86 protein-coding genes and 4 tRNA genes (1 of these 90 cut by a window edge) are annotated in these 85,874 nt (G+C 42.4%); 68 read left to right on the forward strand and 22 right to left on the reverse strand.

All coding sequences use genetic code 11. The annotated features are described in order from the left end of the window. The 7 genes from HRU23_02805 to HRU23_02835 form a co-directional block, all read left to right on the forward strand. A protein-coding gene (locus HRU23_02805) for a TonB-dependent siderophore receptor (GenBank protein NRA53052.1) crosses the window boundary here: on the forward strand, positions 1 to 144 show its 3' portion. It extends 2,022 nt beyond the left edge of the window; only the last 144 of its 2,166 coding nucleotides appear in the window; its start codon lies off the left edge, out of view; it ends in the stop codon at positions 142 to 144. A 440-nt stretch (positions 145 to 584) separates the two neighbouring features. Continuing rightward, positions 585 to 992, forward strand: a complete 408-nt coding sequence (locus HRU23_02810; protein ID NRA53053.1) for a GNAT family N-acetyltransferase — start codon at positions 585 to 587, stop codon at positions 990 to 992. Positions 993 to 1,340: 348 nt separating this feature from the next. Beyond that, on the forward strand, positions 1,341 to 2,786 hold the full coding sequence (locus HRU23_02815; protein NRA53054.1) for a biotin carboxylase: 1,446 nt from the start codon (positions 1,341 to 1,343) through the stop codon (positions 2,784 to 2,786). A 294-nt stretch (positions 2,787 to 3,080) separates the two neighbouring features. Further along, the gene (locus HRU23_02820) at positions 3,081 to 3,995 is read left to right on the forward strand and encodes a carbon-nitrogen hydrolase family protein (GenBank protein NRA53055.1); all 915 of its coding nucleotides are present in this window, start codon (positions 3,081 to 3,083) and stop codon (positions 3,993 to 3,995) included. Then, complete coding sequence (locus HRU23_02825; GenBank protein NRA53056.1) at positions 3,988 to 4,980, forward strand: hypothetical protein; 993 nt, start codon at positions 3,988 to 3,990, stop codon at positions 4,978 to 4,980. Before HRU23_02820 ends, HRU23_02825 begins: the two co-directional genes overlap by 8 nt. Before the next feature lie 247 nt (positions 4,981 to 5,227). Further along, a complete protein-coding gene (locus tag HRU23_02830) occupies positions 5,228 to 6,067 on the forward strand; it encodes a hypothetical protein (protein NRA53057.1) in 840 nt (279 codons plus the stop codon). 207 nt (positions 6,068 to 6,274) lie between these two features. After that, on the forward strand, positions 6,275 to 7,114 hold the full coding sequence (locus tag HRU23_02835; GenBank protein ID NRA53058.1) for a methyltransferase domain-containing protein: 840 nt from the start codon (positions 6,275 to 6,277) through the stop codon (positions 7,112 to 7,114). A gap of 305 nt (positions 7,115 to 7,419) precedes the next feature. On the opposite strand, the gene HRU23_02840 is transcribed toward HRU23_02835, so the two are convergent. The 7 genes from HRU23_02840 to HRU23_02870 form a co-directional block, all read right to left on the reverse strand. Beyond that, complete coding sequence (locus HRU23_02840) at positions 7,420 to 7,818, reverse strand: hypothetical protein (GenBank protein NRA53059.1); 399 nt, start codon at positions 7,816 to 7,818, stop codon at positions 7,420 to 7,422. A gap of 236 nt (positions 7,819 to 8,054) precedes the next feature. Then, positions 8,055 to 9,598, reverse strand: a protein-coding gene (locus tag HRU23_02845; protein ID NRA53060.1) for an IS3 family transposase whose coding sequence is annotated in 2 segments (ribosomal slippage) — positions 8,055 to 9,133 and positions 9,133 to 9,598 — 1,545 coding nt in all. Because the reading frame shifts where the segments join, the coding sequence is not laid out codon by codon here. Positions 9,599 to 9,650: 52 nt separating this feature from the next. Next, on the reverse strand, positions 9,651 to 10,340 hold the full coding sequence (locus HRU23_02850) for a hypothetical protein (GenBank protein ID NRA53061.1): 690 nt from the start codon (positions 10,338 to 10,340) through the stop codon (positions 9,651 to 9,653). A 402-nt stretch (positions 10,341 to 10,742) separates the two neighbouring features. Beyond that, positions 10,743 to 11,468, reverse strand: a complete 726-nt coding sequence (locus HRU23_02855) for an amino acid ABC transporter ATP-binding protein (GenBank protein ID NRA53062.1) — start codon at positions 11,466 to 11,468, stop codon at positions 10,743 to 10,745. A gap of 19 nt (positions 11,469 to 11,487) precedes the next feature. Continuing rightward, on the reverse strand, positions 11,488 to 12,435 hold the full coding sequence (locus HRU23_02860) for an amino acid ABC transporter permease (GenBank protein NRA53063.1): 948 nt from the start codon (positions 12,433 to 12,435) through the stop codon (positions 11,488 to 11,490). Between the two features lie 77 nt (positions 12,436 to 12,512). Beyond that, positions 12,513 to 13,322, reverse strand: a complete 810-nt coding sequence (locus tag HRU23_02865; protein ID NRA53064.1) for a transporter substrate-binding domain-containing protein — start codon at positions 13,320 to 13,322, stop codon at positions 12,513 to 12,515. Between the two features lie 543 nt (positions 13,323 to 13,865). Beyond that, positions 13,866 to 15,092: an aminotransferase class V-fold PLP-dependent enzyme gene (locus tag HRU23_02870; protein ID NRA53065.1), complete on the reverse strand. Its 1,227-nt coding sequence runs from the start codon at positions 15,090 to 15,092 to the stop codon at positions 13,866 to 13,868. A gap of 182 nt (positions 15,093 to 15,274) precedes the next feature. On the opposite strand from HRU23_02870, the gene HRU23_02875 reads away from it, so the two are divergent. Continuing rightward, positions 15,275 to 15,739 (forward strand): Lrp/AsnC family transcriptional regulator, encoded by a 465-nt coding sequence (locus HRU23_02875; protein ID NRA53066.1) that lies wholly within the window; start codon positions 15,275 to 15,277, stop codon positions 15,737 to 15,739. 43 nt (positions 15,740 to 15,782) lie between these two features. On the opposite strand, the gene HRU23_02880 is transcribed toward HRU23_02875, so the two are convergent. Both HRU23_02880 and HRU23_02885 read right to left on the reverse strand, forming a co-directional pair. Further along, the gene (locus HRU23_02880; protein NRA53067.1) at positions 15,783 to 16,697 is read right to left on the reverse strand and encodes a homocysteine S-methyltransferase family protein; all 915 of its coding nucleotides are present in this window, start codon (positions 16,695 to 16,697) and stop codon (positions 15,783 to 15,785) included. A 195-nt stretch (positions 16,698 to 16,892) separates the two neighbouring features. Beyond that, positions 16,893 to 17,297 (reverse strand): helix-turn-helix domain-containing protein, encoded by a 405-nt coding sequence (locus HRU23_02885; GenBank protein NRA53068.1) that lies wholly within the window; start codon positions 17,295 to 17,297, stop codon positions 16,893 to 16,895. A gap of 83 nt (positions 17,298 to 17,380) precedes the next feature. On the opposite strand from HRU23_02885, the gene HRU23_02890 reads away from it, so the two are divergent. The 5 genes from HRU23_02890 to HRU23_02910 all read left to right on the forward strand — a co-directional run bounded on the left by HRU23_02890 (position 17,381) and on the right by HRU23_02910 (position 20,089). Then, positions 17,381 to 18,001 (forward strand): class I SAM-dependent methyltransferase, encoded by a 621-nt coding sequence (locus HRU23_02890; protein ID NRA53069.1) that lies wholly within the window; start codon positions 17,381 to 17,383, stop codon positions 17,999 to 18,001. A gap of 185 nt (positions 18,002 to 18,186) precedes the next feature. After that, on the forward strand, positions 18,187 to 18,786 hold the full coding sequence (locus tag HRU23_02895) for a pentapeptide repeat-containing protein (GenBank protein ID NRA53070.1): 600 nt from the start codon (positions 18,187 to 18,189) through the stop codon (positions 18,784 to 18,786). An 81-nt stretch (positions 18,787 to 18,867) separates the two neighbouring features. Further along, positions 18,868 to 19,251, forward strand: coding sequence for a VOC family protein (locus HRU23_02900; GenBank protein NRA53071.1), 384 nt, complete (start codon positions 18,868 to 18,870; stop codon positions 19,249 to 19,251). A 67-nt stretch (positions 19,252 to 19,318) separates the two neighbouring features. Next, the gene (locus HRU23_02905; protein ID NRA53072.1) at positions 19,319 to 19,708 is read left to right on the forward strand and encodes a GFA family protein; all 390 of its coding nucleotides are present in this window, start codon (positions 19,319 to 19,321) and stop codon (positions 19,706 to 19,708) included. A gap of 45 nt (positions 19,709 to 19,753) precedes the next feature. Beyond that, positions 19,754 to 20,089 (forward strand): hypothetical protein, encoded by a 336-nt coding sequence (locus tag HRU23_02910; GenBank protein ID NRA53073.1) that lies wholly within the window; start codon positions 19,754 to 19,756, stop codon positions 20,087 to 20,089. 30 nt (positions 20,090 to 20,119) lie between these two features. Here HRU23_02910 and HRU23_02915 read toward each other — a convergent pair whose 3' ends face one another. Continuing rightward, on the reverse strand, positions 20,120 to 21,154 hold the full coding sequence (locus tag HRU23_02915; protein NRA53074.1) for a substrate-binding domain-containing protein: 1,035 nt from the start codon (positions 21,152 to 21,154) through the stop codon (positions 20,120 to 20,122). Positions 21,155 to 21,331: 177 nt separating this feature from the next. On the opposite strand from HRU23_02915, the gene HRU23_02920 reads away from it, so the two are divergent. The 11 genes from HRU23_02920 (at position 21,332) to HRU23_02970 (ending at position 33,301) form a co-directional block, all read left to right on the forward strand. After that, complete coding sequence (locus HRU23_02920; protein ID NRA53075.1) at positions 21,332 to 22,306, forward strand: sugar ABC transporter substrate-binding protein; 975 nt, start codon at positions 21,332 to 21,334, stop codon at positions 22,304 to 22,306. Positions 22,307 to 22,404: 98 nt separating this feature from the next. Then, positions 22,405 to 23,436: an ABC transporter permease gene (locus HRU23_02925; protein ID NRA53076.1), complete on the forward strand. Its 1,032-nt coding sequence runs from the start codon at positions 22,405 to 22,407 to the stop codon at positions 23,434 to 23,436. A 9-nt stretch (positions 23,437 to 23,445) separates the two neighbouring features. Then, the gene (locus HRU23_02930; GenBank protein ID NRA53077.1) at positions 23,446 to 24,462 is read left to right on the forward strand and encodes an ABC transporter permease; all 1,017 of its coding nucleotides are present in this window, start codon (positions 23,446 to 23,448) and stop codon (positions 24,460 to 24,462) included. Then, the gene (locus HRU23_02935; GenBank protein NRA53078.1) at positions 24,459 to 25,277 is read left to right on the forward strand and encodes a sugar ABC transporter ATP-binding protein; all 819 of its coding nucleotides are present in this window, start codon (positions 24,459 to 24,461) and stop codon (positions 25,275 to 25,277) included. The genes HRU23_02930 and HRU23_02935 overlap by 4 nt, the downstream gene beginning before the upstream one ends. An 868-nt stretch (positions 25,278 to 26,145) precedes the next feature. Continuing rightward, positions 26,146 to 27,045, forward strand: coding sequence for a sugar phosphate isomerase/epimerase (locus tag HRU23_02940; GenBank protein NRA53079.1), 900 nt, complete (start codon positions 26,146 to 26,148; stop codon positions 27,043 to 27,045). Between the two features lie 12 nt (positions 27,046 to 27,057). Further along, positions 27,058 to 28,056 (forward strand): Gfo/Idh/MocA family oxidoreductase, encoded by a 999-nt coding sequence (locus tag HRU23_02945; protein ID NRA53080.1) that lies wholly within the window; start codon positions 27,058 to 27,060, stop codon positions 28,054 to 28,056. A 187-nt stretch (positions 28,057 to 28,243) separates the two neighbouring features. Continuing rightward, positions 28,244 to 29,185 (forward strand): sugar phosphate isomerase/epimerase, encoded by a 942-nt coding sequence (locus HRU23_02950; GenBank protein ID NRA53081.1) that lies wholly within the window; start codon positions 28,244 to 28,246, stop codon positions 29,183 to 29,185. Positions 29,186 to 29,224: 39 nt separating this feature from the next. After that, positions 29,225 to 30,247, forward strand: coding sequence for a Gfo/Idh/MocA family oxidoreductase (locus tag HRU23_02955; protein NRA53082.1), 1,023 nt, complete (start codon positions 29,225 to 29,227; stop codon positions 30,245 to 30,247). 61 nt (positions 30,248 to 30,308) lie between these two features. Next, the gene (locus HRU23_02960) at positions 30,309 to 31,484 is read left to right on the forward strand and encodes a Gfo/Idh/MocA family oxidoreductase (protein NRA53083.1); all 1,176 of its coding nucleotides are present in this window, start codon (positions 30,309 to 30,311) and stop codon (positions 31,482 to 31,484) included. Positions 31,485 to 31,618: 134 nt separating this feature from the next. Then, positions 31,619 to 32,545 (forward strand): TIM barrel protein, encoded by a 927-nt coding sequence (locus HRU23_02965; GenBank protein NRA53084.1) that lies wholly within the window; start codon positions 31,619 to 31,621, stop codon positions 32,543 to 32,545. A gap of 417 nt (positions 32,546 to 32,962) precedes the next feature. Beyond that, positions 32,963 to 33,301 (forward strand): FKBP-type peptidyl-prolyl cis-trans isomerase, encoded by a 339-nt coding sequence (locus tag HRU23_02970; protein NRA53085.1) that lies wholly within the window; start codon positions 32,963 to 32,965, stop codon positions 33,299 to 33,301. 215 nt (positions 33,302 to 33,516) lie between these two features. Here the strand turns inward: HRU23_02970 and HRU23_02975 are convergent, their stop codons facing one another. Continuing rightward, entirely contained in the window at positions 33,517 to 34,974 is a 1,458-nt protein-coding gene (locus HRU23_02975) for a PLP-dependent aminotransferase family protein (GenBank protein ID NRA53086.1), read from the reverse strand. 165 nt (positions 34,975 to 35,139) lie between these two features. On the opposite strand from HRU23_02975, the gene HRU23_02980 reads away from it, so the two are divergent. From HRU23_02980 to HRU23_03020, 9 genes are all read left to right on the forward strand, one after another. Continuing rightward, positions 35,140 to 35,784, forward strand: a complete 645-nt coding sequence (locus HRU23_02980) for an FMN-binding negative transcriptional regulator (protein NRA53087.1) — start codon at positions 35,140 to 35,142, stop codon at positions 35,782 to 35,784. 216 nt (positions 35,785 to 36,000) lie between these two features. After that, positions 36,001 to 37,245: a winged helix-turn-helix domain-containing protein gene (locus tag HRU23_02985; GenBank protein ID NRA53088.1), complete on the forward strand. Its 1,245-nt coding sequence runs from the start codon at positions 36,001 to 36,003 to the stop codon at positions 37,243 to 37,245. 53 nt (positions 37,246 to 37,298) lie between these two features. Beyond that, a complete protein-coding gene (locus HRU23_02990; GenBank protein ID NRA53089.1) occupies positions 37,299 to 38,237 on the forward strand; it encodes a LysR family transcriptional regulator in 939 nt (312 codons plus the stop codon). Between the two features lie 212 nt (positions 38,238 to 38,449). After that, entirely contained in the window at positions 38,450 to 39,649 is a 1,200-nt protein-coding gene (locus tag HRU23_02995) for a NupC/NupG family nucleoside CNT transporter (GenBank protein ID NRA53090.1), read from the forward strand. 157 nt (positions 39,650 to 39,806) lie between these two features. Continuing rightward, on the forward strand, positions 39,807 to 40,289 hold the full coding sequence (locus HRU23_03000; GenBank protein ID NRA53091.1) for an HAD family hydrolase: 483 nt from the start codon (positions 39,807 to 39,809) through the stop codon (positions 40,287 to 40,289). Between the two features lie 89 nt (positions 40,290 to 40,378). Further along, the gene (locus HRU23_03005; GenBank protein NRA53092.1) at positions 40,379 to 41,128 is read left to right on the forward strand and encodes a DNA alkylation repair protein; all 750 of its coding nucleotides are present in this window, start codon (positions 40,379 to 40,381) and stop codon (positions 41,126 to 41,128) included. Between the two features lie 79 nt (positions 41,129 to 41,207). Beyond that, on the forward strand, positions 41,208 to 41,567 hold the full coding sequence (locus HRU23_03010; GenBank protein NRA53093.1) for a VOC family protein: 360 nt from the start codon (positions 41,208 to 41,210) through the stop codon (positions 41,565 to 41,567). Between the two features lie 158 nt (positions 41,568 to 41,725). Then, positions 41,726 to 42,166: an SRPBCC domain-containing protein gene (locus HRU23_03015; GenBank protein NRA53094.1), complete on the forward strand. Its 441-nt coding sequence runs from the start codon at positions 41,726 to 41,728 to the stop codon at positions 42,164 to 42,166. 286 nt (positions 42,167 to 42,452) lie between these two features. Next, a complete protein-coding gene (locus tag HRU23_03020) occupies positions 42,453 to 44,474 on the forward strand; it encodes an FIST C-terminal domain-containing protein (protein NRA53095.1) in 2,022 nt (673 codons plus the stop codon). A gap of 28 nt (positions 44,475 to 44,502) precedes the next feature. On the opposite strand, the gene HRU23_03025 is transcribed toward HRU23_03020, so the two are convergent. Beyond that, positions 44,503 to 45,045 carry a TetR/AcrR family transcriptional regulator gene (locus HRU23_03025; GenBank protein ID NRA53096.1) on the reverse strand — a complete coding sequence of 181 codons (543 nt, stop codon included), beginning with the start codon at positions 45,043 to 45,045 and terminating at the stop codon, positions 44,503 to 44,505. A 101-nt stretch (positions 45,046 to 45,146) separates the two neighbouring features. Here HRU23_03025 and HRU23_03030 point away from each other — a divergent pair, with 101 nt between their 5' ends. From HRU23_03030 to HRU23_03055, 6 genes are all read left to right on the forward strand, one after another. Continuing rightward, a complete protein-coding gene (locus tag HRU23_03030; GenBank protein NRA53097.1) occupies positions 45,147 to 45,599 on the forward strand; it encodes an HPP family protein in 453 nt (150 codons plus the stop codon). A 230-nt stretch (positions 45,600 to 45,829) separates the two neighbouring features. Further along, complete coding sequence (locus HRU23_03035; GenBank protein NRA53098.1) at positions 45,830 to 46,681, forward strand: alpha/beta fold hydrolase; 852 nt, start codon at positions 45,830 to 45,832, stop codon at positions 46,679 to 46,681. Between the two features lie 287 nt (positions 46,682 to 46,968). Beyond that, positions 46,969 to 47,739 carry an amino acid ABC transporter substrate-binding protein gene (locus HRU23_03040; GenBank protein ID NRA53099.1) on the forward strand — a complete coding sequence of 257 codons (771 nt, stop codon included), beginning with the start codon at positions 46,969 to 46,971 and terminating at the stop codon, positions 47,737 to 47,739. 317 nt (positions 47,740 to 48,056) lie between these two features. Next, the gene (locus tag HRU23_03045) at positions 48,057 to 48,773 is read left to right on the forward strand and encodes an NYN domain-containing protein (GenBank protein NRA53100.1); all 717 of its coding nucleotides are present in this window, start codon (positions 48,057 to 48,059) and stop codon (positions 48,771 to 48,773) included. A gap of 156 nt (positions 48,774 to 48,929) precedes the next feature. Beyond that, on the forward strand, positions 48,930 to 49,247 hold the full coding sequence (locus HRU23_03050; GenBank protein NRA53101.1) for a GFA family protein: 318 nt from the start codon (positions 48,930 to 48,932) through the stop codon (positions 49,245 to 49,247). A 98-nt stretch (positions 49,248 to 49,345) separates the two neighbouring features. Continuing rightward, the gene (locus tag HRU23_03055; GenBank protein ID NRA53102.1) at positions 49,346 to 49,738 is read left to right on the forward strand and encodes a VOC family protein; all 393 of its coding nucleotides are present in this window, start codon (positions 49,346 to 49,348) and stop codon (positions 49,736 to 49,738) included. Positions 49,739 to 49,755: 17 nt separating this feature from the next. Here HRU23_03055 and HRU23_03060 read toward each other — a convergent pair whose 3' ends face one another. Continuing rightward, entirely contained in the window at positions 49,756 to 50,286 is a 531-nt protein-coding gene (locus HRU23_03060) for a methylated-DNA--[protein]-cysteine S-methyltransferase (GenBank protein NRA53103.1), read from the reverse strand. After that, positions 50,286 to 51,701 carry a DNA-3-methyladenine glycosylase 2 family protein gene (locus HRU23_03065; protein ID NRA53104.1) on the reverse strand — a complete coding sequence of 472 codons (1,416 nt, stop codon included), beginning with the start codon at positions 51,699 to 51,701 and terminating at the stop codon, positions 50,286 to 50,288. Before HRU23_03065 ends, HRU23_03060 begins: the two co-directional genes overlap by 1 nt. A 234-nt stretch (positions 51,702 to 51,935) precedes the next feature. Between HRU23_03065 and HRU23_03070 the strand changes: the two genes are divergently transcribed. The 3 genes from HRU23_03070 to HRU23_03080 are packed head-to-tail and all read left to right on the forward strand — an operon-like array spanning position 51,936 to position 53,434. Beyond that, positions 51,936 to 52,586, forward strand: a complete 651-nt coding sequence (locus HRU23_03070) for an MOSC domain-containing protein (protein NRA53105.1) — start codon at positions 51,936 to 51,938, stop codon at positions 52,584 to 52,586. Continuing rightward, positions 52,583 to 53,050, forward strand: coding sequence for a Cys-tRNA(Pro) deacylase (ybaK, locus tag HRU23_03075; protein ID NRA53106.1), 468 nt, complete (start codon positions 52,583 to 52,585; stop codon positions 53,048 to 53,050). The genes HRU23_03070 and ybaK overlap by 4 nt, the downstream gene beginning before the upstream one ends. A gap of 27 nt (positions 53,051 to 53,077) precedes the next feature. Then, positions 53,078 to 53,434, forward strand: a complete 357-nt coding sequence (locus HRU23_03080) for a DOPA 4,5-dioxygenase family protein (protein ID NRA53107.1) — start codon at positions 53,078 to 53,080, stop codon at positions 53,432 to 53,434. Between the two features lie 70 nt (positions 53,435 to 53,504). On the opposite strand, the gene HRU23_03085 is transcribed toward HRU23_03080, so the two are convergent. Both HRU23_03085 and HRU23_03090 read right to left on the reverse strand, forming a co-directional pair. After that, complete coding sequence (locus tag HRU23_03085) at positions 53,505 to 54,695, reverse strand: aspartate/tyrosine/aromatic aminotransferase (GenBank protein ID NRA53108.1); 1,191 nt, start codon at positions 54,693 to 54,695, stop codon at positions 53,505 to 53,507. Between the two features lie 115 nt (positions 54,696 to 54,810). Further along, positions 54,811 to 55,602 carry a YdcF family protein gene (locus HRU23_03090; protein ID NRA53109.1) on the reverse strand — a complete coding sequence of 264 codons (792 nt, stop codon included), beginning with the start codon at positions 55,600 to 55,602 and terminating at the stop codon, positions 54,811 to 54,813. Between the two features lie 370 nt (positions 55,603 to 55,972). On the opposite strand from HRU23_03090, the gene HRU23_03095 reads away from it, so the two are divergent. Further along, on the forward strand, positions 55,973 to 57,013 hold the full coding sequence (locus tag HRU23_03095) for an OmpA family protein (protein NRA53110.1): 1,041 nt from the start codon (positions 55,973 to 55,975) through the stop codon (positions 57,011 to 57,013). Between the two features lie 205 nt (positions 57,014 to 57,218). Next, positions 57,219 to 58,886 carry a glutamine--tRNA ligase gene (gene glnS / locus HRU23_03100; GenBank protein ID NRA53111.1) on the forward strand — a complete coding sequence of 556 codons (1,668 nt, stop codon included), beginning with the start codon at positions 57,219 to 57,221 and terminating at the stop codon, positions 58,884 to 58,886. A 238-nt stretch (positions 58,887 to 59,124) separates the two neighbouring features. On the opposite strand, the gene HRU23_03105 is transcribed toward glnS, so the two are convergent. Beyond that, positions 59,125 to 59,562, reverse strand: coding sequence for a MarR family transcriptional regulator (locus HRU23_03105; protein NRA53112.1), 438 nt, complete (start codon positions 59,560 to 59,562; stop codon positions 59,125 to 59,127). Between the two features lie 6 nt (positions 59,563 to 59,568). Then, the gene (locus tag HRU23_03110; protein ID NRA53113.1) at positions 59,569 to 60,048 is read right to left on the reverse strand and encodes a glutathione peroxidase; all 480 of its coding nucleotides are present in this window, start codon (positions 60,046 to 60,048) and stop codon (positions 59,569 to 59,571) included. A 446-nt stretch (positions 60,049 to 60,494) separates the two neighbouring features. On the opposite strand from HRU23_03110, the gene HRU23_03115 reads away from it, so the two are divergent. Further along, complete coding sequence (locus HRU23_03115; protein NRA53114.1) at positions 60,495 to 60,683, forward strand: hypothetical protein; 189 nt, start codon at positions 60,495 to 60,497, stop codon at positions 60,681 to 60,683. A gap of 209 nt (positions 60,684 to 60,892) precedes the next feature. Further along, the gene (astE, locus tag HRU23_03120) at positions 60,893 to 61,912 is read left to right on the forward strand and encodes a succinylglutamate desuccinylase (GenBank protein NRA53115.1); all 1,020 of its coding nucleotides are present in this window, start codon (positions 60,893 to 60,895) and stop codon (positions 61,910 to 61,912) included. A 173-nt stretch (positions 61,913 to 62,085) separates the two neighbouring features. Here astE and HRU23_03125 read toward each other — a convergent pair whose 3' ends face one another. Next, positions 62,086 to 62,238, reverse strand: coding sequence for a hypothetical protein (locus HRU23_03125; GenBank protein NRA53116.1), 153 nt, complete (start codon positions 62,236 to 62,238; stop codon positions 62,086 to 62,088). Between HRU23_03125 and HRU23_03130 the strand changes: the two genes are divergently transcribed. From HRU23_03130 to iscX, 10 genes are all read left to right on the forward strand, one after another. After that, positions 62,237 to 63,421 (forward strand): thiamine pyrophosphate-dependent dehydrogenase E1 component subunit alpha, encoded by a 1,185-nt coding sequence (locus HRU23_03130; GenBank protein ID NRA53117.1) that lies wholly within the window; start codon positions 62,237 to 62,239, stop codon positions 63,419 to 63,421. The genes HRU23_03125 and HRU23_03130 overlap by 2 nt on opposite strands. Next, complete coding sequence (locus HRU23_03135) at positions 63,421 to 64,398, forward strand: alpha-ketoacid dehydrogenase subunit beta (protein ID NRA53118.1); 978 nt, start codon at positions 63,421 to 63,423, stop codon at positions 64,396 to 64,398. Before HRU23_03130 ends, HRU23_03135 begins: the two co-directional genes overlap by 1 nt. A gap of 98 nt (positions 64,399 to 64,496) precedes the next feature. Next, positions 64,497 to 66,083: a dihydrolipoyllysine-residue acetyltransferase gene (locus HRU23_03140; protein ID NRA53119.1), complete on the forward strand. Its 1,587-nt coding sequence runs from the start codon at positions 64,497 to 64,499 to the stop codon at positions 66,081 to 66,083. Positions 66,084 to 66,178: 95 nt separating this feature from the next. Next, on the forward strand, positions 66,179 to 66,913 hold the full coding sequence (locus HRU23_03145) for a methyltransferase domain-containing protein (protein ID NRA53120.1): 735 nt from the start codon (positions 66,179 to 66,181) through the stop codon (positions 66,911 to 66,913). Between the two features lie 133 nt (positions 66,914 to 67,046). Continuing rightward, positions 67,047 to 67,781, forward strand: a complete 735-nt coding sequence (dnaQ, locus tag HRU23_03150) for a DNA polymerase III subunit epsilon (protein ID NRA53121.1) — start codon at positions 67,047 to 67,049, stop codon at positions 67,779 to 67,781. A gap of 44 nt (positions 67,782 to 67,825) precedes the next feature. Beyond that, the gene (locus HRU23_03155; protein ID NRA53122.1) at positions 67,826 to 69,151 is read left to right on the forward strand and encodes a TIGR03503 family protein; all 1,326 of its coding nucleotides are present in this window, start codon (positions 67,826 to 67,828) and stop codon (positions 69,149 to 69,151) included. Between the two features lie 270 nt (positions 69,152 to 69,421). Beyond that, positions 69,422 to 69,498, forward strand: a tRNA-Asp gene (locus HRU23_03160). 50 nt (positions 69,499 to 69,548) lie between these two features. Beyond that, positions 69,549 to 69,624: transfer RNA gene (locus tag HRU23_03165), tRNA-Ala, on the forward strand. A gap of 14 nt (positions 69,625 to 69,638) precedes the next feature. Next, positions 69,639 to 69,714 (forward strand) — tRNA-Glu (locus tag HRU23_03170). Between the two features lie 569 nt (positions 69,715 to 70,283). Beyond that, a complete protein-coding gene (iscX, locus tag HRU23_03175; GenBank protein NRA53123.1) occupies positions 70,284 to 70,484 on the forward strand; it encodes a Fe-S cluster assembly protein IscX in 201 nt (66 codons plus the stop codon). Positions 70,485 to 70,729: 245 nt separating this feature from the next. Here the strand turns inward: iscX and HRU23_03180 are convergent, their stop codons facing one another. The 3 genes from HRU23_03180 to cmoA form a co-directional block, all read right to left on the reverse strand. Next, positions 70,730 to 73,159 (reverse strand): acyl-CoA dehydrogenase, encoded by a 2,430-nt coding sequence (locus HRU23_03180; protein NRA53124.1) that lies wholly within the window; start codon positions 73,157 to 73,159, stop codon positions 70,730 to 70,732. A 241-nt stretch (positions 73,160 to 73,400) separates the two neighbouring features. Further along, entirely contained in the window at positions 73,401 to 74,387 is a 987-nt protein-coding gene (gene cmoB, locus HRU23_03185; protein NRA53125.1) for a tRNA 5-methoxyuridine(34)/uridine 5-oxyacetic acid(34) synthase CmoB, read from the reverse strand. Beyond that, positions 74,387 to 75,130 carry a carboxy-S-adenosyl-L-methionine synthase CmoA gene (cmoA, locus tag HRU23_03190; protein ID NRA53126.1) on the reverse strand — a complete coding sequence of 248 codons (744 nt, stop codon included), beginning with the start codon at positions 75,128 to 75,130 and terminating at the stop codon, positions 74,387 to 74,389. Before cmoA ends, cmoB begins: the two co-directional genes overlap by 1 nt. A gap of 413 nt (positions 75,131 to 75,543) precedes the next feature. Here cmoA and aspS point away from each other — a divergent pair, with 413 nt between their 5' ends. The 12 genes from aspS (at position 75,544) to HRU23_03250 (ending at position 85,694) form a co-directional block, all read left to right on the forward strand. Beyond that, positions 75,544 to 77,331 carry an aspartate--tRNA ligase gene (gene aspS, locus HRU23_03195; GenBank protein NRA53127.1) on the forward strand — a complete coding sequence of 596 codons (1,788 nt, stop codon included), beginning with the start codon at positions 75,544 to 75,546 and terminating at the stop codon, positions 77,329 to 77,331. Positions 77,332 to 77,407: 76 nt separating this feature from the next. After that, positions 77,408 to 77,941, forward strand: a complete 534-nt coding sequence (gene ruvC / locus HRU23_03200) for a crossover junction endodeoxyribonuclease RuvC (protein ID NRA53128.1) — start codon at positions 77,408 to 77,410, stop codon at positions 77,939 to 77,941. Between the two features lie 56 nt (positions 77,942 to 77,997). Next, on the forward strand, positions 77,998 to 78,621 hold the full coding sequence (gene ruvA, locus HRU23_03205) for a Holliday junction branch migration protein RuvA (protein ID NRA53129.1): 624 nt from the start codon (positions 77,998 to 78,000) through the stop codon (positions 78,619 to 78,621). Positions 78,622 to 78,682: 61 nt separating this feature from the next. Then, positions 78,683 to 79,690 (forward strand): Holliday junction branch migration DNA helicase RuvB, encoded by a 1,008-nt coding sequence (gene ruvB, locus HRU23_03210; GenBank protein ID NRA53130.1) that lies wholly within the window; start codon positions 78,683 to 78,685, stop codon positions 79,688 to 79,690. A 411-nt stretch (positions 79,691 to 80,101) separates the two neighbouring features. Continuing rightward, positions 80,102 to 80,503: a tol-pal system-associated acyl-CoA thioesterase gene (gene ybgC / locus HRU23_03215; protein ID NRA53131.1), complete on the forward strand. Its 402-nt coding sequence runs from the start codon at positions 80,102 to 80,104 to the stop codon at positions 80,501 to 80,503. Then, the gene (tolQ, locus tag HRU23_03220) at positions 80,493 to 81,188 is read left to right on the forward strand and encodes a protein TolQ (protein NRA53132.1); all 696 of its coding nucleotides are present in this window, start codon (positions 80,493 to 80,495) and stop codon (positions 81,186 to 81,188) included. Before ybgC ends, tolQ begins: the two co-directional genes overlap by 11 nt. A 2-nt stretch (positions 81,189 to 81,190) precedes the next feature. Then, on the forward strand, positions 81,191 to 81,619 hold the full coding sequence (gene tolR, locus HRU23_03225) for a protein TolR (protein ID NRA53133.1): 429 nt from the start codon (positions 81,191 to 81,193) through the stop codon (positions 81,617 to 81,619). Then, positions 81,620 to 82,762 (forward strand): cell envelope integrity protein TolA, encoded by a 1,143-nt coding sequence (gene tolA / locus HRU23_03230; protein NRA53134.1) that lies wholly within the window; start codon positions 81,620 to 81,622, stop codon positions 82,760 to 82,762. A 2-nt stretch (positions 82,763 to 82,764) separates the two neighbouring features. Then, positions 82,765 to 84,114 (forward strand): Tol-Pal system protein TolB, encoded by a 1,350-nt coding sequence (gene tolB, locus HRU23_03235; protein NRA53135.1) that lies wholly within the window; start codon positions 82,765 to 82,767, stop codon positions 84,112 to 84,114. 22 nt (positions 84,115 to 84,136) lie between these two features. Continuing rightward, positions 84,137 to 84,664: a peptidoglycan-associated lipoprotein Pal gene (gene pal, locus HRU23_03240; protein ID NRA53136.1), complete on the forward strand. Its 528-nt coding sequence runs from the start codon at positions 84,137 to 84,139 to the stop codon at positions 84,662 to 84,664. A 16-nt stretch (positions 84,665 to 84,680) separates the two neighbouring features. After that, positions 84,681 to 85,415 (forward strand): tol-pal system protein YbgF, encoded by a 735-nt coding sequence (gene ybgF, locus HRU23_03245; protein NRA53137.1) that lies wholly within the window; start codon positions 84,681 to 84,683, stop codon positions 85,413 to 85,415. A gap of 203 nt (positions 85,416 to 85,618) precedes the next feature. Further along, a tRNA-Lys gene (locus HRU23_03250) sits at positions 85,619 to 85,694 on the forward strand. Positions 85,695 to 85,874: the final 180 nt, after the last annotated feature.

Raw genomic sequence — 85,874 nt, forward strand, 5'->3', positions numbered from 1 at the left:
TACGAATTTACCAATGCGTTAAGCGCACAATTTAATGCGGCTAATATTACCAATGAAACATACTACACTCAGGTAGGGTACTTTAGCTCGTTCCGTTATGGCACACCTAGAAATTACACCGTGAGTGTTAAATATAAATTTTAATTAATCTTGCCACTTAAAAGCACCACAATGTGGTGCTTTTTTTTATTGTTTTTTTGTTTTCGCTCCCTTTCTATCACGTTGTTTTTTGCTCTTTTAGTCATATTTATTGCTGCTGAAGCCAATAAATAACAGGGCAGAGTTATGCCGTAAATGTTCGCCAAGCAGCACCTTCACTGGGCAAGCCCAATTAGCTAAAATCTATGAATAAAACTTATATGAATAAAGCTTATGAGTGTCCAAAAATATCCTGTTACGATTACGTTGTAGTACCAAGTATGAAAGGGTATTTCTGCTATAAACTCATGACGGTGAAATCGCGGCAAGGCTGAGATTAGATCATCTTACTTTAGGCCCGTTGGGGTCGAGCACAATGTGGTTAAGGTTGATGATTATCCGTTTTCTTTGCTAGAAATTGAAATAAAATGAGATATTTAACTTAGATGAAAATTAAAAAAATTGCTTGGCAGCAAACTATCCCGCTGCGCCATGGCGTATTATGGCCTAATAAACCGCCAGAGTTTTGCCATGTTGATGGCGATGCCGCTGGTTTAGACTTTGGCGCTTTTATTGATCAAGAGCTTGTTTGTGTCGCTTCAGTTTATCTTCAGAACAACAAGGCACAGTTACGCAAATTTGCGACCGATGAACGCTACCAGCACCAAGGAATTGGCTCGAAAATGTTAAAACATATTATTGAGTGGTTGCAAAACACTCAAGTTGAGAGTTTTTGGTGTGACGCTAGGGAAACTGCGTTAGGTTTTTATCAACGTTTTGATATGGATACATGCAGTGAACGTTTTTGTAAAGCCGGTGTTTATTATTATAAAATGGAAGTTTTTTTACGGTAATTTGTCGGTAAATATGTGGTCATAAAAGTTCAACTAACCTAAATTTATTCCTATTTTTGTTGACCGTTATTTAAGCCAATTTAAGTTTCTCGTTAGTATTTTGGGGCCAGTCATCTAGAACCTATGACTGGCCCTTTTTTGTTTCTATTTCCCCCCAAATATCCAAAATTAAACGCAATTTACAAAAGCTTAATGAGGATAGATGTTTTTGGTTAAAGTTTAGTCTTTCTCAAACTTAAGGTTTAATGTTTAGTATTTAACTTAGGTAACTGTTCATTTATTATCACCTTTTAAACAAGTCAGATAACTTTTATTAACGTTGCGTAACAAAATTAAGGGAACAGGGACATGAAAAAACTCAATGGTTTAACGGAAATTTATAAATTTTTTCGCACTTATAAAAAACCTATTTATTTTGTTTCGGCGACGCCTTTTAATATTCTAGGCTTAGGACAATTAGTGCCGACGCTGCGTTATATTAATTACTTTGATTGCTTTGACGGTGTGCACCATCGAGTGTTCACGCCTAAAGATCGTGGCTATCCAGAATTTACCAGTTTGGAAGATGTTGTAAACTACCTGATGGAGCATCAGGAAACTCATGACTATATGGCCAGACAGGGTCAGGGCGGTCATATGCTGGCGGTGATGTTTGATGAAAAAACAGAACAGTTGGCTAAAAACCTTGGTATTAATTTCGCGATGCCTCCACATAAACTACGTAACCATTTAGATTCAAAGATAGTAACCACACAAATTGCCAATGAAGCAGGCGTTGCTAGCGTACCTAATGTGTTAGGTACGGCTGACAACTATCAAGAATTAATGGTGCTGGCCAAGTCCAAAAGATTAGGCAACGATCTTGTTGTGCAGACCCCTTATGGTGATTCAGGAAAAACGACCTTCTTTATTACCACAGAAAAAGATTGGCAACAGCACGAAAAACAGATCATTGGTCAAGAGATCAAAGTGATGAAACGCATCGACCCACGGTGCGGTACTGTTGAAGCTGTCGCGACCAAGCATGGCACCATTGTTGGCCCTATTTTAAGTGAATTAGTTGGTCATAAAGAGCTGACACCTTTCAAAGGTGGTTGGTGTGGTAATGAGGGTTTTGTCAATATTCTTGATGCCAAAGCGCGTACTAAGTTAGAGCGTATGGTGAAAAAATTTGGCGAGCGACTTTATAAAGAAGGTTATAAAGGCACCTTCTGTATTGATTACCTGATCGATAAAAAAGATGGCTGCATGTATCTAGGTGAGCTTAATCCGCGCATCAGTGGCGCCTCGCCGATTACCAACTTATTGACCCAAAAGTACGGTGGCGTGCCATTACTCATGTTCCATTTGCTAGAGCATATGGGCATTGATTATGACATTAACATTAAAGAAATCCAAAAACGCTGGCGTGATTTTGATACCTGGAGCCATGTGATATTTAAACACACCGGTGACGATGTTAGGATTCTTTCTCAAGTACCGCGTTCAGGTATATGGCGCACAACCAACAATAATGACGTAGAACTAGTTCGCCGTACTGCCGATTGGAGTAATGTGTCGGGCATGGACGAAGCTTTCTTTTTACGTATATTAGGACCGGGTGAATATCTTTATAAAGGTGCTGACATGGGCGTATTATTAGTTCGTGGTCATTTGCAAACCTCGTCAGATAAACTGACTCCGCGTGCTAAAAATTGGGTCGCAGCAATGAAAGGGCAGTTCCAATCATCGGATGTTTACTCTGGCGCGCATCCGAGCTTGTCTGACGACAATATTCTCACTAAGATTTTTTAACACAAACTGCCACAATGTTGGCCGTTCAATGAATGACAATTTTTATCAGTAAACCCCTGCATTTGTAATCCGCTGGTGTATAGCAATATGTAAGCGCGCGCATAATCCCTGAGTTAAATAATTGAGGGGATTATGGCGGGCTTTTTATAAAACCTATCATGAGTTTTTCAGGCGATTTGTTAAAATTCTCAGGTCAGTTCACTTGGCTGTTTTCGACATTAAAAATAAATCTAAAATTTTGAGTTAGCAGCTTTAGTAACTCCATGAAAGATAATCAATAGGACAAAAATAATTATGACACCATTTGGTATTGCAGGCATACAAATGCAATTGCAACATGGCAGCAATGTTGATGCGATTGAAGAACGTATCGATGTGTTGATGAGTTTATACCCTTGGGTAGAAATGGTTTTGATTAGCGAATTAGCCGCTCATGGTCCGTTGCATGCTTATGCTGAGACTATGCCAGGCATTACGGAAGAGCGCTTTTGTAATATGGCACGCAAACATAATATTTGGTTAGTGCCAGGTTCTATTTTTGAGTTACGAGATGATGCTATTTTTAATACGGCGCCGGTGATTAATCCGCAAGGTGAAGTCATTGCCCGTCATCGAAAAATGTTCCCATTTTGTCCGTTTGAAGAAAATGTTGAAGCCGGTGATGAGTTTGTGATTTTTGATGTGCCCGGCGCTGGCCGCTTTGGTTTATGCATTTGTTACGACATGTGGTTCCCTGAGGTGCTTAGAACCTTAACCTCAATGGGCGCAGAAGTAATATTGCATCCGGTATTAACGGGGACAAACGACCGTGACATTGAATTAAATATTGCGCGCAGCAGTGGGGCGATGTTTCAAAGCTATATTATCGACATCAATGGGCTAGGGGTTGGTGGCGTTGGCCAATCTTGTATTGTTGACCCGTCTGGGCGGGTTGTTCATCAAGCCGGTGGTACTGATGAATTCTTAGTCACAGAGATTGATTTTGACTTAGTTCGGCGTCAGCGAGAAGTTGGTTTGCGTAATTTGGGCCAGCCGTTAAAAAGCTTTAGAGACAGCAAAGTTAATTTTACCGTTTATAACAAAGAGCTGCGGGGGAATGGTTATCTTGATAATTTAGGTCCAATGCAAAAAACGTCACGAGCAACTAAACATGTCATGGCGCCAGAGCCTAGTTTGACTATCCCTAACGAAGATAACTTCAATGGGTAATCAGCCCCCAGTGTTGGGGTTTTCTTCGCTGGTTGAACATTACCTCGGTGAAAAGCTTGCATTAATTTATGCCAAAAACCAACCTGCATATCAGCGTTGGTTTAGTCGCTCAACCCAGCGTATTAGCGCCGAGCAAGGCCGTGATAAGTTACAACATTATATGCCAGAATTACTCGCCACTTATGATGGGTTATGTCATGCACTAGGGGGGGATGAGCAAACTGGACAATTTTTAAGTTTATACAATCCCCCGGTTTTTCGTGCTGGTTGCTCGCAGGCGGGGAAATCTCATCACATTGTTGAACTGGTGCGTAATTATGATTTTCCGGCACAGTTGTGTGACCGTTTGTTATTACATACTAACTGGAATGGCACCAAAGTGATCGCGATGGCCGATTGCTTATGGGGTATTTTAGATGGCATGAATGAGCACGGTTTGGCCGTTTCTTTAGCTTATGGTGGCAGACACCGGCATGGTAATGGTTTTGCGATAACACTGGTTTTGCGTTATATCTTGGAATTTTGTCGAAGTACCGATGAAGCGGTGGCGGTATTAAAGCGGGTGCCTATTCATATGGCTTATAATGTCACGCTGGTTGATTGCACGGGTAACATTAAAACCGTGCTGCTTTGTCCGGGAGAGGAAGTTCAAGTAACGTCGGTCTCATTTGCGACTAATCATCAACAAGGCGGCGCTATTGATGATATTGATGCCATAGCCGATAGTTATGTACGAGAGCAATATTTGTCGACATGTTTATCAGACCCACGCCAAGCAGCAAGCTCTTTGGTTAGTTTATTTCTGCAATCGCCTTTGATGCGAAAATCAAGCGAATGGCAAGGGTGGGGAACATTGTATACCTCCCGTTATTTACCATTATCTGGCGTGGTAGAGTTATATTGGCCAAATGGTCAGGTACTTAGCCAAAGCTTTAATCACTTTGTTGAAAGTGATATTAACGTCTGTTCTCCTGCTTATTTATAATGGGTATTATTAAACGATGGGGCTGACGTCTCTATAAAATTAGATATTATATAGGGATAAGCCTCGGTAATAAAACAGCCATAGACCCCATTAATCTTCATGCTATTACATTCATCTAAGTCACCCTTCGGCCATCAATGGACTTTCGTTAGCGCCCGTTTATGTCAATTTCTAACTGCTACACTGACTAAGGCACAAGTGATAATAAGCACTTTCAACTTAGGTAAAAGTGGCGTGAGGAAATACTATGACCAGCTTTGTCAGCAAGTTAACCACTTTATTGGTAATTCTAATAAATCAGGTCGTTGGCGCTCAAGAGCTGTTACCAGACAAAGTTTGCCCAGTAATTTTCTCTAAATCTGATTCGTTTACTGCTAATTCTCTAACTGTTAAGTCTCTTGCTGATAAGCCTCTTGAGTCTGAATCTAATGTTTTGGGGATTTTAGTTATTTCCAAAGCTTGGTTTCATAATAGTGGCCAATTGGCGGGGTATATTGCTAAAGATGACGCGACCGGTATTGGAGTAGAAATTCATTTTTTTGCCAATAACATAGGGCAGGTTAGTGGTCACAATATTGCGCAATGTGATCGTTATCGTTTGTTGCAAGTACGCGCTGCTAATATCAAACGACCAAACGGTGAAGAGCCTATTCAAATCGACGTACCAGATAATACTGATTCACCATTTTATGACAATGGGCTACTTGAACATGGCTATGGCAGCCATCAAACCCCAGTTGATAGTGATGATAAACCTTGGGTTGGGCGCCCGACGAGGGCATCAACAGTCGCTATTTATGATACGCCGTTTACCGGTGATAGTTTGGGGATTGATGGTCTTGATATTAAAGTGGCATTTGAAACCTGTGTTGTTTGTCAGCGCGACAATGCCATTGATAGCATATTATCTTGTGTTAACTGGGGTTATCAACGCGACTTACTAGAACCTACCGGTCAGCAACTGACCAGTTGGAGCGAGCCGGATATTCTCGAGCGACAATGTCATGTTAGCGCCAGTGAAATCTTTTCTAATGCCTTAGACGGCTCTCATCGCATTGAATACCTTTCGGGATTAGACTGGCAATGAGTGCGCGGCTAACATTAACGTGTACTGCGCACGACAAGGTCAAATCTCTGATGCACTTGCCTGTTAAATTAGGGGCTAAGCATTTATTGAGTTGGTGACCAGCACTCTGATGCATTAACAATGCACTTAAATGATCTATTTAACTAAGCCTGTCTAACGCAAAAGTGTATAATAGTGGCTGTATTTTTAACGAGATAGACGAACTATATGCTTGAGTACTACCTTCATACCACAAATGCTCGACAGGCGCTGGAGGCCATCGCCAAAGGCCAGTCCAGTGTCCGAATTTCTGCTGATCTCAATATTACCGAGCAGGACTTTGCCATCAGTGATCAAGGCCTAGTACTTGACGAAGACAACCTACTTTCGATTAGCGAACTCAAAAAAATCGTTAAGAAGACCCAGCGAATATACCTTTGTACTGACGGCGAGATGGATCCGATTGAAGATCGCAGCGCTGGTTACTACAAGCTTGTTCCTACCGACGGATCGCCGCTGCTGGAAATTAGTGGTGTAAAAATGCATATATCAAAGGGCACCGACCCTTTTGTTAGTGCTTCTGAAATGGCGCAACAGGCGGTGCGCAGTGGCGACAAGGTACTCGATTGTTGCAGCGGACTGGGTTATGCGGCCATTGCTGCTCACCGATTAGGCGCCAGCGAAGTGCTTACTATTGAGCTGAGCTCATCGGTAATGGGAGTACGTGCGCAAAATCCTTGGTCAAAAGATTTAGGCAAAAAGGGAATTGTGCAACGTCAGGGCAGCAGCTTTGAGTTGATCACCACCATGGCCGATAGCTCCTTTGATTCGGTTATTCACGATCCACCGCGTTTTTCGCTGGCCGGCGAGCTTTATAGTGAAGAGTTCTATAGCGAGATCTTTCGGGTGTTACGTCGCGACGGACGGCTTTTCCATTACACCGGCAACCCACATGTCGTAAAGAAAGGCAGCAGTTTTGTTGACGGCGTTATTCGTCGGCTTAAAGCCGCTGGTTTTAAGCGCGTGGTAAAGGTTGAGCATTTGATGGGAGTCAGTGCGCAAAAATAATAAGATAAAAGGGGCGGTGATAGCTTGTTACTGGTTAGAAGTTGATGATAAAAAACTACTTGATTTGAATCTCTGATAGTTAGTTTAAGAGCATTCGCCCCTTGTTCAACGTGTTAAGACCAACTCCTATAGTTAACTGATCATTCTTGACTGTTTAAACAAACTATAACCCAAGTTGATCCGGATACGTGTCCCTAGAAACTAGGCAGTAGCTCTAAAATTGCTATACCACTGTGCATACAGTCAGGCTAGTGCTTTTTTATGAGCAAAAAATATTGCCAAGATAAGCACCTAAGGATACCAAACTAGTTATTCTTATGACCAATTAAATAAGGCGTAATTAGTTCTGCTGATTTAGCAGGATTCCAATTAAGATCGAGCAACCTTATCCATAGTCTATTTACAATATTATCTAAATAAATTGTTGCTCCTGAAAATCCACTGCTACTTAAATTTCCATTTTTATATAACTTCGATATGATTTTATCAGCCTCTTTTAAGTCCCCATGAGCTACCTTAGATCTAACATCATATAGTTTTTTAAGCGTACCTCTAAAATTATCGTCCTCATTAAGTAAATTTGTAATATAAAGAGGAACTCTGAATGACACTTCTGATTGCACATCGGAAAAGAAAGACTCAATCACAAAAAAAAGTAAAGGAATTTTTAGTTGAAGAGCGGATGAGGCAACCATATTGTACATGTGACAACTATATTCAAAATTATGCATAGGGGTAATATACTTAGATATATAGTCAGAGAATTTTTCTGATTCTAAGGATTTTATTGTATAAAGTTGCCATGCATCGTGCTGAACATAAGGCGTATGCTCTCTATAATCACTTTCAGAGGAGTTTGAGTCGGATAAGTATACTTTGCCCTTATAAAAATGTTTACCCTCTTTCGGTGTTTGTCAAACTAGTTGTCGCGATCACTACGTTATGCACTCTCAACTTTGACGATTTCTCGTTCAGGGTTTAGGTGCACATCTTGCGGTAAATCCCAATTTCGGGTGTCACCGCTCCAACGCTCAGGATTGCGTTCCTTAGCACGTCGATAAACTTCTTTTCTGTTTGTTAGCACTGCGTCCGCCAACCCCGAATGTCTTTGATGAGGAGTGACGTACTTGATGCCGCTATGTTTGTGGTTGAAGTTATACCAGTGGCTAAATTTCAATACCCAATCACGTGCTTCATCTATTGTTAAAAATCCTTTATAAGGATAATCAGGCCTATATTTGCACGTTTTAAAAATCGACTCGGCGTAGGCATTATCATTGCTCACGCGAGGACGACTAAATGACGATGCTACGCCTAAACTATAAAGGGTCTCAAGCATTGAGGAGCCTTTCATCGGGCTACCATTATCCGAATGCAGCACAAGCGGATTATCTCTAACACTTTCTTTTAAGTGGGTCTTTCTGATTAATGTCGACGCATTTTCTGCTGATTCATCATCATGAATTTCCCACCCAACAATCTTTCGACTAAATATATCTAATATCAAATACAGATAAAAATGCAGCCCTTTTACGGGGCCCGGTAGCCAAGTGATATCCCAACACCACACCTGGTTTGGCCCTGTAGCACAATGTGTCGTAGGCGCTTTTCTTTCTTTTATCTGACTACGCCCGCGAGCGTTTTGCTGCTTTTCTTCATGAAGAACACGATAAAATGTCGATTCAGACGCAATATAAATACCATTATCAGCCAGTGCAGGGACAATTTGACTTGGTGGCAAGCTTTTGAAGTCGTCACTATTGACGGCGGCCAGTAAATTGTCTCGCTCAGATTTTGACAGCTTATTTTTCGGCTCAGGGTGCTGGGCATTCGGCCTACCATCTGTTTTTATATTCCCATCAACAATCCACCGCTGATAAGTTCTAACGCTGATTTCAAGCTCGGCACAGGCTTTAAACCTTGCCGCACCAGAAGCAACAGCCTCAGTAATTAATTCAACCGCTTGAACGCGAACTGAGTCAAGGATCATTCGTCCTCGATTTCCCCCCAGATCGCATTTGCTTTTTTTCTTAGCACCAGTAACGCAGCTGTTTCAGCTAGCGCTTTATCTTTTCTACGCAGTTCTTTTTCTAATTGATTAATCTGCTTTTTGTCTTTTTTAGCTTCAATGGTGAAGGCTTTTTCCTGCTCCTTAACATTGGAATTAGCATCCATACAAGCACTTCGCCAAGCTGCTATTTGTTCTGCGTAAAGGCCTTTATTACGGCAATATTCTGCCAATTCGGCTTGATTTAAAGACGCTGTTTCCAACACTACCGAGAACTTATTTGCTGAAGACCATTGTTCAGCATTCTTTCCATTACCTGGCACTAGATGCCCCTTATTAACTGCTTGTTTACGCCAATTATACAAGGTTGATTCACCAATACCCATCTCGATAGATAATTGGGTGATCGGTATATTACTAGGTGGCATCATTTTCTGAAGAGCCGATTCTTTTCTTTGTGCTGAATAATGTTTCACAGTTAGTCCACGCCCTCTACTTAATTTAATGATTAAATATTAAGCGCGACAACTAGTCTGACAGAGAGGCTTTATAAGTTCCATTATATTTAATATCGCCATTCTTATACAATCGAAATAAGGCACCAAGAATAACCGGTGTAGATTGATTTTTAATTAAAGCAGGGCTTACTATCTCTATTGCACTAAAAACACGCTTAGAATTATTTACCTGCCAATCAAACTTATCATTAACATCCTCGCTCGTTAATTTTACCAAATTAATGTATTCATTAATTGAGATTTCATTTTCAATCTTCAAGTTTTCAAAAATAATAATATATTTTTCTATATTTTCCTGAGTTAAATCATGGCTAACTGAATTAGATATTGAACTTATTAAGATGCTTTCGTCAATTTTTAGGTTACTAATATCATCGTTACAATGCATTTTGTAACTTAATGATACTTTATTTAAGTGATCAAAAACCTCAGAATAAATACCATAAATTAGTGGGTAAATTTCAATTTTTACGTCTTTATTTTGACTGTTAGCTTTATTTATAAGTTCAACTAGTTTTTTGAAATTATCTAAATCTTCAAATTCTTTAATGATTTTTAAGTCAAATATACCACTAAAGCTCAAGTATGGTTGATTCTTTAAGTTAGTATTAATTACCGTTCCTATCCTCCCTGTTTTAATAAGTTTTTGAATAAGCTCGCTATATAAATCCTTAAAGCAGTCGGATATTTCTGTTTTCATTTATTTGCACCTATATTTGATGTGAGCTTTTAATTTGTGAAATTAATCTATTTCAAGCAGAGACACGTATCCGTATCAGCTTGACGATAACCGCGTTATTTATTTTCTATGTGGAATGACCACAGACGTAAATAAATGCCTTGTTCTCATCCGTTTTCCTCGTTAATAAATGGGCCCTTAATTTAACGAAATTGGTATAAAACCCTCCTATCTAGAACTCAAATTAAGTACTGTTCAATTGTCTATAACAAGGCTGTTATTTACGCTGTGTATCGCTTGTATGTTTAACTTTGAGCGTGAACTTGGATAGTAAATTACGAGACTGAGCTCGCAGGAGCAAGACAATAACAGGGCAAGGCTCGAATAGTTACCTATATTCGAACCTTAATCACCCAAGTAATATTACAACACCTTAGCCAAGAACTGCTTTAAACGAGGGTGTGCTGGATCATCAAATATTTTGCTTGGGACATCATCAATCAGCAGCGCGCCGTCTTCCATAAATACGACCCTGTCAGCCACTTCTTTAGCAAAGCCCATTTCGTGAGTCACGATAACCATGGTCATTCCCACTTTGGCTAAGCCTTTAATAACGTCGAGCACTTCACCAACCATTTCTGGATCTAGTGCCGAGGTTGGCTCATCAAATAGCATTAAATCAGGTGTCATCGCGAGCGCCCGTGCAATTGCTACGCGTTGTTGTTGGCCGCCCGACAAATGCGATGGGTAGTTGTTCATACGATCGGCTAATCCGACCTGCTTCATTAACAACGTTGACTGTGCCTCGACCTCTTTAAGTGGACGCTTGGCCACTTTTAGTGGTGCAAGCATCACATTTTCTAAGGCCGTTTTATGTGGAAAAAGGTTAAAGCTTTGAAATACCATGCCGATATTTTCACGCAGCTGATTAATGTCCGTCGCTTTGTCATACATGTCGACGCCATCAACCATTATGCTGCCAGCACTGATTTCTTCAAGCTGGTTAAAAGTACGTAACAAGGTCGACTTGCCTGAACCCGAAGGGCCAATAATAGCCACCACTTCGCCACGTTTAACGGTCACTGAAACATCTTTAAGCGCGTGGCAACCGTTAGGATAAAACTTATCAATATGGGTCGCGACAATCATGTTATCGCCGGTATATTCTCTAGTCACTGGCTGATAACCTCTTCTCTAACAGTTGAATGGCCCATGATAACGAACCCGTCAATAATAAATACAATGCAGCTACAGTAAACCACACTTCAAAAGGGGCAAAACTGCCACTAACCACTTCTCGTCCTGCTTTTGTTAAATCCGTTATTGCAATGACAGAAACCAACGAAGAGTCTTTAATTAAATTAATAAATTGCCCAGCCAGCGGGGGCAATGAGCGTTTGAACGCCTGAGGCAGCACCACATAGGTCATTGCCTGATAGTATGTCATACCCGTTGAGCGCGCAGCTTCCATTTGACCAACCGGAACCGCTTGAATGCCCGCTCGAATAATCTCGACCACATAGGCGCCAGTAAAAATGGAAAGGGCAGCGACACCGGCCGTGAATTTGTCTAAATCGAGCACGGTGCCGATAAAGAAATAGACAATAAATATTTGAATTAACAGTGGGGTGCCACGAATAACTTCAACGTAGGTAAAGGCCAAATCACGAGCAACGGTATTGTTCGATACCCGCATTAATCCAAAGACTAGCCCCAACAACAGGGCAAAAAACAGCGACACGAAAGATATTTTTATGGTCATCCATAAACCGAGCGCCAGCGGACCAAAGCGCCAATTATTAAGCTGTGCAACGCTGTCGCCTTGAAATATCAAGTCGCCATTACTGACTAGTTTATTGTCGTACTGGGTGATAATTTGCGGGGTATCACCATTGTCAAACTCAATGGTGATGGTGCCGTTATCAGCGACAAGTGCTGTACCATCGCTTTCGGCTGGGATATCTTGCATTTCAGTATTGATGACGTAGGGCCATAATCTGTCCCAGTGCCAATTGTAATTAATACTTTTGCCAGATAAATAGATCGCACCGACCAACGTCAACATCAATAAGGCATATATACCGTGCCCCATCCAGCGACCAGATTTAGACTGCATGTTATTACTTCTCTTAATTATTCTAATAAACTGAGCAGCGATGATGGCTGCTCAGATTAAGATGACCAAAAATGTGTTTATTGAACGTCTTTCAACCAACCATCTGTCTTAAACCACTTGTTGTACATGCGGTCATAAGTACCATCGCCTTTTATTTGGCGTAAATAGTTATTTAAAAAGTTTAGGAAGTTAGGATCGTCCTGACGAACAGCCCAGCCTAGTGGCTCATAAGTAAAAGGTGTGTCGAGGTGAACTAGCTTATCGCTATGCTGAGAACCATAAATTGCATTGTATGTGAAGTCATAAACGAAAGCGTCAGCCTTACCATTAGTTACTTGTAATACAGCGTCGACAGCGGTCTCGTATAGATCGATTTTAGCTTTAGAGATGTAACGCTTGGCAGCCGATGAACCTGTGGTGCCTAGTTTTGATACGACGGTGTATTTAGGGTCATTAAGATCTTTATAGCTGGTAATTTCGCCTTTTAATTTTGGTGAAATTAACAGTGATTGGCCCAAGACAATGTAAGGTGAAGAAAAATTAACTTTAAGATTTCGCTCTGGGGTAATAGTCATGCCGCCCAAAATAATATCACATTTATTGGTTTGCAATGCTGGGATGATCCCGTCCCATGCGGTATTTACAGGCACAAATTTTACGCCAATAGAACGCGCCATATGTTTTGATAAGTCGATATCAAAACCAATAAAACGACCGTCTTTGGTTTTCATTTCAAAAGGCATGTAACCCGCTTCGAAACAGACCTTTAATTCACCCGTATTGAGGATGTTCTCTAGTGCTGATTCGCCAGCAAAAGAGTAGGTTGCAGCTAACGAGCTGCATGAAAGAACCACACCTGCAGCAATGGTTTTCATGAACTTTTTCATAACATTCCTCATTATTAATTTATTTTTATTGATTGTATATTCAACAGCATCGTTGCTGTTGCATGCTAGGCTGGGTTAGCCTGAGCGGGCAAGAGTACCTTAATCAAGAACTACCTCACATACGGCTAAAGTCTTAGTATAAATTCAATAACTTACTCATCGGACGTGCACTACTTTGGTCGTGAAATATTAAGCGTTAAGCAAGGCCGTTATTATTTTCAACGCGGCAAGTGATAAGCACTCATATTGCGGTTAACAACTTATGTTGGTGCTCGGAGTTAGTCAGTTGGTGTTGACGTTACCATTGCTTAGTAAGTTGTATGAAATTTGTTAAATTTCATGACCTTAATATAAATTGTAATGTTTGCATCTTCGGTTTTTATGTTAGTGTTGCCACTGATGTTGCTCAATGTCGGCGCAGTAATTTGGAAAATTAGCGCTTAGGCAGTTTTTGGCCCAGCACTATAGCAGCACCATTGCAGCAGCCACAGGCGCTGCACTTATTTAGTGCTCCAGAACAAAATGCACTAAACAAGCGCAAACTCATCTAAGCATTTCGGTTAACTCTTGGATCAAATCACTGGCGGCTTCCAAACCAATCGATAAACGAATAACGCCTTGACCGGCATAGCGCAGGTAATCGGCTTGTTGTTCTGGCGATAATCGATAGGTCGCAGACATCAGTTCATCGGTTCGAATTAAAACCGCAAGGCTTCTCTGGTGGCCAATTGAAAAAGCATAATAAAATATCTTGGCCTCGGTCGAAAAACGCTGTTCAAGCAAATCCATATCATTGACTTGAAACACGATAACGCTGCCCGGTTGATCCATTTGTTTTTGAGCCAAATCGTATTGCGGATGAGAAGACAAACCAGGGTAGTTAACTTGGCTAACTCGCGGATGGTTTTCAAGCCAGGTTGCAATTTGATGGGCGGATTGGCACATCATATTCATGCGCGGATAAAGCGTTTCAATGCCGCGCATAATTAACCACGCATTATGCGGTGAAATTACTGCCCCGAGATATACGCCGGCTCTTGAACGAATTGACTCGATCAGTTTTTTTTCGCCAACCACACAGCCGCCTAACGCATCGCCATGACCATTGATGAATTTTGTTAATGAATGAATGACTAAATCGACCCCAAAATCAGCAGGACGAGTAATAACGGGTGTTGCAAACGTTGAGTCGACCGCCAATAAAATGTGTTGTGGTTTTAATAGGTCAGCAAGCGCCTGCAAGTCCGTGAGTCTTAATAGGGGGTTGCAGGGGGTTTCCGCAAAAACTAGCCGAGTATTAGGTTTTATTGCCGCAGCAACGTCAGCTATGTTTGACAGATTAACCGCGCTTACCTCAATCCCAAATGAAGGCAAAATTTGTAATGCCAACTCATTGGTTGCCGCATAACAAACGTCGGCAATAATGAGATGATCACCGGATTTTAATAATGAGAAAAACACCGCTGAAATGGCCGCCATGCCCGATGCCGTTGCATAACCATCATCGCAATGTTCCAACGCCGCGACTCGTTGCTCTAATTGACGCACCGTTGGATTGGTCCATCCGGCGTATGAAAAAGGCAATTGCGTTAAGTCGCCACAGCCATTAGCAGAGAAGCCGCCATCACCAGGGGTTAATTGATGATTAACCGACATCGATACATTGGGGGAAATAGCTTGGGTATTAGGATCAAGCTGTAAGCCGGCATTAAGGGCTAATGTTTGTGGCTGATAATGATGAGGCTGAGCTTGAGCTTGAGATATAGACATAGTCGAATAACATTGAGCTTGAAATTAATGTCACTAGTATGGGGCTAAAACAAGGAGTATTCTCGTCAAAATAAAACAGATCTCAGGATCTTTTATGCGTTATTATGGCGTTTTTGCAGAAAAACGGCAGGCACTGCTTAAGCTGTAAATTTACGCCAATGACATCAATATAAGATCCGCTCATGATACTCGACTCTTTTGACCTTAACATTCTCGACATTATTCAAAATGACTGCCGTTTACCGGCCGAAAAACTCGCCGAGCAAGTTGGCCTGTCCGCATCAGCGGTGCAACGACGGTTAAAAAAATTAAGAGACGCTAAGGTTATCACCCAAGAAATTGCGGTGATCGATGCTCAATATACCGCGCACACGATTAGTTTTTTTGCTGGACTAGAAATAGAGCGAGACAATTATACCGCGTTAAGACAATTTAAGGCTTGGGCAGACGATAAGAAAAACATTCAACAAATTTATTACGTGACAGGCAGCGTTGACTTAATGGTGTTGGTAACCGCGCCGAGCGCACTTGAGTATGACGCTTTTATCGAGCAGTTAATGGCCGCCAATCCGTTGATAAAACGGGTGACGACCAATGTAATACTCGATGCGCCAAAGAAAAGTTTTTATACCCCAACTAAGATATAAAAAAGTAACTTGCAGCACACGGAGTTACATTAATAAGGGCTGCTTAATCTTTTAAGCTTTGCGCAAGTTCCGCAATATATTCTGGACCAATGCCACAACAACCACCGATCAAGGTTGCGCCATTATCTATCCATTGTTGAGCCATTTTAGCATAAGCTAGTGGCGTGATATCTGCGCGTAACTCGTCTAAGCCGTCATTGGCTGTAGCATCTTTAGGTTGTGGAGGAAACGCATTGCCGTAGGCACCGAGCTTAATTGCTGGTGTACCACATTTAATTAAAGTCGCTTTAGCGACTATCAACGCTTCTTCAATTATTTCTGGCTGACTGCAGTTAAACAAAATGGCTTCAACACCGAGCTTAGTCATTGCTTCAACAGCATCAACAACTTTTTCACCAGAGCGCAGTAATGGCTGCTCTGTTTCTTCTGCATCTTCAATCGTAAAAGACACCCAAATAGATTTTTCAACTTTTGAGCGTAGCTTAATTTGTTCGATAACTGCGGTGGCTTCTGAAATTAAACTCTGGGTTTCAAGCAACCAAAAATCTGCGTAGTTATCTAGTCCGGCAATCAGCGGTGATACAATTTCGGCGACGCGTTCAGGCACATAAAGATCTGCACGGTACGAGCCAAACAACGGAGGAATTGAACCGGCAACACGTACATTTTTAGCTGACTTTTTAGCGACAGCTTGTGCCACTTGGCCAGATGCTTCAATTAGCGCTAAACCACGTTTAGCAAATGCTTCTTCGCCAATATGAAAGGGCACCAGTGAATAACTATTGGTGGTAATAATGTCTGAGCCATTATCAATAAATGCCTGGTGCACCTCTGTAACAATCTCTGGTGCTTGCATCATGGCAAGTGCCGACCATTCTGGTTGCTTAAAGGGTGCGCCTCTTTTTTCTAACTCTCTGCCCATACCACCATCAAGAATGGTAATTTGATTCTCATGCATAATAAACCTCGTAACTGGTCACAAACCGATAAAATAATGGCTGAACAATAATCGAAAATATGACTTGCTGCAATACCAAAAATGAATGACATATTACTTGTAGTTATCGTTGATTTTTTTTACATAAAAATTAAAATATTGAAAATACAATTTTGGCCCTGCCATAATATCTTAGGCCAAGGCAGCACTAATTAATCACAGTTTGCTATTGAGCCGCGGCCACTTTTTACTTGAAATATTGAGTAAGCGCAGAAACTTTGGACATTCCATATGATTAGTTTGCTTACAGGCGGCAGCATGGCGCAGGCCATCTCTCATCGCAATCATTTGTGATATTTGCTTATCAAGATCATCGGCTTTAGCTAACAGCAAATCACGATCAATTTCTACGCCATCGGGTAGCAACATTTCACTTATCTCATCGAGCGATAAACCGACATTGCGCCCCAATGTTATTAAGGCGAGTGTGTCGATGACCTCTGGCGAATAATAGCGCCTTAACCCATGGCGCCCGGCAGACTTTATCAGTCCTCTTTGTTCGTAGTATCGTAGTGTTGATGCGGGTAATCGAGCAATTTTAGCGACCTTTGCTATATCCATAAACTAGCCCTTGACTTAAAGTCGACTTGAAGTAGTAGCATAGACTGTATCATTAAATCATCATCGATAACGAGGAAACTAAGATGTGGGATCAACGATATAGTACGCCTGAATATGCTTACGGAACCAAAGCGAACGACTTTTTAGTCGAAAACGTCACAACTATCCCTAAAGGTAAGGTGTTAAGTTTGGCTGAAGGTGAAGGGCGCAATGCGGTGTTTCTTGCGCAGCAGGGATACACAGTGACAGCGGTTGATGGATCTTTGGCCGGGATTGAAAAAGCGAAAAAGCTCGCAAAAATCAACAAGGTTGAAATTGAGTTTATTCATGCCGATTTAAATGACTATGAGCTTGGTGAAAATAAGTGGGACGCCATCATATCGATATTCTTTCCTTTGGCTTCAGCTCAACGCAGTAAACTCTATCAAAAAGTTGCCCGCGGATTAAAGACTAATGGGGTGTTTTTACTCGAAGCCTATACGCCTAAGCAAGTGGGTTTGGGTACTGGGGGCGGTAACTCTGTCGCCGTTATGCAATCGAAGCAATCATTAACCAATGAGCTTAAAGGCTTAGACTTTATCCATTTGGCTGAGATTGAGCGCAATGTGGTTGAGGGAATATACCATACGGGAGTTGGGGCGGTTATTCAGGCTATTGCTCAAAAGAACGAGCACAAGATGTTGGTAATTAAGCCACAATCTTAATTGTGGTCTTGGTCTATTATCGCTTAAACTGCCACTGGTTAATTCAACATTTTTGTTGATAGAAATGAAAGGCTAGTTGATTCGGGATGACTGGCCGCGTTATTGAACCAATATCAGCTCGGTAAGCCGGGCATTAAGATTTAAATAAGTCATCTTTATGGCAGGAAAAATTACAGGGAAAATGAGTGAAAGATTTAACGAGCAATAACAATTTTCATGATCAAAGCTTCAATGGATTAAAATTTGGGCAACAGAGACTTGCAGGCAAAGAGTTTTATGATTGTATCTTTAAGTCATGTGACTTTAGCGCCGCTGTTTTTTATAATTGTGAATTTAATAATTGCCAATTCATCGACTGTAATCTCAATAATTTAGAGGTCAATAACGTTAAGTTTTCGGACGTTGAGTTTATCGACTGTAAAGTTATTGGGGTCAACTGGACAATGGCATACTGGCGAGGATTAGCCCTTAGTTCACCGTTAACATTTAACCAATGCATGATTGATTCTTGTTCTTTTTATGGCTTAAATTTAGAGAAAATAGTCATTGCCGGCTGTCGCGCACATGATGTTGATTTTAGAGAAGCCAATTTGAAAGGGGCCAATTTTTCTGATACTGACTTAAGCCATAGCTTATTTAATAATACCAACCTTAGCGCTGCAAATTTCAATCAAGCTAAAAATTACAACATTAATATCAAGAATAATACGGTTAAAAATGCCAGTTTTTGCCGCTATGAAGCGGTAAATTTGTTAACTTCGTTGGGTATTAACTTGATCGACTAACCTGTCACAACTTGCTAAGGTTAGCTAACCTTAGCGGTTAAATTTAACTTCAACCCCAATTCAAGATACCAAGGAAATTAGGTGCTTAAATCAATTCATCATGCAGCAATAATTTGTTCCGATTACCAAGTGTCGAAGCACTTTTACGTGTCAATTCTTGGGCTGGAGCTTATTGCTGAAAACTATCGAGCAGAGCGCGACTCATTTAAGCTTGATTTGAAATTACCCAATGGCGGTCAGGTCGAGTTGTTCTCTTTTACTAACTCACCGCAAAGACCCAGTTTCCCAGAAGCGTTAGGTTTGCGGCATTTGGCCTTTAATGTTGATAGTGTTGAAGCGGTTAGCGACTATCTCATGTCAAAAGGTATCGAGGTTGAACCGATTAGGGTTGACGAATACACCAATAAAAAATTTACATTTTTTAGTGATCCTGACGGGCTACCATTAGAACTATATGAGCAATAATTAAGATAAAAACTTATTTAACTAAAGATTAACTTAACTGTAAAAATAGTGACTAACGGGAGTATAAATGATTACTGGCAGTTGCCTGTGCGGCAAAGTGAAATATGAAATCTCAGGACAAGTTGGCGATATAGTGCATTGCCATTGCAAAACATGCCGCAAAGCCCATGGCGCTGCATTTTCAAGTGTCGCTGCGGTTAAAGATATTGATTTTAAACTCTTTGGTAACAAGGCGCTAAGTTCATTCGAATCATCGGCTGGTAAAGTACGTTATTTTTGTGCCGGATGTGGCACGCAAATTTATGCCAAACGTCAAGCAACCGAACATATAATCTTGCGTTTAGGTTCACTCGATAGCGACCTAACAAGCAAAGAAAAGAACCATATTTGGGTCTCGCAAAAGGCCAGTTGGTATTTAATCAATAGTGATTTACCTCAGTGTGACGAATTTGAGTAAAGCTCATAGTTTGTCGTAGAACGCTGTATATTTTTGGAGAATTAAGTGGTCATTTGGCCTGCGATTATAAAATTAACGGACGACGACGAGTTACTCTATATTGCTGATCTCGCTCAATGGCATAGTGACGAAGATTTGCACTTTATAGGCTATGAACAACTGGACATGTTGATTGATAGCGCAGGGGCAATTCATTACCTTGATAAATGTAATAGTGATCGCTCACTACCTAATCCGACTGGAGAGTACATTGAGTTAGCGCGAGCAATTGACTTGGTTAAAGCTCACTTTTCATCGGTTGGTGCATGTTGCGCGGCTAAAATAACCGCGCGCTCTGTCGCCGACTTGGTTGATTGGGTTGGCCTTGATAACGACGCGTAAGCTACTTGTAACGATTGAATGTTATTAGCTCTAAAGACTTTCAGGCGTAATAATTTCAAAAGGTATGGTTCTTTGAATCGTAAACTCATTTGAATCTTGTTTAATGACGTCAATCATCGTTTTAACCAATAAATCGGACATCGGTGCCAGCGGATGGATCAACGTGGCGGTCACGATGCCAGCAGACAAATCTTGCAAGGTTTCTGGTCCGCTATCTCTGCAGATAAGCAGGATTTTTTTACGTCTTTTTTCGGGAATTTCGCGTAGCGCGCGAACCACACCCGAGATGCCGCCACCGAAAATTAAAATGCCAATTAAATCATCGGTGGTTGCTAGCAATTGTTTAACCATCTTATAAGCTTGCTCAGGGTTTTCATCGGTCGGGCGGCTATCTTCCACGGTAAATTGAGGTGCATTTTCGCGGATATATGAGCGAAAACTCGCATCAGACACATCCTGACATTGGTAACGATGACTGCCAATAAACACCGCGATACGCCCTGAGTTATTAACCATTTTTGTGATTAAATATGCTGCTGTTCTGCCTAGTTTCCAATTATCTGTGCCGACAAATGCGGCTCGTTCCGGCGCTGATTGGTCGGTTATATAAGCGACTACCGGCTTCTCCATTGCGGCTACTTCGCTAATGGCTTGACTAATTACTGGGTGATCGGGCGCAATAAGAGAAACAGCATCGCACTTTGTCGCCAGTGCTTTTAAATGATAGGCGAAATTTTCCGGAGTCAGCTCATCAACAAACTCAACTATCGGTTCAATAATTTCATCGCGGCGTCGATGGCACGCTTTAACTATTTCTCGATTAATTAATTGATAGAGTGGGCGAGTCGATTGCTGCAGCAAAAAACCTAAGCGGTAGATCGGCGCCGCTTCGCGCACACGATATTCAATAGCACCCAAGCCATAAAAACCAATTTCTTCTGCTGCACTTTGCACACGTTGCATGGTGGCGTTGCGAACATTTTTCTGTCCACCTAATAAACGATTAACTGTTGATACTGAAACACCTGCCGCTTCAGCTAAGTCGGTAATTGTTGGTCTTTTCATCTTCAAAACTCTTTACTATTTATGTCATATTGAATGATACGTAATGATACGAAAACAACTATCTGTTGCTTTTAGTATTTCATATTTCGATTCGTTTGTGTATTTTTTATACCGAACTTAGAGAATCTTCCGATTAGGTAGGTTTAATTATTTATATTGATGGAGAGGTAAATAACAATGAAAAAAACGTATCGTTCCCTATTAAAACTAGCTGTTGCAGTCTTTGCTACTTGTGCCACCACAACCGTTATGTCGGCCAATATTTTTGTCGTGGGAGGCAAACCTGATGACCCTTTTTGGTCTACCGTGAAACGTGGTGCTGAGGCCGCGGGACTCGTTGCAGAATCTCAAGGAGGATCTGTTACTTGGCTTGCCCCACAAAACTACGACAATTTAGGTATTGATGCTGCTGAATTGATCCGCCAAGCAATATCACAAGATGCCGACGCTATTGTGGGACCAAACTGGTTACCTGATGCGATGGATCCTGCTTTCAAAGCGGTTGTTGATGCCGGCATTCCACTGATCATCTATAACGCAGGCGGTTTGAAAGCGGCTGATCACTTAGGCGCGATGAACTACGTTGGCAGTGATGATTACAAGGCGGGAGTTGCCGCGGGTGAATATTTTTCTGCACATGACAAAAATAACCTGGTTTGTGTCAACACCTTGCCGGGCGCTGCCAATATCGAGGCGAACTGTAAAGGTATGATTGATGGTATTACCGCTAAAGGCGGTGTTGGGGCAACCTTACCATTACCAGCCACATCTTTTGGTAGCTCAACAGCGGTAGCGCAGGCCGTGAAAGCTTACCTTTTACGCCATCCAAAAGTGACGGGCATTTACACCATCGGCAACCTTGATGCTAACTCTTCAATCAACGGCATTATGCAGGCAGGAAAGGCTGGCAAAGTTGAAGTTGGCGGTTTAAATATGGATGCAACTGTGCTCGCTAACATTAAGTCTGGCAAGCAACTTTTTGCGATAGACCAGCAAGGCTATCAGCAAGGTTTCCTCGCCGTTTCTATTCTTAACAGCTTCGTTAATTATGGTTTAACTGTACCAACTCGAGAAATATTGACCGGTCCGGGCATTATTGACGCTAAAAATGTTGATTTAACGATGCTTGGCGTCAAAAAAGGTATGCGCTAATTAGTGCTTAAAGCATTGATGATTTATTCCTAAAGCGCTTGGTTGCACCCAGCGAGTGGCTTGGTGCAACCCTTTGCATAATTTATTGAGGATAATTAATGAGTACTCAAAGTTGTTCGACAGAAAATAGCAGTTTACTGCCTTCTTTTGGGCGGTTGGTCAGACGCCCTGAAGCGGGGTCGTTTATTGGTATGCTAGCCGTATTTCTGTTTTTTGTTTTTGCCGCGGGTGAGATATTTGTATCGCCGGCTGGTTTTTCCAGTTGGCTCAATATTGCCGCTGAGATAGGCATTGTTGCTCTGCCCATCGGTTTGTTAATGATTGCTGGAGAGTTAGATCTGTCAATAGGTGCTGTGATCCCAGCCTCTTCGTTAATGGTTGCCACAATCTCTGGACATTTCGGCTTGCCCGAAGGTGTCGGGATTATTGCCGCATTAAGCATGGGGCTATTGATTGGTTTTATTAATGGCTGGCTGGTGCTCAAGACTGAGCTGCCATCTTTGATCGTTACTATAGGCATGATGTTTTCTGTGATGGGCTTAACGCTTGGTTTGTCTGTTTTAATTACAGGTTCAACCAGTGCGTCAATAACACCTAGTGAGTTATCGCAATTTTTACTTGGTCAGTTTATTGGTGGAATGTTTCAGGTGACAATCTTGTGGTGGTTTGCTGCCATTATTGTCTTTGGTTACATTCTGCATGTATCACGCATTGGCAATTGGATTTTTGCACTTGGCGGCGATCGAGTCAGTGCTCGAAATGCGGGTATTCCGACCGAAAAATTAACCATTTCGCTCTTTATGATGAGCAGTTTAGCAGCATCTTTTGTTGGAATTTCTCAGGCGATGGTTTATCAAAGTGCCCAAGTGGCAGGGGGTCAAGCATTCATCTTTAACTCAATCATGTGCGTAGTTATAGGCGGGGTTGTACTCACTGGTGGCTTTGGCTCAGTGATTGGTGTGGTCTTTGGTACCATCACCTTCGCAATAGTCAATCAGGGGATTTACTTCACTGATCTGGATCCTAATATGGGCAGTATCATTATCGGTGCGCTTCTATTGATTGCTGTCGTTAGTAACGACACTTTCCGCAAGATGGCTCTTAATTATTCTAATAAGAAAAAAAGTTGAGGCAGTGTGATGAAAACATTAAATTTTACAAGTTTCATACAGAAACCTGCCGCAGGATCAGTTATTAGCTTTGTCGCTGTCATTGTCTTTTATGTCATCTTTGGTGGCGTTGAGTTAAGTAACTTATTTGGCGCGGCCAGTTGGGTTAATTTTGCCGCTAATCTTGGTTTGATAGCTTTGCCTGTTGGTTTGTTGATGATTGCTGGTGAGTTAGATATATCGATAGGCGCGATGATCCCAGCGGGATCGATGACGATTGCTGTTACATCTGGCCATTATGGATTACCGATTGAAGTTGGCATTTTCGCCACACTTGCGGTCGGGGTCATTGTCGGTTTAATTAACGGCATACTAACGGTACGGACATCAGTGCCTTCGCTGATTGTGACTTTGGGTACCCTAGTTGCGATGCAGGGTATTGTGTTGAGCGCCTCGGTATTATTGACCGGTAATGCAAGTGTGTCACTTGCTGCGCCAGACTGGGCAAAAGCGACGTTTGGTCAGCTGTTAGGTGGAAGCTACCAAATCATTATTGTTTGGTGGTTAGCGCTATCGCTACTTTATTACGTCGTAATGCACCACACGCGGATTGGCAATTGGATTTTTGCCATGGGTGGAGATAAGGAAAGTGCGAGAAACGCGGGCATTCCTACTCAAGGTTTAACTATTTGGTTATTTGTACTCTCGTCAACCAGTGCGGCATTTGTTGGTATGTGTGGTGCAATCTTGTTTAATTCTGCTCAAGTTTCTGGCGGTATGCTCTATATCTTTAACACGATAGTAGCCATTGTTGTTGGTGGCGTGATCCTTACTGGAGGGTTTGGTTCTGTATTAGGTATTTGTCTTGGCACACTCACTTTTGCAGTCGTTAGCCAAGGAATTTATTTCACTGATATAGATAGAAATTGGTCGAGTCTGATCATTGGCGTGATGTTACTCGTTGCGGTGATGATGAATAACCTCTTTAGAAAAATGGCGCTAATGAGCGCACCAAAACTCAAATTAACCAGCGAGGATAAATCATGACAACCCCTGTATTGGAATTACGTAACGTCAATAAATCGTTTGGGCCTATCGATGTTCTGCACGATATTTCTCTTAAAGTGAGAGCCGGTGAGGTGTTATGTTTACTCGGTGATAACGGCGCCGGTAAATCGACCTTAATCAAAACATTGGCAGGTGTTCACAAACAAACGTCAGGACAAATACTGATGGACGGTGAAGAACTCATTTTTGACCGTCCAAAAGATGCGGCTGATCGCGGTATTTCCACCGTGCATCAATTCGGTGGCACTTTTCCCTTAATGAGCATCGGGCGATCTTTTTTTGTTGGTGTTGAACCGGTTAAAAAGTTCGGGCCATTTTCATTTTTTGATCGCAAGACAGCCAACGAAACGGCGGTAAAAGCCGTGAGAGAGTTTGGGATCACCAGAATTGATGATGGCGATCGCTTGATTGGTGGCCTATCGGGGGGCGAGCGTCAATCTTTGGCAATCGCACGAGCTGTGCATTTTGGTGCCAGAGTTTTAATTCTCGATGAACCGACCGCAGCATTGGGCGTTAAAGAAGCCGCGCACGTACTTCGCATTGTTTTTGAAGCACGTAAACGTGGGTTAGCTATTATTTTCATTACCCACCAAGTGATGCATGCAATGACCGTAGGCGATCACTTTGCCGTGCTTATTCGCGGGGCATTGGCGGCTGATTTCAGAAAAGGTGAAAAAACCCGTGAAGAAATCACCGATCTTATGGCTGGTGGTGAGGCAATGGCTGATCTAGAAAGCGAGATTAAAAGCTACCAACAATCGAATGACGAACCTCAAATCAAGGTGGCTCAGTAACAAATTAATCCGCCACTGGTTCAGTGGCGGATTAACCCTAGATCTATAAATGATGAGAGGCCAATGAAATATCCTTGGCGCCTCTCCTACACCGATATCTATTTGTGGTGAACTTACCTGACGCTAATGACATTGGCTATGCTGTATTAAAGTGTTGCCATTTGAACAGCAAGTCGCCGTAAATCCTGCCATGTTGCACAAGTCTGCTTTATCAAAAATTAACATTTTAAATTAGTTGTGAAGCTAACTACATTTAAGATGAACATAGCCAATGGCATTACGTTGCTACCTTTGTTTAGCGCTCTGAGCAGCACTCGGCAATAGCTTCTCGGTAATTGCTCCTGCATTGCCTAATTACGCTCGTCCATGGCTTAAAACACCTATTCAATGAACCCAACGCTTAAATAGCTGATAACTAAATCGCTGAGAGTTAAGGCGCGATGAACCACGTTGGCGCTGTTATTTATTTCGATTGCTGATGCACTTTTTATACGTCGCATATGCTGCATCACGGCGCCGCTAATATCTGCTTTTCACTTAACGTTCGAATGATTTATTGGCTGGTTGATTTTTGATACCTAAATGGCTGTCACCTCAGCTATGTCAGCGATTGGCGAGCTTGTTGTCTTCTAAACCCCTTATTATTCATATCATTATGAGTGATATTAAATGACACGAAAACAACTATATGTTGCTTTTTGTGTTTCATCTTTAGATTCATTTGTGTATTTTTTAATCCGTAGTCACAAGGGGAGGGATGTTGTTGAAGACGACCCTCGTGTCCGGTGACGCAAAAATAAGAGTTAAAAACTAACGCATTAAAACAATTGCATTAAAACAATTGCATTAAAACAATGGAGTATGCCCAATGAAAATATCCTTAGATCCTTACATGCATCGTCATTTATCGCTCGAAAAACTACCGTCTAAGGTTGCAGAGCTAGGTTATGACTGGATGGAACTTAGCCCTCGAGGTGATTTTTTAGAATGGTTCAAAGCGCCCCGCGTTTATCCGGATCGGATCAAGAAATTCAAAAAAGCGCTGTCAGATTCTAATGTCGGTATTTCTTCGTTATTACCGATGTATCGCTGGGCATCTAATGATGAAGAAGAACGTCAAGCGGCGGTAAAACACTGGAAACGTGCAATTGAGATTGCCGTTGAAATGGGCGTTGACACCATGAACTCAGAATTTGGTCGTGGTCCCCATCCTGACAAAGGTGGCTGTTATTGCTGCCATACAGGCTCGTTGCTTGAAACTTGCGAAGACGCTTGGTGGCGCTCGATGGATGAACTAGTGCCTATTTTAGAACGTGAAGGCATTAATCTTAATATTGAACCGCATCCGGAAGATTGGGTAGAAACGTTACAGCCGTCGGTCGATTTAATCCGAACGGTTAACTCTAACAACGTTAAATTTCTTTATTGCACCCCACACACCTTTTATTTCGGCGATGACACCGTAGCCATGTTACGTGAGTGCGCCGATGTTTTAGCGCACGTTCATATTGCTGATACGTTTAATCACAAGGGCAGTTCTGGCTTGCGTTACATCGTTAACCCACCGGGTTCAACGGCGCGAGTACACCAGCATTTAAACATTGGACAGGGCGAAGTGCCTTGGGATGATTTTTACCGCACGCTTGGCGAAATTGGTTTTGACGGCATCATGACCGGTTGTGTGTTTGCGTGGGAAGAAAAAGCTGACGAAAGTGGCATTTTCATGCGCAACGAAATGCAGCGCTATGTTGATAAATATCTTAAGTAATAAGGACTGAACATGACTTTAAGAGTTGGAGTTATTGGCACGGGCATGATTGGTAAAGATCATATTCGCCGGTTAACACAGGTATTAAGCGGGGTAGAGGTTGTTGCAGTTCATGATATTGACCAGCAATCTGCTGCCGATGCCGCGCCACAGGGGGCATCAGTTTTTGACTCTTTTGAGCAGCTTATCTGGTCAAAGCAGGTCGACGCTGTCGTTATATGTTCATGGGGCGGCGCGCATGAAGCGCAATTACTTGAGTGTATTGCGGCCGGTAAGCCGGTTTTTTGTGAGAAGCCGATGGTGATTTCACAAGAAGCAGCAATTAAGGTAATTAATGCGGAAGTCGCTCACGGTAAACGCTTAATTCAAGTTGGCTTTATGCGCCGTTTCGACGCTGATTATCGTCGCTTGAAACAAGTGATCGATGGCGGCAGTTTAGGTGCGCCGCTGATGTACCACTCGGTACATCGTAACGGTAGCGTGCCAGAAGGGCTGTATACCTCAGACATGCCGTTAAATGACACCTTGGTGCACGACGCTGATATTTCACGCTGGTTATTATCAGACGAAATTACGGGAGTTGAAGTACGCAGTCCGCGCCGCTCTACACGTGGTAACGAGCTGCGCGACCCAACCATCGTGCTGTTGCATATGACCAGTGGCGCGATTGTCGATGTCGAAATTTCAGTCAACATTTCTTACGGTTATGACATTCGTGGTGAAGTGAGTTGTGAGCGTGGCGTTGCTGCATTACCAAACCGTCCGGCAACGGTGATTTCAGATCAACATGGTATTAGACAGCAGATCCCGACTGATTGGCGCGAACGCTTTATTGAAGCTTACGATCAAGAGTTTAGAGAATGGATCACTGCCGCAGCAGCGGGTGGCGCAACAGGGCCAAGCGCATGGGACGGTTATGTATCAACCTCAACGGCAGACGCAGCATTACGCGCCGCCGCTAATGGTACTTACGAGTCACTTAACCTGATTGAAAAGCCAAAATTGTACTAACCGCTCGCTTAAATGAAGGTTAGTAATAACAAAATAGCGCAGCTAACTCGCTAAATGAGTTAGCAGATGCGGCTAATAAAACGATTAAACAAATGAATAACAGCATCAGAATAATTGAGTGCTTGCTAATAAAATGCATTGTGCTTTCTCGTTGCTGTTGGGTGAATTATTAAATAAGGATTTAAACATGAAGTTGTCTATTTGTACGGATGTTATGGGCGATCTGCCATTTATTGAGATGCTCGATAAGTGTGTTGAGTTAGGCGTTGAAGGCGTTGAAATGACTGGCGGCGGTTGGTCTAGTGCGCCGCACTTTCGCGCCGATGAATTACTGGCAGACCGCGGCTTGCTAAGAGGTAAGCTGGCAGAGATAGAGGCGAGAGGCCTTAAAATTGCGGCGCTTAATTGCTCGGCAAATCCACTCGATCCCGGTGATATGGGCAAACGCCATCTTAAAGAAATGCAAGACACGATTCGTTTAGCCGGTGAAATTGGGGTTAACAAAATTGTCGCTATGTCTGGGCTACCTGAGGCGGCTCCGGGAGATATGGTGCCGAACTGGTTAGTTTACACCAAAAGTTGGCCGCAAGAGATGCCAGAGCGAGACCGTTATCAATGGGACGATCGCGCATTTCCACTGTGGCATGACTTAGTAAAACTTGCGACTGAAGTTGGGGTTGAAAAATATGCGCTGGAAAATTTCTCAGCGATGTTGGTCTGGAATCCAGAAACCTTATTCCGTTTACGTGACGAAGTAGGCCCAATGGTTGGCATGAATTTAGATCCTAGCCATTTATTTTGGAAAGGTGCATGTCCCATTGCTGCTGCTCGCGCATTAGGTGATGCAATTCACCATGTTCATGGCAAGGATACGCGTATCGAGCGCGGACTGGCTGATATTAACGGCTTGCTCGAACTGCGTGAAGTCACCGATGTTAAAAATCGCAGCTGGAACTATGTTGCGGTTGGCGCTGGGCACGATGTGCAATGGTGGAAAGAGTTTTTCTCTGTCGTGGGTATGACGGGATATAACGACTGGGTTTCGCTAGAAATGGAAGACTTTACGATGTCGACCGAAGCTGGAATACAGTCATCAATTGATGCGCTACAAGCCTCTATCATTCGCTGATAGCCGCTTTATTTATCAACAGCACAAAGGAAGTTAATTATGCGGTTAGGACTCGTGGGTTACGGTGTGGGAGGGCGGTATTTTCATGCCCCCTTTATTATGGCAGCAGCAGGTGTTGAGCTGGTTGGCATTGTCGCAAGAGCTGAAAAAACGATTGCGACGATTAGGGAAGATTTCCCCGATGTTCCTATTTATGCCAGTTTAAGTGACATGCTTGCGGCTGGGGTTGATATCGTCACTATTACCACCCCGCCACAAACGCGTAAAGCGTTGGTGCTGGAAGCGGCAAGCGCTGGCGTGCATGTGATCGCTGATAAGCCTTTTGCACCAGATGCTCAAGGTGGTCGTGAGTTAGACCAAGCAGCGGCTGACGCTGGTATTACGCTGGGTGTTTTTCATAATCGGCGTTACGACACTGATATCAAAACGCTAAAAAAGCTGATTGATACTGATCGGCTGGGAAAAATTTGGCGGGTTGATTCACGGATGGAGTTTGATGATCCAAGCACGATTGAAGCTGGTGAATCTGGTGGCTTGTTACGCGATCTTGGCAGCCATTTAATTGATCAAATGCTGTGGTTGCTTGGGCCAGTACAGTCGGTGAGTGCGCAACTTGATTATGTCGAGTTACCGCAGGGAAATACAGTAGCAGGTTTTACTATAACCCTTATTCATAGCAGTGGTGTTCACTCTCATTTATCGGCGAGCAAGCTCAATTATATTGAGCAGCGAGAGCTTCGAGTTTACGCCGATCACGGCAGCTACGTTTCAAATTATACCGATGTGCAAGCTCAGGCTATTTTTTGTGGCATGAAACCCGCTGCTAATCCCGCAAGCTGGGGTTACGAACTTGAGCAAAACTGGGGCACGTTAGCCACGGCCGCAGGCAAAGAAAAAATCCCTTCGGCGCAAGGGTGTTATCACGACTATTATAGCCAATTTGCAGCCGCAGTAAAAAGTGGTGACAAACCGCCTGTAACCGCGGTTGAGGCAGTAGCAACATTAGCCGTTATTGATGCTGCTTACCTCAGCGCAAAAACCGCTCAAACAATTGAACTGTAATTCCATAAGTAAGTAATAAATAAACCAATCAAATAACAACAAAATTATAAGGATTTTTATTATGTTAAACGGTGAACGCAAAATTAGTCGTCCTTTACGCTGGGGCATGGTCGGTGGCGGTCGTACGGGGCAGGTCGGTTATAAACATCGCTCTGGCGCATTACGCGATAATACGGCTTATAAATTAGTTGCGGCGGCTTTTGATTTGGACGCTCAGCGCGGCAAAGAATTTGGGATTGAGCTAGGCATGGACAGTGAACGCCTTTACCCTGATTACCAAACGCTACTTAGCGCAGAGGCTAATCGCGATGATGGCGTTGAAGTGATATCTATTGCGACGCCTAACTTCACTCACTTTGAAATTACCATGGCGGCGCTTGAATGTGGCATTCATGTTATTTGTGAAAAGCCGCTATTTTTCACCGTCGAAGAATGTCTCGAAGTGGAAAAGCTCGCTAACCAAAAAGGGTTAATTGTTGGGGTGACTTACGGGTTTTCTGGTCATCCGTTGGTTCATCAAATGGCTGCGATGGTTAAAAAGGGCATGTTGGGCGATATTCGGATTGTTGATTTGCAATATACCCATGGGTTTAATGCCGGTGATGATGTTGATGCGCCGGAAGCAATGCGATGGCGCACCAACCCTGCTACTTCGGGCCCAACCTTTGTGTTAGGTGATATCGGTACCCACCTTTATTACCTATCTGAATTAGTGGTGCCTGAGCTTAAGGTTAAAAAACTGTTGTGCGATCGCCAAGCGTTTATTAAGTCGCGTGCGCCGCTTGAAGACAACGCCTATGTCATCTCTCATTATGATACTGGCGCAGTTAGCCGCCTGTGGGTATCGTCAGTTAATGCTGGCAACATGGGCAGTCAGCGTTATCGCTTTGTTGGTACTAAAGCGTCGGTGGAATGGTCAGACGCTCATCCTGATCAGCTGGCCTATGAAATTCAAGGTCAGCCGCCGCAAATATTGCATCATGGCATGCCTTATCTTGAAGCCGAAAGCCTTGCTTGCGATCGAATGGGGGCATTGCACACCGAAGGGTTGGCTGATAGCTGGGCCAATATGTATCTGTGGATAGCTCAAGCGATTGATGCCAAGAACCGAGGTGACGACGCTTTCCTTAAAACGCATCACTATCCGGGGATTAAAGCGGGAACCGAGGGCGTTCGCTGGCTGGAAAATTGTGTGCGCTCAGCGGATAACGGCTCTGTGTGGGTTGATTTCGAATAGGCGAATAGGGCGAGTAAGTTATTAGCCGCGCCTTGCAAGCACTCGCTTGTTTGGTGCAGCTATAAGGCCCTATAGCTGCAATCGTGGTCATTAGTTACTCAGCGATTGCAGCATTACAAATTAGGACAATAACGATGAGCATAAAAATTACCAGCGCGCCATGTTGCTGGGGGGTCGATGATCCTAAAAACCCACATTTACCACCATGGCAGCGCGTATTAGAAGAAGCTGCTACTGCCGGTTATAAAGGCATTGAGTTAGGGCCATATGGTTATTTACCGCTTGATCCTGAGGTTGTTAGCCAAGCACTAACCAAACACGATATTCAAATTGTCGCAGGCACGATTTTTGATAATTTGGTTGATCCAAAAAACCTAGATAACTTGCTGCAACAAACCCGAGATATTTGTGCGTTGCTAACCCAATTACCGCCGTTGCCGCTCGATCCTGACAAATCCCAAGCGCCACCTTATTTAGTGATTATCGATTGGGGCCACCCCGAACGAGACAAGTGTGCTGGTCGACCTGAGCAAGCGCCGCGTTTATCGCCTAAGTTGTGGCAACAGATGATCGCGCATATAAAAGTAATCGCCACCTTAGCTTGGCAAGAGTTTGGGGTACGCGCGGTTATTCATCCACATGCTGGTGGTTACATTGAATATGCCGACGAAATTCGTCAGCTTGCTAAAGATATACCGCACAATATCGCCGGCCTGTGTTTAGATACGGGTCATCTTTATTACTCTAAGATGGATCCTGAGGCGTGGTTAGTTGAGTTTGCTTCGCGCTTAGATTATATCCATTTCAAAGATATCGACTTGGTTAAGTATCAACAGGCGATGGACAATCAACTGGCATTTTTTGACGCCGTTGCCACGGGGGTGATGTGCCCGATTGGTCAGGGTGTTATTAACTACCGGGCTATTCACACCATATTGGATGAGATTAACTATCGTGGTTATATCACCGTTGAGCAAGAGCGTGACCCGCGCGATGTTGAAACTAGTTTGCAAGATGTCACCCAAAGTCGCCGTTTTCTGAGCAGTGTTGGCTTTGGTTAGAAGCTCTCGGTTAAAAGCTTTTGTTTGCGGCATCTCCGATAAAGTCATTTTTAGTCCTGAATTTTTGTCTGCCGCGAGTAATCTGCAATTTAATATCATCGAGCAAGTAACAGCTATACTTATCAAGCATTTATTTGATAAGTGAAGAATACAAGTTGATAAATAAAATTATTAAAGGCTTTTTAATACTTGCTGGCGTATTATTTTTGTTAGTTAATCCGGTTATTTCAGTCATATTCTTTGCGTTAGCTTATTTCATATAAAACTACTGACCGACCGCTTAATATCCTAGATGTTTAAAAAAACAGCTAGGTAAAAAATGCTTTGAGAATAAGATTTAGCTGGCGTTAGTTGTTCCCGTCGATAGGGCGGTGTTACTATTGCACTACACTTTTTAAGATTTGAGTATCACAAACAATGAATGAATTAGAAATAACCGACGTCGTTATCGGTGATGGTAAAGCAGCGGTTAAAGGGGCATTAATTACCACTCAATATCGCGGTTTTTTACAAGATGGCACCCAGTTTGATTCATCTTATGATCGCGGTAAGGCGTTTCAGTGTGTTATCGGTACTGGACGCGTTATTAAGGGTTGGGACCAAGGCTTAATGGGCATGAAAGTTGGCGGCAAGCGTAAGTTGTTTGTGCCTGCTCATCTGGCTTATGGTGAACGACAAATTGGTAAGATTATCAGCCCAAATTCAGATTTAAGTTTTGAAATAGAACTATTAGAAGTGCTAACCCGCGACGATTAATCGCGGTTTAATAAAAAGATTGGTTAATGTTTTACCTTAACGATACGGCGATAACCAATCTTTTATCTTGTTCAACTTTTTTTGCTCAGATTATCTTGCTCAGAATATCTTGTTCATATTATCAAGTACCGAACGCTAGTTAATGCCACTTATTGTTCGCGCCCGATCTCAGACGTTGTTTAGACAGATCCTAATACCAATCACCCAAGAACAAGTTAGCCCAATTGTGCTGATGCTGACATTACATCCAGTAACTTATTTAATCCATCACCCATTTCATCGGGTGAATCCCCACAAAAACCAAGAATAAAGCCATTGTAGTTAAGCTTGCGGATTGTTGAGTCCGACAGTGCGACTAACGCTAATCCTGCCTCTTTTGCCCGTAGGGATATTTCAACATCGCTGAGGCCTTGGTTAAGATGAAATACGAGCTGCATACCCGCAGGATGATCTTGGACTTGGCCATAGCGGCTAAACTTTTGATTGAGTTCATCGACCAGAAACTTTCTTCGTTCGCTGTATATTTTTCTAATCCGCCTGAGATGACGATAATAATCACCATCATCGATAAATTGCGCCAGTGCTTGCTGGGGCATTAATCCGGCCTTTAAGCCATAGTTGTCCATGGTTTGGCGGATGGGATCGACTAATGCACGGGGCACGATAAGATAACCCAGTCTTAAGGTGTTAGAAAATACCTTTGAAAAGCTCCCAATGTATAGGGTTCGATTTAAATTGTCTAAAGCCGCCATGGCAGGAATAGGGCGGCCAGCATAGCGAAACTCGCTATCGTAATCGTCTTCAATGATCCAACCGTTGTTGTCATTTGCCCAATGAATAAACTCCCTGCGTCGTTGCGGCGACATCACCCCACCGAGCGGGTATTGATGTGACGGGGTAAGCACCACCATACGTGGATTTTCTTGTGGGTTAGGTAATTGAGCACCCTGTTGATCAATATCTAAAAATACCGGACCCAACCCTTGATTGGTGACAATACGCGTAATTGGTACGTAGCCAGGATCTTCTATGCCAACAAACTCACCTGTTTTACCCAGAGTACGAAAGCAGATAGTTAACGCGTCAGTTGCGCCTGCTGTCACGATAATTTGGTGTGGCGACACCTCAAACCCGCGCCATTGCTTAACATAATTTGCTATCGCTTGGCGTAGGGGCAAATTACCAAAAGTGCCTGCGCCCGTTAACATGGCTTGCGGGTTGGTTCTGCATACTCTGGCCATGGTTTTAGCCCAATGGCGATACGGGAAAAGGCGCATGTCAGGTTGGCTTGGCGCAAGCGGAATTAGCGGTGGGACTGATTCTACTGTAGGCACATTATCTGTCACTATTGCCTCAGTAACTACTACCTCCGTCACTATTTCCTCGGTAATTATTGCCGAACTCAGCTCAACCGAGCCAGTTGCGCAGAGTGTATAACCGGCACCTTGATGTCCTTTTAAATAGCCTTCTGAGACGAGTTGCTCGTAGGCCGTTACTACGGTTGAGCGAGACACGTTAATTTGTTCTGCTAATACGCGTGTGGCAGGTAAGGTCGACCCTAGCTTTAAAACACCAGTGTGAGCTTGTTTTCGGACTGCCTGACATATTTGTTCAAAGATAGCAGTCTTGCGGGATCGGTCGATCGCCAGCAGCAAGTCAGATGTATTAATCATATTGTATTAACCATATTGCACTACCTAAATTGGTATGCTCATTTGTTACATAATTGGATCTTATAAAAGTACCAGCAACATAGCAAACTCGGCCATAACAAGTAAGGATTTATGCCATTTTGGCACTAACGACAGCCATATTAAGTATGATTGCGAGGACAAAAGATGTTTCAACCACCAATTTTTCGTGAAGAGCGGGTCGAGATTTTACAGCAAATGATTCAGGCACACCCGTTTGCAACTTTGATTACTATGCAACAAGGCCAGATAGTTGCCGATCATATTCCGTTGCTGATTGATCCTAACTTATCAACTCAGGGAACTCTGCGTGGCCACATCGCACGGGGCAACCCCATCGCAAGAAAGCTCGACCAAACCATTGAGGTACTGGTGACGTTTAACGGACCGCATCACTACATTACTCCGTCTTGGTATCAATCGAAAAAAGAGCATGGCAAAGTGGTGCCAACTTACAATTATATTGTGGTTCATGCGCGGGGTAAGATTAAGCTTCATCAAGATAGCAACTGGCTGCTTGAACATTTGAACGAGTTAACCAATCGACATGAAAAAGGTCGCCAAGATCCTTGGACAATATCTGATGCGCCCGAGGACTTTATTGCCAATCAACTGCGGGGTATCACTGGCATTGAAATTGAAATAACCAGCTTACAGGGCACTTGGAAAGTAAGCCAAAACAAGACGGCAGCTGATAATAATGGGGTTTGTAGCGGGCTGAAATCACAATCAGGCCAAGCGGCGCATGCGATGGCTGTTTGTGTCGATGCACGCCAAAATAAGCAAGGGTAGTATCTGCGTGTTAGTCTCTACATTACCGCTGTAATCGTTGAGATTGAGCCCACGTAAAATTGTGCTAATGTGTACTTAATGTTGTAGTTAAGCTCAGCAACCATGATAAAAATCGCTAACAGGTTTATAGCTTTAAATCTGTTAATAACAGAGTTTCGGTTGGTTAATGATTAAAGTTTTATGCCTGCTTATTATAAGTGTGAGGAGAATACGACCATCATTGAGATTAAAGAGCAATCACAGCTGATGCGTTTGCGCCGACTTGCGCTGGCCGCGCAAGGTTTGTTGCATGCTCAGCCATATGGGCGAGGCTTGGCGGGTGCTCGCCAAGCGATAAACCACCTAGGTTATGTCCAAATAGACACGATATCTGTGGTGGAACGAGCGCATCATCATGTTTTCCACTCCAGAGTCCCCAAATTTACCCCTGCAATGACGAATCAATTATTGCTCGATGGCGATATTTTTGAATATTGGGCACATGCGGCGGCTTTTTTACCTATTACTGATTTTCGCTTTTCTTTACCTTATAAACACGCAATTAAAAGTGGCCAAACCCATTGGTATAAAACCAGTGATCGCAAGTTGATGGCTGAGCTGTTGGCGCGTATTAGGCTTGATGGTCCGCTACGCTCTCGAGATGTTGAAACAAACACCATCAAAGGCGCTGGCTGGTGGGACTGGAAGCCGGCCAAAAAGGCGCTCGAACAACTCTATATGGAAGGCGACCTTATGGTTTGTAGTCGCGCAGGTTTTCAAAAAACATATGACTTAACCGAGCGTGTGTTGCCAACTGGCGTCAATTATCAAATGCCCAGCATGCAAGAGTTTGCCACGCACCTTGTTGATCAACAGTTACGCTGTCATGGACTTGTATCACTAAAGGGACTGACCTATTTACGCCGAAATTCGCAGCTTCGCCATGCCGTTAAAGTATTGATTAACGAAAGGTTGGCGCAGGGCGATTTAGAGCAAGTACAGCTGAGCAGCGGCGAGGTATTTATTTTGGCAACGGGGGCGCTTGAGCATCAGTTGCCCCGCTTAAACAACCGATTGTTAATTCTTTCGCCATTTGACAACAGTGTCATTCAGCGCGAGCGGCTTAAGGCCTTGTTTCAATATGACTATCAGATCGAGTGTTATGTGCCAGCGGCCAAGCGTCAGTATGGTTATTTTTGTTTGCCACTACTTTTTCGTGGCCAATTTATTGGCCGGATGGATTGCAAAGCCCATCGTAAAATCAGCCAGTTGGAAATAAGATCATTGCATTTTGAACCAAACACATTTAAACAAGACCAGTTTGAACCGGATCAGTTTGATGTCGAGCGAGTTCTTGCAGCCTTGGCTGTGGCCATTACTGATTTTTGCGTGTTTGTGCAATGCGACTCAGTGATTGTGAGTCAAGTTACTCCCAAACAGTTAACCGAAGATGTGCGGCGCGCGCTAAAAGCGCTTGGCTGACATGTTCTGACAAAGCTATAATGGCGCTGATGAACATTATTAGGTAAATACAATTGATACAAGATCGCGCTAACCAAATGGTTATTTTCGATACGCTGGTGCAAACAGGCAGCTTTACCAGCGCTGCCCATAGTTTAGGTGTCTCGGTTTCTCATGTTAGCAAACAGCTGAAATGTTTAGAGCAAGGCTTGAATGTAAAATTAGTGCAGCGTTCAACCCGCAGTTTTATTTTAACGGATGCCGGACAACAGTTTGCCCTTTACTGCGCTAAAGTGGTCAATCAGGTTGAAGAAGCTGAAACCATGATGGCCAATTTGCAACAACAGGTCTCGGGCACGTTGCGGCTTGGCGTGTCGCAATCTTTCGGTACGCTACATATCATTCCGGCGATTGAACAATTTCGTCAGCAGTACCCACAGCTACGTGTTGAAGTGAGTTTGTTCGACCATACTGCCAATATGATTGAAGAAGGATTAGACCTGTGGTTAACCAATATTGAAAATTTGCCCGATGGTTATGTCGCGCAGCGCCTAACCGCGACTAATTTTGTGGTTGCTGCAGCGCCAGAGTATTTAATTAAGCACGCGGCGCCAACCAAACCGCAAGATCTTGAGCAGCACAATTGTTTAATCTATAAAAACCGCGAGCGAAATTATAGCAGCTGGGCCTTTAAAAATGGTGAGCAAGAGATAGCTGTTAACGTTAATGGCGATTACCGGGTTGATCTGGCCGAAGCCATTCGCGACGCCGCGATATCGGGTTGGGGCATTGCCTATTTAGCCACTTATTTGATAACCGATGAGTTTAAAACGGGTAAGTTAATTCAGTTACTGCCACAATGGCAGGCCAGCCAGGTGATGCGTTTTTATGCGGTTTATCCTAGTCGTAAGCACCTGCCTAAGAAAACGAGTGTCGCGATTAAATTTTTCAAAGCCTACCTGGGTGAACCTGCTTATTGGGATAAGGCGTTAGTCTCACAAATTAAAATATAACTACTTATCTTTATCTGAAGAATGATTATTTCCATATGGAAATAATCGTTCTTCAGCTCACTAATAACTCCTTTAAAAACACCAACCTAAACGACAGCGATCTAACGCTGTTGACGCACCGCAACAATCAGTTAACTTGTGGCGGTTGCTGTCATAAAACGGGGTCATTACAATGCGCGCCTTTAATACTTTATAATATACAGGTTCGCTTCATGACATCTATATTTGGCATCATCGCCATTTTATTTACGGCATTTATTTGCTCTAAAGACCGACGCAATATTCCAGTGCGTACTGTTGTTGGCGCTTTTGCGTTGCAAATTGGTTTTGCGTTATTAGTTTTGTACGTACCTGCTGGTAAAGAAGCGCTCAACAGTTTTAGCGGTGGCGTTTCTAATGTCATTAATTATGGCCAAGAAGGCATTAATTTCTTATTCGGCGGCTTAACCGCTGGTGGTTTTGTTTTTGCGATTAATGTGCTGTGTACTATCATCTTTTTCTCAGCCCTAATCTCGGGGTTATACCATATCGGTTTAATGCCTAAAGTCATTAACGTTATTGGTGGTTTTTTACAAAAATTATTGGGCACCGGTCGTGCCGAATCACTGTCTGCTACCGCCAATATTTTTGTCGGACTAGTGGAAGCGCCATTAGTTGTAAAACCCTATCTTAAAGGCATGAGTGATTCACAATTCTTTGCGGTAATGACTTGTGGTTTAGCCTCGGTTGCTGGTGGTACCTTGGTTGGTTATTCGATGTTAGGTGTTGATATGCAATTTTTAATTGCCGCTTCATTCATGTCGGCACCTGCTGGTTTGTTGATGGCAAAATTATTATTTCCGCCGTCGCTTGATGATAACAACGACGAAGCAAGCTCAACGGTAGAAATGCCACGCGCGACTAACGTGGTTGAAGCTTTGGCCGATGGTGCAATTTCTGGATTAAAACTTGCTGTTACCATTGGTGCTACCTTGCTTGCTTTTGTCAGTGTTATTGCTTTGCTTAATGGCATGTTAGGCGGTATTGGTAACTGGTTTGGTATTGCGCTTAGCTTCGAGCTAATTCTTGGATACGCCTTTGCGCCAGTCGCTTGGTTAATTGGTGTACCGTGGCATGAAGCGATAACTGCTGGTGCATTGATTGGCAATAAAATTATGGTCAATGAGTTTGTTGCATTCATCAACTTAATGGAAGTTAAAGATCAGTTAAGTGAACATTCAATTGCGATCATTACTTTTGCGTTATGTGGTTTTGCTAATATTAGTACCATGGCGATATTGATTGGTGGTTTAGGCAGTATGGTGCCGGAGCGTCGTGAGTTTATTTCTCGCCACGGTTTTAGAGCGATCTTTGCTGGCGTGTTAGCGAACCTAATGAGCGCCGCGATTGCTGGACTGATATTGAGTCTGTAATGCCGTGTTAGCGCAGTGCTAGTAACTCAGTTTTAAAAGCTCCTTCGGGAGCTTTTTTGTTGTCGGGCCATGAATATTTATTCAATGCGTTAATTGTTGAAAGTCTGGTGCAACTCAATTATATTTTTCACTATGAAAATTTGGACTGAGAGCGTTAATGATTAAGGCATATTTGTTTGATTGGGGCGACACGTTAATGGTCGATTTTCCTAATGCGACAGGAAAAATGTGTGACTGGCATAAGGTTGAAGCAGTTAATGGGGCGCAAGAAGCCTTAACACTGTTGGTTCAAGACACCCCAATTTATATCGCGACCGGCGCGGCTGACTCAACTGAGTTAGAGATTAAATTAGCCTTTGAGCGGGTTGGTTTAAGCCAGTACATTGCGGGTTATTTTTGTCAGGCTAATGTGGGTTGCTCCAAAGGCAGTTCTGAATTTCTTGAAACTATCCTAAGCAAACTTAAGCTGCCGGCGATAAATGTCGTCATGGTTGGTGATAATTATGACAAAGACATTAAACCTGCGCTAGCGGTTGGCATTAAACCCATATGGCTAACCTCGGATAAAGCTGGGCTTAACTCACGACCAATTTCAGGTGATGTGCGAGTTATTAATCGATTAAGTGCATTGTTGCAATAATATGACTCTTATTAGTTAAGATTAGTTGAGGTTCGTTTTAGTAACGACAAGAGATCATTTAAGTACTGGGGTTGGTATAGCCTAAGATGATGAAGCAGAAAGATATGCTAATAACGCGACTTAAGAGTGACCTTAAGCGTGTAAGTACCCTTGAAAAAGCGCGAGCAAGTCGCCGCTATTTCCCAAGCTCAACTAATTGCATTGGCGCTACGGCGACCGACATCACAATGATCATTGCCAACTTTCAATCGCAATACTCAAGCCTAAGTGCCGATGACTATCTTTGTTTAACTCAGGATTTACTCAGCCAAGCCCAGTTTAGTGAAGAGGTTTTGTTGGCCTTTGGCTTAATTAATAAATTTGTTAAGAAAAATTACGATGATGACTTATTACTACGCTTTGAATTCTGGCTAGAAAACTATGCCAGCAACTGGTCACATGTTGATGATTTGTGCATCAAAACAATTTACCAATTTTTGATGGCACGGCCGTATTTGATCGAGCAAACTCAACACTGGGCACATTCAAATGTGTCGTGGTGCCGCCGGGCGAGCAATGTGGTATGGGTGAAGTTTATTGCTAGAAAAATAGGTCAATCGACGTATTATTTAGATAAAGAACTGGTGTTTAAAAATTGTGACTTACTGATTACAGATGATGATAACTATGTTCAAAAAAGTGTTGGATGGCTGCTTAAAGTCACTTCAGTACAACATCAGGGCGCTGTTATTGAGTATATTCAGCGTAATTGTCATCAAATGGAACGTGCAACAATCAGGTATGCTATTGAAAAAATGGATTCTGATACGCGGCAATGGTTGCTAGCGGCCACCAAATGATGCAATTGAACTTGTCTTAATACAGGCAAATAGTTCATGTCTAATTCGATAAATGTCATTAATTTAAGAAGGATTAATTATGTCGCGTAACGAAAAAATAAATTATGTTGAATTTCCCGCCCAAAATATTGCGGCGACCAAGCAGTTTTTCGAACAAGCTTTTGGCTGGACGTTTGAGGACTTTGGCCCTGATTACACCGCGTTTACCGATCAAGGAATTGACGGTGGTTTTTATCGTTCAGATCTTACCGCGACAACCGCTCAAGGTACGGCGTTATTAGTGCTGTTAAGTAACAATTTAGCGCAAACTCAAACCAATGTGGAAGCGGCAGGTGGCAAGATTTTGCAGGAAATTTTTTCGTTTCCTGGCGGTCGTCGTTTTCATTTTATTGAACCCAGTGGTAATGAGCTGGCGGTGTGGCAAAAAGACCGCAGCTAACACTAATTGCAATGCACTTGTCGTTGCTGATACTTGGTTCGGGGTATATATTGTTGATGTTAGTATTTTACGGAGCCAGTTGTTTGACTGGCTGACTTATGGCGGGTTTGATCTTCGTGAGTCATCGTGATGTCACCGTTGAACTGTCGGGAGTTATTATGAATGCTATAAATCATCGAGTTGGGATCAACGCTTCACCTGAAAAAATATATCAAGCATTAACAACCGATGCTGGGTTGTCGTCATGGTGGACTAATGACATTTCTGGCGCAGGTGACGTCGGTTCAATTATTGAGTTTCGTTTTAACGGCGGCGGGCCTGACTTTTCAGTGATTGAACTTATCCCAAATAAAATCGTGCGCTGGCAACATCACGGAAATATACCTGAGGCCTGGATGGGCACTGAAATATTATTTCAATTGCAGGTTGAAGATAAGCAGACCTTTGTCAGGTTTAGCCACACAAACTGGCAGGAAACGTCAGACTTTATGGCCCATTGCAGCACGAAGTGGGCCGTCTTCTTACTTAGTCTTAAAGACGCCCTAGAAACCGACCGCGGCCGACCATTTCCTGACGATATACCAATAGACCATAACTGAGTTTTAAATAGTTATTGTTGGAAATGGCATCGTGGTCATCAATAGGTGTAATACGAAGCAAAAGTGTCTTTTAGATCGTTATGAATTAGTAACGATATTCCTTTCTAGTGGGCTATAATCAAGCGTAATAAATTGGTGGGTCAATAGATGCTAGTCTTTCGATGTTGATTCGCTGTATCAAGCGTTGTAAGTCATAAGATTTATAGTATAAAAATATTTTATGGTTAGATGGTTTTGTTGGGTCGAAAGGCTAATCCATTTAATTTTTCAGTTAAAGAGGCAGCAAATGTTTTCATATTTTTCAAAAAAACATTTTAATGAACAGGTTAATATTCCTGAAATTCGTATTCTTCATTCAAAAACGTCTCGATTAGCCAATGAGCTAAAAGAATGGTTACACGCAGCAGGTGAACTGGCGCTAGTGATTGCTTACATTAGCCCTCATAATGATTTTAAAAGCACCTGCCAAACTATTGAAAAATTGTTACAAAGTACCAAATCAGGTACTCAATTTTTCGCAGTTAGCACCGCAGGTGAACTGTGCCAAGTGCCAGAGTCAACACAGTCGCTATACTGTAAAGCTGATAGTCAATGGGATGGAGTTGTATTGCAATCTTTTGATCGGCGACTACTTAGTGAGGTAAAGATTGTTAGCGTTCCTCTTCATAATGACGACATTAAGCAGGGACAAGTTAAAATCACACCTGAGCAACGGGTTAATAAAATTGCTAACTCGATAAAACAAATTTCTTTACCATTTGCAATTAATCATCACGATACAGTTGGTCTTACCTTTATCGACGGACTCAGTGCATCGGAGTCGTTTTTCAGTGAAGCCGTTTATCAAAGTCGTAAATTCCCCTGTCACTTTATTGGTGGTTCTGCCGGCGGGAAGTTGGATTTTCAAAATACATTCATTTTTGACGGTCAAAAAATTCAACAAAATCATGCTGTGATTGCTTTTTTAAAAATTAATCCTGATTATCGTTACGGTATTTTTACTTCACATAATTTGAAAAGACAAAATGTCTCTTTTCTTATTACTGAAGCGAATCAGGAGCAGCGTTGGGTCAGTTCGGTTTTGACCAAAGACAATCAAGTTGTTTCTTTTATCGAAGCGTTGAAAAGCTATTTTAAAGTAACCGAAGATCAGGCACTCGAACAGACCTTAGTTGATTACAGTTTTGCCATCGATATCGAAGGTCAGCTGTTTATTCGCAGTATATCTGGCTTTGATTTTATTAATGACCGAATTTCATTTTTTTGTGACTTGGCTATGGGGGAAGAGCTGTTTTTGGTTAAGCGAGAAAGCATCGCCGCCTGTACTGAGCGAGACTTTAAAGAATTTATGGGGTCAAAATCGCATTCGAAAGTCGTTGGTGGTGTACTAAATGATTGTATTTTAAGGCGTCTAAATAACCAAAGCGATTTAGCGGCAGTCCGCTGTTTTGATAATATCCCGGTGGCAGGATTTTCAACTTTTGGAGAGCTCTACGGGGTTAATGTCAACCAAACATTAACCGCATTGTTTTTCTTTAAACCGGAAAATGTGGCTAAATTCTCTGATTATTCGGTTGATTTTTTTGCGGTGCTTTATGCGCAGTTCAAAAATTACACCACAGAGCGAAAGTTAAAACAAAGTGAAATTGTTAGCAAGCTCCGTAAAGATGTGATTGAGCAACTAGAAGTTTATCAAGTTGTGATGCCTCAATTGAAAGATAGCTTGGCTGAAATAGAAACGAATATTATCAATATTGGGGAGCAGGTCGCCCAACTCGGTGAGTCCTTAACTGGGCATCTGGGGCAGGTGGAGTCCTTGTTGTTAATGAATCAGAGCATGCAACCCAAGGCATTGACGCTCAATACTAATACCGAGAGTATTAAAGGCATTTTAAATGCAATTAAAAAAATTGCTGAGCAAACAAACTTGCTGGCGCTTAATGCTGCTATTGAAGCCGCTAGAGCTGGCGAACAGGGGCGTGGTTTCGCCGTGGTAGCTGATGAAGTACGAAAGCTGGCGTTTAATACCCAAGAATCGTTAGAACGAACCAATGTCTCAATTGGCGAATTGGTTGAGAATGTTGATGAAATTTCGGGATTAATTGCAGACAATAGTTTGTCTGGCAATGAATTTGCAGACAGCACCGAACAATTTAATACTCGACTTTCAGAAGTTTCACAAGACATTCGCATAGCCAGCGATGTTATCGTGGCCGCTGTATCTTCTTTAAAGCAAAGCAGCGCGTTGTCAGACACTGTTAACGAGCAGATTAAAACCTTACAAAAGATCAATAAGATGTTGGGCTGATTTAAACCTTCTTGATTTTAAAACGGTATTAATACCGTTTTAAAATCTCAATACACTTACCAGCTGCCGTAGGGTCGTGAGCGACATAAGCTGAGGTAATAACTCCCTCTTTCATAATGCAAATTGCATCAAGCAACAGCGAGTTTGTGTTCGTCATGTGTTGGGCGATAACTTGACGTATATGGTGTTTATGTTCGCGGCAGTAGACAGATATAGCACAATTTTGGTCGCTAAACTCTGCTGCGGTATTAATAAAGAAACAGCCGCGAAAACTACCAAGTTTAGGATCGGCATTACTAAACCAATCTTCTAATGCCGTAAATAAACGAAAAATAACATCTTGATCTGAACAGGCACCCTGCAGTTTGGCGGTTAACCATTCAATAAATAACCGGTGACGTTGCTCAAGCGTCGCTATAGTTAATGCTTCTTTACTTTCAAAGTGATTATAAAGTGTCTTTTTTGCCACCCCTGACACTTTTAGTATTTCGTTTATTCCGATCGTATTAACACCTTTCTGGTAGAAAAGTTCCAAAGCTGTATCGATTAATAGTTGGCGCTTTTGTGTCATTTTTATCTCCGAGTAAGTCGTTATATTGACAAAGGTAGACCGATTTGTCTATAGTGATTCATGTAGACAGACTGGTCTTCTTTTATTTTGGGGTGATGTAGATGAACAAATTTTTACTGGCGTTAGCTGCTGGGGCTGGTGCTTCAATTGCTATCGGCTTACTCGCATACTTAGATGCTGCTTTTGTTAACCAGACATTGCTAATGGCACCATTTGGAGCGACTGCTGTCATTGTATTTGGGTTGCCAGCTAGTCCTTTAGCGCAGCCAAAAAATGTGATCTTAGGTCATTTGATAACTGCTTTTGTTGGCTTGTTTTTTGTGCAAGCGTTTGAAGTGTCTCCGCTGACACTGGCTTTAGCCACTGGAACCGGAGTCAGTGCTATGTTGATATCAAAAACAACTCACCCGCCTGCAGGCGCTAATCCGCTATTAATTATGTTATCGGGACAAAGTTTGGGCTGGGGCTACTTGGTGACGCCTGTGTTAATCGGCGCTGTTGTTATAGTTTTAGTTGGTAAAGCTATGCAAAAATTGCAACAGAAACTGGAGTAATGGAATTGGTATAACAATGGTGCAAACTAGAAATGGTTAGCAGATATTTAGCACCTCGATTTGTTCAATAAATTATTGTAGGCTTGGCTTAAGCAGATAACGAGATTGATGTTAGGCCTACTATATCCTCAGCCTCAGCCTCAGCCATGGCTCTGGTCGATAAATTACTATAGCCTAAGCGCACTAGCTTGCAGACACGAACCCAAACATATTAACTGAAGTAGTAATACATGAACCAAAAGTTTCGAAAGTTAGCTATATTTGTCCCGATCACAGTCGCAATTTATTTGACGATTGCCACTGTGCTGATCTTAGCGGGGAAGCCCAAAGCACCAGACGTAACTCAGAGTGGCATAAATATTAGCGAAATGTTTTTTGATTATTCAGGCCTGCCTCAATTACAAAGTTATGTTGCGAGAGATCAGACTCGTTTGACTTATCGGCATTATCCGGCGACATCAGACAAAATTGTTATTTTAATTCATGGCTCGGGTTGGCATAGTCAGCAATTTTTACCCTTAGCCAATTTCATCAGTTCGCAGGGACTGGCACAGGTTTATACGCCTGATTTACGCGGGCATGGCGCGAGCCCGAAAAGGCGGGGAGATATTGACTATATTGGTCAATTTGAACATGACCTAGCCGATTTTATTGGGGTGATTAAGCAAGAACACCCAAATGCGATGCTGGTGATTGGCGGGCATTCATCAGGTGGCGGTTTAGCTATTCGTTTTGCTGGCGGTGAATATGGTGCATTAGCTGATGCTTATGTGCTGTTAGCGCCGTTTGTTTATTACAATGCACCGACGACTCGCCCGAACGCTGGTGGTTGGGCGCAGCCTTATACCTCATTTGCTCCGCGTAATTATGAACACGATCTCAGTGCGATGACTCAACCGCTATTCGTGGTTGCTGGTACCGCCGATGAAACGATGTTTGCTCAGCAATATGAAGCGGTCATTTCTAAATACGCTGATGTTGAGGTTAAGCTATTACCCGATGTTACGCATATGGGCGTAGTGGTTGGGACCAAGGTGCAACCAGTTATTGGTAAGTGGTTGCAACAGCTTCAAAAATATTAGCGAGTTATTTTATAATTAATCCATTAATCAGCTAAGGTGTATGGGGGCGAAATATTTAAGCCATTGCTGTTATTAGTACTCTCCAGCAATAGACTGAAACTGAAACTGAAACTGAAACTGAAACTTTAGCTGTGGCTAATGGAGAGTTCTAACTCGTACATCGACTCAATTCCGATTTGTACATATTGCCAATGCCATTAGAGAACACTTGCTATATGTGTAAAGTTCTTCGGTGAAAACGTTCAAATAGTAGCAGCACTGGCTGCCTTGATATGTTGGGAGGCATAATGAAAAAAAGAATGCTACTTTGTATTATTTCATTGTTGTGGATGAAAGGAGTTTTAGCGCAACAATGCGAAATACTTAAGGTTGGCGGGGCTAAGAGTTGGCGGCCTGTGTCCTATATCAATAGCCAAACCCTTGAAGCAGACGGCATAGCAAATGATGTCGTCAGAATGATTGGAAAAAAGTTGGGCATCCCCGTTACCATTAATCTCGACTTCCCTTGGAAGCGCATGCTGCACAATTTAACTGTGGGTGATTTGGATATAAATTCTGCGCTGTATTGGAATAAAAACCGGGCCGAAGTCTATCGATATACTGTGCCATATTTTGTTAACGAAATAAGAGTATTTGTGCGCAAGGGCACTGAATTTTCTTTTGATAGGTTTGAAGATTTAATTGGACGTACCGGCGGGGTTCCAGCTGGTGGTAGCTTTGGTGAGAAATTCGATAGTTTTGCTCAGGATCATCAATTAAAGCTGATTGGAATCGAAACTGAAAAGCAAGGAATTGGTATGCTGCTGTTAGGGCGAACGGATTATTACCTTAAAGATTATCTCGATGGGATGACTTACATTAAAAATCATGGGCTCGAGAATGACATTGTGGCATTAGCCCATCCGGTATCGACAGAATTAGTGTATTTTGCGCTGTCACGTCAATCGCCTTGTGTTCATCTGGTGCCGCGCATTAACAAAATCATCAATCAAGTCAAACAAGATGGCACACTTAACGCCATTATTGATAAATACATCAAAACAAAAATTCCGCACTAAACGTATCTAAAATCAGTTGCCTAATGCATTTGTCTTATGACGAAAGCAGGAGAGTCGATGGGTTTTATAGTATATATAAAAACTCTAGAACGAGTGATGCTTCTCGTCAAGTTGGCTAGGGGAAATCATATGTGCAGCCAACGAGCTTATTTTAAGGGCTTGTAATATCTGCTTGATCCTAGCGCTTTTTACATTTTTTAGACTATAGTTTTTCAGTATTGCTAGAAATTATCGAGCGATAGTTACCATCAGATCAATTCATTTTGAAATTTTGTTGCGACATAACTTTTTGTTGTGGCTTAACTTAAGGATACTACGTGCCTGATAATGACAATTTAAAATTAGCGGTATTAATTGACGCCGACAATGCCCAAGCGTCGGTGTGTTCAGAATTGCTTGCTGAAATTGCTAAGTATGGGGTCGCTAGCGTAAAGCGAGCATATGGTGACTGGACCACGCCCAACCTTAAAAGCTGGAAAGAATATCTGCATAAACATGCGATTCAACCGATTCAGCAATTTCGTTATACCGTGGGCAAAAATTCAAGTGATTCGTCCTTAATCATCGATGCGATGGATTTATTACATGAAGGCCGACTCGATGGTTTTTGCTTAATTTCTTCTGATAGCGACTTTACCCGCTTAGCCACCAGAATTAGGGAGGCAGGATTGCTGGTGTATGGTTTTGGTGAAAAGAAAACCCCGCAATCTTTTATTTCAGGCTGCGATAAATTTATTTTTACTGAAATTTTACGGCACAATCCTGAGCAAGATGAGTCTACTAACGAAGACTTAAAATCTATGGTCATCAGCGCTATTTCGGCGGTATCGAAAGATGATGGTTGGGCGAGTGTTGGTGGTTATATGATTAAAAACAATCCTTCTTTTGATTCTCGAAATTATGGCTATATCAAAATGGGAAAATTAATAAAGTCATTAGGTTATGTTGATTTTAAGGATAAAAACTTTACCGACGGTTCAAATAACGTCCATATTTATGTGAGAATTTTATCACCATTACAGATGGAAGTTTAAATTACAGCTGTTATCTTAGGCAATAACTATCTTGAGCTAAGCTCTATCGATAAAAATGGAGTGATAATGGAAAAACTTACCGGTTCTTGTTTATGTGGCACCATAAAATACCAAGTGACAAATCTTAATCCGAAAATGGGGCATTGCCACTGCTCAATGTGTCGTAAGTTTCATGGTGCTGCTTTTGCCACCTTTGGTGAAGTCGCAATAGAGGACTTTCGTTGGTTAACCGGTGAATCAGCCCTTAAAGTTTTTATTGCCGCTAATGGCACTGTCCGTAAATTTTGTGGCCAATGCGGTGCTAGCTTAATTTTCAAATCAAAGAATGACCAAGGAACTACGGTCGAATTTACTTTAGGCACGCTCGACAGTGACATTAGCCAGCATCCTGATAGCCATATTTTTGTGGGTTCTAAAGCTAATTGGTTTGAAATTAGTGACGATCTGCCACAGTTTAATCAAGGGCGCGATTAAGCCGAACATTACTCGGGCATTTCATTGCTGCACGGTATAATACCTGTTTGGGTCTTGTATGTTAGACCATTTGTATTCGCCAAAAATTGGAATTAGTGATGAAACAATCGATTGTACATGTGGCAATAGTAGTGAAAGATTATGATGAAGCAATTGATTTTTATGTTAATAAATTAAAATTCACCTTAGTAGAAGATACCTACCAACCTGAGCAAGACAAACGCTGGGTGGTTGTCGCACCACCGGGATCAAATGGCGTAAGTTTGTTGCTGGCTAAAGCGTCAAAACCTCAGCAGCAGGACTTTGTCGGTAATCAAACCGGAGGTCGGGTCTTTTTGTTTTTAAATACAGATGACTTCTGGCGTGATTATCATCGAATGGTGGCAGAGAATATTGTGTTTGTTAGACCACCGAAAGAACAGGATTATGGCACGGTGGCCGTTTTTGAAGATCTTTACGGCAATATGTGGGACTTATTACAATTGAATTAGCACGGCCATTTTTTTTGTCAGCTTAAAAACTCGGTTTTTTGTTGGCGAGAGCTAATGGTATTGTTAAGTTGTGATATGTCAGCAGTTTGCTTTACTGCAATGCCTTCGTGTTTTAGTAACCATAACTTACGCTCGATACCACCGGCATAGCCCGTTAATTTACCGCTACTTGAGATAACTCGATGACAGGGCACAATAATACTAATTGGGTTTCTGCCATTAGCGCCACCGACAGCTCGCACCGCATTTGGATTACCGATCATCTTAGCAATATCAAGGTATGATCTGCTGGTACCAAAGGGTATTTGGGTCAAACAGGCCCAAATGGATTGTTGAAATAAACTCCCTTGTAAGTCGAGTGGCAATTGGAAATCTTGCCGCTGGTGATTAAAATATTGCTGCAGCTGAGTTTTACAACGAGCAGTGAGGGCGTTGGCATTCATTGCTTGGTGTTGTGAGCCGCAAAAAATCACTTGAGTGATGCCAAGTTCAGATGCTTGAATTTCAAGAGTCCCTAATGGGCTGTCGAGGTAATCAATAAAGTGCATTATTGGCTCCATAATTGAAACGTTAAATAACTGCGCCACGGGCTAGCTAGCTCTGAGGCAAAAGAGTTGGTGGTTTGATCGTTAGCTTTTTGTAGCGCTTTTTTTATGCCTAAATCACCAGCCAAGAATATATCAGGATCGCTTAAACCGCGCATTTTGGCATAATCAACCGTCCAAGGCCCAATGCCTTTTAGGTCTAACCACGGTTGTGGATTGTCAGGCTGTTGATGCGTGAGATAATGTTGGGCTAAGTTGCGCAAGGCTTGTTTGCGCGATTGCGGCATTTTAAAGAATTCTAGTTCACTATTAGCAATTGCCTCGGGAGTCGGAAATAATCGCTTACTCTCTGATGAATGACCATTGCCAAGCTTAATTTCTTGACCTAATTGGCTGACTAATTGAATCACTAAATTTCGCGCAGCGGTTACTGATATGTGTTGGCCTAAAATGGCGCGGATCCCTGCTTCAAACATGGTCCAAATTCCGGGTAGTCGTAAGCCTGTTGTTAGTGGAAAGTAGGGGCCGATACTTCTATTTAAGTCTTGTTCAACGGCTTGGGCGTCTAAGTTCAAATCTAAAACTCGGCGAATGTTCGTCACAATGGCTTTAAGGTTATTGATATTATTTAAGTCAAGAGTGACGTCGAATCGGTGCTTATCAGCAACGTGGCATGCATGAAAAGATCCGACTGTACCCGCCCAATTAAATGTTCGTCCGTAGCCGTGATCATCACAACACTCTAGTTGCTCAATTGCACGGGCACTTAAAAACTTATGCATTGCGTCCCAGTTATAGGGTGGCCGATAATATAGTTTGAGCATCAGGGTATTTGTGGGCGTAGCAGGGTTGCTTTTTCTCACTTGTGACGGGGTTAAGTGCAGCTGTGAGACAAAGTAATCGTTGAACCGGCGAATGCTAGCGAAACCACTGGCCAATGCAATCTCACTAATGGGTAAGTTCGTTTGGTGTAATAACTGTTTGGCAAACAAACATTGCTGATAAAGGGCGTAAGCTTTGGGTGAAATGCCGAGGTGGCTGTTAAATAGTTGACGTAAGTAGCGATCGCTAATGCCTAAGCGCGTGGCCAAATCTGGCAATGAGCCTTGTTGTAACGCGCCGTTGTCGATCAAACTCAACGCTCTGCTGAGGGTAGTTTCTACCCCGAGCCAGGCCCAAGAACCCGGCGCGCTTTCTGGCCTGCAACGTAAACATGGCCGATAACCGGCATTAGCGGCGGCACTGGCCGTGAAAAAATATTGAACATTTTTTTCATGCGGTGGCGTGGCCGGACAAATACAACGGCAGTAAATTTTGGTGGTTGTTACCGCGGTAAAAAAGCGACCGTCAAAACGAGGATCGCGTGCCAATCTTGCTTTATGGCAGATACTGTCGGTTAGGCTGGTTTTAGTTAACATCAGGGCTCGTTATTATGGCGATTGCTCTAACCATAATATAACGCTTAAGCTGAAATATTCTAGCCAGATCCGGAACTCAAGAGTATTTATATCCATGTTTAGAGTAAATACGACGACAGGTTAGGGCTATTTTTAGCCACTTAAGCGCGTTCAATGCATATTCAAATGAGTGATATTTATGGTAAAGTTCCTTTTATAAATTAGCATTTTATTCACTTAGCCAATGGATTTTTCATGAAAGTCGTTTCAATAAATATTGCTCAGCCGACCCTAGTCGAGTATCTGGGAAAGCAGGTATCGACCGGGATTTTTAAACAGGCAGTTAAGCACCGGGTATATGTTGATAAGGTCAATATGGCTGGAGATGGCCAAGCTGATCTTATTCACCATGGTGGCACGCATAAAGCGGTTTATGGTTTTTCATCAGACCATTACAGCTATTGGCGAGAAACTTTGGACCGGCCGGAATTAAGCTATGGTGTTTTTGGTGAAAATTTAACGATAAGTTCATTGTCTGAAGCGCAACTTTGCATTGGTGACCAGTTAGTTATCGGCGATACGGTATTAGAAGTCAGTCAGCCTCGGGTTCCTTGTTTTAAATTAGGCATTGCGTTAGACAATAAGAAAATTCCCAATTTGTTTACTAAAAGCTATGCAACTGGCATATATTTTCGCGTGATAAAACAAGGCTATATCTCGCCAGAAGATCTTGTGATAGTAAACAAAACAGTCAGTAAAACGGTTTCGGTCCAGGCGCTGTTTCGGGCTTACTACGATCGTAGTTATGCCGATGCAATAGCGGTATTAACAATAGCCGCTGACATTAAAGCGTTAGCACCAGAGTGGCACGAAAAAGTACTTAAAAAATTGGCGAAAAAACAATGACACCAGCAATTTTAGTCGCAAAAAAACAAAAAATAAGTTACATCGTTCATGAATATTCGCACGATAGTGCAAGTCAGTCATATGGTTTGGAAGCGGCTCAAAAACTCAATATCGCACACCAGCAGATTTTTAAAACCTTAGTGGTTAGTCTTGATGAAAAACAGCTGGCGGTTGCGATAGTGCCTGTTGTGATGAAACTGAATATGAAAAGTTTAGCCAAAGCGGCAGGGGCAAAAAAAGCAGTAATGGCAGCGCCTGCCGACGTTGAACGCGCCACGGGTTATGTGCTCGGTGGTGTTAGCCCGCTAGGACAGAAAAAGCGCTTGAAAACATTTATCGATAGTTCTGCGCAAGACTATGCCACTATTTATGTCAGCGCCGGGCGCCGAGGTCTTGATATCGAATTAAACCCAACCGATTTAAACGCATTGGTGCAGGGGACTTTCTGCCAATTAGCATTATAGTTTTAATGAATTCTAGGAGCTAAACTTATGACAGCAGCCAACTATCCAATTAATAACCATCTTAATTATCATGCCCATCTTTATTTTGACCAAGCGAGTTTGACCCAAGCGATAGACTTGAGTGAGCGTGCTGGCGCGCTGTTTAACCTAAAGATTGGCCGGGTACATCAAAAGTTGGTTGGGCCACATTTAATGTGGAGTTGTCAAATTAGCTTTACCAATAATGACTTTGATAGTTTTATAAAATGGCTAGATCAGCATCGCAATGGCTTAAGTATTTTTGTTCATGGAGTCACTGGTGATGATTTTATAGATCACACCAAATATGCTTATTGGCTGGGTGCGTGTGTGGAATTGAATTTGTCTATTTTTGAGAAGAAATAGATTTTAGTGAGCAATTGGAATTAAACAAACTGGCTTGGTCATTGATAGCACCAAGCCAGTTATTAAGTCGTTATAAAACGGCAGCTATTGCTTTACATAACGCGTCCATGTTGTGGGTTGTCATGCCAGCAACACTGATACGGCCAGAACCAACAATATAAACAGCATGGGTTGTTTTTAGGGTCTCAACTTGTGCTTTGTTTAAGCCAGAGAATGAAAACATGCCATTTTGAGCGCTAATAAAAGAGAAATCGCCAGTAGCTCCATAAGTTTTTAACGTTTCAACAAACAGCAGGCGCATCTGGTGAATACGTTGACGCATTTGCGTAACTTCATCGTGCCACTCTTGCGTTAATTGTGAATCATTTAAAATGGTAGTAACGACAGCCGCACCATGTGATGGTGGGTTAGAGTAGTTAGCACGAATAATTGACTTTATTTGGCTAAAGGCAGACGTCGCTGTCGCATTGTCTTGCGCAACTAAAGTTAGTGCACCAACGCGCTCATTATAAAGACCGAAGTTTTTAGAGAACGAGCTAGCAACCAGTAATTCTGTGTTTTGTGCTGCATATACGCGTAAACCATGAGCATCTTCTTCGATACCAGCGCCAAAACCCTGATATGCAAAATCAAATAACGCTAAAAACTGTTGCTTGCTGCCAAGATCTGCAATTTGTTGCCACTGCTCCGGTGTTGGATCGATACCGGTAGGGTTGTGACAACAACCATGTAGCAATACGGCATCTTCACTGGTCGCTTGTGATAATGACTTTAACATGCCATCGAAGTCTATAGACTTGGTTTGTGCATTGTAGTAATCGTATTCCACGACTTCTAAGCCAGCTGTTTTAAAAACATTGCCATGGTTAGCCCACGTTGGGTTACTAACCCAAATGCGCTTAATGCCAAGTTGTCCGACAAGGAAATCAGCAGCAATGCGTAAAGCGCCGGTGCCACCAGGTGCTTGCGCAGTAATTGCTCGTTGCTCGGAGATAATTGAGTTGTCAGCGCCAAATAATAGTGCTTGAACACATTTAGCGTAAGCCGCGTTGCCTTCAATGCTTAAATAAGACTTGGTTTTCTCATTTTCGAGTAAAATAGCTTCCGCTTTTTTTACACAGTTTAATACCGGAGTTTGGCCAGCGTCTGTTTTGTAAATGCCGACACCAAGATTGATTTTATGTGCGCGAGCATCATTCTTAAAGGTTTCGGTTAAACCAAGAATTGGATCTGCTGGTGCCATTTTTACCGCTTCAAACATGAAAATTTCCCAAATGATAGGTTGAATAACAAAAAGATGTATACAGTGTGCTATTTATACCATGAGTTACTGATAAACGGTATCAATAGCTGGCGCTGAAACGCGTTTTATTGCGCTATTTATCAGGTAAGAAAGCTTGGGTCATGCCCAATAGATAATACTTGAACAAGCCTAACCATTCATGCATACCATACTCAATTAAATAGAGCTTTTTAACTAAACTTGGTTGAGTAAACCATTGCGGTGATTTACCTACTTTATATTCGACCGGAAAAGGCGTGATGGTGATAGCTTGTTGTTTAAATACACCAACAGCACGTGGCATATGAGCCGCGGAGGTAATTAGCAAGCTATGACTGAGTTGTTGCTTTAATAAAATGGTCTTGGCTTGGCGGGCATTATCATAGGTATCTTTAGAGTCGTCGTTGATAAAGACCATTGCCGGGGGGGAATCAGCTAGCGATAACAACATCTCAAGCGTGTGAGATTCACGATAACTCTTGTTATTTTGACGCAACTGTCCACCGACAAAAATTAATGGCACTTTTAGTTTTTTTGCTAAATCTACTGCGGCAATGATGCGGCCATTGTGTTGGCCAAATCCGCTGTAAGGGAATAGATGACTTTGTTTTCTTTGCTGGCCGCCGCCTAATACGATAATAGAATCGACGCCTCGTAACGAGGTTGGCGGCGAAATATGCTGTTCCAACGTGCCTAAAATGAGATGCTCAACCGGGCTAAATGTAAAAATTAGCAGCAGCAGAGTCACACTAACACTAAGCTTGTGGCTTAATTGGGGCTTAGGCTTTAAAATAACCAGCGAAAACAGCAGTATTAAGAGCAAAAAGTGGCTCGGTGCTAAGATAAACCACAGTGCTTTGCCAAATAGATAGATAAATTGATCCATGTTTACCTTTATTTATTTTCAGGGTATGTTTTAAGCTGTAACAGTATGTTTCAGTGTAATTGTTTTAACGATAAGTACAATGATGAGCAGACAATACTAAATTACCATCTAAACTAAATGGATCTTAGTGAATAACTCTAGTGTTGATCGTTATATTTAGTGAATTACGATACTTAAAACTGCTTTGTGCTTAAAATGTCAGCGTTGAAATGTTAGTTCTGAGTCGTTAAGCTTCAATTCAGGGCGAAGTTGCTTTAATGCATCACTATAAATACTAACTACAGCTAGTTTTAACAACATATAGAAAGAGATAGCTAAAAAAATCAATATAGTTATCTCAGAGTTTATTTTTATTTACAAGGACAATGTTATGAAGACATTAAAAACTACACGCACTATTTTAACCCCAATTGCCGTAGGCATCCTGTTAGCATCAACGTCAGTAATGGCTCAACAAACCGACGTTGAAAAAGGCTGGTACATTCAAGCCGATGCTGGTCAAGCTAAAAGCTACGGTCGAGAGGGCATCTTCGACACCAATGAGTTGTCGTACAAACGTCGTGCTTGGAAAGCTAGCACCGGTTATCGTTTTAGTAATCAAATCGCGTTAGCGCTTAATTACACCGATTTAGGTGTGGTTGAAGACTATGACAGTCGTTCAGCTCTTGAATCGATTGGCGGCAGAGCTTATGGTGCCTCAGCAATCTATAATATCCCACTGTCTAACAGTGTAAATGCTCATGCAAAATTTGGTCTGGCACATTTTAGTGGCCGTAAAAACCGCTTGATTGATGGTACTGGTGAGTATACTGGGCAGCATGCTACTGACGATAACTCTGACAATGGCGCGTTTTACGGCGTTGGCATGTCATTTGATGTTTCAACAAATACCTCATTAATGCTTGAATGGGAACGTTATGACTTTGACACTGTAACTGATGTTGTTTCAGCGGGTTTACGTTATACCTTTGGTGCTATTCCTGCTCCAGTTGCTGTTGTTGCACCGGTAATTATTGCAGCTGCTCCAGCACCTAAGCCGGCTCCTGTGCCAGCACCTGTACCTGTTGTTGTATTAAAGCCATTACAAGTTAATGTTTATTTTGATAATGACAGCAGCGCATTAACGACTGAGGCGTTAGACATTTTAGCCAACGCCCAACGTGAGTTGGACAGCGATCGGGTTGAATCAATTAATGTTAGTGGTTTTGCGTCAGCCGTTGGTAATGTCGATTATAACCAAGCTTTATCTGAGCGCCGCGCTGCAGTAGTAGTACAGCACATTAAAGCGAACTGGAACCTTAATAACAGTGATGTTAAAGTAGTTTCTCACGGTGAAGAAAGTTTGATTAACGATGATGTGGCGAACAACTCTCGCGATCGTCGCGTGATGGTAAAAATTAGCTTTAACTAAGTTTAGCTAACGACTATCGTTTAAGAAAAGCCCATCCTTATGATGGGTTTTTTTATGGCCGCTATTTAGTGGCTATTATGCTCTTCACGCAACCGAAAAATTTATTGATTTATCGAGCATCTAGGTCATTGGAGTATTGTCAATTGTACGTAAATAAGAGATCATGACTCATAATTTATGTTCAGTGTTTTATTTTGAGGGTCTAATGAGCCAAGAAGCCGTAAAAGTAACCAATTTTATTCGAAATATTATTGATAAAGACTTAGCCAGTGGCAAGCATACCAGTGTAGTGACACGTTTCCCGCCAGAGCCTAATGGCTATCTGCATATTGGTCACGCCAAGTCTATTTGTCTCAACTTTGGGATTGGTCATGACTATCAAGGGCAAACAAATTTGCGCTTTGATGATACCAACCCGTTAAAAGAAGATATCGATTTCGTAAACTCGATTAAAGAAGACGTTTCATGGCTTGGTTTTAAGTGGCAGGGTGACATTCGTTATAGCTCGGATAACTTCGAAGCACTTTACGGCTTTGCTGTTGAGTTAATTAATAATGGTAAAGCTTTTGTTTGTGATCTTAATGCCGAAGAAATGCGAGAGTATCGTGGCACCTTGACCAAACCTGGCAAGCCTAGCCCCGCGCGTGAACGCAGTGTTGAAGAAAATTTAGACTTGTTTAGTCGGATGCGTAACGGCGAATTTGCTGAAGGTCAATATAGCCTACGCGCAAAAATTGACATGGCATCACCTAATATCAAAATGCGCGATCCAATCCTTTATCGGATCCGCTTTGTTGAGCACCATCAGACAGGTGATAAGTGGTGTATTTACCCGATGTATGATTTTACCCATTGTATTTCTGATGCGTTGGAAAATATCACTCATTCATTGTGTACCTTAGAATTTGAAGATCATCGTCCTCTTTATGACTGGGTCTTGGACAATATTTCACTTGAATGTCACCCGCAACAAATTGAGTTTTCGCGACTAAATCTAGAATATACCGTAATGTCTAAGCGCAAGTTGGCGACAATGGTAGAGAACAATTTAGTGGATGGCTGGAACGATCCGCGCATGCCAACGATTGCTGGTTTACGTCGTCGTGGTTATACGTCGCAATCGATCGTTGAATTTTGTAAAAGAATTGGCGTGACCAAACAAGAAAACACCATTGAAATGGGCGCGTTAGAAAGCTGTATTCGTGAAGACTTAGACAGTCGCGCACCACGTGCGATGGCGGTATTAGATCCGATTAAACTGATTATCGAAAACTACCCAGCAGATCAAGTTGAGCAGCTTAATGCGCCTAATCATCCAAAAGATGAGGCAATGGGTTCGCGGATTGTGCCGTTCACGCGTGAAGTTTACATTGACCGCAGTGATTTTAGAGAAGAAGCCAATAAAAAGTATAAGCGCTTAGTCATTGATAAAGAAGTTCGGTTACGTAATGGTTATGTGATTAAAGCATTACGCTGTGATAAAAATGAAGCTGGCGAAATTACCACTATTTATTGTAGCTACGATCCTGAAACCTTAGGTAAAAAACCGAGTGATGGTCGCAGTGTTAAAGGTGTTATTCATTGGGTGAGTGCTTCAGAAGGTATTCGAGCGCAAGTACGAGTTTATGATCGTTTGTTCAATGTGGTAAATCCTGCTGCCGCTGAAGATTTTGAATCGGTGTTAAACCCGCAGTCATTGGTTGTGTTCCCAGATGCGATCGTTGAGCCTTCATTAGTTACTGCTCAAGCCGAAATGGCATACCAATTTGAACGTGAAGGGTATTTCTGTGCTGATAGCCAAGACAGCAGTGCTGAACATTTAGTCTTTAACCGTACAGTTGGGCTGCGTGATTCATGGACTAACTCGCAGTAGTAGTCAAAATCGCGTTGTAAACCTAGTGACAAATACTGTTTGTCACTAGGTTTTATACCAATTACAATTTAATAATTGATCACTTTTGCTAGTTTAAATCAACAATAAGGCTACCGCGTCCTGCTCGCGCCTTGTTCTTGCTAATTTCCCCCGGTGCACAACAAGACCACATCTTTAATGAAAATGGTATTATTCATCATTTTTTAACTTCAAATAAAAATTCGAATATCATCACTAATCAATCTATTGACTGCAGCAGTTGGCTTAATAACCCTTTTAATTGCTGAGCCTGATCGAGATCTAACTTTGACTTTTTAAACAGCTGCTCTGGAATACAAGCCAGTTGTTGTTTTAAAGCCCAGCCGTTGTGAGTTAAATGAATATTGACTAATCGTTCGTCAGCCTGATTTCGAATACGGCTAACGATATTAGCTTGTTCCATTCTTTTTAGCAGTGGCGTTAAGGTATTACTATTTAGTAATGCTTGCTGACCAATAGCTTTGACACTAATGCCATCATTTTGCCATAAAATCATTAGCACAATATATTGTGGGTAGGTTAAACCATGCTGTTCCAGTAAAGGCTGATATAAACGCGTCACTAAACGCGAGGCAGCGTAAAGCGGAAAACACAGCTGCTGATCTAATTGTTGGTAGTGATCATTGGAAGCCGACATTGATCTTTATCCCAAGGCTTTTAGGATATGTGACTCGAGCGCGGCGGGTTTGCTAATAGGAGCAAAACGTTTAATTGGCTGACCATCACGGCCGATTAAAAATTTTGTGAAATTCCATTTTATACTACGGCCAAATATTCCCGGTAGCGCGCAGGTTAAAAATTGATAAACAGGATGAGCATCGGCGCCATTGACATCGATTTTATCAAACATCTGAAACTCAACACCGTAATTTAGCAAACATCCTTGTGATATTTGGCTGCTGTCTCCAGGCTCCTGCTCTTTAAATTGATTACAAGGAAAGCCTAAAATGATTAATCCTTGTGCTTGATATTTTTTATGCAAGGCTTGTAGTCCTTCATATTGAGGTGTTAACCCGCACTTACTTGCGGTATTAACAATGAGTACTACTTTGCCTTGATATTGATTCATATCAATATTTTTTTGTTGCAGGCTGGTGGCTGATAATTGATAAAAAGGTTGCATGCTTGGCTCCGTAAATTAAGTCTTCCTTGATTGTATCGCGCGCGATTTAATGTGGCAATGAGTCATCTAAAATGGCGCAAGTTATCAGCAAAAATATTTCTAATATAAGTCAGGCAGCGGCGACATTTTTAACTACAATTATTGTGATATAGATGAATAAACAATATGAAAATGGAATTAGTTCAGTTGTGATTCAGTACTGGTGTGTTTTAATGATGATTATCGATACGAGACGAATTAATACGAGCTAATGCTAGGATCATTCGTTATACCAATTACATTAAATTTATGATCTGGTTGTGCGTAGAGAGAATTAATTTAGACAAGGCGCTCGATTGAGCAATAGCTAGCTATTGGGAATGAGAGCAACGCCCGATTAATTGATTTTATCAAGCTCAGGTGATCAGTTAATTAATGGGATTGGTATTAAGCCAAGGGGAATAGGAATGGAAAAAGTAAAACAGATCTTAAAAAACGACCAAACTAATCATTTGGCTGATCAGGTTCTGGAATTTGAAAAAACGATGCCGAGAACTAAAAAGTCGTCAGCTAACTCGAGCCAATCAGTTGGCAATAAAAAAGCGACTGCTGATATTGATGTTGTCACGACATCTTACATTCGCGGTTATAACTAAATTATTGTGCCACAAATGACGGTATTATTCTGTTCGTTTGTGGTGGTTAGTATTTTTATAAACACTCATCCATGGGGTAATTCTACCCTGATTTTATAGAGCTGTTCTTATCTTAAGCGTTTGATTATCGGTTGACACGACATATATATTATTGCTTATTCGGGTTACAATCACGCGGTATTCTAATTTAACTAATTTTCGGAGTTTGCGTGACTAATCATTTTGACGGTCAGGATTTTCTTTCATTTAGTCGCCACCACGAGTGGAGTATTGAACAGGCTTTTAACTTTTCATTAGACAATGGTACCCAGGTTGAAGTTTGGGATACTGGTGTTATCGCATTTACACCTGCACAAGTGACCACTTGTGATGTTATTTTATCAAGTGGTATTCATGGTAATGAAACAGCGCCGATTGAAATTTGTAATGACTTTATTAATCAGATCCTCGATGGCACCCTTGAGCTAGCGACTAGAGTGCTGTTTATCTTTGGTAATCCAGCATCCATGAATATTGGCCTGCGCTTTGTCCAAGAAAATATGAATCGTTTGTTTAATGGCGCTCATTCAATGCCATCTGGCTTAACCAATCACGAACGTATTCGCGCCAAAAAATTAGAGCAATACGTTGCTCGTTTTTATCAAGGTCAACCTGAGTCTAATGAGCGCATTCATTACGACTTGCATACCGCAATTCGTGGCTCTAAAAATGAAAAATTTGCGGTGTATCCATTTTTGCATGGTGAAAAACACAATACCCGCCAGTTACAGATTTTAGCAGCCTGCGGTGTCAGCACTATTTTACTGTCAAATGCGCCAACGACAACATTCAGTTATTTTTCGTCGATTAACTTTGCGGCGCATGCCTTTACGGTTGAATTAGGTAAGGTTCGTCCATTTGGTGAAAACGATATGACCCGATTTATCGAAGTTAAACAAACATTAAAAGCGATGTTATCAGGTCAAGACATGCAATTGATTGATTACTGCGAGCAAGATTTTAATCTATTTAAGGTTTGTCGCGCTATTGATAAGCATCATGATGATTTCGAGTTCCACTTTGCTGATGATGTTGTTAATTTCACCAGTTTCCCGATCGGTTTTAAATTAGCAACGCAAGGTGAGCTTGAGTACAAGGTTGAGCACAAAGGCGAGGCGATTGTCTTTCCTAATGCCAATGTTGCTAATGGTAACCGCGCTGTGTTGATGGTTGTACCAACCAGCTTGTAAAACAATTGGTATAACAGTATTACCCTTGATGTGATCGTCAATTTAACAGGTCTGTAAATATTTAATTACAGATCTGTCCTATCTCTCGTTACAAATCTCTGCTCAAACTCCTGCTAAATATTGTCTCTATCTTTACGTAAAGGTAAAGTATCTGAACTCTAAGTCGTGTTATGTTAGTTAAAACACCACTTAATCATGATTAATAATAAATAACTCATGCCGCTGTCGGTATCGCACCAGCGCTGTAAATGTGCAGTACGATGACATAAGTTACTCGGCTTAACAAATCGAGTAACCGGCGCGACGAGACATAAAAGGATCATCATGAATCGACCTGAACAACAGTCGGATAACATCGTTCATCAGCCATATTTTGTGGATGCTGATGCGCTGGTTATTCCGGTCTTAAAAGTTTTGCAACAAGACGGCACCTTGTATGCTAGAGCCGCAATGCCTGAGATTGATAAGGCACTGGCATTAAAGATATACGATACCATGGTGTTTACGCGAGTACTCGATGAACGCATGGTGGCATCGCAGCGACAAGGGCGTATTAGTTTTTACATGACCTGTAAAGGCGAGGAAGCCTCGATCATTGGTAGCGCGGCAGGGCTGTCAGATCATGACATGATTATGGCTCAGTATCGTGAGCAGGGCGCGTTAGCATTTCGTGGCTTTAGCATTGAAAACTTTATGAATCAGATGTTTGCAAATGCCAAAGATTTGGGTAAAGGTCGGCAAATGCCGATTCATTATGGTTCAAAAGAACTCAACTACATGACTATTTCGTCACCGTTGGCCACTCAAATCCCTCAGGCGACGGGTTATGCCTATGGTCAAAAGTTGCAAGGTATCAACGCCTTAACTATGTGTTATTTTGGCGAGGGCGCTGCATCTGAAGGTGATTTTCATGCCGGATTAAACATGGCAGCGGTATTAAAATCACCGACTATCTTTTATTGCCGTAATAACGGCTATGCGATTTCAACCTCAACCGAAGATCAGTATGCTGGTGACGGCATTGCACCACGCGGGGTTAGTTACGGCATTAATACAATTCGGGTCGATGGTAACGATTGTTTAGCGGTGTTGTTAGCGACTCAGCAAGCGCGTAAGTATGCGCTTGAACATCATAAACCGGTTTTAATTGAAGCGATGAGTTATCGTTTAGGTGCTCATTCTACCTCGGATGATCCAAGCGGTTACCGCTCTAAAGAAGAAGAAGCGCTGTGGGAAGAGATTGATGGCGTATTACGGTTTAAAACTTGGCTTGAGCTGCAAGGCTGGTGGGATCAAGCGCAAGAGGAAGCATTATACGAGAAATACCGCGCCCAAATTTTAGCGCAATTAAAAGTGTCAGAAAAAGAACCAACGCCAATGTTAGTCGAATTGGTCAGCGATGTTTACAGTGATATTCCAAAGCACTTGCAGCAACAGTTAACACAATTACGTTCACACCTTGCAAAGTATCCGCAATCTTACCCTACCACCTCGGGAGAGCAGCATTAATGGCACAAATGAATTTACTACGCGCAATTAATGATGCGCTTGACATTGCGATGGCGGCTAACGAACGGGTATTATGTTTTGGTGAAGATGTTGGTCATTTTGGTGGGGTCTTTCGCTCAACCAGTGGCTTACAAGACAAGTACGGCAAAGACCGCTGTTTTAATACACCGCTAACAGAGCAGGGTATTATAGGCTTTGCAAATGGCTTGGCTGCTCAAGGGGCTGTACCTATTGCAGAAATCCAATTCGCGGATTATATTTTCCCGGCCTTTGACCAAATCGTTAATGAAACGGCTAAGTTTCGCTACCGCAGTGGTAATGAATTTAATGTTGGATCATTAGTTATTCGTACTCCTTATGGCGGTGGTATTGCTGGTGGTTTATATCATTCACAATCACCTGAAGCTTATTTCACTGGCACGCCAGGGCTAAAAATTGTGGTGCCTCGTAATCCTTATCAAGCCAAAGGTTTGTTACTGGCGGCGATAAACGATGATAACCCAGTGATCTTTTTTGAGCCGAAACGACTTTACCGCGCTTCGGTTGGTGAAGTACCAGAACAAGCCTATGAAATACCACTTGGCGAGGCGGAAGTAGTCAGCGAGGGTAGTGATATTACGTTGCTTGGCTGGGGCGCTCAAATGGAAGTTATCGAGCAAGCGATGACATTAGCGACCAATGATGGCATCTCTTGTGAATTGATCGATCTTCGAACCCTACTACCTTGGGATGTTGAAACCGTCGTAAAATCAGTGACAAAAACTGGCCGGTTATTGATAAGCCATGAAGCGCCGTTAACCGGTGGCTTTGCGGGTGAAATAGCTGCGACGATTCAGCAGGAATGTTTCTTACACCTTGAATCGCCAATTAGCCGTGTCTGTGGATTAGATACCCCTTATCCATTAGTTCAAGAAAAAGAATACTGTGCTGATCAATTAAAAATTTATGAAGCGATCAAACGTACTGTAAATTTCTAAATCACGGTAATAGCATTTTTGTGGAGCAGACAATAGCTCCACTTAATACAGTTTAAGAGCCACGTATGTCGCTCAAATAGTGTTAAGGAACAGGCACAATGGCACAAGATTTTTTATTGCCCGATATTGGCGAAGGTATTATTGAATGTGAACTAGTCGAGTGGCTAGTTGCAGAAGGCGAGACAGTAAAAGAAGATCAGCCAGTGGCTGATGTCATGACTGATAAAGCATTAGTACAAATTCCATCAATGCACGACGGGGTAGTGACTCGCCTTTATTACAACAAAGGCGATATTGCAAAGGTTCATGCGCCATTGTTTGCCATAGAGCCCACTGTGCCGGTCGAGCAAGTAACGGCGGTTATTACACCATCGATCATTGATAACAAGGTCGAGGTCGCAGCAGAGCTTATAAAACACTTTGTTTTACCCGATATCGGTGAAGGCATTGTTGAGTGTGAAGTCGTGGATTGGCTGGTGGCCGTTGGTGATAGCATTGTAGAAGATCAACCCATCGTTGATGTGATGACCGACAAAGCGCTGGTGCAAATTCCCGCCATGGAAGCTGGGGTTATCACCCAACTATTTTGTAAAAAGGGCAGTGTGGCTCAAGTACACGCCCCGTTGTTTAGCTACCAAGTCGCAGCCGTAGCAACAACAACAACAGAAACACTAGTCACCGTTAAGGATAATCTCGGATCAGACGTTGTCAGTCAGCCTGAGACAGGTGCAAGAGTTGATCGCACTGCTAATAACAAAAAAGCGATTGCTAGCCCCGCAGTACGCCGAGTTGCCCGCGAGTTGAATATTGATTTAAGCCAAGTGAATGGTTCGGGTAAAAACGGGCGAATATATAAAGACGATGTGATTAGCTTTAATCAAACAGACAATCAAGTTGTTGAAAACGTAGCGCCAGTGATTATAGATGCACCCGCGCCCGCGTCAGATAACAACACTGCAAGCATGGCAACCGATTTCGAAGTATCGACAGTGGAGCCATTAAAAGGCATTAAAGCAGCAATGGCGCGTCAAATGGTGGCGTCAGTATCGACTATTCCGCATTTCACTTATTGCGAAGAAATTGACATGACCGAGTTGGTTGCTTTGCGGGCTAAACTTAAGGAATCATATCAGGCGCAAGGGGTTAAGCTGACGATGATGCCATTTTTCATTAAGGCGATGTCATTAGCGATTAATCAATTCCCTATTCTCAATAGCCAATTAAATGATGCGGCAGATCAAATTCGTTATTTTTCTAACCATAACATTGGTATGGCGGTAGATAGTAAAATTGGTTTATTAGTCCCAAATATTAAACAGGTTCAAAACTTGTCTATTATTGACGTGGCCAATGAAGTCACTCGACTAACCGATGCTGCGCGAATAGGGCGTTTAACCCAACCGGATTTACGGGGTGGCACGATCACAATCTCTAATATTGGTGCTTTAGGCGGTACCATTGCTACGCCAATTATTAACAAGCCAGAAGTGGCTATTGTGGCGTTAGGGAAACTGCAAACGTTGCCGCGCTTTGATGCTAATGGCCAAGTGGAAGCGCGCAAGATAATGCAAGTGAGTTGGTCTGGCGATCATCGAGTGATTGATGGAGCAACAATTGCTCGGTTCTGTAATTTATGGAAGTCATACCTAGAGGATCCCGCGTCAATGTTGATGGCCATGAGTTAATTAAAATAGTCATTGAGAGATAAAAATCACCGAATTAGGTGATTTTTTTTTTGGCTGGAGTATGATAATTAACAATTAAACAACGAAATCAGCTTATGTTTTATCGACCTGCATTTAATAATCATCGAGTATTACCCCCAGCGAACTGGCATGAGCTGGCGCAAGGGCAGTGGCTACTCGACCAAGTAAATGAGCAATTAACCCCGTGGTGGCCGAGAATTTTTGGTTATCATCTACTTAAATTAGGCTCGTTAAGCCATACCATTGATACATCGGCCTGTAACATTAGCCATCAAGTGAGTGTTTCACCATTATTTGGGACCAATGTTGTGGCCGACATTGCTCGATTACCTTTTTCTGAATCGAGCGTTGATGCCTGCTTGTTAAGCTTGTCGCTTAACTACCACCATAATCCACATCAAGTTTTACGAGAAGTTAATCGGGTAACCGTGGCCGGAGGCCATGTCATTATCATCGGTTTAAATCCGCTCAGCCCACTAGGGCTGGCACGATTTAGCCCGCCACTCAGTCATAAGTACCCTTATAATGGCCGGTTCTTTACCCAGTCACGGGTTAAAGACTGGTTAGGTGTATTGGGCTATCAGGTGATTGCTGAGCAAAAGGCGATTTACTCAAGTTTGATGATGAAACCAAGCCGAACTTATTATCTGCAGCAATTGATGGCGCATAATGTCCCGCAGATAGGGTCTTTTTATCTCATTTTGGCCAAAAAATTAGTGCGACCATTAACTCCAGTAAAACCACGTTGGAAGTTAAAACCCAAATCAGTCTTGTCACCCGTTGTCACGATGCAAAATGATAATGCCTAACATCAACCTGCCATAGTTTTAGCGATATTTACTCGCCCACGTTGTCGCAACTGCTACTTATTATGTTTGCGCGTCGACGCCAACTTGTTACTATACAATTAATCATTATTTACATATTTTAAAGAGTCTTTCGATGGCGTTACAAACTTATAATCGTCAGGTTGTGTTAGATACCGAAACAACGGGTATGAACCAAGCTGGTGGAGCGATTCACCTTGACCATAAAATCATTGAAATTGGCTGTGTTGAAGTCGTCAATCGTCGGTTAACGGGGCGTCATTATCATGTCTATCTTAATCCGGGGCGTTTAGTCGATGAAGAGGCATTTAAAGTTCACGGCATTAGCGATGAGTTTTTACGTGATAAACCACGATTTGGTGATATAGCCCAAGAGTTTATTGAGTTTATCGAAGGCGCTGAACTGATAATTCATAATGCACCCTTTGATGTTTCGTTTATGGATTATGAGTTTGGCTTGCTGGGCAGTGGCATTCCTAAAACGGCCGACATGAGCGGGATCCTTGATACGCTAGTGATGGCTAAGCAGATCCATCCAGGTCAGCGTAATAGCCTCGACGCGTTATGTAAGCGCTATGCTATCGATAACTCTTCACGTGAATTACACGGCGCATTATTAGATGCTGAGATCCTCGCCGAAGTATATTTAACGATGACAGGTGGCCAAACTGCCTTTAACTTGTCACTGGCGCAAGATAACGGTTTAGCAGGCAATGGCAGTTCCGGCATCGATCCTGCATTAGTATTATCGGTGATCAAAGCATCAGCTGCAGAACTTGAAGCACATCAATCACGACTCAATATTGTTAAGGATGCTGGTGGCAGTTGTTTGTGGCTACCTAATCAGTAAATCGTTGCACTTAGACTAACACTGAATTTTTTCAGGGAGAAAATGTGAATAGAATAAGGCTAGGTAAACGACTGGGGCGGTTAGCATGCTTAATGGTGCTAAGTACTGTATTGGCTGCACCAACCTTGGCGGTGCAGCATACCAGTGAAGAAACATCATTGCAGCAGACCCAGAAGTTACGGTTGTTATCTAATCGATTTCGAGTTGACCAGGCGATCGATAAAATTGTGTTTATTATCGACCGGGTGCCAGAGTCTGCGCCTATTATCTTAGTTCAGCCTGACGGCAGTAAACTTTATGCCAACCGCGAACATGATAATGTAAAATGGATGGACGGCAATGCTGGGGACATGATCGAAATTACTCAACCTCAGATTGGCCCTTGGCAAATTATTGGTGATATCTTGCCGAGCAGTGAAATAAGGTTAGCGACCTCGCTCCATCTTGTTGTTAATCCGATCCCCACTGAATTATTTTTTGGTGAAAAAATAAAATTAACCTCGTCATTAAAATTTAATAATAGGTTATTAAAAATTGGTCAGGTTGATGATCTAATTACCCATGAAGTGTATTTACGCAGTTCTGACAATCCACAACATAGTAACTTTGGCGCTGGCACTTTTATCATTGGCGACTTTATTGATAATGGCTTGGGCTTAGATGCTCGTTCTGGCGATGGGGTGTTTACCGGCCGACTTAATCTCGATAAGCCAATTGGTCATTATGAGTTATTAGTTAGGGTTGGTAATAAAGTCTTTGAACGCGAATATAAACAAGCGTTACTGCTACGGACTCAGCCTATTGCAGTCGACTTATTAACGGCGGCGATCAACGGTCAATATACCCTCAGGTTTATCGCTAATGCCAAAGTAGCGAACCTCGATAAAATGTTGTTGCAGATTAAAGTGAAAAACCCAGATGATACGACTAAGCATTACAGTATCAATGGGGTGGTCGCGAACCATTTATTTAAATTACCCGAAATTGAAACCCCTGGGCGTTATAAAATTGATATTGATGTTTTTGGCAGTACGGTTGATGGCCGGGACTTCGCTTTTTCTCTGAAACAACTAAAGGTTAAAATTGTTGCTTTGCCTACCAAGGCAGCTAAAAAGGCGTTGGCCCTATTTGATAGTGAGCAAGAGACGGCATTTGAACAGAAACTAAAGCGTAAAGCACGCGCCAAGGAGCGCCAAGCCGAGGACGATACAACAACCTTGATAATCATTGCTATTATGGTCAATGTAATTGTATTGACGGTCGGTGCGTTAATTATGTTTTTAGTCTTCAGGAAAAAGAAGCCGAAAAAGCCTAAAGAGCCGAAAAAGCCAAAAGAAGATAAGAAAAAAGAGGATGGCAAGAAAAAATGATCGGCTAATTCGCCAGTCAATATTGTTTAGACGCTTTTTTCATCTGCTTAGCGTTGAAATTTAATCACTTTGATGCAAAAGTGGTCGGTCAGACAAAAAAACGTGTTTGTAAGAAAAAACAGGTTGACGAACTAGGGGGGGAGCCGTATTATCAGCCCCGCAAACAACGAGACGGATTCGAAAGAAGAAGTCTTCGCTAAGTTAAGAATATATTCGAGGTCGTAAGACCGGTTCTTAACTAACACTAACTTGTTAGGGTTAAGCGACAACGGAGCGGTAGTTCAGTTGGTTAGAATACCGGCCTGTCACGCCGGGGGTCGCGAGTTCGAGTCTCGTCCGTTCCGCCAACGCTGTTTGTACAATGTAATAACTTAGATAGCTTTATCATAATTAATATGGGGCTATAGCTCAGCTGGGAGAGCACCTGCCTTGCACGCAGGGGGTCTGCGGTTCGATCCCGCATAGCTCCACCATATTAATTACCTGTGTCCCCTTCGTCTAGTGGCCTAGGACACCGCCCTTTCACGGCGGTAACAGGGGTTCGAAACCCCTAGGGGACGCCACTTTTTTGCGTCAAGTTACATCCTGATAAAACATTCCTTGCTTTAAATTAAACTATTTCTAATAAAACCCCCCTTAGAACTCTATCTGTTTTACCTGATCTCTTTTAAAATCAAAACAAAACAAAACAAAACAATACTTTCTGATGATCTTCTTTTTTTATGAGCTAATTTCTGATGTCCTAATAGTAATCCCCGTTAGATGATGATCACTTGTGCTTGATAAAACCATTTAGCCGGTCTGTTTCCGTTCCCATGAGTTAGTATTCCTGCATTGCCCTAAGTCGAGATATGTGTCTAAATTGATTTTCTCTACGCACAACTAGGTCATAAATTTAATGTAATTGGTATAATACCAATCCCATTAATTAAGTGATTACCTGAGCTTGATAAAATCCATTCATTCGGCGTTGCTCTCACTCCTAATAGCTAGCTATTACTCAATCGAGCGCCTTGTCTAAATTGATTTTCTCTACGCACAACTAGGTCATAAATTTAATGTAATTGGTATAAACATTTATCGGTTATAATCGAGCTAAACTCAGCTGTGATTTAATTGAAACGAGGTAAGCATGAAATTACATTGGACAGATTCACTAGATATTGCATTAGACCTGATAGAAGCACATCCCGACGTTGATCCCACCCAATTGCACTTTACTCAATTGATGCAATGGATCCTCGCTTTAGAAAATTTCGATGATGATCCTAAACATTGTGGTGAAAGAGTGCTTGAAGCAGTTCAGCTAGCATGGATAAGTGAAGTAGATTAGTCATTTTATACGAACTACATTAAGTAGCGAAGTGTTGTGGCACCTCGCTACCTGATATCAGTAGCTGTTAACGAGAGTAAAAACCGATTTATTTAAGTGGCACTGGTGTTATACCAATTACATTTAACAATTGACCACCTGTGCTGGTTTAAATCAACAATAACTGCGTACCTCTCAATCCCAATAGCTAGCTATTGGTCATTCGAGCGCCTTGTTCTTGAAAATTTCCCCTGCGCACAACAAGATCATATCTTTAATGCAATTGGTATTATTTGTAATTCTTCAGGGGCAAAATCATCGACGTTAATTGCCGCTAAACGGCCAACCTCAGTCACCCGTAGGTGTTGGGCTTCTTCTTCATCGATACAGCCAAGTGCTAAAGCACGATCGGCTAACTTATCCAAAAAGATTAATGGCTCTTTTTTCCCGGTTGCTTGGGATATCTTTTGTAATATTTTTTCAGCCACTAATATATCTCGCAAGGTCTGCTCTTGCACCCCGACCGGGTTATTTTCATTGGCGGATAAATACTGACCATAACCGAGCCTGTCGCGGCTTAAGCTCGGGCTTTGAATTAACTGCGCTACTTCTTGATCTAGTGCGTCGTAGGTCGTTACTAAGGTTATTCCCGTAGGGTAGAGCACCCAACGCAATATTTTACCAAGCAGTGGCGCGGGGAAATTACGTAATAGCTCATCGAGCGCGGTTTGTGCTTTAAATAACGAATCACGTACCGCCCAGTGCACTAAGGGTAAATCTTGTTGTTGGCGGCCTTCGTCATTAAAGCGCTTAAGCGTGGCAGAGCATAAATAAAGTTGGCTTAAAATATCACCTAAGCGCGCCGAGATGCGTTCTTTACGTTTTAACTCGCCGCCCAAGACGGCCATCGAGATATCAGATAAAAAGGCTAAATTAGCTGAAAAGCGATTCATGTGCTGATAATAACGCTTGGTTTCATCGTTAAATGGCGAGTTTGAGAATCGACTATTAGTGATGCCGAGCCAAAAACTGCGACAAAAGTTACTGACAGCAAAACCAATGTGACCAAAGACCGCGTGATCAAATTTCTCAAGGGCTTCACGTTCGTCGGTCAGTTGCGCCGCATCTAATTCAGCCAAGACATAAGGGTGGCATCGAATGGCGCCCTGACCATAAATAATTAACGAGCGGGTTAAAATATTAGCGCCTTCAACGGTAATGGCAATCGGAGCACCTTGATAACCGCGACCAATATAATTGTTAGGGCCCAGACAAATGCCTTTGCCACCGTGTATATCCATTGCATCAATGACACAGCGTTGCATCCGATCGGTTAAATGGTATTTTACGATGGCTGATACCACCGACGGTTTTTCACCTAAATCGATAGCACCTGTGGTCATGGTGGTCACTGCATCCATTAGATAGGCATTGCCACCAAGGCGTGCCAGTGGTTCTTCAACGCCTTCCATTTTACCAATCGGTATTTTAAATTGACGGCGGATCCTGCTATATGCTCCTGTGGCAATCGCCAAAGTTTTTATCGCACCCGTCGAGTTAGCAGGTAAGGTAATGCCGCGACCAACCGATAAACACTCCACGAGCATTTGCCAGCCACGCCCGGCCATTTCTGGGCCACCAATAATAAAATCGAGTGGGAAAAACACATCGTCACCAGATGTCGGACCGTTTTGAAACGGAATGTTTAACGGCAAATGACGCCGGCCAATGTTGACCCCGTCAATATCGGTTGGAATCAGCGCACAGGTTATACCCAGTTCAGGTTTACCACCAAGCAAGCCGTCTGGATCGCGTAACTTAAACGCTAGGCCTAATACCGTAGCAACGGGCGCAAGCGTGATATAGCGCTTGTTCCACGTTATTTTCATCCCGAGTATTTCTTCGCCTTGCCAGTCTCCTTTGCACACGATGCCATAATCGGGAATAGCACCCGCGTCGGAACCCGCTTCAGGGCTTGTGAGTGCAAAACAGGGTATTTCTTGACCGCTGGCTAGACGCGGCAAATAATGATCTTTTTGGGCTTGGGTGCCATAGTGTTGTAATAATTCACCTGGCCCTAATGAATTGGGCACACCGACGGTGGATGCTAATACGGTACTAATGCCAGACAATTTTTGTAATACCCGCGATTGGGCATAAGCTGAAAACTCTAGGCCCCCATATTGCTGCTTAATAATCATCGCAAAAAAGCCATTATCTTTAAGATATAGCCATAACTCGGGCGATAAATCAGCGTCTTGGTGGCATACCTGATGATCGTTAACCATTGAACAAGCCACTTCAACCGGGCCATCAAGAAAAGCTTGCTCTTCAGGCGTTAAGCGAGGGGCAGGGTAATTATGCATTTTGTGCCAATTGGGTGCGCCGCGAAACAAATCGGCTTCCCACCAAGTCGTACCTGCGTCTAATGCCTCTTTTTCTGTCTGTGACATTTCAGGCATTATAGTACGGTACAATTTGAGCATGTGACGACTCAAATACTGCTGGCGTAAGGTTTTAGTGTTTATCACCACCGCTAACGCAATGTAGATGACTAAAAGTAAATTGGCGGCAATGCCCATGAGTGACAACAAGACTAAATATGCGCCAATCGCCAAGGTAAAAGTAATTAAAGATGCACGTTTATAGGCAAAAAAACCAACAGCGAAGATAAAAATAACGACTAACAAAAGCATAGACACAGCAATCACCTGATTATTTTGAAAGGTATATATCTATTTTTATACTAGTTAACAGCGCTTGTCGACAACTATGCAATGAGTTGTTTGATTATATAATGAACGGCTATTTGACGGTTTAATGAGGTGATTTGGGCAAGGTTGAATCGCTGGACCCAGTGTTAAGAAAAAATTCGGGGTGGGAGATAGCATAAAATTCGCCTATGCGCTAAACGACATAGGCGAGGGAATAACAAGCTTAATCGGCTTCGTGATAGGCTTTGTTGGCAATAATGACTGCACGTTTGGGCGCTGGGTGCCCCTCAATTGTTTTAGATGGATCGTTCGGATCTAAGAAATCGCTCAGAGATTCATACTCCATCCACGGCGTCGCACGTTGCTCGTCGGTGGTCGTTACAGAACAATCAACCATTCGTACGTTGTCAAAACCGGCTTTTTCAAGCCACAATATTAATGCAGCAACACTGGGTAAAAACCACACATTGTTCATCTTGCCATAGCGACCAGACGGCACTAGTACTTGGTTTTCGTCACCATCAATTACCAAGGTTTCTAATACAAGTTCACCACCATCTCGTAACTGATCCTTGAGCGCAATAATATGATCGATCGGTGAACGGCGATGGTATAACACGCCCATTGAAAACACGGTATCGAACGATTTTAAGGGCGGCAACTGCTCAATACCAAGCGGTAGCAGGTGGGCGCGTTGGTCGTTATTGGCGAGCTGACGCACAATTTCAAACTGAAATAAGAATAAAGTAGATGGGTCAATGCCAACTGCAAGTTTAGCGTCATCGCCAACCATGCGCCACAAGTGATAACCACTGCCACAGCCAACATCAAGAATAGTACGGTTGGTCAGCGGGGTAATGTGTGAACGTAATCGTTGCCATTTCCAGTCACTGCGCCATTCGGTATCAATTTCAATGCCGTGTAAATTGAACGGACCTTTACGCCAAGGACTAAATATTTTTAATAGCGACTGCATTTTTTTTAGTTCGCCACTGGCCATTGGCACACTGTTGCTAATTGACACTTGCTCACTAAAATCAATTTGATCGGCGCCAGTGGTTGGCAGTTTATTTAGTACTTTTGACCATTTATCAAATTGGCCGTGTTGGTGTTCTTGGTGCCATTTGGCCAGTTGAGCCGGTAATATTTCAAGCCAGTGACTTAATTGGTTTTTGGCGATTATTTGATAAAAATTACTAAAATCAATCATTATGCTTGGATATCCTTGATCGCAATCATCGAACTAAAATTAAAACACTGAAACCATAGTTCAGAGGTGGTAAAACCGGCTGTGTTAAAGCGTTGCATATGCTGGGCTAAGGTATCAGTTAACATCACGTTTTCTAGTGCATTACGCTTTTGGCTAATTTCGAGTTCACTGTAGCCATTGGCTCGTTTGAAATCGTGATGCAGATCAGACAGTAACGTCTGTGCCGTGGCATCTTCAAAGCGCAGTTTTTCAGAAATTAGCAATATTCCACCGGGGTTTAGCCCTTGATATATTTTATCAATTAAACGTTGGCGTGCTTCAGGTTCAATAAATTGCAGGGTAAAATTAAGCACCACAACCGAGGCATTTTCAATCGTGATATCTTGGATATCTGAACACACAACCGTCACCGGGGTTTGTGCTTTAAACGCATTAAGATGGAGCTGACAACGCTCGGTCATCGCTGGAGAATTGTCGACCGCGATGATTTGACAGTTTGGGTGAGTAATATGGCGACGCATTTCTAGCGTGGCAGCCCCTAACGCACAGCCAAGGTCATAGAGTACTGAATTGTCCTGCGCAAAGCGTGATGTCAGCATGCCAATGGCGGTAATAATATTGCTATAACCGGGCACCGAGCGCTTGATCATGTCGGGGAAAACTTCAGCAACCTGCTGGTCAAACTGAAAGTCTCCCATTTTCTCAAGCGGAGCGGCGAAGATATTGTCGCGAGATGTATTCATGTTTACTCTAAATCAATGAAATTGCGCTTGCTGAGCCCTGGGTGACTAAACATCATTGACCACGATGGATAGCGGTAATACCGAGCACTGTCGACGAGTATGGATGACTCACGATTAAGGCAATTATTAAAAAGCGCATTTTAACTTAGCTGATGGCGTTAGTCTCTTGCTTTAGGATAAAAAATTTACCCTTGATTTAAATAGTGAGACTTAGGTCGTTTTATTGCAAGTGAATGAATAAGGCCAGCGGCTGTTAGCCCGAGCTATATTAGCCAAATGCTAAAAATAGCCCTGTTAATAAGCGAACAGAGTCCAACTCCTGATTTAGCTACTTACCTATTGTGAAAAACTTCTCTATAATAGCCAGCATTATAGACAAATGCCCAGCAGGGCCATTATCAGGAAGTAATTAAATGCGCAGTCATTATTGCGGTGAGCTAAATGAATCACAAATTGGTCAGGAAGTTGAACTTGTCGGTTGGGTTAACCGTTGTCGCGATCTCGGTGGAGTAATATTCCTAGATCTTCGCGATCGTGAAGGTGTCATTCAGGTTGTATATGATCCAGACTTGAAAGAAGTATTCGAATTAGCAAACAGCTTACGTGCTGAATTTTGTGTTTCGATCAAAGGCCTAGTTCGTGCACGTCCTGAAGGTCAAATTAACAAAGACATGGGCACTGGTGGTGTAGAAGTTCTTGGTAAAGAACTCACTATTATTAACCGTAGTGAGCCGTTACCTTTAACGCTTGATGATCATCAGAATAATTCAGAAGAGCAGCGTCTTAAATATCGCTACCTTGATCTGCGTCGCCCTGAAATGACTGAACGTTTAATTTTCCGTTCTAAAGTCACTGGTTTTGTTCGTCGTTTCCTAGAAGACAATGGTTTCTTAGATATTGAAACGCCAATTCTGACCAAAGCAACGCCTGAAGGCGCGCGTGATTATTTAGTGCCAAGTCGTACGCATAAAGGTAAATTCTTTGCCTTGCCACAGTCTCCGCAGTTGTTTAAGCAATTGTTAATGATGTCTGGCATGGATCGTTATTACCAAATCGTACGCTGTTTCCGTGATGAAGATTTACGTGCTGACCGTCAGCCTGAATTTACTCAAATTGATATCGAAACATCGTTTATGACATCGACTCAGGTGATGGCTAAAACTGAAGAATTAGTGCGTGATTTGTTCAAAGAAATGCTTAGCGTTGACCTAGGTCAGTTCCCAACCATGACTTACGCGGATGCAATGCGTCGTTTTGGTTCTGATAAGCCAGATCTACGTAACCCGTTAGAGCTAATTGACGTTGCTGACTTATTAAAAGACGTAGAGTTTAAAGTATTCTCAGCCCCTGCTAACGATCCTAAAGGTCGTGTTGCGGTATTATGTGTGCCGGGTGGCGCAAAATTAAGCCGTAAGAACATTGATGATTACGGTAAATATGCCGGCATCTACGGTGCTAAAGGTCTAGCTTGGATGAAGGTTAACGACATCGACGCTGGCATGGACGGTTTACAATCGCCAATCTTGAAGTTCTTAAACGAAGAAGTTGTCACGGCATTGCTTGCTCGTTGTAACGCAAAATCTGGCGACATCATTTTATTCGGCGCTGATAGCAATACAGTAGTAACTGATTCTTTAGGCGCGCTACGTCTTAAAGTTGGTGAAGACTTTAACTTGAATTCTGGCGACTGGAAGCCATTATGGGTTGTTGATTTCCCAATGTTTGAAGAAGTTGAAGGCGGCCTACACGCTATTCATCACCCGTTTACTGCCCCTGTTGACATGACACCTGAAGAACTTGAAGCCAATCCTATTGGCGCGATTTCAGATGCTTACGATATGGTATTAAATGGTTGTGAATTGGGCGGTGGCTCGGTGCGTATTCATAATGCACCAATGCAAGCCGCGGCCTTTAGAGTGTTAGGCATTAGCGACGAAGAAGCCCAAGAGAAATTTGGCTTCTTACTTGAAGCATTAAAGTACGGTACGCCACCCCATGCTGGTTTGGCTTTTGGTTTAGATCGCCTGATCATGCTAATGACTGGTACTAGCTCAATTCGTGACGTGATGGCATTCCCTAAAACCACTACGGCGGCTTGTCCGTTAACCAATGCGCCAGGTTTTGCAAATACAGCGCAGTTAACTGAACTTAATATTGCTTCGCTAGTAACTGAAGATAAAGAAAACGCAGACCAAGCGTAATCTGTCTTTAGTGAAAAAAAGCGGGCATTGCCCGCTTTTTATGTTTAGGGCGAACGAATAACGGAATAGGAGCCTTATGACAATTATACTTGCCATCGATCCCGGCTCTCGCGTTACCGGTTATGGCATTATTAAAAAAAATGGTCAAAAACTCAGTTATATTGGCAGTGGTTGTATCCGCCTCAGTGGTACTGAATTACCGCCACGACTGAAACAGATTTTTGATGGTGTTACCCAGATAATCGCGCAATATCACCCTGATGAATTTGCCATTGAGCAAGTTTTTATGGGAAAAAATGCCGATTCAGCACTTAAACTGGGCCAAGCACGAGGAGCTGCTATTGTTGCGGCCTGTAATGCACAGTTACCCGTGAGTGAGTACGCCGCGCGGTTAGTAAAACAAGCGGTTGTCGGCATTGGCAGTGCGACCAAAGATCAAGTCGGCCACATGGTTACCCAAATTTTAAAACTACCGGCACGGCCACAAGAAGATGCAGCCGATGCGTTGGCTATTGCGATTTGTCACGCGCATGCTCATCAAAGCTTAATTGCGATGGCGGGGCGCAGCAAAGGTCGCGCAACGAAAGTGACCGGCGGGCGTTTTAAATAAAATCAATAGATTAGTGCTTAATTAGAACTGAATATAGAACGATAAGGAATGACATTTTGATCGGACGTTTACGAGGTAATGTTGCCGAAAAGCAGCCTCCGCATTTGTTACTTGATGTGCAAGGCATTGGTTATGAAGTGCAGCTACCAATGACAAGCTTTTATAAGTTACCCAATGTTGGTGAAGACACTACTATTTATACCCATTTTGTGGTGCGAGAAGATGCCCAATTACTCTATGGTTTCGCCAGTAAAATTGAACGCCAGTTATTTCGTGAAGTCATTAAAGCGAATGGCGTCGGCCCTAAATTAGGTTTGGCCATTTTGTCTGGCATGTCGGCAGGGCAATTTGTGCAGTGTGTGATGCAAAGCGATACCACTTCATTGGTTAAACTGCCAGGCATCGGTCTTAAAACAGCCGAGCGTTTAATTATTGAATTAAAAGATCGGCTTAAAAACTTTACCTTGGCAACCGATACTCCGGCGACCGATGCGATGGCTATTGATGGTGCTATTGAAGACACGTTTGTTCACACGGTTGACCCAACAGACGATGCTATTTCAGCGTTACTTGCGTTAGGGTATAAGTCGGCCCAAGCAACCAAAACCGTCAATAAGGTGTTTTTACCTACGATGGACAGTGAAGCATTAATTAAAGCAGCACTTAAAGCAATGCTATAATTCCCATCCATCAATTTAACGTAATTGGTATAACCCTACAATTAAGCCCAAGAGATAACAGATGATTGAAGCAGACCGACTCATTCAAGCCGAGCCAATCGATGTTGAAGAACATCATAACGATCGTGCAATGCGCCCTAAAATGCTCAGTGATTATACTGGTCAGGTCGAGGCCAAGGCGCAGCTCGAGATATTTATTGCGGCGGCGCTAGGTCGTGATGAAGCACTTGATCATATGTTGGTCTATGGTCCTCCCGGATTAGGTAAAACTACCTTGGCCCATATCGTCGCCAACGAAATGGGTGTTAGTGTTAAGTCGACCTCGGGCCCAGTATTAGAAAAAGCCGGTGATCTGGCGGCATTATTGACTAATTTAGAAGAAGGTGATGTGCTTTTTATCGATGAAATTCATCGATTAAGCCCAGTAGTTGAAGAAATACTCTATCCGGCAATGGAAGATTATCAACTCGATATCATGATTGGTGAAGGACCAGCAGCGCGCTCAATCAAGCTGGAGCTACCGGCATTTACGCTGATTGGTGCAACGACACGTGCAGGCTCATTAACCTCACCGTTGCGCGCCCGTTTTGGCATTCCGCTTCGGCTCGAGTTTTACACCGTTAGTGAACTAACCGATATTATTATACGCAGTGCTGTTCATCTTGAGGTTGACATCGAGCATGCCGGTGCGGTTGAAATAGCGCGACGTTCACGGGGCACGCCAAGGATAGCCAACCGGTTGTTGCGCCGAGTACGCGATTTTGCACAAGTAAAATACGACGGTATAATTAGTGAAAATGTCGCCGCTAAAGCGCTTGATTTACTTAATGTTGATAATCAAGGTTTTGATTTTATGGATTGTAAGCTGTTACTGACTATTATGGATAAATTTGGCGGTGGTCCCGTCGGATTAGACAATTTGGCGGCAGCTATCGGCGAAGATAAAGATACGATTGAAGATGTTATTGAGCCATTTTTAATCCAACAAGGTTTTATTCAACGGACCCATCGTGGTCGTATCGTGACTCCGCAAACTTACGCGCATTTTAAGCGTGACTTACAATCTTAAGCAATTAACCATAAAAAAAGCCCGCTCAAGTTGAGCGGGCTCATGTTTAAAAAATCATTTTAAACTAATGTGAAACCAATAAAAAAACAATAAAAGGAAGTCATACAATAATTGAAAGCGCATTTTCCTTTCAATGCGCGACACCTTAGCGTGTGACAGGGGTGCCCAACTGCCGACGATAATAGGCAAAGGTTGCCATGAAGACAAATGAAATAAACTAGTGTTTGATATTAGCAAAACTAATGCTTAAGTTACAGTTTTTCTGCGTGGTTAGCCTTTTAGTTAATTGAATTTAGTTATCCTATTAATAAATCATGAAATTTAATCCTATAATGTTATTATTGTTGCCCTGTTTAGGTATCTATAGTAAGTTTCATTTTTTAATGAAATTACATTAATGTGGGTTGTTTAATGTCGTTTGAATTTCAAATTCGTGTTTATTATGAAGATACTGACGCTGGCGGTGTCGTTTATCACAGTAATTATTTGAACTTTTACGAGCGCGCTCGGACAGAGTATCTACGCAGTCTCGGGTTTGAACAAGATGCCTTACTTGAACAAAACATTGCATTTGTGGTGCGCCATTGTGAAATAGACTTTTTAAAACCTGCAAAATTTAATCAGTTACTACGCGTTGAGACTAAAATTTCTATTTTAAAACGGGCTGGTTTAACCTTCGAGCAAGCAATATTTTGCGAAGCGGGTAATTTGTTAAATTCAGCATCTGTCAAAGTAGTTTGCGTATCACTTGAACAGATGAAACCTACTGCTATTCCACTACATATTTTAAAGGAGTTTAAGGGTGTCTGCTGAGATCTCTTTTCTTGATTTGGTCCTTGAAGCCAGCTTATTAGTACAATTGGTTATGTTGTCGTTACTTGTTGCCTCAGTGGTTTCATGGGCGGTTATTTTTGGTCGATTTAAAATACTGAGTAATGCCACACGCACCACTCGAATTTTTGAAGACCGTTTTTGGAGTGGCGCTGACTTATCAGCCATTTATCAGGAACTTTCTGCCCGTTCCGCCAGCAATAGTGGCTTAGAAAAGCTTTTTATGGCGGGGTTTAAAGAATTTGCAAAAATGCGTCAAACTCAGGCCACTACGCCTGAGGCTATCGTTGATGGCGCGCATCGCGCGATGCGAGTAGCCTTATCCCGAGAAGTCGACGAATTAGAATGTAATTTACCTTTCTTAGCCACTGTTGGCTCTATTTCACCTTACGTCGGCCTTTTTGGCACCGTATGGGGAATAATGAATGCATTTATCTCGTTAGGGCAAGTACAGCAAGCGACATTGCAAATGGTTGCACCAGGTATTGCTGAAGCACTTATTGCGACTGCTATGGGTCTGTTTGCCGCAATCCCAGCGGTAATTGCTTATAATAGATTTTCATCGCGAGTCGAAAAGTTAGAGAATGTCTATATTAATTTCATGGAAGAATTCTCGTCTATATTACAGCGTCAGGCCTATGCTGGCACGCACCAAGAAAAGGCATAAACATGCAATATCAGCGTAAGCGACGCCGCCTTAATGCTGACATCAATGTGGTGCCTTACATTGATGTGATGTTGGTTTTGTTGATTATTTTCATGGCCACTGCACCCTTAGTAGTGCAAGGCGTTAAAGTTGCTTTGCCACAAGCTCAAGCGCAGGCGTTGCCTGAAACATCGAAGGTTCCTTTAATAGCCTCGGTAAAAGCCGATGGTAGCTACTATCTAACGGTGGGTGACTCGCCTGAGCAAGCCTTATCACAACAAGAATTAGCTGATTTAGTCGCTGCTCATTTGAAGTTGGAACCTGGCAGTCCTGTGATGGTTAAAGGAGATCGCGAGGTTCCTTATGACTATGTGTTACAGCTAATGGTGACGTTGCAAGGCGCTGGGGCATCCTCTGTCGGGTTGATGACTGATCCAATAGAAGGTAAATAAGTGACAAAGTCTTATATTGGTTATGGTTTACTCGGCTCTGTACTGCTGCATCTGTTGTTAATCGGTATGTTGTTGCTAAGCAATAACTCGTCGCCACCAGAAAAAAAACAAGCGACTAGCAGTGCCAAACCTATTGTGCAAGCGGCGTTAGTGAATCAAAGTTCGGTTAATCAGCAAATTGATAAACTCAAAGCGGTTAAGTTAAAGCACCAGGCTGATGAAAAAGCGAGACTTCGCAAAGCCGAGCGCGAACGTGCGAAAATTAAAGAACTAGAAATATTGCGCAAGAAGCGTTTAGCCGATAAAAATGCCAGTGATAAACAGGCTTTACTCGCTAAACAAAAACAACAGCAAGCCGACGCGCTTGCATTGGCTGCCAAGAAAAAACAGCAGCAAGCTGACGCCAAAGCACAAGAGGCCGTGGCTAATCGTAAAAAACAAGAACAAGCGGCCGCTCAAGCCAAGCAACAATACCAACAAGAAGTGAAAGCGGTTGCGCAAGCTAAAGCGCAACGCATTGCTGCTGAAAAAGCAGCGCAAGCTAAAAAGTTAGCTGCGCAAAAAGCGGCTAAAGCTAAGGCTGAGCAACTGGCTAAAGAAAAGAAGATAGCGCAAGCGAAAGCTGAAAAAGCCGCTAAAATTAAGGCTGCTCAAGTCGCTAAAGTCAAAGCAGAAAAATTGGCCAACGCTAAAGCCGCGAAGATCAAGGCTGCTAAAATAGCCAAAGCTAAAGCGGATAAAAAGCGTCGAGATAAAATTAAACGTCAACAAGCGGCTAAGCGCCGTGCAGAACAAGAACGATTGTTAGCACAAGAAATGGCGTCGGAACAAGCGACCTTATCAAAGGCTCGTCAGCGTGCTGTATTGTCTGAAGTCGGTAAATACACTGCGCTAATTAGCGGTGCGATTCAACGTCAGTGGACCATTGATGAAAGCATGAAAGGCAAACAATGCTTATTAAATATTAAACTTTCTAGCAGCGGCTTGGTCTATGAAGTGAAATCGATTGCTGGTGATAGGTATGTGTGTAAGTCTGCAGTCGACGCCGTTTATAAAGCGGGTACGTTACCCGTATCAAAAGATCCTGAAGTATTTGCTCAACTAAAAGAAATTAACTTAACCGTCCAACCAGAGTTTGAATAGTAATGAAGCTAATAACTAGAATAACAATAATATTTATATCACTTTTTACTTTAACCGCCCACGCTGCCCTTGATATTGTGATCACCGAAGGCGTGGATAGTGCACGCCCCGTAGCAATTGTGCCTTTTAAATGGCTTGGGCAGGGGCCTGCACCGGAAAATCTTAGCCAAGTAGTTGCTGCCGATTTACGTCGCAGTGGTCGCTTTAGCCCGGTAGCTGCTTTTTCTATGCCATCACAGCCAAGTAGCAGTCGTGACATTCAATATGCGCAATGGGCCAATTTAGGGGTTGAAGCTATTTTAGTTGGTACGATTAAACCTTACCAAGATGGCCGGTTTGTGGTCGGATTCGAATTAATAGATGTGGTACGGGGCCAGCTAAGTGGCGGTAAAGCTAAAATGCTCAGCAATGGTAATTTAATTGCTTCTAATGCCCATATTCTTGATAGTCGTGAAACCGTGATATCACGGGCTGAGTTTCGTCAATATGGCCACCGTATTAGTGATATTATTTATGAAAAATTAACCGGCGATCGTGGCGCGTTTAGAACTAAAATAGCCTATGTTTTAGTTAACGCTAAAAATAAATATACTCATCGCCTAATGATTGCTGATTATGACGGTAAGAATGAAGTTGAAATTTTACGTTCGAAAGAGCCGTTAATGTCGCCAAGCTGGTCACCCGACGGCACCAAGCTCGCTTACGCATCATTTGAGAATCAACGCCAGCAGATATTCATTCAAGATATTTATACTCAAAAACGTAGCAAAGTGAGTGCGTATAGAGGAATTAATAGCGCGCCTCGCTGGTCGCATGACGGTAAAAAATTAGCCCTGGTTTTATCAAAAGATGGTAATCCAGATATTTATATTTTAGATATTGCGTCTAAGCAACTAACGCGGGCGACACGTAATCGCGCAATTGATACTGAGCCAAGTTGGGCGTTAGATGATAATTCATTGGTCTTTACCTCAGAACGAGGTGGTAAACCGCAGATTTATCGCGTAAATTTAGTGTCAGGTAAAATTAACCGTATGACATTTGACGGCGAAATGAACCTTGGTGGTTCAATTACGCCAAACAACGAGCAATTGGTTCTGGTAAATAGAACCCGTGGTAAATACCACATCGCTAAACAAAATATTAAAACTGGCAACTTGCAGGTTTTGACCAAAACAAGACTCGATGAGTCACCTAGTATTGCACCAAATGGTAGCATGGTTATTTATGGCACTATGCACCGGGGAAAACAAGTACTCGCCTTAGTCTCTATTGATGGCAGGTTTAAAGCGAGATTACCCGTTGCCGACGGTGAGGTGAGAGCCCCTGCGTGGTCTCCATATATTTATTAAAAATGACAAAAAGGAAATAAGAATGCGTTTAAATAAAATTGTTAAGGGTATGGTAGTTGCAGCACCAATGATGATCCTAGCCGCTTGTGGTTCTACATCAACTACAGATGCTGATTATCAAGAAACACAACAAGTAACACCAACAGATACAACAGTACAAACTGGTTCGCTAAAAAAAGATGTATCACCTGCTGAAAAGATGCGCCTTCAGCTAGCTGCTTTACGTCAAGAACATATCATTTATTTTGATTTTGATACTTCTGCTGTATCAAATCAATTTGCTTCATTGCTAGAAGCTCACGCAACATACTTGCGTGCACATCCAAGTACTGCATTAGTGATTGAAGGGCATGCTGATGAACGTGGTACGCCAGAATACAATATCGCTTTAGGTGAGCGTCGTGCACAAGCCGTTGCTCGTTACCTTGAAAGCTTAGGTGTTAGCGCTGGTCAAATTGAACTAGTAAGCTACGGTGAAGAAAAACCACTAGACAGCAGCCGCACTGATGCTGGTTTTGCTCAAAACCGTCGTGCCGTGTTAGTTTACTAAGCTAACAATAGTCGTAATGAAAAATCTATTTTTGTTAAGTCTACTAGTAACAGGTGGTGCGTTGGCACAGCCTGTTACTGTGGTCGACGTATCTAATCCATCTCAACCCTCTAACGCTCAATACTCTGCGCCGCGATCGAACCAAGGTCGGATCATTATTGAAATGCAGCAACATATTGATTCGTTGCAGCAGGAGCTTAATGAACTGCGTGGGATAACTGAAACTCACAATTATCGTCTTGATCAAATGCTGCAACGTCAGCGTGAACTGTATCAAGAAATAGATAAGCGCTTTTCTAGCTTGCAAGTAAGCCAACCAGAGCCCGTTGTTACTGAACCAGCATTTGCTGATAACAGTGATAACTCAGATCTGCTGTCGATGACTCAAGTTTATGACAATGCGTTAAACCTCGCGTTAAAAGAAAAACGTTTTGATCAAGCAATCGTAGAATTTAAACGTTATTTGGTTGAATTCCCTCAATCTACCTATTCTGCAAACTCGCATTACTGGCTTGGGCAGTTATTATTTAACCAAAGCAAAATTAAAGCAGCCCAGTTACAGTTTGAGCAATTGGTTGAACAATACCCTCAATCGGCTAAACGTGCCGATGCAATGGTTAAATTGGGTAAAATTGCGCAGAATAAAAAACAAAAGACTAAAGCTAAGGAACTTTATAACCAGGTTATCAAACAATACCCTGAAAAGTCCGCAGCTAAGCAGGCTAGTTCTTTGTTAGCCGAATTACGATAGTTGGTGACATTTATAGCGTGAATTGTTGTTTTTTAGTCGTTAGTTCACTGTTTTAGCAAAGTTAGCTCGAAAATGAATCAAACAGTGAAAAAACTTTAAATTTAGGTTGCGCTGTCTCAATAAATCCGTAATATTAGCGCCCGTCGAGAAGGGAACTATTTCAGTCTTTGACGGACGCAAAATTAACCTAGTTAATTACGTGCGGGTCATTAGCTCAGTTGGTAGAGCAGTGGACTTTTAATCCATTGGTCGTAGGTTCGAATCCCACATGACCCACCACTTCCTTGTTTGAATCAAAGTATCAACCCAAAATATAAAACAAAAACATGCTAGTTTATTGCCTGAATAATTAATTATTTTATTCGAGTCAAGAGACCGTTTTATACCAATTCCGTTAATTTTGTGATCTAATGCGGCTTATGTAAAGGGAGCGTATATGACTCAAACTATTTCACAATT

It is taken from the genome of Gammaproteobacteria bacterium (assembly GCA_013214945.1).
Classification (GTDB): Bacteria; Pseudomonadota; Gammaproteobacteria; order Enterobacterales; family Psychrobiaceae; genus Psychrobium.

Bases quoted from the DNA above. Each gene is read 5' to 3' on its own strand.
- HRU23_02810 (NRA53053.1), top strand. From the start codon at position 585: ATGAAAATTAAAAAAATTGCTTGGCAGCAAACTATCCCGCTGCGCCAT.
- HRU23_02815 (NRA53054.1), top strand. From the start codon at position 1,341: ATGAAAAAACTCAATGGTTTAACGGAAATTTATAAATTTTTTCGCACT.
- HRU23_02820 (NRA53055.1), top strand. From the start codon at position 3,081: ATGACACCATTTGGTATTGCAGGCATACAAATGCAATTGCAACATGGC.
- HRU23_02825 (NRA53056.1), top strand. From the start codon at position 3,988: ATGGGTAATCAGCCCCCAGTGTTGGGGTTTTCTTCGCTGGTTGAACAT.
- HRU23_02830 (NRA53057.1), top strand. From the start codon at position 5,228: ATGACCAGCTTTGTCAGCAAGTTAACCACTTTATTGGTAATTCTAATA.
- HRU23_02835 (NRA53058.1), top strand. From the start codon at position 6,275: ATGCTTGAGTACTACCTTCATACCACAAATGCTCGACAGGCGCTGGAG.
- HRU23_02840 (NRA53059.1), bottom strand. From the start codon at position 7,818: ATGTACAATATGGTTGCCTCATCCGCTCTTCAACTAAAAATTCCTTTA.
- HRU23_02850 (NRA53061.1), bottom strand. From the start codon at position 10,340: ATGAAAACAGAAATATCCGACTGCTTTAAGGATTTATATAGCGAGCTT.
- HRU23_02855 (NRA53062.1), bottom strand. From the start codon at position 11,468: ATGATTGTCGCGACCCATATTGATAAGTTTTATCCTAACGGTTGCCAC.
- HRU23_02860 (NRA53063.1), bottom strand. From the start codon at position 12,435: ATGCAGTCTAAATCTGGTCGCTGGATGGGGCACGGTATATATGCCTTA.
- HRU23_02865 (NRA53064.1), bottom strand. From the start codon at position 13,322: ATGAAAAAGTTCATGAAAACCATTGCTGCAGGTGTGGTTCTTTCATGC.
- HRU23_02870 (NRA53065.1), bottom strand. From the start codon at position 15,092: ATGTCTATATCTCAAGCTCAAGCTCAGCCTCATCATTATCAGCCACAA.
- HRU23_02875 (NRA53066.1), top strand. From the start codon at position 15,275: ATGATACTCGACTCTTTTGACCTTAACATTCTCGACATTATTCAAAAT.
- HRU23_02880 (NRA53067.1), bottom strand. From the start codon at position 16,697: ATGCATGAGAATCAAATTACCATTCTTGATGGTGGTATGGGCAGAGAG.
- HRU23_02885 (NRA53068.1), bottom strand. From the start codon at position 17,297: ATGGATATAGCAAAGGTCGCTAAAATTGCTCGATTACCCGCATCAACA.
- HRU23_02890 (NRA53069.1), top strand. From the start codon at position 17,381: ATGTGGGATCAACGATATAGTACGCCTGAATATGCTTACGGAACCAAA.
- HRU23_02905 (NRA53072.1), top strand. From the start codon at position 19,319: ATGATTACTGGCAGTTGCCTGTGCGGCAAAGTGAAATATGAAATCTCA.
- HRU23_02915 (NRA53074.1), bottom strand. From the start codon at position 21,154: ATGAAAAGACCAACAATTACCGACTTAGCTGAAGCGGCAGGTGTTTCA.
- HRU23_02920 (NRA53075.1), top strand. From the start codon at position 21,332: ATGAAAAAAACGTATCGTTCCCTATTAAAACTAGCTGTTGCAGTCTTT.
- HRU23_02925 (NRA53076.1), top strand. From the start codon at position 22,405: ATGAGTACTCAAAGTTGTTCGACAGAAAATAGCAGTTTACTGCCTTCT.
- HRU23_02930 (NRA53077.1), top strand. From the start codon at position 23,446: ATGAAAACATTAAATTTTACAAGTTTCATACAGAAACCTGCCGCAGGA.
- HRU23_02935 (NRA53078.1), top strand. From the start codon at position 24,459: ATGACAACCCCTGTATTGGAATTACGTAACGTCAATAAATCGTTTGGG.
- HRU23_02940 (NRA53079.1), top strand. From the start codon at position 26,146: ATGAAAATATCCTTAGATCCTTACATGCATCGTCATTTATCGCTCGAA.
- HRU23_02945 (NRA53080.1), top strand. From the start codon at position 27,058: ATGACTTTAAGAGTTGGAGTTATTGGCACGGGCATGATTGGTAAAGAT.
- HRU23_02950 (NRA53081.1), top strand. From the start codon at position 28,244: ATGAAGTTGTCTATTTGTACGGATGTTATGGGCGATCTGCCATTTATT.
- HRU23_02955 (NRA53082.1), top strand. From the start codon at position 29,225: ATGCGGTTAGGACTCGTGGGTTACGGTGTGGGAGGGCGGTATTTTCAT.
- HRU23_02960 (NRA53083.1), top strand. From the start codon at position 30,309: ATGTTAAACGGTGAACGCAAAATTAGTCGTCCTTTACGCTGGGGCATG.
- HRU23_02965 (NRA53084.1), top strand. From the start codon at position 31,619: ATGAGCATAAAAATTACCAGCGCGCCATGTTGCTGGGGGGTCGATGAT.
- HRU23_02970 (NRA53085.1), top strand. From the start codon at position 32,963: ATGAATGAATTAGAAATAACCGACGTCGTTATCGGTGATGGTAAAGCA.
- HRU23_02975 (NRA53086.1), bottom strand. From the start codon at position 34,974: ATGATTAATACATCTGACTTGCTGCTGGCGATCGACCGATCCCGCAAG.
- HRU23_02980 (NRA53087.1), top strand. From the start codon at position 35,140: ATGTTTCAACCACCAATTTTTCGTGAAGAGCGGGTCGAGATTTTACAG.
- HRU23_02995 (NRA53090.1), top strand. From the start codon at position 38,450: ATGACATCTATATTTGGCATCATCGCCATTTTATTTACGGCATTTATT.
- HRU23_03000 (NRA53091.1), top strand. From the start codon at position 39,807: ATGATTAAGGCATATTTGTTTGATTGGGGCGACACGTTAATGGTCGAT.
- HRU23_03005 (NRA53092.1), top strand. From the start codon at position 40,379: ATGAAGCAGAAAGATATGCTAATAACGCGACTTAAGAGTGACCTTAAG.
- HRU23_03010 (NRA53093.1), top strand. From the start codon at position 41,208: ATGTCGCGTAACGAAAAAATAAATTATGTTGAATTTCCCGCCCAAAAT.
- HRU23_03015 (NRA53094.1), top strand. From the start codon at position 41,726: ATGAATGCTATAAATCATCGAGTTGGGATCAACGCTTCACCTGAAAAA.
- HRU23_03020 (NRA53095.1), top strand. From the start codon at position 42,453: ATGTTTTCATATTTTTCAAAAAAACATTTTAATGAACAGGTTAATATT.
- HRU23_03025 (NRA53096.1), bottom strand. From the start codon at position 45,045: ATGACACAAAAGCGCCAACTATTAATCGATACAGCTTTGGAACTTTTC.
- HRU23_03030 (NRA53097.1), top strand. From the start codon at position 45,147: ATGAACAAATTTTTACTGGCGTTAGCTGCTGGGGCTGGTGCTTCAATT.
- HRU23_03035 (NRA53098.1), top strand. From the start codon at position 45,830: ATGAACCAAAAGTTTCGAAAGTTAGCTATATTTGTCCCGATCACAGTC.
- HRU23_03040 (NRA53099.1), top strand. From the start codon at position 46,969: ATGAAAAAAAGAATGCTACTTTGTATTATTTCATTGTTGTGGATGAAA.
- HRU23_03050 (NRA53101.1), top strand. From the start codon at position 48,930: ATGTGTCGTAAGTTTCATGGTGCTGCTTTTGCCACCTTTGGTGAAGTC.
- HRU23_03055 (NRA53102.1), top strand. From the start codon at position 49,346: ATGAAACAATCGATTGTACATGTGGCAATAGTAGTGAAAGATTATGAT.
- HRU23_03060 (NRA53103.1), bottom strand. From the start codon at position 50,286: ATGCACTTTATTGATTACCTCGACAGCCCATTAGGGACTCTTGAAATT.
- HRU23_03065 (NRA53104.1), bottom strand. From the start codon at position 51,701: ATGTTAACTAAAACCAGCCTAACCGACAGTATCTGCCATAAAGCAAGA.
- HRU23_03070 (NRA53105.1), top strand. From the start codon at position 51,936: ATGAAAGTCGTTTCAATAAATATTGCTCAGCCGACCCTAGTCGAGTAT.
- ybaK (NRA53106.1), top strand. From the start codon at position 52,583: ATGACACCAGCAATTTTAGTCGCAAAAAAACAAAAAATAAGTTACATC.
- HRU23_03080 (NRA53107.1), top strand. From the start codon at position 53,078: ATGACAGCAGCCAACTATCCAATTAATAACCATCTTAATTATCATGCC.
- HRU23_03085 (NRA53108.1), bottom strand. From the start codon at position 54,695: ATGTTTGAAGCGGTAAAAATGGCACCAGCAGATCCAATTCTTGGTTTA.
- HRU23_03090 (NRA53109.1), bottom strand. From the start codon at position 55,602: ATGGATCAATTTATCTATCTATTTGGCAAAGCACTGTGGTTTATCTTA.
- HRU23_03095 (NRA53110.1), top strand. From the start codon at position 55,973: ATGAAGACATTAAAAACTACACGCACTATTTTAACCCCAATTGCCGTA.
- glnS (NRA53111.1), top strand. From the start codon at position 57,219: ATGAGCCAAGAAGCCGTAAAAGTAACCAATTTTATTCGAAATATTATT.
- HRU23_03105 (NRA53112.1), bottom strand. From the start codon at position 59,562: ATGTCGGCTTCCAATGATCACTACCAACAATTAGATCAGCAGCTGTGT.
- HRU23_03110 (NRA53113.1), bottom strand. From the start codon at position 60,048: ATGCAACCTTTTTATCAATTATCAGCCACCAGCCTGCAACAAAAAAAT.
- HRU23_03115 (NRA53114.1), top strand. From the start codon at position 60,495: ATGGAAAAAGTAAAACAGATCTTAAAAAACGACCAAACTAATCATTTG.
- HRU23_03130 (NRA53117.1), top strand. From the start codon at position 62,237: ATGAATCGACCTGAACAACAGTCGGATAACATCGTTCATCAGCCATAT.
- HRU23_03125 (NRA53116.1), bottom strand. From the start codon at position 62,238: ATGATGATCCTTTTATGTCTCGTCGCGCCGGTTACTCGATTTGTTAAG.
- HRU23_03135 (NRA53118.1), top strand. From the start codon at position 63,421: ATGGCACAAATGAATTTACTACGCGCAATTAATGATGCGCTTGACATT.
- HRU23_03140 (NRA53119.1), top strand. From the start codon at position 64,497: ATGGCACAAGATTTTTTATTGCCCGATATTGGCGAAGGTATTATTGAA.
- HRU23_03145 (NRA53120.1), top strand. From the start codon at position 66,179: ATGTTTTATCGACCTGCATTTAATAATCATCGAGTATTACCCCCAGCG.
- dnaQ (NRA53121.1), top strand. From the start codon at position 67,047: ATGGCGTTACAAACTTATAATCGTCAGGTTGTGTTAGATACCGAAACA.
- iscX (NRA53123.1), top strand. From the start codon at position 70,284: ATGAAATTACATTGGACAGATTCACTAGATATTGCATTAGACCTGATA.
- HRU23_03180 (NRA53124.1), bottom strand. From the start codon at position 73,159: ATGCTTTTGTTAGTCGTTATTTTTATCTTCGCTGTTGGTTTTTTTGCC.
- cmoB (NRA53125.1), bottom strand. From the start codon at position 74,387: ATGATTGATTTTAGTAATTTTTATCAAATAATCGCCAAAAACCAATTA.
- cmoA (NRA53126.1), bottom strand. From the start codon at position 75,130: ATGAATACATCTCGCGACAATATCTTCGCCGCTCCGCTTGAGAAAATG.
- aspS (NRA53127.1), top strand. From the start codon at position 75,544: ATGCGCAGTCATTATTGCGGTGAGCTAAATGAATCACAAATTGGTCAG.
- ruvC (NRA53128.1), top strand. From the start codon at position 77,408: ATGACAATTATACTTGCCATCGATCCCGGCTCTCGCGTTACCGGTTAT.
- ruvB (NRA53130.1), top strand. From the start codon at position 78,683: ATGATTGAAGCAGACCGACTCATTCAAGCCGAGCCAATCGATGTTGAA.
- ybgC (NRA53131.1), top strand. From the start codon at position 80,102: ATGTCGTTTGAATTTCAAATTCGTGTTTATTATGAAGATACTGACGCT.
- tolR (NRA53133.1), top strand. From the start codon at position 81,191: ATGCAATATCAGCGTAAGCGACGCCGCCTTAATGCTGACATCAATGTG.
- tolB (NRA53135.1), top strand. From the start codon at position 82,765: ATGAAGCTAATAACTAGAATAACAATAATATTTATATCACTTTTTACT.
- pal (NRA53136.1), top strand. From the start codon at position 84,137: ATGCGTTTAAATAAAATTGTTAAGGGTATGGTAGTTGCAGCACCAATG.
- ybgF (NRA53137.1), top strand. From the start codon at position 84,681: ATGAAAAATCTATTTTTGTTAAGTCTACTAGTAACAGGTGGTGCGTTG.